This window comes from Halomonas sp. HMF6819 (genome assembly GCF_044335525.1).
Classification (GTDB): domain Bacteria; phylum Pseudomonadota; class Gammaproteobacteria; order Pseudomonadales; family Halomonadaceae; genus Vreelandella.
In genome coordinates this window covers 1-111,644 of sequence record NZ_JBIQVY010000007.1, presented here as the reverse complement: position 1 = coordinate 111,644, position 111,644 = coordinate 1, and the positions used below count along the sequence as shown (strand labels likewise).

General features: G+C 63.6%; 110 protein-coding genes, 1 tRNA gene and 2 pseudogenes (1 of these 113 running past the window's edge). 40 read left to right on the top strand and 73 right to left on the bottom strand.

Annotated elements, in window-relative coordinates; all coding sequences use genetic code 11:
• The 6 genes from ACGLWX_RS16765 to rho form a co-directional block, all read right to left on the bottom strand.
• Window positions 1-583: the 5' portion of a lactonase family protein gene (locus ACGLWX_RS16765; protein ID WP_396241425.1), read on the bottom strand. It extends 515 nt beyond the left edge of the window; 583 of the gene's 1,098 nt are visible here — the first part of the coding sequence; its start codon is at window positions 581-583; its stop codon lies off the left edge, out of view.
• A gap of 248 nt (window positions 584-831) precedes the next feature.
• Window positions 832-1,893, bottom strand: coding sequence for a 3-deoxy-7-phosphoheptulonate synthase (locus tag ACGLWX_RS16760; protein WP_396241423.1), 1,062 nt, complete (start codon window positions 1,891-1,893; stop codon window positions 832-834).
• Between the two features lie 4 nt (window positions 1,894-1,897).
• Complete coding sequence (locus ACGLWX_RS16755; RefSeq protein WP_396241421.1) at window positions 1,898-2,050, bottom strand: hypothetical protein; 153 nt, start codon at window positions 2,048-2,050, stop codon at window positions 1,898-1,900.
• Window positions 2,051-2,440: 390 nt separating this feature from the next.
• Window positions 2,441-3,232, bottom strand: a complete 792-nt coding sequence (locus ACGLWX_RS16750) for an NAD(P)H-flavin reductase (protein ID WP_396241419.1) — start codon at window positions 3,230-3,232, stop codon at window positions 2,441-2,443.
• 77 nt (window positions 3,233-3,309) lie between these two features.
• Window positions 3,310-4,803 (bottom strand): 4-hydroxy-3-polyprenylbenzoate decarboxylase, encoded by a 1,494-nt coding sequence (gene ubiD / locus ACGLWX_RS16745; RefSeq protein ID WP_396241417.1) that lies wholly within the window; start codon window positions 4,801-4,803, stop codon window positions 3,310-3,312.
• A gap of 87 nt (window positions 4,804-4,890) precedes the next feature.
• Window positions 4,891-6,150 (bottom strand): transcription termination factor Rho, encoded by a 1,260-nt coding sequence (gene rho, locus ACGLWX_RS16740; protein WP_396241415.1) that lies wholly within the window; start codon window positions 6,148-6,150, stop codon window positions 4,891-4,893.
• A gap of 449 nt (window positions 6,151-6,599) precedes the next feature.
• Here rho and ppx point away from each other — a divergent pair, with 449 nt between their 5' ends.
• A complete protein-coding gene (gene ppx, locus ACGLWX_RS16735; protein WP_396241413.1) occupies window positions 6,600-8,135 on the top strand; it encodes an exopolyphosphatase in 1,536 nt (511 codons plus the stop codon).
• Here ppx and tilS read toward each other — a convergent pair.
• From tilS to rpsB, 18 genes are all read right to left on the bottom strand, one after another.
• Window positions 8,121-9,404: a tRNA lysidine(34) synthetase TilS gene (tilS, locus tag ACGLWX_RS16730; protein ID WP_396241411.1), complete on the bottom strand. Its 1,284-nt coding sequence runs from the start codon at window positions 9,402-9,404 to the stop codon at window positions 8,121-8,123. The genes ppx and tilS overlap by 15 nt on opposite strands.
• Window positions 9,385-10,341 (bottom strand): acetyl-CoA carboxylase carboxyltransferase subunit alpha, encoded by a 957-nt coding sequence (locus tag ACGLWX_RS16725; protein WP_252109519.1) that lies wholly within the window; start codon window positions 10,339-10,341, stop codon window positions 9,385-9,387. The genes tilS and ACGLWX_RS16725 overlap by 20 nt, the downstream gene beginning before the upstream one ends.
• Window positions 10,342-10,460: 119 nt before the next feature.
• Window positions 10,461-13,970 carry a DNA polymerase III subunit alpha gene (gene dnaE / locus ACGLWX_RS16720; RefSeq protein ID WP_252109518.1) on the bottom strand — a complete coding sequence of 1,170 codons (3,510 nt, stop codon included), beginning with the start codon at window positions 13,968-13,970 and terminating at the stop codon, window positions 10,461-10,463.
• 31 nt (window positions 13,971-14,001) lie between these two features.
• Window positions 14,002-14,622 (bottom strand): ribonuclease HII, encoded by a 621-nt coding sequence (gene rnhB, locus ACGLWX_RS16715; protein ID WP_396241409.1) that lies wholly within the window; start codon window positions 14,620-14,622, stop codon window positions 14,002-14,004.
• Entirely contained in the window at window positions 14,615-15,796 is a 1,182-nt protein-coding gene (gene lpxB, locus ACGLWX_RS16710) for a lipid-A-disaccharide synthase (protein ID WP_396241407.1), read from the bottom strand. The genes rnhB and lpxB overlap by 8 nt, the downstream gene beginning before the upstream one ends.
• Before the next feature lie 66 nt (window positions 15,797-15,862).
• Window positions 15,863-16,630: an acyl-ACP--UDP-N-acetylglucosamine O-acyltransferase gene (gene lpxA / locus ACGLWX_RS16705; RefSeq protein WP_252109515.1), complete on the bottom strand. Its 768-nt coding sequence runs from the start codon at window positions 16,628-16,630 to the stop codon at window positions 15,863-15,865.
• Entirely contained in the window at window positions 16,627-17,070 is a 444-nt protein-coding gene (gene fabZ, locus ACGLWX_RS16700; RefSeq protein ID WP_252109514.1) for a 3-hydroxyacyl-ACP dehydratase FabZ, read from the bottom strand. Before fabZ ends, lpxA begins: the two co-directional genes overlap by 4 nt.
• Before the next feature lie 135 nt (window positions 17,071-17,205).
• The gene (gene lpxD / locus ACGLWX_RS16695) at window positions 17,206-18,243 is read right to left on the bottom strand and encodes a UDP-3-O-(3-hydroxymyristoyl)glucosamine N-acyltransferase (protein ID WP_396241405.1); all 1,038 of its coding nucleotides are present in this window, start codon (window positions 18,241-18,243) and stop codon (window positions 17,206-17,208) included.
• A gap of 51 nt (window positions 18,244-18,294) precedes the next feature.
• Window positions 18,295-18,792, bottom strand: a complete 498-nt coding sequence (locus ACGLWX_RS16690; protein WP_396241403.1) for an OmpH family outer membrane protein — start codon at window positions 18,790-18,792, stop codon at window positions 18,295-18,297.
• Between the two features lie 66 nt (window positions 18,793-18,858).
• Window positions 18,859-21,210: an outer membrane protein assembly factor BamA gene (gene bamA / locus ACGLWX_RS16685; RefSeq protein WP_396241401.1), complete on the bottom strand. Its 2,352-nt coding sequence runs from the start codon at window positions 21,208-21,210 to the stop codon at window positions 18,859-18,861.
• Between the two features lie 98 nt (window positions 21,211-21,308).
• Window positions 21,309-22,667, bottom strand: coding sequence for an RIP metalloprotease RseP (rseP, locus tag ACGLWX_RS16680; RefSeq protein ID WP_396241399.1), 1,359 nt, complete (start codon window positions 22,665-22,667; stop codon window positions 21,309-21,311).
• A 20-nt stretch (window positions 22,668-22,687) separates the two neighbouring features.
• Entirely contained in the window at window positions 22,688-23,905 is a 1,218-nt protein-coding gene (gene ispC / locus ACGLWX_RS16675; protein WP_396241397.1) for a 1-deoxy-D-xylulose-5-phosphate reductoisomerase, read from the bottom strand.
• Complete coding sequence (locus ACGLWX_RS16670) at window positions 23,902-24,723, bottom strand: phosphatidate cytidylyltransferase (RefSeq protein WP_396241485.1); 822 nt, start codon at window positions 24,721-24,723, stop codon at window positions 23,902-23,904. Before ACGLWX_RS16670 ends, ispC begins: the two co-directional genes overlap by 4 nt.
• The gene (gene uppS / locus ACGLWX_RS16665) at window positions 24,716-25,501 is read right to left on the bottom strand and encodes a polyprenyl diphosphate synthase (protein WP_252109509.1); all 786 of its coding nucleotides are present in this window, start codon (window positions 25,499-25,501) and stop codon (window positions 24,716-24,718) included. The genes ACGLWX_RS16670 and uppS overlap by 8 nt, the downstream gene beginning before the upstream one ends.
• Window positions 25,502-25,585: 84 nt before the next feature.
• A complete protein-coding gene (gene frr / locus ACGLWX_RS16660) occupies window positions 25,586-26,143 on the bottom strand; it encodes a ribosome recycling factor (protein ID WP_252109508.1) in 558 nt (185 codons plus the stop codon).
• A 4-nt stretch (window positions 26,144-26,147) separates the two neighbouring features.
• Window positions 26,148-26,915, bottom strand: coding sequence for a UMP kinase (gene pyrH / locus ACGLWX_RS16655; protein WP_252109507.1), 768 nt, complete (start codon window positions 26,913-26,915; stop codon window positions 26,148-26,150).
• A 140-nt stretch (window positions 26,916-27,055) separates the two neighbouring features.
• Window positions 27,056-27,925, bottom strand: a complete 870-nt coding sequence (gene tsf, locus ACGLWX_RS16650) for a translation elongation factor Ts (RefSeq protein WP_252109506.1) — start codon at window positions 27,923-27,925, stop codon at window positions 27,056-27,058.
• Between the two features lie 225 nt (window positions 27,926-28,150).
• Window positions 28,151-28,900, bottom strand: coding sequence for a 30S ribosomal protein S2 (gene rpsB, locus ACGLWX_RS16645; RefSeq protein WP_252109505.1), 750 nt, complete (start codon window positions 28,898-28,900; stop codon window positions 28,151-28,153).
• Between the two features lie 346 nt (window positions 28,901-29,246).
• On the opposite strand from rpsB, the gene map reads away from it, so the two are divergent.
• The 7 genes from map (at window position 29,247) to ACGLWX_RS16610 (ending at window position 37,189) form a co-directional block, all read left to right on the top strand.
• Window positions 29,247-30,035, top strand: a complete 789-nt coding sequence (gene map / locus ACGLWX_RS16640) for a type I methionyl aminopeptidase (protein ID WP_396241395.1) — start codon at window positions 29,247-29,249, stop codon at window positions 30,033-30,035.
• The gene (locus tag ACGLWX_RS16635; protein ID WP_396241393.1) at window positions 30,035-32,710 is read left to right on the top strand and encodes a [protein-PII] uridylyltransferase; all 2,676 of its coding nucleotides are present in this window, start codon (window positions 30,035-30,037) and stop codon (window positions 32,708-32,710) included. The genes map and ACGLWX_RS16635 overlap by 1 nt, the downstream gene beginning before the upstream one ends.
• A gap of 134 nt (window positions 32,711-32,844) precedes the next feature.
• Window positions 32,845-34,041 carry a succinyldiaminopimelate transaminase gene (gene dapC / locus ACGLWX_RS16630; RefSeq protein ID WP_396241391.1) on the top strand — a complete coding sequence of 399 codons (1,197 nt, stop codon included), beginning with the start codon at window positions 32,845-32,847 and terminating at the stop codon, window positions 34,039-34,041.
• Between the two features lie 152 nt (window positions 34,042-34,193).
• The gene (locus tag ACGLWX_RS16625; RefSeq protein ID WP_396241389.1) at window positions 34,194-34,541 is read left to right on the top strand and encodes a Spx/MgsR family RNA polymerase-binding regulatory protein; all 348 of its coding nucleotides are present in this window, start codon (window positions 34,194-34,196) and stop codon (window positions 34,539-34,541) included.
• 68 nt (window positions 34,542-34,609) lie between these two features.
• The gene (gene dapD / locus ACGLWX_RS16620; protein WP_396241387.1) at window positions 34,610-35,635 is read left to right on the top strand and encodes a 2,3,4,5-tetrahydropyridine-2,6-dicarboxylate N-succinyltransferase; all 1,026 of its coding nucleotides are present in this window, start codon (window positions 34,610-34,612) and stop codon (window positions 35,633-35,635) included.
• Window positions 35,622-36,803: a succinyl-diaminopimelate desuccinylase gene (gene dapE / locus ACGLWX_RS16615; protein ID WP_396241385.1), complete on the top strand. Its 1,182-nt coding sequence runs from the start codon at window positions 35,622-35,624 to the stop codon at window positions 36,801-36,803. Before dapD ends, dapE begins: the two co-directional genes overlap by 14 nt.
• On the top strand, window positions 36,800-37,189 hold the full coding sequence (locus tag ACGLWX_RS16610; RefSeq protein WP_396241383.1) for a hypothetical protein: 390 nt from the start codon (window positions 36,800-36,802) through the stop codon (window positions 37,187-37,189). Before dapE ends, ACGLWX_RS16610 begins: the two co-directional genes overlap by 4 nt.
• An 84-nt stretch (window positions 37,190-37,273) precedes the next feature.
• On the opposite strand, the gene ACGLWX_RS16605 is transcribed toward ACGLWX_RS16610, so the two are convergent.
• Complete coding sequence (locus ACGLWX_RS16605; protein ID WP_286087037.1) at window positions 37,274-37,807, bottom strand: cold-shock protein; 534 nt, start codon at window positions 37,805-37,807, stop codon at window positions 37,274-37,276.
• 166 nt (window positions 37,808-37,973) lie between these two features.
• Between ACGLWX_RS16605 and ACGLWX_RS16600 the strand changes: the two genes are divergently transcribed.
• Window positions 37,974-38,222, top strand: a complete 249-nt coding sequence (locus tag ACGLWX_RS16600) for a SlyX family protein (protein ID WP_252109497.1) — start codon at window positions 37,974-37,976, stop codon at window positions 38,220-38,222.
• A 31-nt stretch (window positions 38,223-38,253) separates the two neighbouring features.
• On the opposite strand, the gene ald is transcribed toward ACGLWX_RS16600, so the two are convergent.
• The 7 genes from ald to radC all read right to left on the bottom strand — a co-directional run bounded on the left by ald (window position 38,254) and on the right by radC (window position 43,599).
• Window positions 38,254-39,372, bottom strand: coding sequence for an alanine dehydrogenase (gene ald / locus ACGLWX_RS16595; RefSeq protein ID WP_396241381.1), 1,119 nt, complete (start codon window positions 39,370-39,372; stop codon window positions 38,254-38,256).
• Window positions 39,373-39,551: 179 nt separating this feature from the next.
• Complete coding sequence (locus tag ACGLWX_RS16590) at window positions 39,552-40,001, bottom strand: acyl-CoA thioesterase (protein WP_396241379.1); 450 nt, start codon at window positions 39,999-40,001, stop codon at window positions 39,552-39,554.
• Window positions 40,002-40,037: 36 nt separating this feature from the next.
• Window positions 40,038-41,246, bottom strand: coding sequence for a class I SAM-dependent rRNA methyltransferase (locus ACGLWX_RS16585; RefSeq protein WP_396241377.1), 1,209 nt, complete (start codon window positions 41,244-41,246; stop codon window positions 40,038-40,040).
• 21 nt (window positions 41,247-41,267) lie between these two features.
• Window positions 41,268-42,101 (bottom strand): bifunctional DNA-formamidopyrimidine glycosylase/DNA-(apurinic or apyrimidinic site) lyase, encoded by an 834-nt coding sequence (gene mutM, locus ACGLWX_RS16580; RefSeq protein ID WP_396241375.1) that lies wholly within the window; start codon window positions 42,099-42,101, stop codon window positions 41,268-41,270.
• A 155-nt stretch (window positions 42,102-42,256) separates the two neighbouring features.
• Window positions 42,257-42,412, bottom strand: a complete 156-nt coding sequence (rpmG, locus tag ACGLWX_RS16575) for a 50S ribosomal protein L33 (RefSeq protein ID WP_227391162.1) — start codon at window positions 42,410-42,412, stop codon at window positions 42,257-42,259.
• Between the two features lie 46 nt (window positions 42,413-42,458).
• Window positions 42,459-42,695: a 50S ribosomal protein L28 gene (rpmB, locus tag ACGLWX_RS16570; RefSeq protein ID WP_038481085.1), complete on the bottom strand. Its 237-nt coding sequence runs from the start codon at window positions 42,693-42,695 to the stop codon at window positions 42,459-42,461.
• A gap of 229 nt (window positions 42,696-42,924) precedes the next feature.
• On the bottom strand, window positions 42,925-43,599 hold the full coding sequence (gene radC, locus ACGLWX_RS16565; RefSeq protein WP_252109492.1) for a DNA repair protein RadC: 675 nt from the start codon (window positions 43,597-43,599) through the stop codon (window positions 42,925-42,927).
• Window positions 43,600-43,770: 171 nt separating this feature from the next.
• Here radC and coaBC point away from each other — a divergent pair, with 171 nt between their 5' ends.
• The 5 genes from coaBC to slmA all read left to right on the top strand — a co-directional run bounded on the left by coaBC (window position 43,771) and on the right by slmA (window position 48,509).
• Complete coding sequence (coaBC, locus tag ACGLWX_RS16560) at window positions 43,771-45,045, top strand: bifunctional phosphopantothenoylcysteine decarboxylase/phosphopantothenate--cysteine ligase CoaBC (protein WP_396241373.1); 1,275 nt, start codon at window positions 43,771-43,773, stop codon at window positions 45,043-45,045.
• Window positions 45,042-45,497, top strand: a complete 456-nt coding sequence (dut, locus tag ACGLWX_RS16555; protein WP_396241371.1) for a dUTP diphosphatase — start codon at window positions 45,042-45,044, stop codon at window positions 45,495-45,497. Before coaBC ends, dut begins: the two co-directional genes overlap by 4 nt.
• Before the next feature lie 29 nt (window positions 45,498-45,526).
• Entirely contained in the window at window positions 45,527-46,921 is a 1,395-nt protein-coding gene (locus ACGLWX_RS16550; protein ID WP_396241369.1) for a phosphomannomutase/phosphoglucomutase, read from the top strand.
• A gap of 63 nt (window positions 46,922-46,984) precedes the next feature.
• A complete protein-coding gene (argB, locus tag ACGLWX_RS16545; RefSeq protein WP_252109488.1) occupies window positions 46,985-47,884 on the top strand; it encodes an acetylglutamate kinase in 900 nt (299 codons plus the stop codon).
• Window positions 47,885-47,900: 16 nt separating this feature from the next.
• The gene (gene slmA, locus ACGLWX_RS16540; protein ID WP_396241367.1) at window positions 47,901-48,509 is read left to right on the top strand and encodes a nucleoid occlusion factor SlmA; all 609 of its coding nucleotides are present in this window, start codon (window positions 47,901-47,903) and stop codon (window positions 48,507-48,509) included.
• Window positions 48,510-48,583: 74 nt separating this feature from the next.
• On the opposite strand, the gene rpoH is transcribed toward slmA, so the two are convergent.
• From rpoH to ftsY, 4 genes are all read right to left on the bottom strand, one after another.
• Entirely contained in the window at window positions 48,584-49,450 is an 867-nt protein-coding gene (gene rpoH / locus ACGLWX_RS16535; RefSeq protein ID WP_396241365.1) for an RNA polymerase sigma factor RpoH, read from the bottom strand.
• Window positions 49,451-49,631: 181 nt separating this feature from the next.
• The gene (gene ftsX, locus ACGLWX_RS16530; protein WP_396241363.1) at window positions 49,632-50,702 is read right to left on the bottom strand and encodes a permease-like cell division protein FtsX; all 1,071 of its coding nucleotides are present in this window, start codon (window positions 50,700-50,702) and stop codon (window positions 49,632-49,634) included.
• On the bottom strand, window positions 50,699-51,367 hold the full coding sequence (gene ftsE / locus ACGLWX_RS16525; protein ID WP_252109484.1) for a cell division ATP-binding protein FtsE: 669 nt from the start codon (window positions 51,365-51,367) through the stop codon (window positions 50,699-50,701). Before ftsE ends, ftsX begins: the two co-directional genes overlap by 4 nt.
• The gene (ftsY, locus tag ACGLWX_RS16520; RefSeq protein WP_396241361.1) at window positions 51,364-52,860 is read right to left on the bottom strand and encodes a signal recognition particle-docking protein FtsY; all 1,497 of its coding nucleotides are present in this window, start codon (window positions 52,858-52,860) and stop codon (window positions 51,364-51,366) included. The genes ftsE and ftsY overlap by 4 nt, the downstream gene beginning before the upstream one ends.
• A gap of 90 nt (window positions 52,861-52,950) precedes the next feature.
• On the opposite strand from ftsY, the gene rsmD reads away from it, so the two are divergent.
• Window positions 52,951-53,562 (top strand): 16S rRNA (guanine(966)-N(2))-methyltransferase RsmD, encoded by a 612-nt coding sequence (gene rsmD, locus ACGLWX_RS16515; protein WP_396241359.1) that lies wholly within the window; start codon window positions 52,951-52,953, stop codon window positions 53,560-53,562.
• Between the two features lie 71 nt (window positions 53,563-53,633).
• Complete coding sequence (gene zapB, locus ACGLWX_RS16510; protein WP_396241357.1) at window positions 53,634-53,825, top strand: cell division protein ZapB; 192 nt, start codon at window positions 53,634-53,636, stop codon at window positions 53,823-53,825.
• Window positions 53,826-53,833: 8 nt separating this feature from the next.
• Here zapB and rimI read toward each other — a convergent pair whose 3' ends face one another.
• From rimI to ffh, 19 genes are all read right to left on the bottom strand, one after another.
• Window positions 53,834-54,280, bottom strand: coding sequence for a ribosomal protein S18-alanine N-acetyltransferase (rimI, locus tag ACGLWX_RS16505; RefSeq protein WP_396241355.1), 447 nt, complete (start codon window positions 54,278-54,280; stop codon window positions 53,834-53,836).
• On the bottom strand, window positions 54,277-55,083 hold the full coding sequence (locus ACGLWX_RS16500; protein WP_252109479.1) for a hypothetical protein: 807 nt from the start codon (window positions 55,081-55,083) through the stop codon (window positions 54,277-54,279). The genes rimI and ACGLWX_RS16500 overlap by 4 nt, the downstream gene beginning before the upstream one ends.
• A complete protein-coding gene (locus tag ACGLWX_RS16495) occupies window positions 55,080-55,388 on the bottom strand; it encodes a BolA family protein (RefSeq protein ID WP_396241353.1) in 309 nt (102 codons plus the stop codon). Before ACGLWX_RS16495 ends, ACGLWX_RS16500 begins: the two co-directional genes overlap by 4 nt.
• Window positions 55,389-55,429: 41 nt before the next feature.
• The gene (locus tag ACGLWX_RS16490) at window positions 55,430-56,830 is read right to left on the bottom strand and encodes an MFS transporter (protein ID WP_396241351.1); all 1,401 of its coding nucleotides are present in this window, start codon (window positions 56,828-56,830) and stop codon (window positions 55,430-55,432) included.
• A 180-nt stretch (window positions 56,831-57,010) separates the two neighbouring features.
• Window positions 57,011-57,397 carry a hypothetical protein gene (locus tag ACGLWX_RS16485; protein ID WP_252109476.1) on the bottom strand — a complete coding sequence of 129 codons (387 nt, stop codon included), beginning with the start codon at window positions 57,395-57,397 and terminating at the stop codon, window positions 57,011-57,013.
• 63 nt (window positions 57,398-57,460) lie between these two features.
• Entirely contained in the window at window positions 57,461-58,972 is a 1,512-nt protein-coding gene (gene lysS / locus ACGLWX_RS16480) for a lysine--tRNA ligase (protein ID WP_396241349.1), read from the bottom strand.
• Between the two features lie 33 nt (window positions 58,973-59,005).
• Window positions 59,006-60,104 (bottom strand): peptide chain release factor 2 gene (gene prfB / locus ACGLWX_RS16475; protein WP_396241347.1). Its coding sequence is split into 2 segments (ribosomal slippage): window positions 59,006-60,028 and window positions 60,030-60,104, totalling 1,098 coding nucleotides; the frame shifts between segments, so codons are not numbered across the junction.
• Window positions 60,105-60,334: 230 nt separating this feature from the next.
• Window positions 60,335-61,681 carry an OmpP1/FadL family transporter gene (locus tag ACGLWX_RS16470; protein ID WP_396241345.1) on the bottom strand — a complete coding sequence of 449 codons (1,347 nt, stop codon included), beginning with the start codon at window positions 61,679-61,681 and terminating at the stop codon, window positions 60,335-60,337.
• Window positions 61,682-61,985: 304 nt separating this feature from the next.
• Complete coding sequence (locus ACGLWX_RS16465) at window positions 61,986-62,603, bottom strand: YitT family protein (protein WP_396241343.1); 618 nt, start codon at window positions 62,601-62,603, stop codon at window positions 61,986-61,988.
• Between the two features lie 44 nt (window positions 62,604-62,647).
• A complete protein-coding gene (locus ACGLWX_RS16460; RefSeq protein ID WP_396241341.1) occupies window positions 62,648-64,456 on the bottom strand; it encodes a DHH family phosphoesterase in 1,809 nt (602 codons plus the stop codon).
• Window positions 64,456-65,850 carry a threonine synthase gene (gene thrC / locus ACGLWX_RS16455; RefSeq protein ID WP_396241339.1) on the bottom strand — a complete coding sequence of 465 codons (1,395 nt, stop codon included), beginning with the start codon at window positions 65,848-65,850 and terminating at the stop codon, window positions 64,456-64,458. The genes ACGLWX_RS16460 and thrC overlap by 1 nt, the downstream gene beginning before the upstream one ends.
• Window positions 65,851-65,856: 6 nt before the next feature.
• Window positions 65,857-67,173, bottom strand: coding sequence for a homoserine dehydrogenase (locus tag ACGLWX_RS16450; RefSeq protein WP_252109470.1), 1,317 nt, complete (start codon window positions 67,171-67,173; stop codon window positions 65,857-65,859).
• 92 nt (window positions 67,174-67,265) lie between these two features.
• Window positions 67,266-68,024, bottom strand: a complete 759-nt coding sequence (locus tag ACGLWX_RS16445) for a DsbC family protein (protein ID WP_396241337.1) — start codon at window positions 68,022-68,024, stop codon at window positions 67,266-67,268.
• Window positions 68,025-68,029: 5 nt separating this feature from the next.
• The gene (gene xerD, locus ACGLWX_RS16440) at window positions 68,030-68,911 is read right to left on the bottom strand and encodes a site-specific tyrosine recombinase XerD (RefSeq protein WP_396241335.1); all 882 of its coding nucleotides are present in this window, start codon (window positions 68,909-68,911) and stop codon (window positions 68,030-68,032) included.
• 96 nt (window positions 68,912-69,007) lie between these two features.
• Window positions 69,008-69,364 carry a 50S ribosomal protein L19 gene (gene rplS / locus ACGLWX_RS16435; RefSeq protein WP_252109467.1) on the bottom strand — a complete coding sequence of 119 codons (357 nt, stop codon included), beginning with the start codon at window positions 69,362-69,364 and terminating at the stop codon, window positions 69,008-69,010.
• Window positions 69,365-69,501: 137 nt separating this feature from the next.
• Entirely contained in the window at window positions 69,502-70,263 is a 762-nt protein-coding gene (trmD, locus tag ACGLWX_RS16430) for a tRNA (guanosine(37)-N1)-methyltransferase TrmD (RefSeq protein WP_396241483.1), read from the bottom strand.
• 59 nt (window positions 70,264-70,322) lie between these two features.
• Entirely contained in the window at window positions 70,323-70,865 is a 543-nt protein-coding gene (rimM, locus tag ACGLWX_RS16425) for a ribosome maturation factor RimM (RefSeq protein WP_396241333.1), read from the bottom strand.
• Between the two features lie 84 nt (window positions 70,866-70,949).
• Entirely contained in the window at window positions 70,950-71,198 is a 249-nt protein-coding gene (gene rpsP / locus ACGLWX_RS16420) for a 30S ribosomal protein S16 (RefSeq protein ID WP_007111767.1), read from the bottom strand.
• Window positions 71,199-71,520: 322 nt separating this feature from the next.
• The gene (ffh, locus tag ACGLWX_RS16415; protein WP_396241331.1) at window positions 71,521-72,939 is read right to left on the bottom strand and encodes a signal recognition particle protein; all 1,419 of its coding nucleotides are present in this window, start codon (window positions 72,937-72,939) and stop codon (window positions 71,521-71,523) included.
• A 267-nt stretch (window positions 72,940-73,206) separates the two neighbouring features.
• On the opposite strand from ffh, the gene ACGLWX_RS16410 reads away from it, so the two are divergent.
• Window positions 73,207-74,004: an inner membrane protein YpjD gene (locus ACGLWX_RS16410; RefSeq protein ID WP_396241329.1), complete on the top strand. Its 798-nt coding sequence runs from the start codon at window positions 73,207-73,209 to the stop codon at window positions 74,002-74,004.
• A gap of 77 nt (window positions 74,005-74,081) precedes the next feature.
• Window positions 74,082-75,356, top strand: a complete 1,275-nt coding sequence (locus tag ACGLWX_RS16405) for an HlyC/CorC family transporter (RefSeq protein ID WP_252109463.1) — start codon at window positions 74,082-74,084, stop codon at window positions 75,354-75,356.
• A 26-nt stretch (window positions 75,357-75,382) separates the two neighbouring features.
• Here the strand turns inward: ACGLWX_RS16405 and ACGLWX_RS16400 are convergent, their stop codons facing one another.
• A complete protein-coding gene (locus tag ACGLWX_RS16400; protein WP_252109462.1) occupies window positions 75,383-76,081 on the bottom strand; it encodes a 1-acyl-sn-glycerol-3-phosphate acyltransferase in 699 nt (232 codons plus the stop codon).
• Entirely contained in the window at window positions 76,078-76,707 is a 630-nt protein-coding gene (locus ACGLWX_RS16395) for a TetR/AcrR family transcriptional regulator (protein WP_396241327.1), read from the bottom strand. Before ACGLWX_RS16395 ends, ACGLWX_RS16400 begins: the two co-directional genes overlap by 4 nt.
• Window positions 76,708-76,886: 179 nt before the next feature.
• Here ACGLWX_RS16395 and ACGLWX_RS16390 point away from each other — a divergent pair, with 179 nt between their 5' ends.
• Window positions 76,887-77,564, top strand: a complete 678-nt coding sequence (locus ACGLWX_RS16390) for an SOS response-associated peptidase (RefSeq protein ID WP_252109460.1) — start codon at window positions 76,887-76,889, stop codon at window positions 77,562-77,564.
• A 24-nt stretch (window positions 77,565-77,588) separates the two neighbouring features.
• Window positions 77,589-80,438 carry an insulinase family protein gene (locus tag ACGLWX_RS16385; protein ID WP_396241325.1) on the top strand — a complete coding sequence of 950 codons (2,850 nt, stop codon included), beginning with the start codon at window positions 77,589-77,591 and terminating at the stop codon, window positions 80,436-80,438.
• Window positions 80,439-80,454: 16 nt separating this feature from the next.
• Here ACGLWX_RS16385 and sbcB read toward each other — a convergent pair whose 3' ends face one another.
• The 4 genes from sbcB to minC all read right to left on the bottom strand — a co-directional run bounded on the left by sbcB (window position 80,455) and on the right by minC (window position 84,054).
• A complete protein-coding gene (sbcB, locus tag ACGLWX_RS16380) occupies window positions 80,455-81,951 on the bottom strand; it encodes an exodeoxyribonuclease I (protein WP_396241323.1) in 1,497 nt (498 codons plus the stop codon).
• A gap of 130 nt (window positions 81,952-82,081) precedes the next feature.
• Window positions 82,082-82,336 carry a cell division topological specificity factor MinE gene (minE, locus tag ACGLWX_RS16375; RefSeq protein WP_252109457.1) on the bottom strand — a complete coding sequence of 85 codons (255 nt, stop codon included), beginning with the start codon at window positions 82,334-82,336 and terminating at the stop codon, window positions 82,082-82,084.
• A complete protein-coding gene (minD, locus tag ACGLWX_RS16370) occupies window positions 82,333-83,151 on the bottom strand; it encodes a septum site-determining protein MinD (RefSeq protein ID WP_252109456.1) in 819 nt (272 codons plus the stop codon). The genes minE and minD overlap by 4 nt, the downstream gene beginning before the upstream one ends.
• Window positions 83,152-83,310: 159 nt before the next feature.
• The gene (gene minC, locus ACGLWX_RS16365) at window positions 83,311-84,054 is read right to left on the bottom strand and encodes a septum site-determining protein MinC (protein ID WP_252109455.1); all 744 of its coding nucleotides are present in this window, start codon (window positions 84,052-84,054) and stop codon (window positions 83,311-83,313) included.
• A gap of 193 nt (window positions 84,055-84,247) precedes the next feature.
• Between minC and ACGLWX_RS16360 the strand changes: the two genes are divergently transcribed.
• Window positions 84,248-87,058: a DUF349 domain-containing protein gene (locus ACGLWX_RS16360; protein ID WP_396241321.1), complete on the top strand. Its 2,811-nt coding sequence runs from the start codon at window positions 84,248-84,250 to the stop codon at window positions 87,056-87,058.
• A gap of 188 nt (window positions 87,059-87,246) precedes the next feature.
• Here the strand turns inward: ACGLWX_RS16360 and phbB are convergent, their stop codons facing one another.
• The gene (gene phbB / locus ACGLWX_RS16355) at window positions 87,247-87,993 is read right to left on the bottom strand and encodes an acetoacetyl-CoA reductase (protein ID WP_396241319.1); all 747 of its coding nucleotides are present in this window, start codon (window positions 87,991-87,993) and stop codon (window positions 87,247-87,249) included.
• Window positions 87,994-88,282: 289 nt separating this feature from the next.
• Here phbB and ACGLWX_RS16350 point away from each other — a divergent pair.
• A tRNA-Met gene (locus ACGLWX_RS16350) sits at window positions 88,283-88,359 on the top strand.
• A 340-nt stretch (window positions 88,360-88,699) separates the two neighbouring features.
• On the opposite strand, the pseudogene ACGLWX_RS16345 reads toward ACGLWX_RS16350, so the two are convergent.
• Window positions 88,700-89,866: pseudogene (locus ACGLWX_RS16345) on the bottom strand (S-(hydroxymethyl)glutathione dehydrogenase/class III alcohol dehydrogenase).
• A 155-nt stretch (window positions 89,867-90,021) separates the two neighbouring features.
• On the opposite strand from ACGLWX_RS16345, the gene ACGLWX_RS16340 reads away from it, so the two are divergent.
• On the top strand, window positions 90,022-91,059 hold the full coding sequence (locus ACGLWX_RS16340) for a GlxA family transcriptional regulator (protein ID WP_396241317.1): 1,038 nt from the start codon (window positions 90,022-90,024) through the stop codon (window positions 91,057-91,059).
• A gap of 10 nt (window positions 91,060-91,069) precedes the next feature.
• On the opposite strand, the pseudogene ACGLWX_RS16335 reads toward ACGLWX_RS16340, so the two are convergent.
• The 5 genes and pseudogenes from ACGLWX_RS16335 to ACGLWX_RS16315 form a co-directional block, all read right to left on the bottom strand.
• Window positions 91,070-92,152 (bottom strand): annotated as a pseudogene (locus tag ACGLWX_RS16335) (CobW family GTP-binding protein).
• A 5-nt stretch (window positions 92,153-92,157) separates the two neighbouring features.
• On the bottom strand, window positions 92,158-92,607 hold the full coding sequence (dksA, locus tag ACGLWX_RS16330; RefSeq protein WP_252109449.1) for an RNA polymerase-binding protein DksA: 450 nt from the start codon (window positions 92,605-92,607) through the stop codon (window positions 92,158-92,160).
• A 50-nt stretch (window positions 92,608-92,657) separates the two neighbouring features.
• Window positions 92,658-93,311 carry a DUF1826 domain-containing protein gene (locus ACGLWX_RS16325; protein ID WP_396241315.1) on the bottom strand — a complete coding sequence of 218 codons (654 nt, stop codon included), beginning with the start codon at window positions 93,309-93,311 and terminating at the stop codon, window positions 92,658-92,660.
• Between the two features lie 40 nt (window positions 93,312-93,351).
• Window positions 93,352-94,167 carry a metal ABC transporter permease gene (locus tag ACGLWX_RS16320; protein WP_396241313.1) on the bottom strand — a complete coding sequence of 272 codons (816 nt, stop codon included), beginning with the start codon at window positions 94,165-94,167 and terminating at the stop codon, window positions 93,352-93,354.
• Complete coding sequence (locus ACGLWX_RS16315) at window positions 94,157-94,915, bottom strand: metal ABC transporter ATP-binding protein (RefSeq protein ID WP_396241311.1); 759 nt, start codon at window positions 94,913-94,915, stop codon at window positions 94,157-94,159. Before ACGLWX_RS16315 ends, ACGLWX_RS16320 begins: the two co-directional genes overlap by 11 nt.
• Before the next feature lie 127 nt (window positions 94,916-95,042).
• On the opposite strand from ACGLWX_RS16315, the gene ACGLWX_RS16310 reads away from it, so the two are divergent.
• From ACGLWX_RS16310 to ACGLWX_RS16275, 8 genes are all read left to right on the top strand, one after another.
• Window positions 95,043-96,065 carry a zinc ABC transporter substrate-binding protein gene (locus ACGLWX_RS16310; protein ID WP_396241309.1) on the top strand — a complete coding sequence of 341 codons (1,023 nt, stop codon included), beginning with the start codon at window positions 95,043-95,045 and terminating at the stop codon, window positions 96,063-96,065.
• A 139-nt stretch (window positions 96,066-96,204) separates the two neighbouring features.
• Window positions 96,205-97,773: a nickel ABC transporter substrate-binding protein gene (gene nikA, locus ACGLWX_RS16305; protein ID WP_396241307.1), complete on the top strand. Its 1,569-nt coding sequence runs from the start codon at window positions 96,205-96,207 to the stop codon at window positions 97,771-97,773.
• Complete coding sequence (gene nikB, locus ACGLWX_RS16300; protein ID WP_396241305.1) at window positions 97,773-98,717, top strand: nickel ABC transporter permease subunit NikB; 945 nt, start codon at window positions 97,773-97,775, stop codon at window positions 98,715-98,717. The genes nikA and nikB overlap by 1 nt, the downstream gene beginning before the upstream one ends.
• Window positions 98,714-99,607, top strand: coding sequence for a nickel ABC transporter permease subunit NikC (gene nikC / locus ACGLWX_RS16295; RefSeq protein WP_396241303.1), 894 nt, complete (start codon window positions 98,714-98,716; stop codon window positions 99,605-99,607). The genes nikB and nikC overlap by 4 nt, the downstream gene beginning before the upstream one ends.
• Window positions 99,604-100,395, top strand: a complete 792-nt coding sequence (locus ACGLWX_RS16290) for an ATP-binding cassette domain-containing protein (protein ID WP_396241301.1) — start codon at window positions 99,604-99,606, stop codon at window positions 100,393-100,395. The genes nikC and ACGLWX_RS16290 overlap by 4 nt, the downstream gene beginning before the upstream one ends.
• A gap of 10 nt (window positions 100,396-100,405) precedes the next feature.
• On the top strand, window positions 100,406-101,236 hold the full coding sequence (nikE, locus tag ACGLWX_RS16285; protein ID WP_396241299.1) for a nickel import ATP-binding protein NikE: 831 nt from the start codon (window positions 100,406-100,408) through the stop codon (window positions 101,234-101,236).
• 33 nt (window positions 101,237-101,269) lie between these two features.
• Window positions 101,270-101,623, top strand: a complete 354-nt coding sequence (locus tag ACGLWX_RS16280; RefSeq protein WP_396241297.1) for a hypothetical protein — start codon at window positions 101,270-101,272, stop codon at window positions 101,621-101,623.
• A gap of 119 nt (window positions 101,624-101,742) precedes the next feature.
• Window positions 101,743-102,681 (top strand): co-chaperone YbbN, encoded by a 939-nt coding sequence (locus ACGLWX_RS16275; protein WP_396241295.1) that lies wholly within the window; start codon window positions 101,743-101,745, stop codon window positions 102,679-102,681.
• On the opposite strand, the gene ACGLWX_RS16270 is transcribed toward ACGLWX_RS16275, so the two are convergent.
• The gene (locus ACGLWX_RS16270; RefSeq protein ID WP_396241293.1) at window positions 102,675-103,847 is read right to left on the bottom strand and encodes a MalY/PatB family protein; all 1,173 of its coding nucleotides are present in this window, start codon (window positions 103,845-103,847) and stop codon (window positions 102,675-102,677) included. The two genes, ACGLWX_RS16275 and ACGLWX_RS16270, sit on opposite strands and share 7 nt — an antisense overlap.
• 38 nt (window positions 103,848-103,885) lie before the next feature.
• Between ACGLWX_RS16270 and ACGLWX_RS16265 the strand changes: the two genes are divergently transcribed.
• Window positions 103,886-104,317: a hypothetical protein gene (locus ACGLWX_RS16265; RefSeq protein ID WP_396241291.1), complete on the top strand. Its 432-nt coding sequence runs from the start codon at window positions 103,886-103,888 to the stop codon at window positions 104,315-104,317.
• A gap of 203 nt (window positions 104,318-104,520) precedes the next feature.
• Here the strand turns inward: ACGLWX_RS16265 and ACGLWX_RS16260 are convergent, their stop codons facing one another.
• Window positions 104,521-104,874, bottom strand: coding sequence for a hypothetical protein (locus ACGLWX_RS16260; RefSeq protein ID WP_252109435.1), 354 nt, complete (start codon window positions 104,872-104,874; stop codon window positions 104,521-104,523).
• Window positions 104,875-104,937: 63 nt separating this feature from the next.
• On the opposite strand from ACGLWX_RS16260, the gene ACGLWX_RS16255 reads away from it, so the two are divergent.
• Genes ACGLWX_RS16255 through ACGLWX_RS16235 form a run of 5 tightly spaced genes read left to right on the top strand, consistent with a single transcriptional unit; the run spans window position 104,938 to window position 107,675 of the window.
• Entirely contained in the window at window positions 104,938-105,762 is an 825-nt protein-coding gene (locus ACGLWX_RS16255) for a hypothetical protein (RefSeq protein WP_396241289.1), read from the top strand.
• A gap of 54 nt (window positions 105,763-105,816) precedes the next feature.
• On the top strand, window positions 105,817-106,218 hold the full coding sequence (locus ACGLWX_RS16250) for a thioesterase family protein (RefSeq protein WP_252109433.1): 402 nt from the start codon (window positions 105,817-105,819) through the stop codon (window positions 106,216-106,218).
• A gap of 31 nt (window positions 106,219-106,249) precedes the next feature.
• A complete protein-coding gene (locus ACGLWX_RS16245) occupies window positions 106,250-106,552 on the top strand; it encodes a hypothetical protein (protein ID WP_252109432.1) in 303 nt (100 codons plus the stop codon).
• A gap of 12 nt (window positions 106,553-106,564) precedes the next feature.
• Entirely contained in the window at window positions 106,565-107,083 is a 519-nt protein-coding gene (locus ACGLWX_RS16240) for a DUF501 domain-containing protein (protein WP_252109431.1), read from the top strand.
• 46 nt (window positions 107,084-107,129) lie between these two features.
• Window positions 107,130-107,675 (top strand): TIGR00730 family Rossman fold protein, encoded by a 546-nt coding sequence (locus tag ACGLWX_RS16235; protein WP_252109430.1) that lies wholly within the window; start codon window positions 107,130-107,132, stop codon window positions 107,673-107,675.
• A 16-nt stretch (window positions 107,676-107,691) separates the two neighbouring features.
• On the opposite strand, the gene ACGLWX_RS16230 is transcribed toward ACGLWX_RS16235, so the two are convergent.
• Together ACGLWX_RS16230 and ACGLWX_RS16225 are read right to left on the bottom strand one after the other, a co-directional pair.
• Window positions 107,692-108,225 carry a hypothetical protein gene (locus tag ACGLWX_RS16230; RefSeq protein WP_252109429.1) on the bottom strand — a complete coding sequence of 178 codons (534 nt, stop codon included), beginning with the start codon at window positions 108,223-108,225 and terminating at the stop codon, window positions 107,692-107,694.
• A gap of 10 nt (window positions 108,226-108,235) precedes the next feature.
• Window positions 108,236-108,721 (bottom strand): tetratricopeptide repeat protein, encoded by a 486-nt coding sequence (locus tag ACGLWX_RS16225; RefSeq protein WP_252109428.1) that lies wholly within the window; start codon window positions 108,719-108,721, stop codon window positions 108,236-108,238.
• Between the two features lie 243 nt (window positions 108,722-108,964).
• Between ACGLWX_RS16225 and ACGLWX_RS16220 the strand changes: the two genes are divergently transcribed.
• Complete coding sequence (locus ACGLWX_RS16220) at window positions 108,965-109,996, top strand: NADP(H)-dependent aldo-keto reductase (RefSeq protein WP_396241287.1); 1,032 nt, start codon at window positions 108,965-108,967, stop codon at window positions 109,994-109,996.
• Between the two features lie 125 nt (window positions 109,997-110,121).
• Window positions 110,122-110,901, top strand: coding sequence for a peroxide stress protein YaaA (gene yaaA / locus ACGLWX_RS16215; RefSeq protein ID WP_396241285.1), 780 nt, complete (start codon window positions 110,122-110,124; stop codon window positions 110,899-110,901).
• Here yaaA and ACGLWX_RS16210 read toward each other — a convergent pair.
• Window positions 110,876-111,472, bottom strand: coding sequence for an isochorismatase family protein (locus tag ACGLWX_RS16210; protein ID WP_396241283.1), 597 nt, complete (start codon window positions 111,470-111,472; stop codon window positions 110,876-110,878). The genes yaaA and ACGLWX_RS16210 overlap by 26 nt on opposite strands.
• Between ACGLWX_RS16210 and ACGLWX_RS16205 the strand changes: the two genes are divergently transcribed.
• Window positions 111,455-111,644: hypothetical protein (locus tag ACGLWX_RS16205; protein WP_396241281.1), on the top strand; the 190-nt coding region annotated here is incomplete at its 3' end. The two genes, ACGLWX_RS16210 and ACGLWX_RS16205, sit on opposite strands and share 18 nt — an antisense overlap.

Genomic DNA, 111,644 nt, shown 5'->3' with positions numbered 1-111,644 from the left:
GGCCGGTGTTGGCCGGCGCATCGGCGGCGCCGGGGTCGTTCAAATCCAGTTGCCCGGTCTCGGCGTTGAAGCGAAATTGCGCGAGCCGGTCATCCCCCAGATTGGAGGCAAAGGCGTAACGGTTGTCCGGCGAGGCGTGCATGGCGTGGGCATTGCGGCCGGTTTCGACGGTTTGCTGCGCGTCCTTTACGACGCCGTTTTCATCGATGGGGCTGACGCTGACAAGGTTGTCGGAATAGGAGGCGGAAAACAGATATGCCCCGCTCTGGTCGGTATCGATGTTGGGCATGCTGGCAGGCAAGGAGCCGCTGCCCTGCTGGGTCAGCTTTCCCGTTTCCCTGTCGATTCGATACGTCAGCACCCGGTAGGGCTCACTGCGTATGGACGCGTACAAGTAGTGCCGATCGGGGCTGATCGCCATGGGCATGACGCTGTCGCCGGCGGTGGTCGTGTCCAGCGGCTCCAGCGTACCCGCCGCGCGGTCCAGGGTGTAGCTTGTAATCACGCCGTCGTCGGCATTGGAGACATAGACGTAGGTTGTCGCCTGAGCCGCCAGGCTTGCCCCGAGAAGTGTCGCGCCCATCAGTAAAATCCCTGCCATTTTAGTTGTTTGGTACATGAGTTGTCCGCTGCATGATGAGTATCGATGATTCTTCAAGCAATAGGTATTACATCGTACATCCTGTTCAATGTAATAGGTTTCCACTACCCAACAACTAGACCAACGGCGTACGGCCGCTTTCAGGTGTTCAAAAAGCAACTACCGCTGCTCCGCGTCGAACACGACGCGGAGCAGCGGGCTTTAAGGTATCGAGGCGTTGGTCGGTAGCGTCAGGCCAGCCGTTCGGCAGCGGTTTTCAAAAGGTGCTCGGTGGTGTCCCAGCCCACACAGGCATCGGTGATCGAGACGCCGTAGCGCATCGCGCCGGGGCTTAGCGCCTGCTTGCCTTCGAACAGGTGGCTTTCGAGCATCAGCGCGACCAGGTTCGCCTCGCCGGCGCGGCGCTGGTCGAGTACGTCGAGCATCACCTCACTCTGGCGGCGGTGATCCTTACGCGCGTTGGCGTGGCTGCAGTCGACCATCAGGCGCGGATTCTGCCCTGCGGCCTGCAGGGCCTGGATCGCCTGGCGCACGTGGCCGGATTGATAGTTGGGCTCACCGTGGCCGCCGCGCAGCACGACGTGGGTGTGCGGATTGCCGGCGCTTTGGCGCATGATCGGGCGGCCCTGAGCGTTCTGGGCGAAGCGCTGATGCGGGTGGGCGGCGGCCTGCATCGCGTCGATCGCCACCTGTACGTCGCCGCTGGTCGCGTTTTTGAAGCCCACCCCAGCGCGCAGATCGCTGGCAAGCTCCCGGTGAAGCTGGCACTCGGTGGTGCGCGCGCCGATCGCCACCCAGCTCAACAGATCCTCCAGGTACGGCGCGAGCATCGGCTGCAAAAGCTCGGTGGCCACCGGCAAGCCCCGGGAGGCAACGGCGTGCATCAGCTCCCGCGAGCGGGTCACTCCTTTGGCCATATCGCCGACGCCGTTCAAATCCGGGTCGTAGGCCAGCCCCTTCCAACCCACGGTGGTGCGCGGCTTCTCGACGTAGACGCGCATCACCGGAAGCACGTGTTCGCTGATCTCGTCGCTGAGCGCGGCGAGGCGGTCGGCGTACTCGAGCGCGGCATCCGGGTCGTGGATCGAGCAGGGCCCGACCACCACCAGCAGGCGAGAATCCTCCCCGCTCAGGATGCGCTGGACCGCCTGGCGCTGGCTTGTGAGGCGGTTGGCGAGTGCGGCATCGACGTGGATGCGCTCCAAAAGCTCGCTGGGCAGCGGCAGGGGCGCGGCGCCTTTTTCGGCGGCGGCGGGTTGGGCGGTGCGGGTCATCGTTACTGGCGCGTTCATGGCGTTATCTCACGGTCAAGGGACATCGGTCGTTCAAGGGGCCACCCAAACGCGCCCGGTCGGAGGTGGCTACCTGCACCGACCGCGCGCCGCTAAATCGCCAGGCCTGGTAATAACCCGAATAGAGAGCGATAAAAGCGTCGTTGTAAGCGGTCATGGTGTCTCTCCTTGAAACGTTACGTGAGTCCGGTTTTATAACCGTGTAAAAACGCAAAAGCCCCGGCGGGTGTCCCGCCGGGGCTTTTGCTGTCGGCAGGCAACCTAGAAGGTATGCCTGCTGGGTTGGCTAGTCGCGAGCCCAGGGCACACCGGATCCAAACCAATAAAAGCCATAGCCAAACGCGCACGCGAAAACACCCGCCGCGCGAGGCAGCGAAAGCGTTGTCAGTGAGCGAGGTGATAGCGTCATGGTGGTATCCGGTGTGTTATCCAATGGGGCAAACCAGCGTTATGGCTTTATCCTGCCTGCCAAACCCGTCGATGGCAATACTCTTTGCGCATCGAATATCGCTTGTGCCTCGAATATCGCTTGTGCAACGAATGTCGGTTAGCGCGTCGGGCGCGGGGCGTAGGCGAACACATCCGAATAAAGCCTGTCAGGCGCTGCGCCGTGGGCCTCGAGCACGTCGACGCAGGCGTAGACCATGCCCGGCGAGCCGGAGAGATAGATATCGCACTCGTTGACCGCCACCGGCTCGCCTTCGATGGCCAGGGTCGGCAGCGCGCGCTCGAGCACCTCGGTGATGCGCCCCTGAAAGTGGGCGATGCGCGGCGCGTCGGTCAGCGGTTTGTCGAGCTCGAGCTCGGTGACGGCGTGGAAATGGACGTTGTCGAAACGCGCCGCCCAGTCGCTGGCCAGCTGTTCGGCGTAAAGGTCGCGATGCTCGCGCGCCGCCCACCAGATGAACACGGGGCGTGCAGGCTGCGCATCAAGCACGGCTTCGACGATCGCTTTCATCTGGGCGAACCCGGTACCGGCGGCGATCAACAGGAGCGCGCGCTCGCTTTGCACATCGAGCACGCACTCACCGCCGGGCAGTCGGATGGTGAGTTCGCCGGAGAGGGTGAGCAGTTCGCGCAGCCGGGCGGAGTTCTCCCGCTCCGGGCGATGCTGGATGTGCAGCTCGATCACGCCGTCGCCGCGCCCGTGGCTGGCAATAGAGAACGGCACCCAGGTGGACTCGTCGAGCTTGAGCTCAAGATACTGGCCCGGCAGGTGACTGATCGCGTCCGGGTCGCCCTCGAGCGTCACCCCGAGCACGTCCGGGTTGAGCGCTCGAACGTCGGTGATCCGGCAGGTGATCGCTTCCCGCGTGGGGGTCTGGGTGCTCGTGCTCATGAATGCCTCTTGTGAAAACTCAACGCTTCTAAATCTGGCGCTTTTAAAACCTTGAATAAAATTCTGAAACGCCCAAATTAACCGTGGCGCGAAGGCGGGCGCTCGATACCGATCCCCAGCGACTCCCAGCGCTCGTCGACCCGGGCCTTCACCGCATCGTCCATGACGATCGGCGTGCCCCACTCGCGGTCGGTTTCGCCGGGCCACTTGTTGGTGGCGTCGAGCCCCATCTTCGAGCCAAGTCCCGAGACCGGCGAAGCGAAATCCAGATAGTCGATCGGCGTGTTCTCGACCATGACGGTATCGCGGGCCGGGTCCATACGCGTGGTGATCGCCCACATCACGTCTTCCCAGTTGCGCGCGTCGACGTCGTCGTCGAGCACGATCACGAACTTGGTATACATGAACTGGCGCAAAAAGCTCCATACCCCCATCATCACGCGCTTGGCATGGCCGGGGTACTGCTTTTTCATCGTCACCACCGCCATGCGGTAGGAGCACCCTTCCGGCGGCAGGTAGAAGTCGACGATTTCGGGAAACTGCTTGTGCAGAATGGGCACGAATACTTCGTTGAGCGCCACGCCCAGGATCGCCGGCTCGTCCGGCGGGCGGCCGGTGTAGGTCGAGTGGTAGATCGCATCGCGCCTTTGGGTCATACGCGTCACGGTGAAGACCGGGAAGGTGTCCACCTCGTTGTAATAGCCGGTGTGATCGCCATAGGGGCCTTCCGGCGCCATATCGTCCGGGTAGATAAAGCCTTCCAGGATAATCTCGGCGGAGGCCGGCACTTCGAGATCCGCGTGCTGACACGCCACGAGCTCGGTGCGCGAGCCGCGTAAAAGCCCGGCAAACGCGTACTCGGAGAGCGAATCCGGAATCGGCGTGACCGCGCCCAGAATGGTCGCCGGGTCGGCGCCGAGCGCCACGGCCACAGGGAAAGGCTCGCCCGGATGCGCTTTCTGAAACTCCTGAAAGTCCAGCGCCCCGCCCCGGTGCGACAGCCAGCGCATGATCAGCCGGTTCTTGCCGATCTTCTGCTGGCGGTAGATCCCCAGGTTCTGGCGCTTTTTATGCGGCCCTTTGGTGATGACCAGCGGCCAGGTGACCAGCGGGGCGGCGTCGCCGGGCCAGCAGTGCTGAATCGGCAGCTGGTCCAAATCGACCTCGTCGCCTTCAAACACGACTTCCTGCACCGGGGCGCGTTTGACGGTTTTCGGTCCCATGCTCAGCACCTGCTTGAAGATGGGAAGCTTCTCCCAGGCATCCTTCAGGCCCTTGGGCGGGTCCGGCTCTTTCAAAAACGCCAGGAGCTTGCCGACTTCGCGCAGCGCCTCGACGGACTCCTGGCCCATGCCCAGCGCTACCCGCGTGGGGGTGCCGAACAGGTTGCCCAGAAGCGGCATATCGTGGCCCTTGACGTTCTCGAACAGTAGCGCTGGGCCGCCGGCGCGCAGGGTGCGATCGCAGATCTCGGTGATCTCCAGGTACGGGTCGACCTCTGCCTGGATCCGCTTGAGCTCACCGCGCGCCTCGAGCGCCTTGATGAAATCGCGCAAGTCGTTATATTTCAAACCCTTCCCCCGTATTATCGCCTTGACGAGCTATTGCCTTGACGAGCTATCGCCTTGCCGGGCTATCGCTTTGTCGAACACCTGCGCCTAGCGGCGCTTCATCGCCTCAAAAAACTCGATGTTGGTCTTGGTGTCCTTCAAGCGGTCGACCAAAAACTCCGTCGCGGCGGTGTCTTCCATCGGGTTCAGGAGCTTGCGCAGAATCCACATGCGCTGCATTTCGTCTTCCGAGGCCAAAAGATCCTCGCGGCGCGTGCCGCTACGGCGGATGTTGATCGCCGGGAAAACGCGCTTTTCGGCAAGCTTACGGTCGAGGTGCGCTTCCATGTTGCCGGTACCCTTGAACTCCTCGAAGATCACTTCGTCCATCTTGGAGCCGGTATCGACCAGGGCCGTGGCGATAATCGTGAGGCTGCCGCCCTCTTCGATGTTACGCGCCGCACCAAAGAAGCGTTTGGGCTTTTCGAGCGCGTGGGCGTCGACACCGCCGGTCAGCACCTTGCCGGAGCTCGGCACCACGGTGTTGTAAGCGCGCGCCAGGCGGGTGATGGAGTCGAGCAGGATCACCACGTCCTTTTTGTGCTCGACCAGCCGCTTGGCTTTCTCGATCACCATCTCGGCGACCTGTACGTGGCGGGCCGGCGGCTCGTCAAAGGTCGAGGCGACCACTTCGCCGCGCACGGTGCGCGCCATTTCGGTCACTTCTTCCGGGCGCTCGTCGATCAACAGCACGATCAGATGACACTCGGGGCTGTTGCGCGTGATCGAGGTGGCGATATTTTGCAGCATCAGCGTTTTACCGGCTTTCGGCGGCGATACCAGAAGGCCCCGCTGCCCCTTGCCGATCGGCGCGGTCAAATCGATGATGCGCGCGGTCAAGTCTTCGGTGGAGCCGTTGCCGATCTCCATGCGCAGACGATCGTTCGGGAACAGCGGCGTCAGGTTCTCGAAGAGAATCTTGTGCTTGGCATTTTCCGGGCGATCGAAGTTGATCTGACTGACTTTCAACAGCGCGAAGTAGCGTTCGCCCTCTTTCGGCGGACGGATCTTGCCGGAGATCGAGTCGCCCTTACGCAGGTTGAAGCGACGAATCTGTGACGGCGACACGTAGATGTCGTCCGGTCCGGCGAGATAGGAGCTGTCGGCGCTGCGCAGAAAGCCAAAGCCGTCCTGGAGAATTTCCAGCACACCGTCGCCGTAGATATCCTCACCGCTCTTGGCGTGCTTTTTGAGGATAGCGAAGATGATGTCCTGCTTGCGCGAACGAGCCAGGTTGTCGATCCCCATTTCGCGGGCGATATCGAGCAGCTCGGGAACGGATTTTTGCTTGAGTTCAGTGAGATTCATCGGTGTGTAAGAACGTTGCTCATGAAAGCCAGGCGACGGGCGCCGGGAATAAGACAGGAGGCGTAGTAAGTCCGCCCAGTGGTGCGTTCAGGTCCCGCTAGACAAGTCAAACGGCGGCAAACCCGGCTTTATAGCGCAGGGGCTGCTTGACTCGAAGGTTCGTGGAAGCTGCTTTGTGATCCGCTCAAGGAGTGGGCGCGATCAACGGGTTCTGACGACTTGGAAATCAGGCCAGTTGGAAGTTTCCGGGTGGACGTGAGGCGACGCCTGTCGAGTCACTCCTGTCGATTCGCCGTGCGTTTGGATCAACGCGTCGAGATCGACAGGCCAGCCGGGAGCAGGCCAGTAGCTCGATGGTAGTCAAGCGCCGGCCTAAACGCAAGCCCCGGGCAATTGACAACGGCTGGCCGGCGACGCAACCTTGCCTTAGCCCATAGGAAGGAACGCTCATGTTAAAGGACACCTCGCTCGCCGAGCCCGACGCCGCCCCCGCCGTTGAGAGCTCGCAGCCAACCCGGCTCGCCGCCATCGATCTTGGCTCGAACAGCTTCCACCTGCTGGTGGCCAACTACGTCAACGAGCGTCTTCAGGTGGTCGCGCGGCTGGGCGAAAAGGTGCAGCTGGCGGCGGGGCTCGACGATAGCGGCTATCTCGAAGAGGCAGCCATGCAGCGCGCGCTCGAGTGTCTGGCCCGCTTTGCCCCTTTTCTTAGCGATATCGACGCCGCCAACCTGCGTATCGTCGGCACCAACGCACTGCGCGACGCCCACAACAGCCAGGACTTCATCGACCAGGCCGAAGCGCAGCTCGGCCACGCCATCGAGATCATCGCCGGGCGCGAAGAGGCGCGGCTTATCTACCTGGGCGCGGCCCACGCGCTGGCGGAAAACGGTCGCCGGCTGATCGTCGATATCGGCGGCGGCTCCACCGAGCTGATCATCGGCGAAGATTTCGAGCCCAAGGCACTCGAAAGCCTGCGCATGGGCTGTGTGACCTACACGAGCCGCTACTTTCCCGACGGCGAGCTAAGCGAGAAGCGCATGCGCCGGGCGGAGCTCGCGGCACTTTCCGAGCTTGCCAACATTCAGCGCCCCTATCAAAAGCTCGGCTGGGTTGATCCGGTCGGCTCGAGCGGCACCATCAAGGCCGCCGCCAGCGTGCTCCACGCCTACGGCGATACGCCTCAGGAGGGCATGATCACCCGCGCGGGGCTCAAGAAGCTACGCGAGCGGCTGATCAAGTGCAAGCATCTGGATAAGGTCGCGCTCGATGGCCTCAAGGAGGATCGCGCCCGGGTCTTCCCCGCTGGCATCGCGATCCTGAGCGCGATTTTTGAAGCGTTTGACCTCAAGGAGATGCGCTTCGCCGACGGCGCGCTGCGCGAGGGTGTGCTGTTCGACATGGCCGGGCGCAACACCGCCGAGGACATTCGCGCCAGCACGCTGGCCAACCTGCAGCATATCTATGATGTCGACCTGCGCCAGGCCGATAACGTGGCCCACACCGCGCGGGCGCTGTTCGAACAGGTCAGCCGCGCCTGGCGGCTCACCCCGGAGCAGGGCCATTTTCTGGAGTGGGCGTGCCTGGTGCACGAGATCGGCCTTGCGATCTCCCACAGCCAGTTTCATCGCCACGGCGCGTATTTGCTCGAGCACTCGGATCTGGCCGGCTTTTCGCGTCCGGAGCAGCAGCTTCTGGCGCAGCTCGTTCGCGCCCACCGGCGCAAGTTTCCCATCAAGGAGTGGCAGTCGCTGCCCGCAGCGCAGCGCGACGCCTGCACGAAGCTCGCGCGCCTTTTGCGCCTGGCGGTGCTGCTCAACCACTCGCGCCCGGAAGAGCCCCCGGCCACGCCGACCATCACCGCCAGCGAGCAGACGCTCACCGTGACGCTGCCGGCAAGCGACGAACCCACCCTTTTGAGTACCGATTTAGAGCAGGAGCAGGCCGCGCTTCAGGCCGCTGGCTTCTCGCTAAAACTCATCTAGTGCGGTCACCGTGACATCGCGGGCCTGAAACATTACTCGCTCAGGCCCGTCGAGTGCCGCCAGACAGCGCTCTGCCTCTATCACCACGATCACGCCGCCACGCTGCCAGGGCGGCAACCCCGCCTCCTGCAACAAACGCTTGAGATCGCGCCGCCCGCGCTTGGCCAGGTCGATCACCTCGCCGCCCTGGCGAAAGCGCAGCGTCACCCGCCGCGCCGGGCACAGACTAATCCGAAGGGGTCCCAGCGGCGTGGCGATGGCCTCCTCACCGTTCCAGCTCGTTTGCCATGCCGGCAGCGCCTGGCACGGTGCCATCAGATAGAGCCCGCCGCGCCAGCGCCGCGCCTCGGCCCCGGGCCAACGGATGTGAACCCGGGCATCGTCGTCGGCGCCGAGCTGCTCGAGCAGACTCTCTAAACGCGCTGCCGGCGGCGTGGGAAGTTCGAGCGTCTGGCACAGCGTGCGGATCAACAGCCGCTGGCGGGCGGGAGAGTGCGCGCGAAGCCCGTCGACCTCGAGACAGCCCGGCCCGCGGTAAAGCGCCTTGAGATCCTCTGCGGCGTACTCGTAAAGCAGCGCGTCGGCCTCGCCGGCAAGCCGCGCGCTGCGCGCCAGCATCCTGGGCCCACTCGCGCCCAGCGCCGGCAGCACGCGGTGGCGAAGCCGGTTACGCGCAAGCGCAAGATCGTCGTTGGTCGGGTCGTCGCACCAATCAAGCGCGTGCGCTCTAGCGGCGGCTTCGAGCTCGGCGCGCGGCCGGTCGAGCCAAGGGCGCACCAGCGTACGGCCCCGCCACTGACGCCTTTCAGGCATGCCCGCCAGCCCCCGTACGCCGCTGCCTCTGAGCGCGCCGAGCAAAAAGGTTTCGGCCTGATCGTTTTGGTGCTGGGCGAGCCAGAGCGTATCGCCTTTCGGTACAAAGGCGTCGAACGCCTGGTAGCGGGCGTTACGGGCGGCGGCCTCCAGACCCTCGCCGTTGAGCGTGACGTCCACACGGCCCACCTCTAAAGCCACGCCGAGCGAGGTGCAGAGCGTGCGGCAGTGCGACTCGAAATCCCCGGCGGCGGCCTGCAGACCGTGGTTGACGTGTAGCGCCGCAAGCGGACGCCCGGCGCGCTGGCATACGCCGGCAGCCAGGGTGAGCAGCAGCGTGGAATCGAGCCCGCCGGAGAGCGCCACCCAAACAGAGCGCCCCGGCGCGGTGTGCGCCAGGGCGTCGTTCAACAGCCGTTCAAGCGGGGTAAGCGGCTCAGGCGGCCGGGGCGCCATAGCTCATGAGGCGCTCGTAACGGCGCTCCAACAGCGAATCGGTATCCATGCGCTCCAAGCGCTCCAGGCTCTCGCCCAGCGCCTGTTTGATGCGCTCGGCGGTGGTGACCGGGTGGCGATGGGCGCCGCCCAGCGGCTCCTTGATCAGCTCGTCGACGAAACCGAGCTCTTTCAGGCGCTCGGCGGTAATGCCCATGGCCTGAGCGGCCTCGGAGGCCTTCTCGGCGCTTTTCCAGAGAATCGAGGCGCAGCCTTCCGGCGAGATCACCGAGTAGGTGGAGTACTGCAGCATGTGCAGCTCGTCGCATACGCCGATCGCCAGCGCCCCGCCGGAGCCACCCTCGCCCACCACCGTGGAGATGATCGGCGTTTTAAGGCGCGACATCACCGCCAGGTTATAGGCGATCGCCTCGGATTGCCCGCGCTCCTCGGCGTCGATGCCGGGGTAGGCGCCGGGGGTGTCGATGAAGGTCAGCACCGGCATCTTGAAGCGCTCGGCCATCTCCATCAGTCGGCACGCCTTGCGGTAGCCTTCCGGGCGCGGCATGCCGAAGTTGCGGCGCACCTTCTCTTTCACGTCGCGCCCTTTTTGATGGCCGATCACCATTACCGGGGCGTCGTTGAGACGCGCCACGCCGCCGACCAGCGCGGGATCATCGGCGAAGTTGCGATCGCCGTGAAGCTCGTCGAAGTCGGTGAAAATCGACTCGAAGTAGTCCAGCGGATAGGGGCGCTGCGGATGGCGCGAAATCTGCGACACCTGCCAGGGCGTCAAATCCTTGAAGATCGACTCGGTCAGCTTGCGGCTTTTCTCTTCGAGCCGGGTAATTTCGTCGGACAAATTGACCTGGTTGTCGGAGCTTACCAAGCGCAGCTCCTCAATTTTCGCCTGAAGCTCTGCTATGGGCTGTTCAAAATCGAGATAGTTGGGATTCATCGGCTCTGCCTGTAAGCGTCCTGTGAAAAGAAGCTTGAGTGAAAATGGTGTGATGAAAATATCGTTAAACGTGCATTATCGCACCCTAACCGGCGCGCGCAAGGCGCGCGCGCCAAACGTTACCGGTAGCGCAGCTGAATACCGACTTGGCCTTCGACGTCGCGAAGCGTCTGCAGCAGGTCGTCGCTGGGCGTCACGCTCCAGCTTTGATCGAGCGCCAGCCACCCGGTGGCCTCATCATGGCGGTAGTGAAGATGCACCGGAAGCCCGGTCTCGTCGCGATACGGGCTCAAACAGTCGCGCAGGCTTTCGACCAGCCGGCCGTTGATTTTACTCGCGTCCAGCGCGATCTCCACGCCCTGGCCGTACTTGAGCCTGGCCGCTACCATCGGTGTGACCTCCTTGCCGCGAAGCTTGAGCCCGCCGGAGAAGTCATCGCTGGAGACGTCGCCTTCGACGATCAGCACCTGCCCGTCGAGGCTCTGGCCTCGAAGCTGCTCGAAAAGCTCACCAAAAATCGAGGCCTCGATGCGCCCGGTACGATCATCGAGGGTCACGAAGGCCATGGTGTCGCCGCGCTTGGACTTCATGGTGCGCATGGCGACCACCAGCCCCGCGACACGCTGGGGCTCCCAGGAGGGCTTGAGCTCGCTGATGCGCGTGGAAACGAAGCGCTTGAGCTCGCGCTCGTACTCGTCGATCGGGTGGCCGGTGAGGTAGAGCCCGAGGGTATCCTTCTCGCCGGCCAGGCGCTCACGATCCGACCACTCCCGGGCGTGGCGGTACTCGGCGTAAACATCAGACGCCTCTTCCTCCTCGGCCGGGGCGAAGGCGTCGCCGAACATGTCGAGCATCCCCAGGTTCTGGTTGGCGTGGCTCTGCGCCGCCGCCTTGAGCGCGTCTTCCATGGCGGCGAACAGCACCGCCCGGTTGGGGCCAAGGTTATCAAGTGCCCCTGAGCGAATCAGCGCCTCGAGGGTGCGCTTGTTCATTCGTTTGGGGTCGATGCGCCGGCAAAAGTCGAACAGATCCTTAAACGCCCCGCCCTCCTCGCGCGCGGCAACGATCGCGCCGATCGGGCCCTCGCCCACCCCGCGGATCGCTCCGAGCCCGTATACCACGCGGGCCTCTACATCGACGGTGAACTTGTAGCCGCCCACGTTGACGTCCGGCGGCGTCACGGTGAGCTTCAAGTTGCGGCACTCCTCGATCAGCGGCACCACCTTGTCGAGGTTGTCCATTTCGGTGGACATCACCGCGGCCATGAACGGGCCCGGGTAGTGCGCCTTGAGCCAGGCGGTCTGGTAAGAGACCAGCGCGTAGGCCGCCGAGTGCGACTTGTTGAAGCCGTAGCCGGCGAACTTCTCCACCAGGTCGAAGATGTTGCCCGCCAAGTCCTTGTCGATGCCGTTGGCCGCGCACCCATCCATGAAGCCGGCGCGCTGCTTGGCCATCTCCTCGGGTTTTTTCTTGCCCATCGCCCGGCGCAGCATGTCGGCCTGGCCAAGGCTGTAACCCGCCATCACCTGGGCGATCTGCATGACCTGCTCCTGGTACAGGATGATGCCGTAGGTGGGCGAAAGCACCGGTTTCAACAGCTCGTGCTGGTAATCCGGGTGTGGATAAGAGACTTCGGCGCGGCCGTGCTTACGGTTGATGAAGTCATCCACCATCCCGGACTGCAGCGGCCCCGGGCGGAAAAGCGCCACCAGGGCGATCATGTCGTCGAGCGAATCCGGCAGCAGGCGCTTGATCAGCTCCTTCATGCCGCGGGATTCGAGCTGGAACACCGCCGTGGTCTCGGCGCGCTTCAACATCTCATAAGTTTTGCCGTCATCGAGCGGGATGGCGTCGATATTGAGCGGCCCCTGGCCTGCGGCATCGCGCACCTTGTCGACCATCTCCAGCGCCCAGTCGATGATCGTCAGCGTCCGCAGGCCCAAAAAGTCGAACTTGACCAGCCCCGCCTCTTCGATGTCGTTCTTGTCGAACTGGACGACCAGCCCCGAGCCGTCCTCGTCGCACAGAAGCGGCGAGAAGTCGGTGAGCTTTGTCGGGGCGATGACCACGCCGCCGGCGTGCTTGCCGGTGCCGCGGGTGGTGCCCTCGAGCTTGAGCGCCATCTCCCAGATCTCTTCGGCTTCCTCGTCGGTGTCGATGAACTCCTTGAGCGCCGGCTCCTGCTCGATCGCCTTGCCAAGCGTCATGCCTACTTCGAACGGAATGAGCTTGGAGAGCTTGTCACCAAGCGAATAGGGGCGGCCTTGGGCACGGGCGACATCGCGCACTACCGCCTTGGCGGCCATGGTGCCGAAGGTGACGATCTGCGACACCGCGTTACGCCCGTAGCGGTCCGCCACGTACTCGATCACCCGGTCGCGCTTCTCCATGCAGAAGTCGACGTCGAAGTCGGGCATCGATACCCGCTCCGGGTTCAGAAAGCGCTCGAACAGCAGGTCGTAGCCGATGGGGTCGAGATCGGTGATCTTCTGCGCGTAGGCCACGAGCGACCCCGCACCGGAGCCTCGCCCCGGGCCGACCGGCACGTCGTTGTCCTTGGCCCACTGGATGAAGTCCATCACGATCAAAAAGTAGCCGGGAAAGCCCATCTGGATGATGACGTTGAGCTCGAACTCCAACCGCTCGCGGTAGCGCGCGTCGATCTCCTTGTACTCGTCGCTGTCGCGCGGGTAGCGGTCGACGGGAAACAGAAAGTCGAGGCGCTCGGTCAGCCCGTCGTGGGAGACCTTTCTGAAGAACTCGTCTTGGGTCATGCCCTCGGGAATGCCGAACTCGGGCAGAAATATTTCGCCCAAGCGCACGTTGACGCTACAGCGCCTTGCGATCATGACGCTATTTTCGAGCGCCTCGGGAATATCCGAGAAGAGCTCGGCCATCTCTTCCGGGCTTTTTAGATACTGCTCCTCGGTATAGCGGCGCTCGCGGCGGGGGTCGTCGAGCGCCTTGCCCTCGCCAATGGCGACCCGCGTCTCGTGCGCCCAGAAGTCGTCGCGCTCCAGAAAGCGCACGTCGTTGGTCGCCACCACCGGCGTACCGGTCTCGACGGCAAGCTTAACGCTTGCGTGAACACAGGCCTCTTCCAGCGAGCGCCCGGTGCGGATGAGTTCGAGATAGAAACGATTGGGGAAGGCGCTCTGCCACTCGTCGAGCAGCGCCCGCGCCTCGCGCTCGTGATCGCTCAGAAGGTGGCGACCGATATCGCCTTCGCGGCCGCCGGAGAGCGCGATCAGCCCTTCGCTCTGCGCGAGTACCCAGCGCTTGTCGAGAATCGCGCGGCCCTGGCGCTGGCCGTCGCTCCAACCCTTCGAGATCAGCTCGGTGAGATTGCGATAGCCGACGTCGTTCATCGCCAACAGCGTAATGCGGTACGGGTGCGCCTCGTCGTGCGGGTTGGCGAGCCACAGGTCACTGCCGATGATCGGCTTCAGCCCCGCCCCTTGGGCGGCCTTGTAGAACTTCACCAGCCCGAACAAGTTCGTCTCGTCGGTCAGCGCCAGCGCCGGCATGTTGCGATCAGAGGTCGTGCTGACCAGCGACTTGAGCTTCACCAGGCCGTCGACCAGGGAGTATTCGCTGTGCACCCGAAGGTGAACGAAAGGAGACGTCATAAGAGGTTCACCGCTAAATAGATGAATGTGCTTAGGCCGGCGCCTGCTGGCGCCTGACCGGCCCAAAGCTTTGTCGATGCTCGAAAAGCGGCCCGTGCTCGGCGAGCGCCGCAAGATGCTCTTTGGTCGGGTAGCCCTTGTGACGGGCGAAGCCGTACTGCGGGTAGCGCGCGTCGAGGGTGAGCATTTGAGCGTCGCGGGCCACCTTGGCGAGAATCGACGCCGCGGCGATGGCCGCGTGGCGGGCATCGCCCTTCACCACCGCCTGGCCGGGAAGCGCGTGACCGGGCAAACGGTTGCCGTCCACCAGCAGATACTGTGCCTGTGGGGCGAGTCCGTCAATCGCCCGGCGCATGGCCAGGTGCGTGGCGTGAAAAATATTGAGTTGATCGATTTCCGCCGGGCTCGACTCGGCGATACAAAACGAAAGCGCGCGCTCGCGGATGAGCACATCCAACGCCTCGCGCTTTTTGGCGCTGAGGGTCTTGGAATCCCCCAGCCCCTCGATCGGCCGAGCCGGGTCGAGGATCGCCGCCGCGGCGACGACGCTGCCCACCAGCGGCCCGCGCCCGACCTCGTCCACGCCGGCCAGCAGCGTGCCGGCGTAGGGAATGACGAGCGGCGGATGATCGGCACTAGACGTTTTAGCCATGAGTCTCCTCGTCGGTATCGGGCAGGGCCACGCCTTTAACAACGGCTTCGATCACGCGCGCCGCGCGCTCGCTGGCGCCGCGCTGAAGCGCCGCGTGCATCTGCGCAAAGCGCGCTTCCAGCGCCTGGCGGCCGGGGGCGTCGCTCAACAGCGCATCGAGCCTTGCGACGATCGCCTCGCTTGTGGCCTCGTCCTGAATGAGCTCAGTCACCAGGCCTTCCTGAGCGATCAGGTTGGGCAGCGAGATCCAGCGCGTCTTGACCAGCTTTTTGGCGAGCCAGTGGGTCGCCGGGGCCATTTTGTAAGCCACCAGCATCGCCCGGTGGCAAAGCATCGCTTCCAGCGCGGCGGTGCCGGAGGTCAAAAGCACCGCGTCGCTTGCCACCATCGCCTCGCGAGCGCCGCCCAGGCATAGCGTCACCCGACCTTCCAGCGCCGGGTAGCTCGCCAAAAGCAAAGTGAGCTCGTCAAAGCGCGCCTCGGTGGCGGCGGGAATCACCACAGAGAGCGCTTCATGGCGCGCGCAGAGTGTGGCGATGGCCTCCATGAACGTCGCGCCCATAAAGCGGATCTCGTTGGCCCGCGAGCCCGGCAGCACCGCCAGTATTGGGGCATCCGGTGGCAGACCGAGGGCCTTTTTTGCCGCGATACGGTCGTTGACCAGCGGCATTTCGTCGGCCAGCGGGTGGCCGACGAAGGCAACGGGCACCCGATGGCGCGCGTAGAAATCGGCTTCAAAAGGCAAAAACGTCAGCATGGCATCCACGGCGCGGGCGATCTTCTTCACCCGTCCTTGCCGCCAGGCCCAGACCGAGGGGCTGACGTAGTGAGCAGTTTTAATGCCTGCCTGGCGCAGCTTGAGCTCGAGCCCCGTATTGAAATCCGGCGCGTCGATACCGATCATGACGTCCGGCTGCCAAGCGAGTGCCTCCTCGAACAGCGTGCGGCGCACCCGGATGAGCTCGGGCAGATGCTTGAGCACCTCGACCAGCCCCATCACCGAGAGCGTTTCCAGCGGAAAGCGGCTCGCAAGGCCTTCGCGCTGCATGTTGGGCCCGCCGATACCGCGAAATTCGATGCCGGGATGGCGGGCACGCAGCGCGCGCATCAGGCCGGCGCCCAGCTGATCGCCGGAGAGCTCGCCGGCGACGAGGTATACGCGCGCAAGCGTCATGCTCGATCTTCCTGTGGCGTTGAACAAAGCGCGCCGGCCGAGCCGGCCGCGCTTTTTAAATGAGGGCTAGCGAACGATGCCGCGGGTGGAGCGCTCGATCGAGTCGGCAAAGTGGGTGACTTCCGCCAGATCGAAGCGGCTGCGCATCTCTTCGAGCGCCTGCTCAACGGTCAGCCCTTGGCGATACACCAGCTTGTAGGAGGCGGTGAGCGCGCTGATCGCCTCGCGGCTAAAGCCGCGGCGCTTGAGCCCCACCAGGTTGAGTCCGCGCGCCTCGGCGGGGTTGCCGTTGATCATCATGTAGGACGGCGTGTCCTTGGTGATGATCGAGCCGCCGCCGGCCATGGCGTAGTCGCCGAAGTGGCAGAACTGATGCACCGCCGAGAGCCCACCGAGAATCGCGTGGTTGCCAACGGTGACGTGGCCGGCCAGGGTCACCTGATTGGCGAGGATGCAGTCGTCGCCAATCACGCAGTCATGGCCAACGTGGACATAGGCCATGAACAGGTTGCGCGAACCGATGGTGGTTTCACTGCGATCCTGCACGGTGCCGCGGTGAAGAGTCACACCTTCGCGCACGACGTTGTCATCGCCCATCACCAGGCGCGTGGGTTCACCGGCGTACTTCTTGTCCTGGCACTCCTCACCTACGGAGGCGAACTGGAAGATGCGCGTGCGCTTGCCAAGCACCGTTGGCCCCTTGATCACTACGTGGGGGCCGATGACGGAGCCCTCCCCGATCTCGACGTCCGAGCCAATCACCGTGAACGCGCCGACCTCGACGTCATCGGCCAGGCGGGCGGCCGGGTCGACCAGTGCGGTAGGATGTATCAAGTGACCTTCCTCTCGGCACAGATGATTTCCGCCTCGCAGGCGAGCTCTCCATCCACGGTGCCCTGGCAGGCGAATTTCCAGATGCCGCGCTTGCCGCGAATCACATTCGCCTCTAGGCGAAGCTGGTCGCCGGGCATGACCGGGCGTTTGAAACGCACGTTATCGCTACCGACGAGATAATACACGTAGCCGTCAGCGGGTCGCTTGTTGACGGTCTTGAAGCCTAGAATACCGCAAGCTTGGGCCAGCGCCTCGATCACCAGCACGCCAGGCATGATGGGGTGATGAGGGAAGTGGCCGTTGAAGAAGGGCTCGTTGATGCTGACGTTCTTGAACGCGACGATGGATTCGCCCACAGTCAACTGCGTGACTCGATCCACCAGCAAAAACGGGTAGCGGTGGGGCAAGTACTCGCGAATTTCGTTGATATCCATAACCATCGTGACGACCTCGAAAAAGACAAAAAACCCGACTGCGCATCAGGTAAAGGCCGGTACTCCCGCCGGCAAAAGGTGCAAAATTATACCCCTGCACCCGGGTAAAGAACCACCGCTTGGCATCGTTAACCTGACGCCTTACTCACTTCGGTAATTTTTCTCCAGCTTGTTCAACCGCTTGGCGATCTCGTCGAGCTGTTTGAAACGCACGGCGTTTTTGCGCCACTGGGTGTTGTTCATCGCGCCGGTGCCCGAGGAGTAGACGCCAGGCTCGGTGATGGAGTTGGTCACAAGGCTCATGCCGGTGACCTGCACGCCGTCGCAGATAGTGAGGTGCCCGGAGAGCCCGACCCCGCCGCCCAGCATGCAGTGCTTGCCTACCCGGGTGGAGCCGGCGATACCGACACAGCCCGCCAGCGCGCTGTGATCGCCGATGATGACGTTGTGGGCAATCTGGACCTGACTGTCGATCTTGACGTCATTGCCGATCAGCGTGTCGCCCAGCGCCCCGCGGTCGATACTCGAGCAGCTGCCGACTTCGACGTCGTCGCCCAGCACGACCCCACCGAGCTGGGCGATCTTGTGCCAGCCGGCGCCGTCGTGGGCAAACCCAAAGCCGTCGCCGCCGATCACGCAGCCGCTTTGCAGAATCACCCGCTTGCCGATCACGCTGGCGTGGCAAACCGTGACGTTGGCGTGCAGCCGACTACCCTCGCCGATCGCGCTGTCCGCGCCGACGACGCTGCCGGCGCCTATGACGACCCGGTCACCCAGCGTCACGCCGGGCTCGATCACGGCGTTGGCCTGAATCGATACGCCCTCGCCGAGCACCACGTCATCGGCAACGACCGCGGTTGCATGAATGCCGGGCACGTCACGGGCAACGAGCGGGTCGAAAAGCTGGGAAACTTTGGCGTAAGCGAGATACGGGTTTTGCGTTTCGAGCCGGGGCACGGGGCAGTTTTTGCCGTGCTCCGGGTGGAGCAGCACCGCTGCGGCGCGGGTGCTGGCTAAATCCTTGAGGTAGGCGCGATTGGCCAAAAAGGCGATCTGATCGGGCTCGGCCTCCTTGAGCGTCGCCAGCCCTCGAATGGGCTGATCGGCGTCGCCGTCGACGTCGATATCCAAGTGGCGGGCGATATCGGCCAGCGTGATGGTGTGAGAAGCGTGCGTCATGAGAGCCCACAAGTGCGCGGGTGCGGCCACGCCGCACCCCCATCGTTTGGTTTAGAGTGAGTCGAAAATCTGCGTGACTTCGTTGGTGACGTTCGGCAGATCCGTCGAGGAGTGCAGGACGCCCTGAGGCTCGACCAGCACGTCGATGTTGCGCCGCGCCAGTACCTGCTCGACCGCCTGCTCGAGCTTGGCCTCGGCGCTTTGCAAAAACTGCTGTTCGGAGTTTTGCTGGGCCTGGAGCACCTCGCGGCGAAGCTGTTCGAAGCGGCTGCCCTTCTGCTGAAGTTCGCTGATCAGCGCATCGCGCTGGGCCTGACCCATGGTCTCGCCCTCGTTTTGCAGACGCTGCTGAAGCTGCTGAAGTTCGTTACCCAGCGCCTGGGCTTCACGCTGCTGGCTGCCGATTTGGTCTTCCAGCTGGCTCAGCGAGGTTTGCGCAGACTGGGTGTTCATCAACGCAGCGCGCCAGTCGAGTACCGCGACTTCGGCACCATAGGCCGGTAGTGCCATGACCCCGAAAAGACACGCGGCGGCCGTCAATTTACGCATACTCACTCCTTTCTTAAGCTGGCCCGCGCCAAACCGCAGGGGCTCTCCCGGCGGCCGACGACCGTATTAGAACGTTTGTCCCAACGAGAACTGGAAGAACTGCGTATCGTCGCCGCTTTCATCATTGAGCGGCTCGGCCACGCTAAAGGTCAACGGGCCCACCGGCGTCAGCCAGGAAAGACCGATACCCGCGCTGTAGCGCAGATCACCCAAGTCTACGCCGGAACTGCAGCGCTGACGGCCGGCATCTTCGTCCAGCACGTCGTAGCAGGAATCGAGGAAGGTGTTACCCGCATCGAAGAACAGCGATGTCTGGATCGAGCGCTGATCTTCGACGAAGGGCAGCGGGAAGAGTACCTCGGCGCTGCCTTCGACCAATACGTTACCGCCAAGCGTACGGTCGCGGCCGCCTTCGCGGGCCGGGGTGGTACGCTGCCCCAGGGTGTTGGAGGTGTAACCGCGCACCGAACCAAGACCACCGGAGTAGAAGTTTTCGTAGAACGGGAACGGGTCATCGGTGCCCAGAGTATCGGCATAGCCGAGATTACCGGTGAACTTCAGTGCCCAGGTCTCTTCCTCGTTGATCGGGAAGAGCTGCTGGGCGCGAGCGCGGGCCTTGTAGTACTGAGCGTCGCTGCCCGGCACACCGGCTTCCAGCGACAGGCGCTGGTAGCTGCCGGCAGTTGGCATGATGCCGCGGTTCAGGTTATTGCGCGTCCAGCTGGCGGTGAGCTTGAGACTCTGCGCGTCTTCGCCCTGATCCTCGACGTAGCGACGGATTTCCGAGGCGGTATCGAAGTAGGTCTTGATCGTCAGATCCTCGACGCTGGCGCCGAAGTTGAGCCTTGAAAGTTCGCTAACCGGATAGCCGAAGTTGATACCCGCGCCATAGGCGTCGGTGGAGAACGTCGAGATGTCCGAGTCGGCGTAGTCGGTTTCGCGATAAAACACGTTATAGCCGCGCGAGATGCCGTCCAGCGTCCAGTAGGGGTCGGTGAAGGCGAAGTTGACGCTGGTGAAGGTGTCGCTTCGCTGGGCGCCCACGTTGACGCGGTTACCGGTACCGAGGAAGTTGTTCTGGGCAAGACCCACGCCGTAGATGATACCGGCGCTTTGCGAGAAACCGACGCTCGCCGACACCGAGCCCGAGGGCTGCTCTTCGACGTTGTAGGTCACGTCCAGCAGATCCGGCTGACCAGGGACCGGCTGGGTGTCCACTTCCACTTGGCTGAAAAAGCCCAAGCGCTCGAGGCGTTGGCGCGACTGGGTGATAGATTCTGTGGAGGCCGGTGCGCCTTCCATCTGGGTCATCTCACGGCGCAGCACTTCGTCCTGGGTGGTGGTGTTACCGTAAAACTCGATCCGGCGAACGTAGGCGCGCTGGCCCGGGTCGACGGCGATCACCAGATCAACGGTGTCGCCGCTGCCGGTCGGCTCCGGCACGCCGCGCACCTCGGCGAAAGCGAAGCCTTCGGCGCCCAAGCGGCTTCGTAGCGCCTCGGTGGAGGCGTTGACGTCGGCGCGGGAGAAGACGTCGCCGCTTTGCACTTCCAGAAGCTGGCGCGCTTCGCTTTCACTGATTTGGAGATCGCCGGCAAAACGAATATCGCCGACGCGAAACTGCTCGCCCTCGTCCACATTCAGGGTGATGTAGATATCGGACTGCTGCGGGCCGATCGACACCTGGGTGGAGGTCACGTCGAAGTTAACGTAACCGCGGTCGAGGTAGAACGAGCGCAGCCGCTCGATATCACCGGCCAGCGCCTCGCGCGAATACTCGTCGTTGGAGAACCAGCCGAAAAAGCGCCCAGGGCGGTCTTCGAGTTCGAAAACGCTGCGCAGCGTGTCATCATCGAAGTCCTCGTTGCCGACGATGTTGATCTGACGAATGGTCGCCACATCGCCTTCCTCGACGTTGATATTGACCTGCACGCGGCCCGTGTCGATCTCCTGAACGTCAGTGCGAATGGAGGCGTTGTAGCGCCCCTGAGACTGATAGACGCCTTCGAGTTCGCGCTGAATCTCCTCGAGGGTAGAGAGCTGCAGCACCTGACCCTCGGAAAGGCCGGACTGACGCAGGCCGCGGCGTAGATCATCGTCGGCGATTTCACTGTTGCCGGTGATATTCAGCCGCGCGATGGTCGGGCGTTCGACGACCTGGATGACCAGCACGTCGCCTTCGCGAACGAGCGAGACGTCTTCGAACAGGCCGGTGGCGAACAGGTTGCGCGCCGCGGCGGCCAGCTCCTGCTCGCTGACGCGGTCGTTGGCGCTGACGGGAAAGGCATTGAAGACCGAGGCGGCGGATACCCGCTGCAGCCCTTCCACACGAATGTCCGAAACGTCAAAGGATTGTGCCTGGGCGCTGCTGGACGCCGCCAGCAGAAGTGCCGCCATTCCAAGGGTCTTGATTTTCATGCAGTCAGTTCGCTCGCGTTGGTCTGCCGGTTGTTAAACAGGCACCATATACATTTGTGCAGGCGGATGACAAGGCATCCCACGCGCTACACGCGTCATTACCAAAGGCGCATCAGATCGAAGTAGAGCGCCATGACCATCAGCGTCCCTACCATGGCGAGCCCGATACGCAGCCCCATTGCCTGGGTTTGTTCTGAAACCGGGCGACCCCGCACGATCTCGATAAAATAATAAAGCAGGTGCCCGCCATCGAGCACCGGAATCGGCAGCAGGTTCAAAACGCCGAGACTGATGGAAAGGTACGCTAAAAAGCCGACGAACGCTTCCATTCCCGCCCGGGCGGAGTCACCAGAAATCTGGGCGATCGTGATGGGCCCCGAGAGATTGGAGGGTGAAATGAGCCCCACCAGCATCTTGCGGATCGCATCGACGGTCAAAACGATCATTTCACCGGTGCGCGAAAACGCCTGGCCCACCGCTTCGATCGGCCCAAAACGGATCTCGCGCGTCAGCTCTTCGGGCCAGTCGACCTGCTCGACCCCTGCGCCAATGTACCCAACCTCGGCGCCGTTCTCCAGTGGTTTGCTTTCCGGGGTCAGCGACAGCGTCGACGGCTCGCCGCCGCGCTCGATGCGCACCGTCAGCGGCTGGCCTGCGCTCTCACGAATGATGCCGACGAACGCCATCCAATCCTCGACCGGCGTATCGTTGACCGCCAGAATCCGGTCGCCGGGCTCGAGACCAGCGCCAGCGGCGGCGCCATCGTCGAGCACCTGGCCGAGCACCGCGGGCACCGGCGGTCGCCAAGGGGTGAGGCCCAGGCTGTGCAGCGGCCGGGGTGGGTCCTGGCGGGCAAGGTAGTTCTCCACCGGCAGTAAATAGGTGCGCGCGGGGCTCGATGCGCTTTCCCGCGCACTAAAGGCGAGCTCGCCGCTGTAACCGATCAGCGACACGAGCTTTAGATTGATCTCCTCCCAGGAGCGCATGGGATCCGCCTGAATGGCGGTAATCTCGGCGCCTTCCGGCAGGCCCGCCTCATACGCCGGCGAGTCCTGGGCGACGTTGCCGATCAGCGGAGTCACGGTGGTGGTGCCGGCGACGAACAGCGCCCAGTAGACGATCAGCGCCAGCAGGAAATTGGCGATCGGCCCGGCAGCGACGATGGCAATGCGCGCCCATACGCTTTTACGATTGAAGGCCTGATCGAGCTGCTCCTCAGGCACGGGCGCTTCGCGCTCATCGAGCATCTTGACGTAGCCGCCCAGCGGTATCGCCGCCACGGCGAACTCGGTGCCGTGGCGGTCGGTCTTCGACCAGAAGGGTTTACCAAAGCCCACCGAGAAGCGCAGCACCTTCACGCCGCAGCGCCTGGCGACCCAGAAGTGGCCGAATTCGTGGAAGGTGACCAAAAGCCCCAACACGACGATGACCGCCAACACGTTCTGTAATAGCCCCACGCGCGCCTCCTTTCGGTCGCTTACCCGCCGGCCTGGTTCTCGCTGGAACGCGCGGTATCGAGCAGCGCGTTTGCCTGCTCCCGCGCCCACTGATCGGCGGCCAGAATCGCCTCGACGCTATCCGCACGGTGCGCGTGCGGGGCCTGGACGACGCCGGCCACTACCTCGGCAATGCCGCCAAAGCGCAGTTGGCCATTTAAAAACGCCTCTACCGCCACTTCGTTGGCGGCGTTCAAAATCGCCGGCGCCGCCCCGCCCTGCTGCATCGCCTCCCGCGCTAGGCGCAGACAGGGAAAGCGCGACTCGTCTGGCGCTTCAAAATCGAGCCGCGCGATCTGAAAAAGATCCAGCGTCTCGACGCCGGAGTCGATTCGCTCAGGCCAAGCCAGCCCGTAAGCGATCGGCGTGCGCATGTCCGGGTTGCCAAGCTGAGCGATCACCGAGCCATCATCATACGCGACCATGGAGTGAATCACGCTCTGCGGATGCACCACCACCTGAATTTGATCCGGCTGGGCGTCGAACAGCCAGCACGCCTCGATCAGCTCCAGGCCCTTGTTCATCAGCGTGGCGCTATCCACGGAAATCTTGCGCCCCATCGACCAGTTCGGGTGCGCGCAGGCCTGCTCCGGCGTGGCGGCGTCAATGTCCGCCGCGCTCCACTGGCGAAACGGCCCGCCGGAGGCGGTGAGCAGAAGCTTTCGAACCCCGTGGCGCGCAAGCCCACCGCGATGCTCGGCCGGCAGGCACTGGTAGATGGCGTTGTGTTCGGAGTCGATGGGCAGCAGTGTGGCGTTGGAGCGCGCGACGGCGTCCATGAACAGCGCCCCGCTCATCACCAGCGCCTCCTTGTTGGCAAGCAGTATCCGCTTGCCCGCCTCGGCGGCGGCCAGCGCCGGCATGAGCCCGGCCGCCCCGACGATCGCCGCCATCACGGTATCTACGCGCTCGTCTCTGGCAACGGCGCACAGCGCCTCAACGCCGAAGCTCACTTGGGTGGCAAGACCCGCGTCTTCGAGCGCCCGGGCAAGCCAGGCAGCGTCATCAGCGCCGTCCAGTACCGCCACGTCCGGGTGATGCGCTTGGCACTGCTCGAACAGCGCCTCTTTCGAGGTGTGGGCGGCCAACGCGAACACCCGGTAGCGCTCCGGGTGGCGAGCAATGACATCGAGCGTGCTCTTGCCGATCGAGCCGGTCGAGCCCAACACGGTGACGCGCTGTAACGCGGGCGGCGTCATAGTGCGGCCACCTGAACGCTGAGCACTTCAGAATAGAACAGCGCGAACACCGGAATCGCCGCGGTCAGGCTGTCGACACGGTCGAGCACGCCGCCGTGACCCGGCAGCAGGTTGCTCGAATCCTTGATGTCGCGAAAGCGCTTGAGCATGCTCTCGAACAGATCACCCAGCACCGAGACCAAGGTGACCAGCGCGGTTATCGCGACCAGCGTGACGCCGCCGGCCACGCCCATCGGCTGCCAGAAGGCAAAGCCGACCGCCAGCAAAAACGTGGCGACCAGCGCGCCATACACGCCCTCCCAGGACTTGGCCGGGCTTACTCGTGGGGCGAGCTTGCGCTTGCCAAAGCGCCGACCGGCGAAGTAGGCGCCGATGTCGGCGCTCCAGACCAGCAGCAGCACGAACAAAAGCCAGACGCCACCGCTTTCGCGCAGCACGTTGAAGCCCACCCAGCAGGTCAACAGCACCCAAAGACCGATGGCCAGACGCTCGGCGCGGCCGTGCCACTGCTGGCGCTTTTCCGGATAGTTCGCCACCCAGTAGAAGTTGACCGCCCAGCCGATCGCGGCAAGCCACAAGGGCCAGCTCGAGTAAGCGAAGTCACCGACCCACATCGCCGCCATGAACAGCGCCATGAGCGCAACCCATTTGAGGCGCTGCGCGCCACGGGAGACGCCGGCCAGATTGGTCCACTCCCATGCCCCCAGCAGCACGATCACTGCGGTGAACAGGGCAAAGGCGCCGCCTTTGAGTCCAAACAGACCGATCAGCGTTAACGGGGCCAACCAGGCTGCGGTAATGATCCGCTGTCTAAGCACCATGCGCCTCTATTTGTTCGTCCGTCATGCCAAAGCGTCGGCGCCGGGAACAAAACTCGTTCAAGGCGTCATCGAACGCCTGGGCACCGAAGTCCGGCCAAAACAGGGGGGAGAAGTAGAGCTCGGCGTAGGCCAGCTGCCAGAGCAGGAAATTGGAGAGCCGCTGTTCGCCGCTGGTGCGAATACACAGATCTACCGGCGGCACGTCGCCGGTGTTCATCGCCTGGTCGAGGCGCGTCTCGTCGATATCCGCTGGGTCGAGCGTGCCTGCCGCGACCTGCTCGGCAAGCGCGCGGCTGGCGCGGGCGATGTCCCAGTGGCCGCCGTAGTTGGCGGCGATCACCAGGTGCATACCGGTATTGTCGGCGGTCAGCGACTCGGCGCGCTGGATATGTTTTTGAATGGCGTTAGAGAAGCCCTGCTGCTCACCGATCACCGAGAGGCGAATATTGCGCTCGTGAAGCTTTTTGACTTCGCGCTTGAGCGCCATCAAAAAAAGCTCCATCAGCGCGTTGACCTCGGCGGCCGGGCGCTTCCAGTTCTCGCTGGAAAAGGCGAACAGGCTTAATGTCTTCACGCCGCGCTCGGCGGCGCGTTGGATGACCGCACGCACCGCCTCGACGCCGGCACGGTGGCCGCGAATGCCGGAAAGCCCCCGCGCACGCGCCCAGCGATTGTTACCGTCCATGATGATGGCGATGTGCAAGGGGATCGCCCCGCCGGCATGAGAAGGCGTGGCAGCGCTTGGCGCCTGAGTCGGAAACTGCGGAGACGTCATGGGGTCTTGCACCAACGTTCAGTCATAAATGAGCCATACCGTCGCCCGGGCACACTAATGCCCGAGCGTTATAAAAAGACAAGACTAGACCTGCATCAGGTCCTGTTCCTTGGCCGTCAGCGCCTTGTCGATTTCGGCGATGTACTTGTCGGTCAGCTTCTGGATCTCGTCTTCGCCCTGGCGCTGATCGTCCTCGGTAATCTCCTTGTCCTTCAAAAGCGACTTGAAATCACCGTTGGCATCGCGGCGCACGTTGCGGATGGCAACACGTGCGGTTTCCGCCTCGGCGCGAGCCTGCTTGATGTAGTTCTTGCGCGTGTCTTCGGTCAGCATCGGCATCGGCACGCGAATCACATTGCCAGCGCTTGATGGGTTAAGACCCAGATCCGCGGTCATGATCGCTTTTTCGATCTTCGGCACCATGGGCTGCTCCCAGGGCGTAACGGTCAAGGTCCGTGCGTCTTCCACGTTGACCGACGCCACCTGGTTGAGCGGCACCTGGCCGCCGTAGTAGTCCACGGTGACCGCATCCAGGATGCTCGGGTGCGCGCGCCCGGTACGGATCTTGTTGAAGTTGGTGTGCAGCGCGTCGACGCTTTTCTTCATGCGCGTTTCGGCATCTTTCTTGATGTCGTTAATCACGTGTTTATCCTCTGTCTATCAGCGTGCCTTCCTTGCCCCCTACGACAAGATTGAGCAGGGCGCCAGGCTTGTTCATGTCAAATACCCGTACCGGCATGTCATGGTCCCGTACCAGGCAGATAGCGGTCAAATCCATGACGCCGAGTTTTTGCTCCAGCGCGTCGTCGTAGGTGAGCTGGTCGTACTTGACCGCGTCCGGATACTTGACTGGGTCCTTATTGTACACACCGTCCACCTTGGTGGCTTTAATGACCACGTCAACATCGACTTCGATGCCACGCAGACACGCCGCGGAGTCGGTGGTGAAAAACGGGTTGCCGGTGCCGGCGGAGAAGAGCACCACGTCCCCCGAGGTCAGATAACGGATCGCCGTACGGCGGTCGTAGTGCTCGACTACGCCGCTCATGGGAATCGCTGACATCACTCTGGAGCGAATATTGGAGCGCTCCAGCGCGTCGCGCATGGCGAGCGCGTTCATTACCGTTGCCAGCATTCCCATGTGATCGCCGGTGACTCGATCCATGCCCGCTTCGTTGAGTGCCGCACCGCGAAACAGGTTGCCGCCCCCGATTACGATACCGACCTGTACGCCGATGCCGACCAGTTGGCCGATTTCCAGCGCCATGCGATCCAGCACCGCCGGGTCAATCCCGAAATCGTGCTCCCCCATCAGCGCCTCACCAGAGAGCTTCAAAAGAATCCGCTTGTACTTGGACTTCGACTTGTCCATTTTGCCGGCGATGGGGCTGGCGTCTTGAACATCACGTGACATGGGCATCTCTCCTGAGTGGAAGGCAAGGGTGGGCAGCCGACCAGAGCATCGAGCGAGGGCGAACCCCGCCAAACGTAAGGGCCGGATACACGATGGCGTGCGCTTGCGCGCACGCCATCATCGAACTGGAACCTCTGACCTTAGCGACGGCCAGCCTGTTCCATAACCTCTTTGGCGAAGTCGACTTCTTCTTTCTCGATGCCCTCGCCTACTTCAAAGCGCGTAAAGCTGACCACTTCACCACCGGCGGCCTTCACGAACTCGGCAACGGTCTGGTTGGGGTCCTTGACGAAGGGCTGCTGCGTCAGGCTGTTCTCGGCCAGGTACTTCTTCAGGCGGCCTTGAACCATCTTCTCGGCGATCTGCTCGGGCTTGCCGGCCATATCGGGCTGGGCCAGGATGATCGCTTTTTCTTCGTCAAGCTCTGCTTGGGGCATATCTTCCGGGTGAGAAACACTCGGGTTGATCGCCGCCACGTGCATGGCAACGTCTTTCGCGGTTTCGCTGTTACCGCCGGTCAGCACGGTCAGCACGCCGATACGGCCGCCGTGGACGTATTCGCCCACCAGACCGCCTTCAACGGCGTTGACCACAACGGCACGACGCACGCCGATGTTCTCGCCAATTTTCTGAACCAGCTGCTCGCGTGCGGTTTCGATTTCGCCTGCGGTGACCGCGGCTACGTCTTCGCTTTTAGCGGCGAAGAAAGCGTCGGCCACTGTCTTGGCGAAGCTGATGAAATTGTCGTCACGCGAAACGAAGTCGGTCTCGGAGTTGATCTCGACCATTACGCCGTAGCTGCCGTCGTCGGCGACGCGGGTAACCACGGCACCTTCGGCGGCGACACGGTCGGCTTTCTTCGCGGCTTTAAGACCCGAGTTTTTACGCAGGTTCTCGATGGCCACGTCGATATCGCCACCGGTTTCGGTGAGTGCTTTTTTGCACTCCATCATGCCAAGACCGGTACGTTCGCGCAGTTCTTTAACCTGAGAGGCGCTGATAGCTGCCATGAGAAATTCACCTCTGAAAGGATTCTTGAGAGTTGGACGCGCTACAAAGTATACACAAGGCGTGTTGACCGCTTTATGTCACTGCCTGATCCAACAGGCAATCGTTTGTAGTGCGTATGCCGGCGCAGGAGCCCGGCGTAATCGGCCCGCCAAGCGGGAAAAAGGGGGCCAAAGCCCCCTTCACGCGATGCGGCTCAACTGCCCGCCGCATCCACCGTAGCCGTGTTACTCGGCCGCAGCGTCAGTTTCGGCGGAAGCCTGCTCGTCGGTTACTTCAACGAACTCATCCGGACGACCTTCTTTAGCACGGCCACACGCGTCGGCAATCGCCTTCACGTAGATCTGGATCGCGCGGATGGAGTCGTCGTTACCCGGAATGACGTAATCCACGCCATCGGGGTTGGAGTTGGTGTCGACCACGCCAATGACCGGGATACCCAGCTTATTGGCTTCGTTGATCGCGATGCGCTCATGATCAACGTCGATCACGAACAGCGCGTCCGGCAGGCCGCCCATGTTCTTGATACCGCCGATGGAGCGCTCGAGCTTCTCCTGCTCGCGCGTGGCCATCAGAACTTCTTTCTTGGTCAGCTTCGCGAACGTGCCATCTTCGTGCATGGTCTCAAGCTCGCGCAGACGCTTGATGGACTGACGAATGGTCTTGAAGTTGGTCAGCATGCCGCCCAACCAGCGATGGTTGACGAACGGCTGGTTGACGCGATTGGCTTCTTCTTTGATGACCTTGCTGGCGCTGCGCTTGGTGCCAACGAACAAAATCTTGTTGTTGGACGCCGCCATCTTCTCGACCACGTCGATCGCTTCGTTCAGCGCCGGCAGGGTGTGCTCGAGGTTGATGATGTGGATCTTGTTGCGCGCGCCGAAGATGAACTTGCTCATCTTCGGGTTCCAGTATTTGGTCTGGTGACCGAAGTGAGCGCCTGCTTTAAGCAGATCACGCATGTTGACGTGAGCCATGGTAGAACTCCTGAAACTCGGGTTAGGCCTCCACGCACCCCATGGATCCGACCGATAGTCTCAGCGCTCTAAAAGCGCCTTAAGAGGCTAACGGCACCCGGGACCATGTGCCGGTGCATGTGTGTTTTCAAGGCTTGCTGTATTAGCCTTGCGGCAACGCCGCAGACTCTGTATTGACGCCGACCGGCATGGTCGCCGCGCCGCGCGCCGAAAAAGGCGATTGCGGGATGGCGATTGCAGGAAAGCGCGCGGCTTTATACCATATATCATTGCCAAGATGAAGTCGCCCTTCGGGGTTTGCGCGCGCCGCGTGCATTACCGACCCAACCCGCCATATCGAGAAGTCATGAACGTTCCTATCAAGACCGCGGAAGAAATCGAAAAAATGCGCGAAGCCGGCCGCCAGGCCGCCAGCGTGCTCGAGATGATCACCCCTTATGTCGTCGCCGGCGCCTCTACCGGCGAGATCGACAAGCGCTGTCATGCGTATATCGTCGACGAGCTGGGCTCGACACCGGCGCCCTTGAACTACCACGGTTTCAGTCACGCGACCTGCACCTCGATCAACCACGTGGTGTGTCACGGCATTCCGGACTTCGACAAGACGCTCAAAAACGGCGACATCATGAACCTGGACATCACCGTGAAAACGCCGGACGGCTACCACGGCGACTCCAGCATGATGTTCATCATCGGCGACACCATTCAGGGCGAGCGCCTTTGCCGCGTGACCCAGGAGTGTCTTTACAAGAGCATGGCGCTGGTCAAGCCCGGCGTTCATCTGTCAGAGCTTGCCCGCGCGATCCAAAAGCACGCCGAAGCGAACGGCTACTCGGTGGTGCGCGACTTCTGCGGCCACGGCATCGGCGCCGGTTTCCATGAAGACCCGCAGTTTCTCCACTACGATGGCTACGCGCCTTCCGCTGACATCGCACTCAAACCCGGCATGTGCTTCACCATCGAACCGATGATCAACGTCGGTAGCTACAAGACCAAGGTGCTGCGCGACGGCTGGACCGCGGTGACCAAGGACAAGAGCCTTTCCGCTCAGTGGGAGCACACGCTGCTGGTTACCGAAAACGGCGTTGACGTGCTGACCGCGCGCAGCGACGAAGACCTTAGCTTCCTCAACTGATGCTCCTCCACCACCACCGGTTCGAGCCGGACGCGACGCTTTTCGACCTGGCAGCGTTTCGCACCGAGCTTGCCGGTACACGCTCGCCGATCGCGCCCTTCAAGGCCGCTCTAAAGGAACTGCAGGCGCGCCTGGACGAGCGCTTTCGTGCAGGCGCCGACATTCGCGACCTGGTACGCGGGCGCGCCTGGTACCTGGATCAGCTGCTGGCCATCGCCTGGGAGCGCTTCGAGTGGCCGGACGATGGCATCGCGCTGATCGCCGTCGGTGGGTACGGGCGCGGCGAGCTGCACCCGCACTCCGACGTCGATCTACTGCTGCTGCTCGAGCACGACGACGACAGCGCCTACCGCGAGCCGCTCACCGCCTTTATCACCTTCCTTTGGGACATCGGCCTTGAGATCGGCCACAGCGTGCGCTCGTTAAGCGACTGCGAGCGCGAGGCGGCCGAGGACGTCACGGTGATCACCAACCTGCTCGAGTCGCGCCTGATCGCTGGCCCCGAGCAGTTAAGGCAGAAAATGCGCGAGCGCCTGGCGCCGGAGAATCTGTGGCCGGCGGATCGCTTTTTCGAGGCCAAGTGGCAAGAGCAGATCAGCCGCCACTACCGCTACAACAACTCCGAGTATCACCTGGAGCCGAATTTAAAGAGCTCGCCGGGCGGGCTTCGCGACATCCAGATGATCGGCTGGGTGGCCAAGCGCCACTTCGATACCGAGCAGTACGCCGACATCGTCGCTAACGGCTTCATGAACGATGCCGAGCTTCGAATCCTGAGCCAGGGGCAGGCCTTTTTGTGGCAGGTGCGCTATGCGCTGCACATGATCACGGATCGCGCCGAAGACCGGCTTTTGTTCGACCATCAGCGCACCATCGCCGAAATGTTCGGCTTCAAGGATACCCCAGAGCGTTTGGCCGTCGAGCAGTTCATGAAGCGCTACTATCGCCACGTGACGGCGCTGGCCGGGCTCAATGACATGCTGCTGCAGCACTTCGACGAGGTGATCCTGCGCGGCAAGGAGGTGCTCGAAACGGTCACGCTCAACGAGCGCTTCGAGACGCGGGGCGGCTACATCCAGGCGCGCTCGAGAACGCTCTTTCGCGACCATCCCGACGCAATGCTCGAGCTGTTTCTTCTGATGGCCAAACACGAGCACATCGAAGGCGTGCGCGCCGACACCATTCGCCTGATTCGCGACCACCGCCACCAGATCGACGACCACTACCGCGAAGACCCGCACCATCAGCGCCTGTTCATGGCGATCATTCGCGCACCCGGCAACGTACCGCGCCAGCTTAGGCGCATGAACCGCTACGGGATTCTGGGCAAGTACCTGCCGGAGTTTGGCCGTGCGGTGGGCCTGATGCAGCACGACCTGTTTCACATCTACACCGTCGACGCCCACACCCTGCGACTTTTGAAGTTTCTTCACGGCTTTCGCAAACCCGACGCCAAGGCGGACTTCCCGGTGGCGGCCACGCTGATTCATCAGCTACCCAAGCTCGACCTTCTCTGGATCGCCGGGCTTTTCCACGATATCGGCAAGGGCCGTGGCGGCGATCACTCCGAAATCGGCGCTGTCGACGTCGAGCATTTTTGTCAGCGCCATCACGTTTCGCCCCACGACACCAACCTGGTGAGGTGGCTGGTCGAGCACCACCTTCTAATGTCGATGACCGCACAAAAGCGCGATATCAGCGACCCGGACGTGATTCGCGATTTCGCCCTAGCGGTGCGCGACGAGACCCGGCTCGACTACCTGTACGTGCTTACCGTGGCGGACATCAACGCCACCAACCCGACGCTCTGGAACGGCTGGCGGGCGTCGCTTTTGCGCCAGCTCCACGCCGAGACCAAACGTGCGCTGCGCCGCGGGCTCAAGAACCCGCCGGACCGCGACGACTGGATTCGCGAAACCCGTTTGGAGGCGCGCTCGCTGCTCTCCAACGTAGGCGTGGAGAGCGCACGCATCGACACCCTTTGGGAAACGCTGGGCGAGGACTACTTTTTGCAGTACGCGCCGAGCGAAATCGTCTGGCAGGCCCAGGGCATTCTCGCCCACGAGGGCTCGAAGCTTCCGCTGGTGCTGATCAGCGCGCCGACCGAGGACATGGCCGAAGGCGGTACCAAGGTCTTCATCCACACCCGTTCGGTGGACGATCTGTTCGCCGCCACCGCCGCGGCGATGGAGCAGTTGGGGCTTTCGATCCACGACGCGCGCATCGCCACCTCCCATAACGACTGGACGCTCAACACCTTCATCGTGCTCGACAGCCACGGCCAGCCGATTCGTGAGCCCGGCGCCATCGAGGAGATGCGCAGCCACCTGGTCGAGGAGCTCGACGACCCGGACGACTATCCGCAGATCGTCACGCGCCACACGCCGCGCCAGCTCAAGCACTTCAAGGTGCCGACCGAAGTGCTGATCGAGCAGGACCCGGCCAACGAGCGCACGCTCTTAGAGCTGACCGCCCCCGACCGCCCGGGGCTTCTGGCCCGCGTCGGGCGTATTTTCATGGAGCAGGACATTGCGCTCTCGACGGCGAAGATCGCCACGCTCGGCGAGCGGGTCGAGGACGTGTTCTTCATCACCACTAAGGCCGGCGAGCCGCTCACCGACCCGGCGCGCCAGCAGCAGCTTCGAAGCCGGCTGATCGAGGTACTCGGCGTTTGAGCCACTGGAAAACGTGGGGGACACTTAAGTGCGCAACGCGGGTTTGAGGTGGTCAGTGGCCATGCTTATAATCGAGGGCGCTTTTATCGCGCCTCGATCCCACGCCGCTCAGCCCGCCCATCAACGGACACGCCATGAATTCTGATCTCAACGCCCTGCACCCCTATCCGTTCGAGAAGCTGGCCACGCTCAAAAAGGGGCTCGTCACCCCCGAGGGCCTTGCGCACATCGCCCTGACCATCGGCGAGCCCCAGCACGCGCCCTACCCGGCGGCGCTGACCGCGCTGGCACAAAGTCTCGATGAGATGGCGCGCTACCCGGCGACCAACGGCCTTGGCGAGCTGCGCGAGCAGATTAGCGCTTGGGCCACGCGGCGCTTCGGGCTGGCGGGGCTCGATCCGGAGCGCGAGGTAATTCCGGTCAACGGCACCCGCGAGGCGATTTTCGCCTTAGTTCAGGCCGCGCTCGATCGAAACCGCCCTGCGAACGTCGCGGTGCCCAACCCGTTCTATCAGATCTACGAAGGTGCGACGCTGCTGGCCGGCGGCACGCCGCTGTATCTTGACTGCCGCGCCGAAAACGGCTTTCGCCCGAACTTTTCCCAAATCGACGCCGCGACCTGGCAGGACGTGCAGATCGTGTTTCTCTGCTCGCCGGGCAACCCCACCGGCGCGGTCACCTCGATGGACGAGTTCAAGGCGCTGATCGCGCTCGCCGACGAGCACGACTTCATCATCGCTTCTGATGAGTGCTATTCGGAGCTCTACCTCGACGAGGCCGCCCCGCCGCCGGGGCTCCTACAGGCCTGCGCCGAGCTTGGCCGCGATGACTATCGCCGCTGCGTGGTGTTTCACTCGCTCTCCAAGCGCTCGAACCTGCCCGGGCTTCGCTCCGGCTTCGTCGCCGGCGACGCCAATATTCTCACGCCCTTCAAGCGCTATCGCACCTATCACGGCTGCGCCATGTCGCTGCCGGTGCAGCGCGCTTCGATCGCAGCGTGGCAGGACGAGACTCACGTGCTGGCCAATCGCGACGCCTACCGCGAGAAATTCCAGGCGGTGACCGAGGTGCTCGCTCCAGTGATGGACTTCCCCACGCCCGAGGCGAGCTTCTACCTTTGGCCCGCGGTGCCCGGCGGCGACGACATCGCCTTCACCAGGCGCCTGTTCAGCGAAGAGCACGTCAGCGTGCTGCCGGGCAGCCTGATGGGCCGCGAGGATGCCTCTGGTCATAACCCGGGCACCGGGCGGCTGCGCCTGGCACTGGTCGCCGAGCTCGAACCGACCCTGGAAGCCGCGCGCCGCCTTCGTCGCTTGATCGAGCGCGGCTAGGCGTTTTGCAATCGCGATATTTTGGCTATGTTGATTTTGGTCATGCTGATTTTGAACATGCTGAAGTTAAACATGATGAAGCTGGCCACGCGAACGAAACGCCATGACACGCCGGCGAACGGACGACCATCAGAGCAACGACAGGAGGCTTTATGCTGACGCTTTACATCATCGATAACTGCGATACCTGCCGCAAGGCGCGCAAGGCGCTGGACGAGAAAGGCCTGGCCTTCAAGACTCACGACCTGCGCAAGGACGGCCTGTCGGCGAGCCTTCTGGAGCACATTCTCGAGCAAATCCCGCTGCTGGACGCCATCAACAAGCGCAGCAAGACCTGGCGGGAGCTGCCGGAAGAGGAAAAAGAGGGGCTGGATGCGACCTCCGGCCGCGAGCTTTTGCTCAAACATCCCACGCTCTTGAAGCGCCCACTTCTGGAGCTCGATAGCCACCGCATTCTGGTGGGCTATCAAGAGGGTGATTACGACAACATCACCCAGTAACCCAATGATTGGCCACTGACAGTGGCGACACACGTTACTCACGACCTAACCGGAAAGGAAGACGCTTTATGCTGAGCTTCGCGCTTGGAATCGGCACGCAAAACACGCAAGGCGACTGGCTGGAAATCTACTACCCGGCGCCGCTTTTCAAACCCGCCGAGAGCCTGGTGAGCGCCGTGCAAAAGGCGCTGGACGCCCCCGCCGGCACCCAAGCCGTGAGCTTTCTACCCGAGGACTGCGAGCGCCTAAGCCAGGCGCTTCATGAGGCCGGCCACGCAGAGCAGGCGAGCATCGCCGCTTCGCTGGCCGACAGCCAGCGCCCGCTGGTGGCCATGTTCATCGATACCGATGAGGCCCCCCAAAGCGCCCCGGAGGTGTATCTCAAGCTGCACCTGCTCTCACACCGTCTGGTCAAGCCCCACGGCCTCGACCTGACCGGCATGTTCGGCCTGTTACGCAACATCGCCTGGACCAGCGAAGGCGCCATCGACATCGAAGAGTTGGCACAGCGTCGCTTGAAAGCACGCCTGGCCGGCCGGCCGCTCTCCGTGGACTGCGTCGACAAGTTCCCCAAAATGACCGACTACGTGGTGCCCGCGGGCATTCGTATCGGCGACACCGCCCGCGTGCGCCTGGGCGCTTATCTGGGCGAAGGCACCACGGTGATGCACGAAGGGTTCGTCAACTTCAACGCCGGCGCCGAAGGCCCGGGCATGATCGAAGGCCGCATCTCGGCGGGCGTATTCGTCGGTAAAGGCTCGGATCTGGGCGGCGGCTGCTCCACCATGGGCACGCTCTCCGGCGGCGGCAACATCGTCATCAAGGTCGGCGAAGGCTGCCTGATCGGTGCCAACGCCGGCATCGGCATTCCGCTGGGAGACCGCTGCACCGTCGAAGCCGGGCTCTACATCACCGCCGGCACCAAGGTCACGCTGCTCGACGATCAGAAAAACGAGGTCAAGACCGTGTCCGGTCGCGAACTCGCCGGCCAAAACGATCTGCTCTTGCGGCGTAACTCGCAAACCGGTCGCGTCGAGTGCTTGACCAATAAAAGTGCCGTGGCCCTGAACGAGGCGCTGCATGCCCATAACTGAGCCCGAGGGGCTGTCGCCGACGCTCTCGCTTGCCTTCGATCTTTTGAGCCGGGCCTCGGTCACGCCGGACGACGAAGGCTGCCAGGACGTGATGATCGAGCGCTTGGAGGCGCTTGGCTTTCACGTCGAGCGCCTGCGTTTTGGCGACGTGGAGAACTTCTGGGCGGTGCGCGGCCACCACGGCCCGGTGCTGGCCTTTGCAGGCCACACCGACGTGGTGCCGAGCGGCCCGCCGACCAACTGGGAGTTCTCGCCGTTTTCGCCCTGCATCGATGATCACGGCATGCTCTGCGGGCGCGGCGCCTCCGACATGAAAGGGAGCCTGGCGGCGATGATCACCGCCGTCGAGCGCTTCGTTGCGCGCGCGCCGGACCACGACGGGCGCATCGCCTTTCTGATCACCGCCGATGAAGAGGGCCCGGCCATCGACGGCACCCGCGCGGTGGTCGAGCACCTTCGCGAGCGCAACGAACGCCTGGACTACTGCATCGTCGGCGAGCCCTCCTCCACCGCCACGCTTGGCGACGTGATCAAAAACGGCCGGCGCGGCTCACTGGGTGGCGTGCTTCACGTCAAGGGCGTGCAGGGTCACGTGGCTTACCCGCACCTGGCGCGCAATCCCATTCATCAGGCGCTGCCGGCGCTCGAGGCGCTTACTCGCGAGCACTGGGACGAAGGCAACGCGTTCTTCCCGGCGACCAGCTTTCAGATCTCCAACTTTCGCGCCGGCACCGGTGCCACCAACGTAATCCCCGGCGAGATCGAGGTGGTGTTCAACTTCCGCTACTCCACGGAAGTCACTCATGAAGAGCTGAAGGCGCGTACCGAGGCGATTCTCGAACGCTTTGATCTCGATTTTCATATCGAGTGGACGCTCAACGGCGAGCCGTTTCTGACCGCCGAAGGCGCGCTGGTGGACGCAGTGATGACCGGGGTGGAAGCGATTACCGGGCAGCGCCCGACGCTTTCGACCAGCGGCGGCACCTCGGATGGCCGCTTCATCGCCACCCTCGGCGCCCAGGTGGTCGAGCTCGGCCCGCTCAACGACACCATTCACAAGGTCAACGAGCGCGTGCGCGCCAAGGATCTTGACGAGCTAAGCCGGATCTACGAGGCCACGCTGGAGGCGCTATTCACTGCTGAAAACGGCCGGGAGCCAACACGATGAGCGAGCGCTTTCCGGATATCGAGGTGTACCTGGCAAAGATCGAGTTCGAGGCGCTCAACGCCTGGCTTTTCGACACCCTCAATGCGCCGGCGCTGCGCCCGGCGGGCAAGAACAAGTGGAAAAGCCAAGGGCTAAAAGATGGGGTCGAGGTACCGGTACTGCTGGTGGAAAACGCCGCCGACGGCTTCGCGAGCCTTTGGTTCGACAGCGCTCACACACCCTGGCCCACTGATCAGGCCTGCGCGACGGCGGCGGCCCCGGCGCTGGGCGTGGAGGTGCGCTGCTCGCTCGGTGGCTGGAGCCCGGGGGATGACCCGGACGCGTTCTGGCAGGTGCGCCCCAATGGCGAGGCCCAGCGCATCGCCTGGCCGGATTCCGGACGCTAATCCGCGCTTCGCGTTTTTACCTGCCCTAAAACGCCACTGGCCCCGCGATTGCGGGGCCAGTGGTTTGAAGCGGGAAGCGAGCGGTCAGGACTCGATAATGCTCACGTCGTCGGCCTGAAGGCCGCGATCGTTTTGAATCACGTGATAGCGCACGATCTGCCCTTCGGCGAGCATGCGCGGGCCACGACCGCGAATGGCGCGAAAGTGAACGAACACGTCCTCGCCGTTATCGCGGGTAATGAAACCGTAGCCCTTGTTGGTATTGAACCACTTCACTTCCCCCTCTTCACGCCCGTCGTTGGGGTCGATCACTTCCGCCGGCTCTTCCTCGACCGGCTCCGCAGGGCGCGGGGCAGGTTTGGCGCGAACCGTTTCGGCACTGACGACCACGGGAGGCGCGAACGCCGCCGCGGCCAGCGTGCCGACCAGCAGTACGATAAAGCTACCCAGGGCGACGGCCACGTAAACACCGGTCGTGCCGATAATGGCAAGCTCGGAAAGCCACTGCTCGGCGAGCGGGGCGTCGGTGAGATGCACAAGACCGGCCAGCAACAAAGGCGTGGGCGCGGCGAGTAATACACTGATCAATAAACAGCGAACAACAACTTTTGGGTTCATGGATATAAAAAGCTCTCTTGTTGTATGAGTAACAAACAAAGGAAAATACGCGGCGCGATTATAGCAACCCTCCACTTTGGCGATAAATATTCGAGCAATATCGCTTACGTCGCGCAAAAGGCGGGCTAACCCTACCGAGCATACACTACAAGGTTTCGATCTTATCATGACAAACGAATTATCGCCCGCCGAGCTCGGCCGCCGGCTCGACGCGTTGGAGAGCAAGCTCGCCTATCAGGAGCACTGGCTGGACACCCTCGACCAGACCGTCGCAAGCCAGGCGCGGCAGATGGAAAAACTCGAACGAATGAACGCACTTATGCGCGACCGTCTGCGAGAGCAGCACCACACCCAGAGCGATCATGCAGACGGCGGGGCCTATCGCCTTGAAGACGACGTGCCCCCGCACTACTGAGCCTCTTACGGCTTTAAAGCGGCGCCCGCCTTCAGGCGTCGATCAGCGACTCACCGCTCACGTACTCAAGGCCAAACGCCTCGGCCACTGCCCGGTAGGTAACCTGGCCTGCGTGAACGTTGAGCCCCGGCGCAAAGTGGGCGTCGTCCTTGAGCGCCTGCTGCCAGCCCTTGTCGGCCAGCGCCAATACGAAAGGAAGCGTGGCGTTGGTCAACGCCTGAGTGGAGGTGCGCGCCACCGCCCCTGGCATGTTCGCCACGCAGTAGTGGACGATGCCGTCGACGAGATAGGTCGGCTCGGCGTGGGTGGTAGGTTTGCTGGTCTCGAAACAGCCGCCCTGGTCGATGGCAACGTCCACCAGCACGCTGCCTGGCTTCATCCCGGCGAGCATGTTGCGGGTGATCAGCTTCGGCGCCGCCGCCCCTGGAATCAGCACCGCGCCGATGATCATGTCCGACGTCTTCGCCGCCTCTTCAAGGGCGTCCGCCGTGGAGTAGACGGTTCGGATGCGGCCCTGATACCGATCATCGAGCTCGCCCAGACGGGCAATGGAGCGATCCAGGATCGTCACGTCGGCGCCGAGACCCAGCGCCATGCGCGCGGCGTTTTCACCCACCACGCCGCCGCCGATCACCGTGACCTTGCCCGGCGCCACACCGGGCACGCCGGGCAATAGCACCCCGGCGCCGCCCTGGGCTTTCTCCATGCTATGGGCACCGGCCTGTACCGCCATGCGCCCAGCCACCGTGCTCATCGGCGCCAGCAGAGGAAGCCCGCCCTTGCCATCAACGATAGTCTCGTAAGCGATACAGGTCGCGCCGCTGTCGATGAGGCCTTGGGTGAGCGACTTTTCCGCCGCTAGGTGTAGGTAGGTAAAGAGCGTATGCGCCGGGGTCAGCCGGGCGACTTCTTCGGGCTGCGGCTCCTTGACCTTCAAAATCAGTTCGGCGTTTTGCCAAAGGGCGTCGACGTCCGCCTCGATACGCGCCCCCGCCGCCTCGTAGTCGCCATCATGAAACCCTGCACCTTCACCGGCGCCAGCCTGCACGCACACCGTATGGCCGCGCCCGACAAGCTCGCGGGCGCCGGTGGGGGTCAGCGCAACGCGGTATTCGTGGTTCTTGATTTCCTTGGGGACGGCGATCTGCATGGCGGGCCTCTCGATGAACTCTAATGAACGTTTCCTCATTACAGCACAGTCGAAAGGCGCTGCCAGCGCGCGGTCTTAAAACGAGAAAAACGCCGGTAAAGGCGTTTTTCAGAAGAAAATTCTGGGGCAAACCGGGCGCTGACAGAAAAATCCGCTCTATCCGGTCGCGGCCTGGCGCCCTACCCGCTCCCCTCAGGCTCGCTCACCACCGCCGAGCCGTAGATTCGCCGATACTCCTCGGGCAGGCGCTGGGGGCGCCCGGTGGAGAGCGCGGCGCACACAAAACGCGTGCGGGCATTGAGCAGCGTCTTGCCGTCGCTTTCACGCTTGAGCTGGAACCGGCGGGTAAGGCTCAGGCGCTGGTCGCACTCGACGATCCAGGTGGCCAGCGCAAGAGTATCGCCCTCGAAGGCAGGAGCGAGGTAGTCGAGCTCGTGGCGGTGCACCACCATCGCCCGGTCGAGCGCGCGATAGCGGGCAAGATCGAGGCCCAGAACTTCAGAGTGGGCCCAGCTGATGCGCTCGATCCAGCGCAAATACTCGCCGTTGTTGACGTGACCAAACGAGTCGATGGCGCGGGCCTCGACGGTGATCGTCATGACGTACGGCGCTGGCAGTGCCCACTCCATGCTGACTCCTTACGCGTAGTGGATGACAGCCCTCGATCAGTCGCGGTAAACCCGCACGCCCAGCGCCTTGAGGTAGGCGGTTTCAGGAATCGCCGGGTGTACCGGATGATCCGGCCCCTGATGGCCCTGGAAAATGACCTGGCCGTGGCGGTCCTGGTGGCGAACCGCGCCGCGCACCACGTCGACCAGGCGGTCGTGACCCAGGTGCATTGAGCAGGACGCCGAAAGAAGCAGGCCGTCACGGCCGAGAAGGCGCATCGCTTCGCGGTTGAGCCGAGCGTAGGCGCGCTCGCCGTTGGGAATGTCCTTGCGCTTTTTGATGAACGCCGGCGGGTCGAGAATCACTACGTCGAACTGCTCGCCGTCGGCCTTGAGTGCGGCCAGCGCCTCGAAGGCGTCGCCTTCACCCACCGCCACCTGCTCGTGCACGCCGTTGAGCTCGGCGTTACGCGCCACCTGCTCGAGCGCGGCTCCCGAGCTGTCCACGCAGAGCACTTCCGAGGCGCCGCTGGCCGCGGCCTGAACACCCCAGCCACCCACATAGCTGAACACGTCCAGCACGCGCTTGCCCGCCACCTGGCCGTTGAGCCAGGCGCGGTTGACGCGGTGATCGAAGAACCAGCCGGTCTTCTGACCGTTGAGCACCGGCACAACGAAGCGCGCGCCGTTCTCCTCGATCAGCACTTCGTCGGGAAGCACGCCCTTGACCACTTCGACCTGAGCCTCGAGCCCTTCCTGGCGGCGCCCGCCTGTGTCGTTGCGGAACACGATCACCTCGGGCTTAACGACCTTCTCCAGCGCGTCGACGATCTCGTCCGCTAGCGCCTGCATGCCGGCGGTGTTGAGCTGCACCACGAGCACGTCACCAAAGCGGTCGATGATCAGCCCGGGCAGCAGGTCGCCTTCGCCGTGAATCAGGCGGTAGAACGGCTGGTCGAACATGCGCTCGCGCAGCGCCAGCGCCTGGTTGAAGCGGTGTACGAACAGCGACCGGTCAAGGCGCATCTCCGGGTCGCGGGACATGATGCGAGCGCAGATCAACGAGTGCGGGTTCACGTAGGCCACGCCAATGGCCTTGCCGCTGGAGGCCTCGATCAGCGCGGCCTCGCCGGCGGCGAACTCCTTGAGCGGCGTCTCTTTGGTATCCACCTCGTTGGAGTAGATCCACAGATGCCCCGCCTTCAGGCGGCGGTCGGCATTTTTATTCAAGCGCAGGCGTTGGGTCACTGGTTTCTCCAAAAGCATCGGCAAAGCGTGAAAATAAGTTTAGCGCTGACATCCCGGGCAGAAAACACTTGCCCGCTGACCCAAAACGATGCGCTTTAGGGACTGCCCGCAGCGCCGGCAGGGCTCGCCCTGACGCCCGTAGACGTTGAGCTGCTGGGCGAAGTAGCCAGGCTCGCCCTGGCCGCTGACGAAATCGCGAAGCGTGGTGCCGCCTTGGGTGATGGCGGCAGCCAGCACTTCCTTGACCGCCACCGCCAGGTCATCAAAGCGCGCTTTCGAAATACGCCCGGCAGCGCGGCGCGGGTCGATGCCGGCGATGAACAGCGCCTCCGCGGCGTAGATATTGCCCGCCCCAACCACCACGCGGTTGTCCATCAAAAACGGTTTGACCGCCATGCGCTTGCCCCGCGAGAGCCGGTAGAGCCAAGCGCCGTCGAAGGCCTCGCTCAAGGGCTCCGGGCCCAGGTGCGCCAAACGCGTGTCCTCGGTGCCATCACCCTGCTGCCAGTCGACGAAGCCGAAGCGGCGCGGGTCATGGTAGCGAAGCACGAAGCCCTCGCCGGTCACGAGATCCACGTGGTCGTGCTTTTTGGGCAGATCCCCGACGCGGGCGATGCGCAGGCTGCCGGACATGCCCAGGTGCCATAACAGCGTCCCCTCGCTCCCGCCCTCGCTGGACGCCAGCGGCAGGCGCAGATACTTGGCCCGGCGCGTGACGCTTCCCACCCGAGCGCCGATCAGGCGCTGCTCGAAGTCCTCGGGCACCGGTACGCGCAGGCGGCGGTTGCGCACGCGCACCTCGGCGATCTCCTGGCCCTCAATATAGGGCGCGATGCCCAGACGGGTGGTTTCGACCTCGGGCAGCTCGGGCATGACGGATACCTGTAAGAGTTGAAGTCGGCCAAGGGTCGCTTAGAGCGCAGGTGGCTATCCGGCGGTGCAGGGGCCATGCATGCAAAAACCCGGCTTTTAGGGCCGGGTTTTCGGCAGGCCAGGCCTGCGGTGAAAGCCGATCAGCGTAATCGAAATTACTTGATCTTGGCTTCCTTGTAGATAACGTGCTTGCGAACCACCGGGTCATACTTCTTGAACTCGAACTTGTCGGGGGTGTTCCGCTTGTTCTTGTCGGTGGTGTAGAAGTGGCCGGTACCGGCGCTGGACACCAGACGAATCTTATCGCGCATGGTTCAATCTCCCAAAATGCGTCGCTAATAATAGCTGAAAACGAGCTTAGATGGCGTCGCCGCGCTTGCGGATGTCGGCCAACACGGTCTCGATACCTTTCTTGTCGATGATGCGCATACCCTTGGAAGAGACGCGCAGCTTCACGAAACGGTTCTCGGATTCAACCCAGAAACGGTGCGTGTGCAGGTTCGGCAAGAAACGACGACGTGTCTTACGCTGGGAGTGTGAAACGTTATTACCAGTTACCGGACGCTTGCCGGTAACCTGACATACTTTGGACATGAGAGCCTCCAACCGCTTGGCCAGGGTATAAGCCTGAGTGTTCAAAACTGTCGGGCAAACCGGAAGGGAGGGAGTCAGTCGATGCCGCGATGGCCTGGCTGTACCCGAATCCGTTATTCAACCCAAGTTTAAAGGTGGCACTTTATACCAGAGCATCCGGTCAGCGGCAAGCAAAAGCGTGCCTAAAGGGTCAAAAAGGCCCTTTTGAACGGTAAAACGCCGGCTTTCTTCAAAGCCAGCCGCGCTCGGCAAAAGAGATGACATCCGCATCCCCCACCACGAAATGATCCAGCACCCGCACGTCGAAAAGCCCCAGCGCCTGAGTCAAACGCTCGGTGATGCGTCGGTCGGCATCGCTGGGTTCGGCTACACCAGAGGGGTGGTTGTGGGCCAGAATCACCGCACCCGCGTTAAGCTCCAGGGCGCGCTTGGCAACATCGCGAGGGTAGACAGATGCGCTGTCTAGGGTACCGCGAAACAGCGCCTCATAGCGAATGATTCGGTGCTGAGTATCCAAAAAAAGCACCGCGAACTCCTCGTGGCCCAAATGTCTCAGCTGCGAGCGCAGGTAGTGGCGAACGAGCGACGGCGAGGTGAGCGCATTGCCCCGGGCGAGCTGGGTGGCCAGGTGGCGCCGTGAGAGCTCGAGGGTCGCCTGTAGCTGGGCGAACTTCGCCGAGCCCAGCCCGTGGGCCTGGCAAAAGGCGCGCTCATCGGACTCCAGAAACGGCCTGAGCCCGCCGAAGCGGGTGAGCAGGTCGCGGGCGAGATCCACCGCCGAGCGCCCCTTGACGCCAACGCGCAGAAAGATCGCCAGAAGCTCGGCGTCCGACAGCGCCTGGGCGCCCAGCGTTAGAAGCTTCTCGCGGGGGCGCTCGCCCTCCGGCCAGTGATTGATACCCATCCCCACCCCCTTGCGTATCGTTATTGTGTCGATGTGCGCGGCCAGCGCTCACTATACCTAGCCTAGAAGCCCGCGAGCGAACCTGCCAAAACCGGCGCCCAAATGGTATGGTGAGCCCCTTCACGGCGGGCGGTGGCCCGGCTTTTTCAGCGTTTCATTCAGGAGGAGTGTATGGCGTCGATTCAGGCCTTCCCGCACGCGGCGCTGGCGGGCAAACGCATCCTTCTTGGCGTCAGCGCCGGAATTGCCGCTTACAAAAGCGCCCAGATCATTCGGCTGATCAAGCAGGCTGGCGGCGACGTGCGCGTGGTGCTCACCGACGGCGCTCAGGCGTTCATCACCCCGCTCACGCTACAGGCGCTCTCCGGCGAAGCGGTACGCACCTCGCTTCTGGACCCGCAGGCAGAAGCCGGCATGGGCCATATCGAGCTCGCCCGCTGGGCGGATGCGCTGCTGATCGCGCCGGCCACGGCGGATCTGATCGCGCGGCTGGTGCATGGGCTGGCCGACGACCTGCTCACTACGCTGAGCCTTGCCTGCGAGGCGCCGCGGCTGATTGCGCCGGCGATGAACCAGGCGATGTGGCGCCACCCGGCCAGCCAGCGAAACGCGGCACAGCTCGATCACGACGGCTGGCAGGTGATCGGCCCCGCCGCCGGCGAGCAGGCCTGCGGCGACGTTGGCCCCGGGCGCATGAGCGAGCCCGATGAGATCGTCGAGGCGTTGGCCCGACGCCTGGCCCCGGCGGCGTCCACGCTTGCTGACAAGCGCCCTCACGCGGTGATTACCGCTGGCCCCACCCGGGAGGCGCTCGACCCGGTGCGCTACCTCACCAACCAAAGCTCCGGCAAGATGGGCTACGCGCTGGCCGCCGCCGCCGTCGAGGCGGGCTGTCGGGTAACGCTGATCAGCGGCCCGGTCAACCTTGCCACCCCGGCGGGCGTGACGCGCATCGACGTCGAAAGCGCCCGGCAAATGCACGATGAGGCGCTGCGCCTGGCCCCGAGTGCGGCCCTTTTCATCGGCTGCGCGGCGGTGGCGGACTACCGCGCCGAGCACCCCGCCGAGCACAAGATCAAAAAGACTCAAAGTGTCGACACACTCACCCTGACGCTGATCAAGAACCCGGATATCATCGCGGACGTTGCCGCGCTCGACGCGCCGGCACGCCCCTTCGTCGTCGGCTTTGCCGCCGAGACGCAAGACGTGGCGCACTACGCCGGCGAGAAGCTCGCACGCAAGCGCCTCGACATGGTGGTGGCCAACGACGTCTCCCACCAGGGCCTCGGCTTTGGCAGCGACGACAACGCCGCGCTGTTGATCTGGCGCGCCGGCGCAGACGTTGACCAGCAAAGTGCTGCGCCCCAACCCAAAACCGCCCTTGCCCGTCTGATCGTCGGCAAGGCGCTTTCACTGATCGACTCAACCGCGGAATTGATGCCATGAGCCACACCCCCTTGAAGTGCAAGGTACTCGACGAGCGCATGCTGGATTACCTCCCAAGCTACGGCTCCGAGGGCGCGGCGGGCATGGACCTGCGCGCCCTTTTGAATGCGCCATTGACGCTCGCCCCCGGCGAGTGCGAGCTCGTGGGCACCGGCCTTGCCATCCATATTGGTGACCCAAACTTGGCCGGCATGATCCTGCCGCGCTCCGGGCTTGGCCATAAACACGGCATCGTGCTCGGCAACCTGGTGGGTTTGATCGATTCGGACTACCAGGGCGAGCTCAAGATATCGGTGTGGAACCGCGGCAAGACGAGCTTCACCATCGAGCCCTTCGAGCGGCTGGCCCAGTACGTGCTGGTACCGGTGGTGCAGGCGTCGCTCGAGATCGTCGAAAGCTTCGACGACAGCGCGCGTGGCGCCGGCGGCTTCGGCAGCACCGGTCGCGGCTAACCCCTTTTGGTTGACTTCAGGACACGCTCATGACGGTACCCGCCTCCATCTTTCGCGCCTACGATATCCGCGGCGTCGTGGACGACACCCTGACTGAGGCCACGACCACGTTGATCGGCCAGGCGGTAGGCTCTGAAGCCGCTGCCCGGGGCGAACGTGCGGTGATCGTTGCCCGCGACGGGCGCCTCTCCGGGCCCAAACTCCAGCGAGCGCTGGTGGCGGGGCTTCTGCGCGCCGGGGTCGACGTCATCGACATCGGCATGGTGCCCACTCCAACCCTCTACTTCGCCACCCATACGCTTGCGGCCAGCCGCTCCGGGGTGATGGTCACGGGAAGCCACAATCCGCCCGAGTACAACGGCTTTAAGATCGTGCTCGGCGGCGAAACGCTATCGAACGAGACCATCACCGCGCTTTATGAGCGCATCGCCAGCGGCGAACTGTCCGAGGGCAGCGGCGCGTACCGCGAAGTCGACGTGCGCGAGGCGTATCTTTCGCGCATCACCCGTGACATCACCGTGGCCCGGTCACTGCACGCCGTGGTGGACTGCGGCAACGGCGTGGCCGGCGAGCTCGGCCCCGAGCTGATCCGGCGCCTGGGCGTTCGCACCACGCCGCTATATGAGGAGATCGACGGGCGCTTTCCCAACCACCACCCGGACCCGGGCAAGCCGGAGAACCTCATCGCGCTGATCGACGAGGTCAAACGACAGGGCGCGGATATTGGGCTGGCGTTTGATGGCGACGGCGACCGGCTGGGCGTGGTCACCCAAAGCGGGCGCATCATTAATCCGGACCACCTGCTGGCGCTGTTCGCCACCGACCTGCTCGCCCGCCACCCGGGCGCGGGCGTGATTTTCGACGTCAAATGCAGCCGCCGCCTCGCCCACACCATCGCTGACGCTGGCGGCGAGCCGGAGATGTGGCGCACCGGCCACTCGCTGATCAAGGCGCGCATGATCAAGACCGGCGCGTTGCTGGGCGGCGAAATGAGCGGGCATATTTTCTTCAAGGAGCGCTGGTACGGCTTCGACGACGGCCTCTACGCCGCCGCGCGGCTGTTGGAGATTTTGAGCGGGCAAAACGTGTGTGCTGATGCGCTGTTCGCGCGCTTTCCCCAGGAAGTCAGCACCCCGGAAATCAACGTCGCGGTCGCCGATGAAGAAAAGTTCGGCCTGGTGGAAGCGCTTGCCAGAGATGGCGACTTCGGCGAAGGTATCAAGACCACGATCGACGGCATTCGCGTGGACTATAGCGACGGCTTCGGGCTTTGCCGGGCCTCGAACACCACGCCGGCGCTGGTGCTTCGCTTCGAAGGGGAAAGCGACGCCGCACTTTCACGGATCAGGGCGCGCTTTGCCCGGGCGCTGGCCCGCACCGCGCCTGGTCTGGACATCGCCGCGATTGCCGAGCCGACACACTAGAGCGCGCCCAACGCGCCATAAAGGCCACCGCGCCGCATAAAAGACAAGCCAAGGGATAATCCAATGAATCCAAACAGCCGCGACCCGCGGGTCGTCGTGGAGGTGCTGTCAGAGGCGCTTCCCTATATCCAGCAGTTCTCCGGCAAGACCGTCGTCGTCAAGTACGGCGGCAACGCCATGACCGAAGACACTCTGATCAACTCCTTCGCCCGCGACATCGTGCTGATGAAGGAAGTCGGCATCAACCCGGTGGTGGTCCACGGCGGCGGCCCGCAGATCGGAAGCCTTCTGGAGAAGCTCAACATCGAGTCGCGCTTCGTCAACGGTATGCGCGTCACCGATGCCCAGACCATGGACGTGGTCGAGATGGTGCTCGGGGGGCTGGTCAACAAGAGCATCGTCAACCTGATCAACCAAAGCGGCGGCAAGGCGATCGGCCTGACCGGTAAGGACGGCGCCCAGATTCGCGCGCGTCAGCTCAAGGTCGAACACAAGACGCCGGAGATGACCGCCCCGGAGATCATCGATATCGGCCACGTCGGCGAAGTGGAGTCGATCTCCACCGATCTGATCGAAATGCTCGCCGCCCGCGATTTCATTCCCGTGATCGCGCCGATCGGCGTGGACGACGAAGGCCACAGCTACAACATCAACGCCGACCTCGTTGCCGGCAAGCTCGCCGAGGCGCTCAGCGCCGAGAAGCTGATGCTCTTGACCAACGTGGCCGGACTGATGAACAGCGAAGGCCAGGTGCTCACCGGACTAACCACCGCCCAGGTCGACGAGCTGATCGAAGACGGCACCATCTACGGCGGAATGCTGCCCAAGATTCGCTGCGCGTTGGACGCCGTGAAAGGCGGCGTGGTCAGCGCACAGATCGTCGATGGCCGCGTGCCCCACGCCATTCTGCTCGAAATCTTCACCAAGGCGGGCGTCGGTACCTTGATCAGCGACGCCGGCTAAGGCAAGGGGGTGGCACATGAGCGATGACAACAAACCGCGTCGGCGCGAACAGATCCTGCAAGCGCTGGCCATCATGCTCGAAGAGGACAGCGGCAAGCGTATCACCACCGCCGCGCTGGCCCGCCAGGTCGGCGTCTCCGAGGCGGCGCTGTATCGCCACTTTCCGAGCAAGGCGCGCATGTTCGAGGGTCTGATCGACTACATCGAGGAGAGCGTCTTCGCGCGCATCACGCGCATTCTCGAGGACATCCCCGATGCCGAGCGCCGCTGCGCGACGATCCTCTCGCTGCTGCTGGGCTTTGCCGAGAAAAACCCGGGGCTTGCGCGGGTTCTCGGCGGCGACGTGCTCACCGGCGAGACGGCCCGGCTCAGACAGCGGGTGCATCAGCTTTTTGAGCGTTTGGAGACTCAGCTCAAGCAGATCCTGCGCGAGGCAGAAATCCGCGAAGGACGGCGCACGACCATCACCGCCTCGGCGGCGGCTAATTTGCTCATCGCCCAAGCCGAAGGACGCATTTCGCAGTACGTGCGCAGCGACTTCAAGCGCGTCCCAACCGAGTACTGGGACGACCAGTGGGCGCTGATCGCCGCCGGGCTATTGAAAGAGAGCGCCATGCCCGCCTGATAGCGCCATGCAAACGTGCAGGCATGAAAAAGCCCCGGTGGATGCCGGGGCTTTTCGCTTTTCATCGCTTCGAATTAGGCGGCGAGGGTATCGCCCATCTTCGTGCGAAGCTTTTTCATGGCGTTCTTTTCGAGCTGGCGAATGCGCTCGGCGCTCACGCCGTATACGTCGGCCAGGTCATGCAGCGTCGACTTGTCGTCGGTCAGCCAGCGGCGCTGCAGAATATCCCGCGAGCGGTCATCTAGCTCACTCAGCGCCAGCTGCAGGCGACGCGTGGAATCCTCTTCGAAATCGCTGTCCTCGAGCTGAGTTGCCGGATCCAAAGTGGCGTCGTCGAGAAACTGCGCCGGCGCCTGGTAGGGGCTGTCTTCATCGTCGCTCGGCGAGGCATCGAAGCCTGCGTCGAACGCCGATAGGCGCCCTTCCATGTCCCGTACGATCTCGGGCTTGACGTCGAGATCCTTGGCGATGGCGTCGACTTCGTCGTTGTTCAACCAGGCCAAACGCTTTTTAGCGCTGCGCAGATTGAAGAACAGCTTACGCTGCGCCTTGGTGGTCGCGATTTTCACGATGCGCCAGTTGCGCAGCACGAACTCGTGAATTTCGGCCTTGATCCAATGCACGGCAAAAGAGACCAGCCGCACGCCCTGGTTAGGGTCGAAGCGTTTGACCGCCTTCATTAGGCCCACGTTGCCTTCCTGAATCAGGTCGGCCTGGGGCAAACCATAACCCGAATAGCTGCGCGCAATGTGCACTACAAAGCGCAGATGCGACAGTACCAGCCGCCGCGCCGCTTCGAGATCGCCTTCGTCATAGAGACGGCGTGCCAGCGCCTGCTCCTCTTCGACGGTAAGCACAGAAATGCCGTTGACCGCTTGAATGTAACCGCCCAGGTCGTTGCCTGGAGAAAGCTGACCCACCGGTAGAAGACTAGTGCTCATGCAGATGGTCTCCTTGTCACCTATCCTGGTCGACCTGCTATCGTCATCAACATGAGCCAACATATACGGTTCACGATCGACACAGCATGTCGGAGTAATCACTAAGACAGTAACTAAAGTATAAGGTTCAAAGTATCCCGACTAAAAATCGGTCGGGCAACGCGCCCGCTTAAAAACCGACTCAGCGCGGGCGAATGCTGGATAGATGGCGCGACACGGCAAGCCATGCGCCCAGCCAGCCCAATAGTGTACTGCAGAATAGCAAAATTGTAGAGCCTGTCACGTCGAGCTGGGGCAGGCTGAAGCTCGCCCCGTAGCTTGCCGCCAGCGCCGCCACTGGAAGCGACAGCCACTGATTGCCCAGCGCCAGCAGCAGTAGCGCGATCACACCCCCGCCGACGCCGTACCAGGCGCCGCTATACAGAAACGGGCGGCGCACGAAGGCGTGGGTCGCACCGATCAGCATGACCACTTCGATCTCCCGGCGCCGGCTCTCCACGGAAAGGCGAATGGTGTTGCCCACCACCAGCAGCACGCCGAAGCCAAAAAGCACCCCGAGCGCCAGCGCCACGCGCCGGCCCAGGTCCGCCAGGTGGCGAAGCCGCTCCACCCAGGCCAAATCCACGCGTACCTCGTCCACCCCGGCCAACGCTTCGAGCTGACCGGCGAGCGCCTGCATCGAGGAAGACTCGACGCTTTGTGGACGGATCACGATGCTCGCCGGCAGCGGGTTCTCCTCGAGGCCCATCAGGGTGTCGTCGATGCCCAGCGAGCGCTGAAAGTCCGCCATGCCCTCCTCGGCACTGATCAGCCGGGTGTGCGAAACGCCGGCCTCGGCGCCGACCGCCTCTTCGATGCGCTCGGCCTCGGCCGGGCCTACGTCGGTTTGCAGGTAGACGGTGAGCGTGGCGCTCTCATCGAGCTCGGCGTCCAGCAGTCGGGCGCTGTCGAGGGTCAGCCAAAGCGCGGCGGGAAGTACCAGAGCGATCGCGATGGCGAGCATGGTGAGCAGGTTGCCCAGCGGATGGCGCACCAGCCGGTAGAGGCTATCGCCCAGCATGGCGCGGTGATGGCGCCCCCAGGCGCGCGCCCGGCTGCCAAACCCCGGGCCCGTCGGGCGCGGCTTTCTGGGCGCGGGCGGTACCGGCCCCTTACCGGCTTTGGCGGCCGGGGCGCCGCGGCGGCTCACCGCGCCGCTTGGTCGGGTGGCCGCGCCGCGGGGATCCGAAGGCGGCGGTGTCGGGCGCTTCATACCGCCCCCTCGTCGCCGATCAGGCGCCCATCGCGCAGGCGCAGAATGCGGTGGCGCAGGCGGGCGATCAGCGCCAGGTCGTGACTTGCGATCATCACCGTGGTACCGATGCGATTGAAGTCTTCGAACAGGCCCATGATGTCGGCAGAAAGGTGCGGGTCCAGGTTCCCCGTAGGCTCGTCGGCGAGCAATAGCGCCGGCTTGTTGACCACGGCGCGGGCAATGCCCACGCGCTGCTGCTCGCCGCCGGAAAGCTCCACGGGTAGCGCCTTCTCGCGGTGCAAAAGCCCCACTTTATCGAGCGCAGCGCGCACCCGGCGTGCGGATTCACGCGGCTCGAGCCCCTGGATCTCCAGCGGTAGCGCGACGTTTTTGAACACGCTGCGATCGAATAGCAACTGGTGGTCCTGAAACACCACGCCGATCTGGCGCCGGTAAAACGGCACCTGGCTTGCGTGGAGTTTGGCAATGTCGTGGCCGGCAACCACGACGCGCCCGCGGCTGGGTTTCTCCAGGCGCATGATCAGGCGCAAAAGCGAGCTCTTGCCCGCTCCGGAGTGACCGGTCAGAAACACCATTTCCCCAGGGCCCACGCGAAAATTGAGATGCGCCAGCGCCTCGAAACGGCCGCCGTAGCGCTTACCGACGTGCTCGAACGCAATCATCCGCGCGTTACGCCCTCGGGCTGATCGAACAGCGCGTTGACAAAATCGTTGGCGCTGAAGGGGCGCAGGTCGTCAAGGCTTTCGCCGACGCCGATGAAGCGGATCGGGGTTTCGAGCTGCTTGGCGAGGGCAAAGATCACGCCGCCCTTGGCGGTGCCGTCGAGCTTGGTCAGCGTGATACCGCTGACCGGGACGGCTTCGTTGAAGGTGCTGGCCTGGGAGATGGCGTTCTGGCCAGTCCCGGCGTCGAGCACCAGCATCACTTCGTGCGGGGCGCTGGCGTCGATTTTCTGCATCACGCGATGGACCTTCTTGAGCTCCTCCATCAGGTGGCTCTTGTTATGAAGCCGTCCGGCGGTATCGGCGATCAGCACGTCGACCCCGCGAGCCTTGGCTGCGGACACCGCGTCATAAATGACCGAGGCGCTGTCAGCGCCGGTGTGCTGGGCGATCACCGGCACGTCATTGCGCTCGCCCCACACCTTGAGCTGCTCGACCGCCGCGGCGCGGAAGGTATCGCCGGCTGCGAGCATCACGCTTTTGCCCTCGCGCTGAAACCGCTGGGTGAGCTTGCCGATGGTCGTGGTCTTGCCCACGCCGTTCACGCCCACCACCAGGATCACGAAGGGGCCGTCGCCGGGCTTATCGAAATCGAGGGGTTTGGCTACCGGCTCGAGCATCCGCCCGAGCTCTTCCTGCAGCCCCTTGTAAAGCGCGGCAGGGTCAGTGAGCTCCTTGCGTGACACCCGCGCCTGAAGGCGCTCGATGATCGCGGTGGTCGCCTCGATCCCCACGTCCGCCATCAGAAGCTGGGTTTCGAGGTCCTCCAAAAGCTCGTCGTCGATCTGCTTTTTGCCCAGGAAGAGATCCGCCAGTCCGTCGGTCAGATTCGCCCGGGTCTTGCCGAGCCCGGATTTGATCCGGGCGAAGAACCCTTTCTTCTCCTCCCTGGCCGCGACCGGCTTGTCCTGGGGCGAGGGGCTGGGCGCGCTCGGCCCCGGCTCGATTTCAGGCGCGGTGGGCGCAGGCTCGACTTCCGGCGCGCTGGGTTCGGGCTCTACCTCAGGCAGACGCTCGGGCTCGACCTCCGGCGTTTGACGCGCCGGCTCGATCTCCGGTTCGACCTCGGGTTTTGCCGGTTCCGGCTCGGCTTCTGGCGTCTTGTCGGGCTCGACCTCGGGCTTTTCGGGTTCCGGTTCCACCTCGGGAGTTTCCGGCGCCGGCTCGGTCTCGGGCTGATCGGGTTCGGGTTCGATTTCGGGCTTTTTGGGCTCGGGCTCGATCTCAGGCTTTTCGGGGCCCGGCTCGCCGTCGGGCTCGCTGGGGCGAGGCGCTGGTGGGGCTTCGACCGGCGCCTCTTCCACGACCGGACCTGGTACGGGCTCGCGCTCGGCGCTCTCGTCCTTCGCTTCGCCCAAGCCCCCTCCGTCGCGTTTGCGCTCGTCCTGGGGCTGCGAATCCTGCTTTTTCTTGCGTTTTAAGAAACCGAACATGGAGGTATCCAACTAAAAAAGGTGAACATTGCGCCCATCCTAACACCGCCGGCCAGGACTTTGGACACGGACCCCGCTACAATCGGCGCCATGAAACGACAACGCCCTACACGCAAAACCACCGCGTCGCGCGAGACGTCCAAAGCGTCCGGCAAGCTACGTATTATCGGCGGTGATTACCGCCGCCGCCAGCTTCCCGTGCTGGATCACCCCGGGCTTCGCCCAACGCCGGACCGGGTGCGCGAAACGCTGTTCAACTGGCTGGGCCCGGCACTTGCCGGTAAACGCGCTCTCGATTTGTTCGCAGGCTCCGGGGCGCTGGGTATCGAGGCGCTCTCACGGGGTGCCAGTGAGGCCACCTTCGTCGAGCTGACCCCGCGCGTGGCCGCCATGATCGAGCAGAACCTTGAGAGCCTGAAGGCGACCAATGCTCGCGTGGTGACCATGGAGGCCGCCGCGTTTTTAGCGGGTGCGCCGAGCGCGTATGAACTGGTGTTTCTCGACCCGCCCTTTCAAAAGGGGCTGGCCGGGCCGTGCTGCCAGGCACTGGAGAACGGCTGGCTGGCGCCGGAGGCGTTTATTTATCTCGAAACCGAGCGTGACCTGACCGTAGCATTGCCTGCCAGCTGGCAGCTTCACCGCGAAACCAGCGCCGGCGAAACCAGCGCGCGGCTTTACCGGCGTAGCGCGCTTGCCCAATAGTCGGCGCGGCGTTACGCTCAACGCGTCATTTACCGGGGGCAGGCCTTTCTGCCCCGTTTTTGGAGGTCGGCATGAGCCTTGAACTATTCAATCAGCTGGAACAGAAAGTCACCGATACCGTCGAAGCGCTGGAGCTGATGAAGCTCGAAAACGAAGAGCTTCGCCGCGAAAACGCCGAGTACAAGCAGGAGCGCGAAGAGTGGGAGCGCCGCCTTCAGGGCGTGCTGTCGAAGTTCGAAGAGAGCACGACCGAAAGCGCCTGAGCCAACCGTTAGGGGGCGCGCGACATCAGCAGCGCGTCCTCTCTCCCGCTCGCCGTCAGGCTCCTGGCCGGATAGTAGTTTCGCCGCCGACCGTCGACGTCAAACCCCGCCGCCTCGTAAAGTTTGATCGCTGACTGATTGGATGCGCGCACCTCCAGGAGCACACGCTCACTTTGCCACTCGCGGGCCTGCAAAAGCACGGCCTGTAACAGCGCGCCGCCGAGGCCCTGGCCGCGCTGCCCTTTCGCCACGCCGATCGCCTGCAGCTCCGCCTCGAACGGCAGCCTTGCGAGCAGCGCGTAGCCGACCAGCGCTTTGTCTCGCCACGCGCCCAGCACGATTATCGCCTCATCCTCTAATGCGCGCGCAAGCGACGCCGCGCTCGCCCCGCTTTGCGCATCCGCCTCTAGCGCAAGCAGCGCCGCAAGTTCGAGCGTCGAAAGCGTTCGTATCACGCCGGATCGCCGTGAGCGAGTTGCAAAAGTTTGGGCCAGAGCGCGCGCTTGGCGGGCGCATCGAGCATCGAGCCCAGCGCCGGGGCTCGCCATACGGGAAGCATGAGGGTGCGGCTATGACCGTCCTCGACAGCTAGTACCCGAGCGAGCGTATCCTCGCCTTCGTTCTCTTTCGGTGCGTTTGCCCAGTAAAGCAGCCTCTCGAGCTGCCAGCCCTGGCGACGCGCGGCGCCGGCGATGAATGCCGCCACGCCTTCCTGGGCCTCGGTAAGCGGGTCGTCTGAGGCGAAGGCACCGGCCATCGGCGGCCATTTGAAAGCGGTGAACGTGGGCGCAGTGTCGGCAGAAGCGCCGGCGGCGATGAGCATGTTGGCGAGCAGGCGCCGCTCGGCGGGGGCCAGTTCGCCGGCGTGCACGCTGAGCCAGCGCCCGTCGATACAGGCGCAGGTCAGAGTGAACTCGACCGGCTCGGCGCGCTCGGAAGGCACGCTCGAAGCCGCTTCTTTAGCAGGCGCAGGCTCCGGGGCGGTGCGCTCTACCGGGGCGATATCGCCCAACAGCGCTCGGGCGGATTTCGGCGCCGAGTGCTCGGCCGGTGTCGGTGTCTCGACCGCTTTGGGCGCAGGCGGCGGCGCGGCGGGCTCGTCGAGCAGGGCGTGCAGCGCCTGACGCGGCTCGGCTTTCTCTGGCGCCTCCCACTCGCAGGCCTCGGTCGCCAACGCGTTGGGCAGCTGATACCGGCACGCCCAGGCGGTGATGCCCATGGCGTCCAGGTAGTGGCGTCGGCTGGCTTCCGGGGTCACTTCTTGCCGCCACGACAGTTCGGAGAATTGGGCCTCTCCTCGTTTCGCGCAGCCCACTCTTCAGGTGTATAAAGGTGCATTGCCAAGGCGTGGACCGGCCCCCCGAGCTCGTCGGCGAGCAGCGCATAGATCTGCTGATGACGCTTGACCGGCATCATCGCCTCGAAGCTGTCAGAGACCAGCGTCACCTTGAAGTGGGTTTCGGAATTGGCCGGCACGTTGTGCATGTGACTTTCGTTCTCTACGCGCAGCACGTCCGGCGAAAGCGCCGTTAACTTCTGCTCGATCTGTGTCTGCAACGTCATGACAGGCCTCCTCGGTGTATGGACGGCTTCATTGTACGCCCTTACCGGGGCCTCGACGATGCCCGCCGTTCAACGAGTGCGCGCCCGGCAAGCGACACCCGGGAAAGGCTCGCCACCAGCGCCAAAAGCGTCGTGAAAGCGCCAAACCAAAGCGTGACCTGCACCGAAAACCCCAGCGCCAGCGCCGCGCCCACCACCGCCACGCCGAAGGACTGGCCTACGGTGCGCACCGTACTCATCATGCCGGAGACGTTGGCGCTGCGCTCGGGCGGCAGGCTCGCCATCATTTCGCGGTTGTTAGGCGGCTGGAAAAGCCCGAAGCCGATTCCGCACAGCGCCGTGCGCCACAGACTGCCCGCCGCACCGGTGGTCTCGTCCACCAGCGCCAGCGCCATCAGCCCGACCACCAGAAAGCCAAGACCCACGCTCGACAGAATGCTCGGGTTGACCTTGTCGGCAAGGCGCCCGGCCAGCGGCCCCACCACCATGATGGCAAGCGGCCACGGGGTAAAAAGCCAGGCAGTTTCGAGCGGCGAGAAGCCCATCTGATTCTGATAAAAAAGCGACAGCGCAACGAACGTCAGCCCGTGGCCAATGAACGCAAGCCCCGAGGTGCAGATCGCCAGGGTGAAGCGCATCTCGCTAAAGAGCGTCAGCGGTAACAGCGGATAGCGGGCCCGGCGCTGGCGGCGAATGAACAGCGTCGCGGCGACCAGACAGAGTGCGACCCAGGCGAGCACCGCCAAAGGCTCGGCGTGACCCAGCGCGTCCATCGAGAGAAAGAAGCTCGCCAGCATCACGATCGAGCAAAGCGCCCCCGCCACATCGAAGGCGCCCGAACGCGGCGTCTCGCGCGGCAAAGCCGTGGCGGCGAAGTAAAGCGAGCAGAGCCCGAGCGGCACGTTGAGCGCAAAAAGCCAGGGCCAGTCGGCAAAAGAGAGAATCGCCCCGCTCACCGTGGGCCCGGCGGAGTAGCCGGCAGCGACGATCAGCGCGCTCAGGCCCAGCGCACTGCCCAAAAGCCGGGTCGGAAAAATCATCCGATAAACCGACGGACCGATGGAGAGCGTGGCCGCCGCACCCAGGCCCTGAAGCGCCCGAAACACCAGCAGCGTCTCGAGGTTTTGGGAAAGCGCCGCCCCGATGGATGCGCCCACGAAGATGGCCAGGCCCAGCAGGTAGAGCCGGCGCCGGGTGATCAACTCACTGAGCCCGGCAAACACCAGCAAAAACGCCGCGCACACCACCTGAAAGATATTGGTAATCCACACCGAGCGCGAAGCGGAGGCGCCCAAATCCTGGGCGATGGTAGGCAGCGCCAGGTTGACCATGGTGGTATCCATCACCGCCATGGTGGTGCCGGTCATCAGCGCCAACAGCGCCAGCGCCCGTTCACGACCGGGCAGGCCGTCGTCACCGGGGCGGGTTTCGAACAGTCGCATGGAGCAAGGCTTCCTTGAGGCAGGCCTGCGTTTGAATAAAGCAGTCTCTGAGCAGGACTTCGTGCAGAGCTTTTTTTGCAGGGCTTTTATAGAGCGCTTTTTTACAGGGCTTTTTTTAAAGCGCTTTAACGGCAAAACCGGCCGAAGCCGGTTTCAAACAACGTACGCCTTACGCCAGCGTCAGGCCGGGTCGTTGTCGAGCAGCAGCGCGTCGTCGACATCGGAAATTTCCAGCGCCGTTTCATCGTCCAGATCGATCGCCAGATAGCTGTGCTCGACGTGCAGAAACGACTGGAACAGCGACCAGTCCAGCGTCTCGGGCCACTGGCGCTCGTCCTCTTCCCAGGCGCGCAGCTCGGTTTCGAGAATTTCCACGCTGCGCTCGCGCACGAAGGTTTCGAGCGCCTCGGGAGTGTCCATCTCGGGGATCAGATAAATGGTACTTTCACGTTCGACGTCGTCCAGTGTCAGGTCGTCGTCTCCCATGGTGGGTTCCAGCGCGTTGATCCAGTCCACGAAGGTCTGGGTCGGCCTGACGCTCAGAGCGGAGCGGTTAAGCAGTTTCATGGGATTCTCCTCGCCGTCGAAACGTTGACCATTATGGGCGCTATAACGCGCCCTTACCAACTTTTACTCGACTTCCGGACGCATCGCCGGGAACAGCAGCACGTCGCGAATCGAAGGGCTGTCGGTAAACAGCATTACCAGCCGGTCGATCCCGATGCCCTCGCCCGCCGTGGGCGGCATGCCGTACTCCAGCGCCCGCACGTAATCGGCGTCATAGTACATCGCCTCGAGATCACCGGCGTCCTTCTCGGCGGCCTGCTCGCGAAAGCGCTCGGCTTGATCCTCGGCATCGTTGAGCTCGGAGAAGCCGTTGGCGATCTCGCGCCCGCCGACGAAGAACTCGAAGCGATCGGTGACGAAAGGATCGGCGTCGCTTCGCCGGGCCAGCGGGCTGACCTCCGCCGGGTACTGGGTAATGAAGGTAGGCTGATCGAGGCGGTGTTCGGCAACCTCCTCGAAGATTTCGGTCTGGACCTTGCCCAGCCCCCAGTTCGGCTTCACTTTCACACCCAAGCGCTCGGCCAGGCTCACAGCACTTTCAAGCGACTCGAGCTCAACGGCGTCGATGTTTTCGCCGTACTCGAGGATCGAGTCCTTGAGCGTCAGGCGGCGAAATGGCGCGCCGAAATCGTACTCGTTGCCCTGATAGCTCACCGTCGTGGTGCCAAGCACCTGCTGGGCGGTGGCGCGCAGCATCGCCTCGGTCATGTCCATCAGGTCATTGTAATCGGCGTAGGCCCAGTAGAACTCGACCATGGTGAACTCGGGGTTGTGCCGGGTCGAGAGGCCTTCGTTGCGGAAATTGCGGTTGATCTCGAAGACCTTCTCGAAGCCACCCACTACCAGCCGCTTTAAATAAAGCTCCGGGGCGATACGCAGGTACATGTCCATGCCCAGCGCGTTGTGGTGGGTGATGAACGGACGCGCCGTGGCCCCGCCGGGGATCGGCTGGAGCATGGGGGTTTCCACCTCCATGAAGCCCTTGTCCTCGAAAAAGCGGCGCATGGCGCTGATCACCGCGGCGCGGGTCTCGAACGCTTTACGCGACTCCGGGTTCATGATCAGGTCGACGTAGCGCTGGCGATACCGCGCCTCCTGGTCGGTCAGGCCGTGAAACTTGTCCGGTAGCGGGCGCAGGCTCTTGGTCAGAAGCTCGGCTTCAACCATCATCACGTAGAGATCGCCCTTGCCGGATTTATGCACCGGGCCGCGCGCGGCGACGATATCGCCGATGTCCCAGCTCTTGATGTCCTCCAAAAGCTCGGCAGGCAGGCCCTTTTTATCCACGTAGAGCTGGATTTGACCGGCCACGTCCTGGATGACGATGAAGGGGCCACGCTTTCGCATGATGCGCCCGGCCACCGCCGCCTGGTGGTCCAGCGCCTCGAGCTCCGCCTTGTCCTTGTCACCGAACTGCGTTTGCAGCTCGACGGTCAGGCTATCCCGGCGAAAGTCGTTGGGAAAAGCGCTCTTGCCGGTGGCGGCGGCGCTTTCGCGGCGCGCGGCGAGCTTGCCGCGGCGCTCCATGATCAGATGATTTTCGTTTTCCGCAGAAGACGCGTCCTGGTTGGCCATCAGACACCCTTGAATGATCGAACCCAAAAAAGATTACAAACCCTGCTTGAGGCTTGCGATGATAAATTGATCCAGATCGCCGTCGAGCACCTTGTCGCAGTTACTGGACTGCACGCCGGTGCGCAGATCCTTGATGCGCTGGTCGTCGAGCACGTAGGAGCGGATCTGGCTGCCCCAGCCGATGTCGGCCTTGGAGTCCTCGGCTTCCTGCTTGGCGGCGTTGCGCTTTTGCATCTCGTGCTCCCAGAGCTTCGCCTTGAGCTGTTTCATGGCGAAGTCCCGGTTGGCGTGCTGGCTGCGCTGGTTCTGGCAGGCCACGACGATACCCGTGGGCTCGTGGGTGATCCGCACCGCCGAATCCGTGGTGTTGACGTGCTGACCGCCGGCGCCGCTGGAGCGATAGGTATCCACGCGCAGATCCGACGGGTTGATCTCAACTTCGAAACTGTCGTCGACTTCCGGCGATAAAAACACCGAGGCGAAGGAGGTGTGGCGGCGACCGCCGGAATCGAACGGGCTTTTACGCACCAGTCGGTGAACGCCGGTTTCGGTGCGCAGCCAGCCAAAGGCATGATCGCCCTGAATATGCACCGAGGCCGACTTGATGCCCGCCACTTCGCCGGCGGAGGCTTCGATGATCTCGGCCTTGAAGCCGTGATGTTCGGCCCAGCGCAGGTACATACGCAGCAAAATGTTCGCCCAGTCCTGGGCTTCGGTGCCGCCGGAGCCGGACTGAATATCCAGATAGGCGTTGTTTTCGTCCATCTCGCCGGCAAACATGCGGCGAAACTCGAGCCGCTCGAGCGATGCCTGCATGGTGTCGAGCTCGCGCTTGACCTCTTCGACGGTGCTTTCGTCGTCTTCCATCTCGGCCAGCTCCAGAAGATCCCGGCTATCGCCAAGCCCCTGGTCCAACTCATCGATGGTGGCGACGATGGTCTCGAGCGAGGCTCGCTCCTTACCGAGCTTCTGAGCGTACTCCGGGTCGCTCCAGACGTTCGGGTCTTCGAGTTCGCGGGTGACCTCTTCTAGCCGATCCTTCTTCTCGGCATAGTCAAAGATACCCCCTAAGAACGTCTGTCCGCTCAGACAGGTCCTTGATTTGGGTGTGAATCGGATTGGTTTCCAACATGGATCGCGCCTTGATCTGATCAGTACCGCAAGGGCACTCAAATGGGGAGGTCGTCGGTCGGAGCGCTTGTTGAGCAAAGGGCAGCGTCAGGCTGCGGCCCCGACAAACGAAACCGGTGCATTAATGGGCGCCTAGTGTAACGAAAGCGGGGGGTGGGTGCATCCACCGCCCTGCCCGGACACGCAAAAACCCGGCCAGAGCCGGGTTTTCAAGAGAGTACCGAGACGTGCTTAGAAGCGGTAGGTCAGCTGGGCGCCGATACCATGAGCTTCGTTTTTGTAGTCTGCGGAGTAGTTCGAGGTGATAGGCGGTGTGCGCTGTCCGGCTACAGTGAAGCTGTCGGTCTTGGTTTGATCTACCTGAGTGCCACGCTCGGTCAGGTAGGAGTAGGCAACATCCAGCGTCAGGTCGGGAATGGGGCTCCAGCCTGCACCAATAGAGAAGATGCGCCGATCATCCGACGGAATACGCACACTGCGGGTTGCATCCTGGGTAGGTGTGAAGTCAAGCGCCACCCCGGCACGCAGCGCGAGCTGAGGCGTCAGTTGATATTCACCGCCGGTTGAGAAGGCCCAGGCGTTGGAATAGTTCTGCCGCTCGTTGGTAATCTCGCCACGCTGGGCACCGGTGACCAAGATCTCGTCAAACTCGCTCCAGCGCGCCCAGGAAGCGCCAAACATCAGCTTGAGATTGTCGCTCATCTGTTGGGTCAGCGAGAAGTTGACCGTTTCAGGCGTAGTCAAATCCAGCGCAGCGGTATCGGTTACGGTGCCGATACCCAACTGATCAAGCACAGGTGAACTTGCGGAGAAGTTACCTTCCAGATTGAAGTCCACTTTAGAGCGGTACGTGAGGCCCAGCGTGGTTTCCGGTACGGGTTGATAAATCACCCCCAAGTTATAACCCCACGCCTCATCATCACCTTCAACGCGTGAATCGACTTCCGAAAGTCCCAACGGAGTCGCTACGGGCACCTGACGGCGAAGCTCACCCTCTACGCTGTTATATGTAACACCGACCCCCACGCCCCACTGCTCATTAAAGCGGTAGGAGACCGTTGGCTGAGCGGTCACTACCTTAACTTCAGTATAGTTACCTTGGTTACGTCCCTGGAAATCACCCTCATACTCGGTTTTGGAACCGAAAGGCGCATATACACCAAAACCGAAGGCTAACTGCTCATTGACCGGCTGCGCGTAAAAGGCAAAAGGCACCAGCGTGCCTGGCACCATATCGCCATCGTTGGACCCTGAAACAGGCAGCGTATCTGTGAGGCCGCCCGTGGCCGGTAGGAAGGCCGGGCTACTCTGAGAGGCACTGGCGTTACTGATATCAGTATTGACGCTAAGAAAGGTTCCACCCACAGTCACCTGAGCGCGGTCCAGGAACGATATCCCCGCCGGGTTGCCGTAGACGATGGTGGCGTCGTGGACGTTGGAGCTGCGTCCGGCGTGGCCGTAGCCCTGGCCGCTGACGCTCTGCTCGTTGATCTGGTAGCCGCCGGCGTTAGCCTGGCTTGCGAAGGCCGCCGCCGCTACGGCGGATACCAACGCGAGTTTTTTTACGTTGTTGTGCATAGTGAGCCTCGTTTTCGAATGATCCGGCAGGCACTACGACTCGCCCACCTTATTATTTTGTCCCAGTGATTAGTTTTCGCCCAATGCGGGCGCGGGTTCAAGAGGCAAACGCTCGTTTTATTTGTTTTCAGGGCTATCCATTAGTCGTACGAGCGTTTTAATACGCGCCGAACGGCTTTTCTCAAACTCGCGAGCACGGTTTTAATACCGCCATGAAAACACAGCGCAGCGTTGAAAGGACTGGGGGAAATCGCCGCTTGTGGAGCTAAAGTTTTGGCCCGCCGGCACGAGAGGCAGGCGCGGTCTAGCTCACCCCGATATAGCGCCCGGGCTTGTGGTTGAGCGCGATGATGAGGTTCAGCGTCAGCGCGCCAAGCACCGAGTAGGCCACGCGATCCAGCGGCAGCTGAGTAAGTGCGACGAGCAGAATCACGCCGTCGATACCCAGCTGCACGTAGCCCGCCCGAAAGCCGTAGCGCTGCTGCAGGTAAAGCGCGAGGATGTTGATGCCGCCAAGGCTCGTGCGGTGACGAAAAAGCATTAGCATACCGATGCCCATCAGCGCCCCGCCCATGAGCGCGGCGTAGAGCGTGGGTACGCTCTCGAAAACGACCCAGCCCCCTGTCAGCTCGGAGAAAAGCGACACCAGACCAATGGCGATGAAGGTACGCAGGGTAAAACTCCAGCCCATGCGTTTGATCGCGAGATAGTAAAACGGCAGGTTGATGGCGAAAAACCAGGCGCCGAAGCCCCAGCCGGTCATGTAGTTCAGCAGCAGCGCCAGCCCCGCAGTGCTGCCGGTGAGCAGTACCGCATGGGTATAAAACGTCACCCCCAGCGCCACGAACAGCGTGCCCAATAGCATCGCGATGGCGTCTTCGATCAACGTGTGCGGGTCCTGGGGCAGGTCTTCCACGCGCATCAGTGCGTCCCTTTCATTGCTTGATGGATACTTAGGCCAGAGGCTTAGACGGTCTCGGCGTGCTCGACCATCAACTGCAGCGACTCGCGCCCGCGCCAGCGGTTACGGTTGAGCTTGAACGCGCAGGTCAGCGTGTCGCCGACGCCGAAGGCGGGCAGCTCCCCGGGGGTGAGCGCGCGAAACCAGATCGCCTTGCAGGTCACCGGGCCACTCGAGAGCTCCAACATCAGGTGTACGCCGTCGCCGCCCACCGGGCGCAGCGACTCGACGATGAAGTCGCCCTGAAACAGCGGCGCCTCGAACTCGCGGCCGAACGGGCCCAGCGCGTCGATTTCGCCAAGCGTGGCCAGGGACAGCTGGGCGGCGTCGAGCGTGCCGTCGGTGTAAAGCTGCGGCGTGCGCGGCTCGCTTCCGAGCTGCTCGGTCACGGCCTGAAGAAACGCCGCCTTGAACGCCTCGCGCTGCTCCAACGGAAGGCCCACTCCCGCCGCGCCGCTGTGCCCGCCAAAGCGCGGCAGCGCCTCGGGGGCAAGCTCGAAGGTGCGCTGCAGGGCATCGCGCAGCTGAAGCCCGTCAATGGAGCGCCCGGAGCCGGTGAGCATGTTGGGCGCGGCGGCTTTGGTCAGCACCACCGCCGGGCGCCCGTACGCCTGCACCAGGCGGGAAGCGACGATGCCCTGAACGCCGGCGTGGCCGTCTTCGAGAAACACCACCACGGCGGGCTCCCCGGCCTCGATCGCCGGCAGCGCCAGGCGCTTGGCCTCTTCGGCCATGTCCGCTTCGATCGCCTTGCGCGACTGGTTGTCCTGATCCAGCACCTCGAGCTGGCGATTGGCCACCGCGTCGCTTTCGGCCAGCATGTAGTGAAGCGCGGCGTAGGGGTCGTCGAGGCGCGAGCGCGCGTTGATGCGCGGGCCCATCTGAAAGGCCAGCGTCTCGGCGTTGAACGGCACGCTGTCTGCCCCGAGCCGCGCCGCCATGGCCCGCCAGCAGGCGGCGTCCATGCGGTTGATCAGGGTCAGCCCGTAGCTCACCACCGCGCGGTTGGCGGGGCTTGCCCCGAGCGAGACGCAGTCGGCAACGGTCCCCAGCGCCACGAACGAGAGCCAGGGCGACAGCTTGGGCGTGGCCTCATTCAAAACGCCCCACTCGATGAGCACGCCCCGGGCCAGCGACATCAAAAGCCACGCCACCATGCAGCCGGCGATGGTCTTGTCCGGGTAGTCGCAGTCCTCGCGCGTCGGGTTGATACAGGCAAAGGCCGATGCCGGCGGACCGGCTTGGGGCAGCGCGTGGTGATCGCTCACCACGACGTCGATGCCCGCCTCCTTCAAGCGCGCGATGCGCGGCTCATCGCTACTTCCGCAGTCGGCGGTGATTACTACACTCGGGCGCGGCGAAAGCGCCAGGGTGCGCTCGACCAGCGGCAGGCTGATGCCGTAGCCGTCGTTGATGCGGTGACCAATCAGGCTGTGAAGCCGCTTTTCCGGCACGCCGAAAAGCTCCACCAGCGTGCGCCGAATCACCACGTGGGAGGTAATGCCATCCACGTCGTAGTCGGTCAGAATGCCGATCGACTCGCCTTCGGCAACGGCTTTGGCGATACGCTCGGCGCCGCGCCGCCCATCGGCCAGTTTCTCCGGGTGTGCCAGGTAGCGAAGGCTTGGCGCGACCAGCGGCGTGAGCGGCTCGGTGTAGCCTGGCAGGCGCGAGGCCAGAAGCCTGGACTGCAGCTCGGAAAGGCCCTCTTTTTGCGCGCGATCGTAGACCGCCTCGTCCACTGGACGAGGCGTCAGACGGGGCCGGCTGGCGTTTTGCGCAAGCGTCACGGTGGGAGCGCTCAAGTCGGTCATCAGTGCTTACGGCGGTGATCGACCACGAACTGCTGCACGCTTTCGAGCTCGGCCGGCAGCACCGCGTAGCGCTCTTCGCGCTCGAGCAGATCGTCCATGTGGGTGGGCAGCGGCACGCCCTGAAAGCCCGCCTTGACCACGGCGTCGGCAAACTTGGCCGGGTGGGCGGTAGCCAGCGTCACCACCGGCGTAGTTTGGTCGCTGCGTGCGCACTCGGCGGCGCGGTAGCCGGTCGCGGTGTGCGGGTCGAGCATTTCGCCGGTGCGATGATGCGCCTCGCGGATCACTTCCAGAATGGTCGCATCGTCCACGCTGTGGCTGGCGAACTTCTCACGCAGCCGCGCAAGCGGGGCCTCGGCGAGCGCCGTCGGCTCCTGCTGGAAGCGCTCGAGCAGTGCCGCGACCGCCTTGCCGTCGCGCTCGTAGGCGTCGAACAAAAGCCGCTCGAAGTTCGACGAGACAACGATGTCCATCGACGGCGCGAGCGTCGCTTCGAGCTCCTTTTTGGAGAAGTCGTTGGCGGCCAGCGTGCGATGCAGGATGTCGTTGGCGTTGGTGGCGATGATGAACTGCTTCACCGGCAGGCCCATCTTGTAGGCAGTGTAGCCCGCAAATACGTTGCCGAAATTCGCCGAGGGCACGCAGAAGCTCACCTCGCGGTGCGGCGCGCCGAGCGCGACGCCGGCGGCCACGTAGTAGACGATCTGGGCCATGATGCGCGCCCAGTTGATCGAGTTGACCGCGACCAGCCGGGTGCCCTGCAAAAAGTGCTGATCGGCGAAGCTCGCCTTGACCATCGCTTGGGCGTCGTCGAAATTGCCTTCGATGGCGATATTGAAGACGTTATCGGCCAGCACCGAGGTCATCTGGCGGCGCTGCACTTCCGAGACGCGCTGGTGCGGGTGCAGGATGAAGATATCCAGGTTGTCGCAGTGGCGACACCCTTCGATGGCCGCTGACCCGGTGTCGCCGGAGGTCGCGCCCATGATTACCGCGCGCTCGCCACGCTTTTTCAAAAAGTGATCGAGCAGACGGCCCAACAGCTGCAGCGCGACATCCTTGAAGGCGAGCGTCGGGCCGTGGAACTGCTCGAGCAGAAAGTGGTTGGCGTCGAGCTGCTTGAGCGGCACCACCGCGTCGTGGGTGAAGGTGGCGTAGGCCTCCTCCACCAGACGTTTGAAGGTGTCATCATCGATCTCACCGCCCACAAACGGCTTCATGACGCGAAAGGCGATCTCGGCATAAGAGAGCCCGGCCATCGCCTCAAACTCCTCATGCGAAAACGTGGGCAGCGTTTCCGGCACGTAGAGCCCGCCGTCGCTGGCCATGCCGGTCAGCACCACTTCCTCGAACGAGAGCGCGGGGGCTTGGCCCCGCGTGCTGATATAGCGCATGTCGGGTTACTCCCCTTCGTCCAGGCTCTCGACGCGGATACGCGTGACCGGGCCTGCGATATCGGCCATCGCTTCGATTTCGCGAATTGCCTCGTTCATCTGCTTCTCCTTGGTGCGGTGGGTCAGCAGGATGATCGGGACGAGTTCGCCTTCCGTCGCCTCTTTCTGGATCAGCGCTTCGATGGAGATGCCCTGCTCGGCCAGAATGGTGGCGACCCGTGCCAGTACACCGGGGCGGTCCACCGCCAGAAGGCGCAGGTAGTAGGCCGTGGTGATCTCTTCCATCGGCATGATGGGCAGATCGTTGATATCGTCTTCGATGCCGCTGAAGGCAAGATACGGGACGCGGTAGTGGTGGTCGGTGGTGATATCGCGGGCGACATCGAGAATATCCGCGACCACCGCCGAGGCGGTCGGCTCGGCGCCGGCGCCGGCGCCGTAGTAGAGCGTCGGGCCGACCGCATCGCCCATTACGGCGATGGCATTCTTGACGCCGTGCACGTTGGCCAGCAGGCGCTCCTTGGGAATCAGCGTCGGGTGAACGCGAAGCTCAAGGCCTTTTTCGGTGCGCTTGCAGATCCCCAAGTGCTTGATGATGTAGCCCAGGTTGTCCGCCTGCTCGACATCTTCGGCGGTGATGCGCGCGATGCCCTCGGTGAAGGCTTTCTCGAACTGCAGCGGCACGCCGAAGGCAATGGACGCCAGAATGGTCAGCTTGTGAGCGGCGTCGATGCCTTCCACATCAAACGTCGGGTCGGCTTCGGCGTAACCCAGCGCTTGGGCTTCGGCGAGCACGTCCTCGAACGCCCGGCCTTCGTCGCGCATGTGGGTCAGAATGTAGTTGCCGGTGCCGTTGATGATGCCCGCCACCCAGTCGATACGGTTGGCGCCCAGGCCCTCGCGCAGCGACTTGATGACCGGGATCCCGCCCGCCACCGCCGCTTCGAAGGCCACGATAACGCCTTTTTCATGGGCGGCGCGGAAAATTTCGTTGCCGTGCACGGCGATCAGCGCCTTGTTGGCGGTGACCACGTGCTTGCCGTTTTCGATGGCGGTGAGCACTAATTCGCGGGCGACGTCGTAGCCGCCGACCAGCTCGACGAGCACGTCGACGTTGGGGTTGGTCGCCACTTCGAACACATCGGTGGTGGCGTCAATGCCGGTAATGTCGCAGTCGGGATGAATGCTGCGATGGGCGACCTGCTCGATCACGATCGGGCGGCCGGCGCGGCGAGCGATATCGTCGGCGTTGCGCATCAATACGTTGAACGTGCCGCCACCGACGGTTCCCAAACCACAAATGCCTACTCTTACCGGTTTCAAAATACATCCCCTCTAGCTTCGCACCCAAGGTGCGGCGTCTTGATAGTTGAGTTTGGCGTGCGCCACCCGTGGCGGCATTTTAATCGTTTACGTCAGTCGTCCAAGCCTAACATGCCGACCAGCCGATCCGGCGGAACAAATCCCGGCACCAGTTGCCCATCGGGCAAAATAATCGCCGGCGTGCCGGTGACGCCGAGTTCCATACCGAGCTGGTACTGATCCGCCACCGGATTGTCGCAGATCTCGCCGCTCACGCTTTCACGGCTCTGGGCGCGGGTCATCGCCTCGCTGCGATTATCCGAGCACCAGGCGCGCTCCAGCGTTCTGGCAGCGTCGCTGTCCATGCCCGCCCGCGGAAAGGCCAGATAGTGTACCGCGATGCCGCGCTCGTTGAGCTCCGGCACGCTTTCGTGCAGGCGCTCGCAGTAGGGGCAGGTCGGGTCGGTGAAGACCACCACGGTCGCGCGGGGCTCGTCCACGCCGCGGTAAACGAAGCGCTCGGACGCCGGCACCGCGTCGAGTGCGGCCATGCGCTGCTGGTTTTTAGCCTGCTCGGTCAGATTCACCAGGCCCTGCTCGGTGTTCTGATAGAGATCGCCCACCAGAAAGTAGCTGCCGTCTTGGTTGGCGTAGAAGGACTCGCCGTTTTCCAGCCGCACGTGATAGATACCCGCCATGGGCGTTTCGAGTACTTCTTCGACGGGCATCGGCTGGCCGTTGACCTCGAGCGACTCGGCCAGGCGCTCGGCGTCGGCCTGAGCCGCGGCGGGCAACAGCGCCGCGCCCGCGAGCAAGAACGGGGCAAGCCGTGAGCGCGCCCCGGCGCGTGATGATGTCGTGCGTTGACGCATGGTATTCAACCTCGTGGATGATGATCGGCATGCAGCTGCTCCAGGCGCGCCTGGGCAACGTGCGTGTAAATTTGCGTCGTGGACAGGTCGCTATGCCCAAGAAGCAGCTGTACGACCCGCAAATTGGCCCCATGATTCAATAAATGCGTCGCAAACGCGTGGCGCAGCGTATGCGGCGATAAAGACCGGGTGATATTGGCCGTGACGGCGTGAATTTTAATCCGATGCCAGAAGGTTTGTCGCGTCATGGCGTTACCACCGCGCCCGGGAAAAAGCGCCGGGCGGGTTACGTCCGCCATCAGCGCGGGCCGGCCCCGCGCCAGATACTCCTCGAGCCACCCAACCGCCTCGTCGCCCATCGGCACCAGCCGGTCCTTGTCGCCCTTGCCGCGCACCCGCACCACGCCCTGGCGCAGGTTCACCGCGTCACTGGAAAGCCCGACGAGTTCCGAGACGCGCAGCCCGCAGGCGTACAAAAGCTCGAGCATGGCGCGGTCGCGAAGCCCGAGCGCGGTGGCGGTGTCCGGGGCGAGCAGCAGCCGGTCGACCTCCTCCTCTTCGAGCGTATTGGGCAGGCTCGGGCGCACCCGGGGCAGCACCACCTCTGCTAGCGGGTCGTGGTCAATGTGGCCACCAAGCTGCGCCCAGCGGTAGAAGCTTCGAAGCGACGACAGAAGCCGAGCGTTGCTTCGAAGCTGATAGCCGGCCTCCTGGCGCTGCTCGATCCAGGCGGCAAAGCGCGCCGGGTCTGGCGCCAGCAGGGTCTCGTCGAAGCGCGCAAGATACGCCTGCCAGGCGATCAGATCGCGCCGGTAGGCCGACAGCGTATGCTCGCTTGCGCCCTGCTCGAGCCACAGGGCATCCAAAAAGACATCGATGTCGTTCAAGGGCAGGCTCCCGGCGCGCGACCAATAAAAAACCCCGCCCCGCAAAGCGGAGACGGGGTGTATCCGGGCGCAGACGCGCCCGTGAAAAAGCCGCGATTACGCCAGCTTTTCCTTGATACGGGCCGACTTACCGCTGCGCTCACGCAGGTAGTAGAGTTTGGCCTGACGAACGTCACCGCGACGCTTGACTTCGATGGAGTCGACCAGCGGGCTGTAGGTCTGGAAGGTACGCTCGACGCCAACACCGTGAGAGATTTTACGCACGGTGAACGCGGAGTTCAGGCCACGGTTACGCTTGCCGATGACCACGCCTTCGAAGGCCTGCAGACGCTCGCGGGTGCCTTCCTTGACCTTGACCTGAACGACGATGGTGTCGCCCGGTGCAAAGCCCGGAATTTCCTTGCCCATCTGCTCGTTTTCGATCGCCTGGATCACCTTGTTCTTGCTGCTCATGTCTTACTCCTGAATAACGTAATGGCTTGCCACGCAGTTGTGGAAGGGGCAAACCGTGATCCCGGCGCTCGAAACGAGCCACGCGGGAGTCGTTATGGGTGACGCAGGTGCGTTACGCCCTGCACCGCCGCCCTGGCCTACCCGTGGGGCAGGGCGTTTTCTTCGATGAACTCGTCAAGCAGACGCTGCTGCTCGGCGCTCAAGGTACGTCCGGCCAATAGATCGGGCCGGCGCTGCCAAGTGCGCCCAAGCGACTGCTTCAACCGCCAGCGCTTGATCGCGCCGTGATGGCCGCTTAGCAGCACATCCGGCACCCGCTTCCCGTCGATCACTTCCGGACGGGTGTAGTGCGGGCAGTCCAACAGACCGTCGTTGAACGAGTCCTCGATGGCGGAGTCCTGATGCCCGAGCACGCCGGGAATCAGCCTTGCCGCTGCATCGATCAGTACCATGGCCGGCAGCTCACCGCCGCTCAGTACATAGTCACCGATCGACCACTCTTCGTCGATGTCACTTTCCACCACCCGCTCGTCGATACCTTCGTAGCGCCCGGCGACCACGACCAGCGGGCCGCTTTGCGCCAAGGCCTCGACGCCCGGTTGATCGAGCTTGCGCCCCTGGGGCGAAAGATAGATCACCTTCGGCGTTCGACCCGTCGATACCAGCCCCTGGGCTTTTGCATCGGCGATCGACGCGCGCAGCGTATCGACTTTCATCAGCATTCCGGGGCCGCCGCCGTAAGGCCGATCGTCCACGCTGCGATGTTTGTCGGTGGCGTAGTCGCGCGGGTTCCAGAACCTGAGTTCGATCTGGCGCCGCTCGACGGCCCGGCCCACAACCCCTTGGCCGGTGAGCGCATCGAACATCTCGGGAAAAAGCGATACCACGCCAAACCACAGGGCGGGTGCTTGTTCACCGCGTTCGCTTTCAAAGGGCGCGTCTTGAGGCGTTTGATCGCTCAAAATTCGCTGTCCCAGTCGACGACCATCCGGCCTTCGACGAGGTCGATATCGAGTACCACGTCATCGGGCAGATACGGCAGCAGCCGCTCGCGCTTATCGATGGCCTCGCTATCGCCGCGGACGACGATGACATCGTTGGCGCCGGTTTCGAACAGATAGCTGATCTGCCCCAGGCGCTCACCTGACCGAGTGAAGACGTTCAAGCCTTCGAGCTCGTGCCAGTAGTACTCATCATCGGCCAGTGTCGGCAGCACGCTCTTGGGCAGCAGGATCTCGGCCTGGGCCAGCGCTTCGGCGGCCGTTCGGTCGTTGACATCCTCAAGCTGCACCACCAGCGCCTTGCCTTGCTGGCGTCCCTGAATGACCGGCATCCGCGTCAGGGTATCCCCTTGGCGAACCCACCACTCCGGGTACTGCAGGATACTGTCGATAGGACTGGTGTAGGAGTATACCTTGAGCCAACCCTTCACCCCGTGGGGGCTGGTCAGCTTGCCGAGCACCACGTGCTCGTCTGTCTGGCCGGCGTCTAAACGCGTCATTGGCCCGTGCTCCTACAGTGCATTACCACAAAACCGCCATCCTACGATCCGCATCCAGTGTTCGCCATCGACGAACATTCAGGCTTACGCCTGCTTGCGTGCTTCTTTTACCAGCTCGGCAACGCGACCAGAGAGCTGTGCGCCCTGGCTCTGCCAATGCACGACGCGGTCCAGATCGACGCGCAGACGCTCTTCCTGACCACGGGCTACCGGGTTGAAGAAGCCGATACGCTCGATGAAACGGCCATCACGGGCGTTACGCGAGTCGGTGACGGTGAGGTGGTAAAAGGGACGCTTCTTGGCGCCACCACGGGCCAAACGAATGGTAACCATACGATAACTATCCTTCGGTTGAGGTTACGAGAGTGGAGCATGGCGACATCGCCATCAGAACACTCATCATGCTGTTTTCCGGTACATTTGCCGGTACAACTTCCGCGATACAGCGCGCCTGGCGATACCGCCTGCAGGCCGTTTTGTACCTTTTTTCACGCCCAGGCCACAGGTTCAAACGGCGCATTCGACGCCCCGTTTGCCAACACCCACGCATGAAGAGGCCGCATTCTACGCAAATGCGGCCTGCTTGGAAAGCCTGACAGCCAGAAAACTCCTGGGGCGTCAATCGGGTCAGGCTTTCACGTTCCACGTTTTTTGCCTAGCGCCAGGGCATGCCGCCGGGGCCACCCATGCCGCCCATACCACCGGGGCCGCCGGGCCCGCCCGGGCCACCGCCGCCCATCATGCCGGACATGCCGCGCATCATCTTCTGCATGCCGCCCTTCTTGCCGGCTTTCTTCATCATTTTCTGCATCTGCTTGTGCTGTTTGAGCAGACGGTTCAGCGCCGGCACGTCCAGCCCCGCCCCGGCGGCGATGCGCCGCTTGCGCGAGCCGTTGATGATGTCCGGCGAGCGGCGCTCTTTCGGCGTCATGGAGTTGATCAGCGCTTCGAGCTTGCCCATCTCCTTTTCCGGCCCCGGTCCCTGGGCCATTTCAGCCATTTGGCCCATGCCGGGAAGCTTGCCGAGAAGCCCGCCCATGCCGCCCATCTTCTTGAGCTGCTGGAGCTGTTCACGGAAGTCCTCGAGATCGAAGCCGTCGCCCTTTTTCACCTTCTTGGCAAGCTGAGCGGCCTTGTCCTTGTCGACGGTGCGCTCGGCTTCCTCGATCAGCGAGAGCATGTCGCCCATGCCGAGGATGCGCGAGGCGACGCGGTCCGGGTGGAACGGCTCCAGGGCGTCGACCTTCTCGCCCACGCCCATGAACTTGATCGGCTTGCCGGTGATGTGACGTACGGACAGCGCCGCACCGCCGCGGGCGTCGCCGTCGGCCTTGGTCAGAATCACGCCGGTCAGCGGCAGCGCTTCGTGGAACGCCTTGGCGGTGTTGACCGCGTCCTGGCCGGTCATGGCGTCGACGACGAACAGCGTCTCGCTCGGCGTGATCGCTTTGTGCAGCGCCTGGATTTCCGCCATCATCGCTTCGTCGATGGCCAAGCGACCGGCGGTATCGACCAGCACCACGTCGTGGAACTGGATTTTGGCGTGCTTGATCGCGGCGTTGGCGATATCGACCGGCTTTTGATCCGAGCTCGACGGGAAGAAGTCGACCTCGACCTCTTTGGCCAGCGTTTCGAGCTGATCGATTGCCGCCGGGCGGTAAACGTCTGCCGACACCACCAGCACTTTCTTCTTTTCGCGCTCGCGCAGGTAGCGGGCGAGCTTGGCCACCGAGGTGGTCTTACCCGCGCCCTGCAAACCGGCCATCAGCACGACCGACGGCGAGCCCTTGAGCGACAGGCCTTCGTTGGCCTCGCCCATGATCGCCTCGAGCTCCTGCTGAACGATCTTGACGAACTGCTGACCCGGCGAAAGGCTTTTGGAGACTTCCTGGCCGATGGCGCGCTCGCGCACGCGCTCGATGAACGCCTTGACGACGGGAAGCGCCACGTCCGCCTCGAGTAGCGCCTTGCGCACCTCGCGAAGCGTCTCCTTGATGTTGTCATCGGTCAGGCGCGCCTGACCCTTGATCGACTTCAGCGTCTGGGAAAGACGCTCGCTCAAATTCTGGAACATGGGGCCTCTGCCTTTGTCGCTGTCGCCGGGCGTAGACGCCGCCGGACGTGTGTTGGCTCGATTATACGCGCTCAGCGCGCGAGTCTCTATGGCTCTTCGCCTTGCGCTGCTGTGCGACGCTTTACGATTGGTTATAGTAGACGCTAGTCTCTAGGCTCCCTGGTCGCTCGTGACCATTGCTCATGACTATGTTTTTGACCACGTTCTCGACCACGTTCTCGCGTCGTTTCATCATCACTTATGCGCAACATGCGCACGGATAGCATCATGCAGGCGCTGCCTTTCGCGACCATCGCTTTCGTACTCTATATTGCCGCGGCCATTTGGCAGGGCATGACGCTGGTTCGCCGCGTGCCGCCGCGCCGGGGCATGGTGCGCCTTCTGGGCGCTATCGGGCTATTGCTGCATATCCCCGTGGTGGTGATGCTGCTGGGGGAAACGCCGGGGCTCTTGCCAGGCTTTACCACCAGCGTCACGCTGTTGATGGCGGTAGCGGTAAACGTGGTGCTGATTGCCAGTCTCTTCAAGCCGGTATTGAACGCCGCCATCGCGCTGTTTCCATTGGCCGGCGTGGCGCTGATCTTCGCCACCTGGCTTCCCAACCAGGGCAGCCACACCGGGCTTACGCCGGGCATTTTGCTGCACGCGGCAAGCTCGGCGCTGGCGTTTGCGGTGCTGGCCATCGCGGCGGTGCAGGCGGTGCTGGTCGGGCTTCAAAACCAGGCGCTCCGCCACCACCACATTCGTGGCATCGTGCAGTCGCTGCCGCCGCTGACCACCATGGAGCGGGTGCTTTTTGAGCTGGTCTGGGCCGGCGTGCTGCTGTTGACGCTGTCGATCGCTAGCGGCCTGATCTTTCTGGACAACTTCTTCGCCCAGCACCTGATGCACAAAACGGTGCTGTCGATCGCGGCTTGGGTGATCTTCACGACCCTTTTAATCGGGCGCCACCGCTTTGGCTGGCGCGGTATGCGCGCCGTGCGCTGGACGCTGGGCGGCTGCCTGCTACTGGTACTGGCCTATTTTGGCAGTAAATTCGTGCTGGAAATTATTCTCGCGCGCTAGTGCCGACGGGGGTGCGCTTGACAGCCACCCCCCATCCTTTTACAACGAGTTTGATACGCCACAAAGGAACATTCGACTTGAGCGACGATTTCCCATTGGGATTACTGTTTGGCCTTTTAGCCATACTGATACTGCTATCCGCCTTCTTCTCGAGTTCTGAAACGGGCATGATGTCGATCAACCGCTATCGGCTCAGCCACCAGGCCGGCAGCGGCGACCGCCGCGCCAAGCGGGTCATGCGCCTTCTGACTCGCCCGGACCGGCTAATCGGCGTCATCCTGATCGGTAACAACTTCGTCAACAACCTGGCCGCCTCGATCGCCACCATCATCGCCATTCACTTCTTCGGCGACGTTTCGGGCCCGGCAATCTCCACCGCGCTTTTGACCATCACCATTTTGATTTTCTCCGAGGTGACGCCCAAAACCTACGCGGCGATCAAACCCGAGCGCATCGCCTACCCCTCCTCGATGGCGCTGGAGCCGCTGTTAAAGCTTCTCTATCCGCTGGTGTGGCTGGTCAACGCGGTCTCCAACGGGCTTTTACGGCTGGTGGGCGTCAAGAGCGTGGAAAACGGCGGCGACAGCCTGACCCGCGACGAGCTGCGCACCGTGGTCCATGAGGCGGGCACGCTCATTCCCTATCGCCACCGCGCCATGCTCCTGTCGATTCTCGATCTCGAGAACGTCACGGTGAACGACATCATGGTGCCACGCCACGAAGTGCTGGGCATCGATCTCGACGACTCGCTGGAAGAGATTCTCGCCCAGATTCGCACCAGTCAGCACACCCGGCTTCCCGTCTACAAGGGCGATATCAACAACATCATCGGCATGCTGCACCTGCGCAACGCCGCGCGCTTTCTCTCCAAAGAGGAAGTGACCAAGGCGGCGGTGGTGCAGGAGGCGCGCGAGCCCTACTTCATTCCGGAATCGACCCCGCTTCACACCCAGCTTCTGAACTTTCAAAAGCAGAAGCGGCGCATCGGCATCGTGGTCGACGAGTACGGCGATGTGGAAGGGCTCGTGACACTGGAAGACATTCTCGAGGAGATCGTCGGCGAGTTCACCACCGATGTCTCTGAGGATGAGGAGATTCACCAGCAGGACGACGGCAGCCACGTGATCGAAGGCACCGCCAACATTCGCGAGATCAACAAGATGCTCGGCTGGCAGCTGCCCACCGATGGTCCCAAGACGCTCAACGGGCTGATTCTCGAGCACCTGGAGGCGTTTCCGGAAGGGCCTGCGTCGCTACAGATTGGCAGTACGCGCATGGAAATTCTGGAGATTCGCGACAACCTGATTACCTCGGCGCGCTGCTGGCCGCTGATACGCCTGCAACGCCGCTAGGCGCCTGCCAGCACAGCTTTCTGATATTACTTTCGCTGCTGAAGTTTCTTGTCGCCGGCGTGCTCACGCCGGGCGATATCCTGCTCGCCGGCGGCCTTTAGCGCCACGACTCGCGCCTGCAGGTAGTGGCGAAGCGCGGTCTCCTGGGCTTCGTGCGCCATGATCGGCGGGCCGAAGGTGACCTGTACCCGCGCGCGAAAACGCCTCGGCCACTTTTTGAAGGCGGGGCCATCGCAGCGCGACGCCCAGGAGCCCCACAGCCCGGCAAGCCCGGCGGGCACGACCGGCACGTTATCCCGCGACAGCATCGTCTCGAGCCCGCGACGAAACGCCTGAACCTCGCCGTCCGGCGTCAGCCGCCCTTCGGGGAAAATCATCACGACCTCGCCGTCGCGCAGCGCCTCGCTGATCTTTCCCAGCGTGCGTCTGAGACCCGCCGGGGTGCGCCGTTCGGACTCGACTGGAATCGCGCCCACCAGCAAAAACCACCACTTGAGCCAGGGTGAGTCATAGATCGGCTGATCCATGACGAAGCGCAGCGGCCGTGGGCTTGCGCCGCCCAGCACCAGCGCATCCATGAAGCTTACGTGATTGCACACCACCAGCGCCGCGCCCCTGGCGGGCAGGTGCTCGCGGCCGTGAATACGCAGCCGATAGCTTGCGCGCATGGCGATATAGATGGCGTGGCGCAGCACAAAGCGCACCGGCTTGACCAGTCGCTTCATGCACCCTGCCCTTGAACGCCACTCCCCTGAGCGCGAAGCCCGGCCAGCACCGTACTCATCAGCTGGTCGAGCAGCTCGTCGACCTTGAGCTGCTGGCCCTGCCAGTAGCCCAGCCGCTCGTTCAGGCCAAGCTGCACTAGCCCGTGCACGCTGCCCCACAGAGTGCGCCCGAGCCGCCGCGCCTCCTGGTCGTCCAGCGCCGGCTGATAGCGGGTGAGCGACGACTCCACCTGGGTAAAGAGCGCTTCGATCAGATCGCTCTGGCGCTGGTCGAGCTCGCCCTCTTCGGCCAAGGGGTAGTCGAACAACAGCTGCCAGCGGTAACAACCCTGCTCGGCGAAGCGCCAATAGGCGTGGGCCAGCGCGCGAAGCCAGGGCTCGGGCTCGTCCTCGGCAAGGCTTTCGATGGTTTGCTGTAACCGCGCCAGGGTCTCGACGTTGACGTGCTGAAGCAAATTGTTAAAGCTGCCGTAAAGCTTGAGCAGCGTACTCGGCGCACATCCCACCTCTCGGGCCAGCGCACGCAGCGATAGGCCGTGCACCGGCCGCGTGGCCAACCACTCATCGCAGGCCTGCATGACCTGCGCATGAAGGGTGTCGGGCGCGTGCTGTCTGGGACGGGCCATGGCGGTCTCTTGAAGTCGGGCAAAAAGGCGAAAGCCTCAGCGCACTTGAGTTTGAGGAAGGGTTAATATAGGACAGGATACCCCACATCGAACACTGTTTTCGATACTATAAGGCGACTTTAAGCGTATTCTTGTCGCCTTTTCGTATAAGTTTTACCCCGGGTGACAAGGAGACCGGCATGACGGGACGCCTACACGTGCAGCGCCTTTCGCTTTCGCGCATGGTGCCATCGCTTGATCAGCACGACGCGTTCATTACCTCGCCCAATCTGGCCCCGCGCCAGCCGATTTCGGCCATCCGCTTGGTTCAAGGCGTTTACCGTCACGAGCCGCTTTTCTGGGGGCTGACGCCGCCCTGGCTCAAGGTGCTCGACCACGCCCCGCACTGCGCCCGAGCGGAGTCGCTCGGCGACCGGCCGATGTTCGAGGAAGCCTTCAACGCCCGGCGCTGCGTCATTCCCGTCACCGGTTTTTACGTATGGCAACAGCGCCCCGGCGGCAAGCAGCCGTATCTGGTCACCGCTACCGACCGCGCGCCGCTGTTGCTCGGCGCGCTGTGGTGTCGCTACCACACCACGCTCACCGCCTTTACCGACTCCACCGCGCTGATCACCGTGCCCGCCAATGTGTGCCTATCGTCGCTGACCGATCGCCTGCCGCTGGTTATCGACGCTTCCCAACTGGCGACCTGGCTCGACCCCGACAGCCCGCCGGAGACGCTTCAGACGATGATGACCCCGGCGCCGCTGGAACTGTTGGGCGCATTTCCGGTATCAAAACATGTCAACAGTCCCGCCAATCAGTCGGCTGCCTGCGCCCACCCGCAGGGACCCATGCTGCGGTGGAACGCCCCTTAGCCGTATCCCGACAACGGAGTTTCAATGTTATCAAGCGATCCTTTTTCCCGCGTCTCCCTGCGTGACGTGCTGACCGGCGCGCTGCTCGGCACGTGCCTGTACGCGCCGGTGATCTGGGCCGAGCCACCTCAGGTGGCAAAGGTCACCACGCCGACCACCAGCCCCTTCGATGCCCGCGACTACCGGGTACTGACCCTGGACAACGGCCTGCAGGCGCTACTGGTGAGCGACCCGGACGCCGACAAGGCCGCGGCGTCGATGAACGTACGCGTCGGTAGCTCCCAGGATCCGGACGATCTTTTGGGCCTGGCCCACTTTCTCGAACACATGCTGTTTCTGGGCACCGAGCCCTACCCGGAGCCGGACGCCTACCAGAGCTACATCGCCAATAACGCGGGCTCGCACAACGCCTTCACCTCGCAGCAGGACACCAACTACTTCTTCGATGTCGACCCCGAAGCGCTGTCCGGCGCGCTTGACCGCTTCAGCGCGTTCTTTCTCTCGCCGCTGTTTAACGCCGATCAGCTCGAAAGCGAGCGCAACATCGTCCACTCCGAGTACATGGCGCGCATTCGCGACGACGCCCGCCGCGAAAACGACGTGCTCGACCAGGTACTGAACCCGGACAACACCACCACCGGCTTCGCCGTGGGCAGTCGCGAAACGCTGGCAAGCCCTCCGGAAGGCGAAACGTCGCTGCGCGATCGCATCATCGATTTCTACCACCAGCACTACGACGCCAACGTCATGAACCTGGCCGTGGTCGCCCCGCAGCCGCTGGATACGCTTGAGGAGTGGGTGACCGAGCGCTTTGCCAACATTCCTGATCATGGCCTCTCGGCGCCAACCATCGACGCGCCGCTCGCCTTGAGCGATGAGCTCCCGACGTATCTTGAGCGTCAGTCGCTCGAGGATCGCCGCCGGGTCAACTTCTACTTCCCCGTACCCGACCCGATCGACGAGTACCGCACCAAGCCGGCACAGCTGGTCGCGCATCTGCTCGGTGATGAAAGCGACGGCAGCCTGCTCGCCGTGCTGCGCGATGCGGGCCTCGCTCTGGGCCTCTCTGCCGGGGTCGGGCGCGGCGACGGTGAGCACGCGCTGTTCACGGTCTCGATCAGCCTGACCGAGCGCGGTACCGAGCGCCTGGAGGACGTGCAGGCCACGCTCTTCGCCGCAATCGACGAGATTCGCCGCGAAGGTATCGATACCTGGCGCTATGACGAGCAGGCCGCCCTTGCTGAGCAGGCATTTCGCTTCCAGCAGCACGGCGACCCGCAAAGCGAGGCAACGCGCCTGGCCATGAGCCTGTCGCGCTACCCGGTAGAGGACGTCCAGTACGCCGCCTACCGCATGGACGGCATGGACAGCGCGGCGCAGCAAACGTATCTGGAGGCGCTGACGCCGGAGAACATGATTCGCGTCTATTCGGATCAAAGCGTCGAGGGCGACACCGCCTCGCCCTGGTTCGATACCCAATGGGCGCGCCTCGACACGCCGGATACCGCGGGCCAAGCGCTTAGCGGGCTCTCGCTTGCCCCGCCCAACCCGTTCATTGCCAGTGACCTGACGCTGGAGCCGGGCCAGGATGAAGCGCCCAGCGTGCTGATGCAGACGCCCGCCTTCACCGCTTGGCACATGCAGGACAGCCGCTTCAATACGCCAAGCGTCGAGTGGCGAGTCAGCCTGCAGCACCCAAGCGCGAGCTACTCCGCCGAGGAAGCGGTGCTGACGCGGCTGCTGTCCGGCTGGCTCAACGATAGCCTCAGCAGCGCCCTTTACCCGGCCTGGCTCGCCGGCCACTCCTTCAGCGCTTACCCTCACGCTCGCGGCATGACGCTGGCGTTTTCCGGCTGGCGCGACGGCCAAGCGCCGTTCATCGAGCAGGCCATCGAGCAGCTCAAGACCGCCCAGATCACCGAAGACAGCTTCGAGCGCGTGCGCAACCAGCTCACCCGTGAGTGGCAAAACGCCCCGCAGGCATCGCTCTACGGCCAAGCCAGCCGCCTAGTGGGCGAGGCGCTGCTGTCGCCGCAGTGGGGAAGCCAGGCGCTACTCGAGGCAAGCGAACACCTCAACCTCCACCATTTGGAAGACTTCCGCCAGCGCTTTTTACGCGGGCTCTACGTCGATGCCATGGCGGTGGGCAACCTGACCGAGGCCCAGGCCCAGGAAGAGGCCGAGACGCTTCGCAACGCGCTGACGCCGCGCCTGACTCGCGATGAAATCGGCGAGCTGACGCCGCTGGCGGTCGCTGAAGGTGACGAGGTGCTGCGCCCGGATAGCGCTCGCAACGAGTCGCTGGCGCTTCGCTACGTGCAGGGGCGCGATCAAAGCGAGCGCGAACAGGCGACGCTAAGAGTGATCGCCCAGTGGCTGGATACCGACTTCTACCAGACGCTGCGTACCGAGCAGCAGCTTGGCTATATCGTCAACGCCAGCTACTCGCCGCTGCTCGAGGCGCCGGGCATCGCGTTTCTGGTGCAGTCGGCGGACGTCGACAGCGACGAGATCGCCGCGCGCATCGAACGCTTTTTGGAAGGGGCAGAGGAGGCGCTACAAACGCTCGACGACGAGGCGCTAGCGCCGCATCGCCAAGCCGTAGCGCGCCGGCTCGAACAGCGCGACACGAGCCTTTCCGGCATGGCCAACCGCTACTGGCAGGCGACCGCCCTGGATCCGGTGCGCTTCGACCGCCAGGCGCAAATGGCCGAGGCGGTGCTTCAGGTCAGCGCCGATGACGTGCGCGACAGCTGGCCGTCGCTGATGGCCCACGTGCTGGAAGTGCGCTTCGACCCGGGTGACGCGCCCAGCGACGTGGCCGCCTACCGCGACACGCTCGCCCCCTTCCCACAAGACGACGCGGCGCGCTAGTTTGAGCCGCGCCCGCTCAGGCGTCGAACGCCTGGGCGGGCAGCATCGCCTCGACGAACATCACCACCTCTTCGAGAATCTGGCGCTGGTAGTCGGTCAAACTCTGCTGGTTGTAGCGCTCGATCTCCCGGGCAAAGGCCTTGAGCGTAAAACCGGACACCGCCGGGTCGTTCAGCCGCGCCCAGCGAAACGCCTCCCACTGCTCGCGCTCCTCGCCTTCCAGGGTTTCCGGGTAGCTGCGCGCGCGAAAGCGAAACAGCATCTCCTCGAGCCGCGGGTCCTGAAAGGCAAAGCGCGCCCCGACCAAATCCCAGGCCGGCGTTTCGCGCACCCGCTCCATCTGCTGGCGGTCGGCCCCGGAGAAGAAGCTGCCCGAGTAGAGCATTAGATCCGGGTCCTGCGGACCTTCCTCGAAGCCGGCGCTGAACACGCCGACCACCTTTTCGGCAATGACCGTGCCCTGATCGCGAAGCGTTTTCCAGTGCGCGCGACACTGGTCGACATCGATCCCCAAACGCGCTTGGATGTCGCCGTACTCGCCCTTTTTCGGCCCCTCGACGTCCTTTAGCGCGGTAGCGGGAAACACCACCGGGCAGCGGTTGATGTGGATCACCTTGAGCGGAATGCGCGACTCCCCTTCCGCCAGATCCTGGTGGCTGACGAACACACGCTCGCGAATCTGCTCGACGGTGAGCGATACAAGCGCGCTCGGGTCGGCGCTCAAATCAAACGCGATTACGCCGTTGGGGTTGGTAGGGTGCTTTGCTAGCGGCATTACCAAGGCGCTGCAGGCGCGACTGGCCGGGTAGCGCCGCGAGATGTGCAGCACCGGCTTGGCGCTGGCGACATCGAGCTGAGCAGCCACGGCGCGCTTGCCGCGAAGGCCGAGCAGGTAGTCAAACAGCCTGGGATTTTGAACCTTGAGAAGCCTCGCCAAAGCGATCGTGGCGCGCACGTCCGCCAGGGCGTCGTGGGCGCCGGCGTGCTCGATGCCGTTGGCCGCGGTCAAATCCTCGAGTTTGAAACTCGGCGCGCCGTCTTCTCGCTTGGGCCACTCGATCCCCGCCGGGCGCAGCGCGTAAAACGCGCGCACCACGTCGATCAAATCCCAGCGGGAGTTGCCGTTTTGCCACTCGCGGGCGTAGGGGTCGAGGAAGTTACGGTAGAACAGGTGACGCGAGACTTCGTCGTCGAAGCGCAGGCTGTTGTAGCCCACCACGCAGGTGCCGGGTTCACTCATCAGCGCCTGGATGCGGCCGGCGAACTCGGCCTCGGCCAAGCCGTGGCGCTGGGCCTTTTGCGGCGTGATACCGGTGATCAGACACGCTGCCGGGTGTGGTAGCGCGTCGTCACTGGGCTTGCAGTATATCTCGACCGGCTCACCGATTTCGTTGAAGTCGGCGTCGGTTCTGAGCGCGGCGAACTGCGCCGGGCGGTCGCGGCGCGGGTCGGCGCCGAAGGTTTCGTAATCGTGCCAAAGAAAACTGGCAGGGGCGGCGTTGGCTGGCGCCATGTGTGGATACTCCCGTGGACGTATCCCGCCACCCTACAACAACGGCGGTGAACACAAAAGTTCCGCCGTTCTCCCGGCTTACGCTCGCCCGCTCATCGCCACGTGCCCTTCACGACTCACTCGCTGCCTTTCACGAGTCGCGCGGCAGGGTCACGTTGAGTTCGAGCACCGAGCAGTTGTCTTCGCTGTCGAGCGATACCTGGATGGCGTCGTCGGCAACGTGGACGTAGCGGCGCACCACTTCCAAAAGTTCGCGCTCGAGCATCGGCATGTAGTCGGGCTGACCGCGCTGGCTGCGCTGGTGAGCCACGATGATTTGCAAGCGCTCCTTGGCCACCGAGGCGGATTTCTTGCGCTCGCGCTTCAGGAATTCGAGCAGTTTCATCGCCGACCTCCTCCAAACATGCGGCCCAGAAGACTCTTGCGTTGAACTTCGTGAAAACGCAGCGGCACGTCTTCACCAAGCAGGCGCGACACGGTGTCGGCGTAGGCCTGGCCCGCGTCGCTGGCGCCGTCGTGGGTGACCGGCACGCCCTGGTTAGAGGCGCGCAGCACCGCCTCGGACTCCGGAATCAGCCCCAGCAGGTTGATGGCGAGAATCTCGCGGATATCTTCCAGCGTGAGCATGTCGCCGGAGGTAACGCGCGACGGGTTGTAGCGGGTAATCAGCAGGTGCTCGCGCACCGGGTCCTGGCTTTGCTCGGCGCGGCGAGTCTTGGAACCCAAAAGCCCGAGGATGCGATCGGAGTCGCGCACCGAGGAGACTTCCGGGTTGGTCACCACCACCGCTTCGTCGGCGAAGTACATGGCAAGCTGCGCGCCGCGTTCGATACCGGCGGGCGAATCGCAGATCACGAAGTCGAAATCGCCGCGCAGCTGCTCGAGGATCTCTTCCACGCCTTCCTGAGTCAGCGCGTCCTTGTCGCGGGTTTGAGACGCCGGCAGGATGAACAGGTTCTCGACGCGCTTGTCGCGAATCAGCGCCTGGTTGAGCGCCGCCTCGCCCTGGATGACGTTGACCAGGTCGTACACCACACGCCGCTCGCAGCCCATGATCAAATCCAGGTTACGCAGGCCCACGTCGAAATCGATGACGACGGTCTTTTTGCCGCGCAGCGCAAGCCCGGTGGCAATCGCCGCCGCGCTGGTGGTTTTGCCGACCCCCCCTTTACCTGAGGTCACTACGATAATTTTGGCCAAGAGTTATATCCTTTCAGAGGTCGTTGAATCGCGCGGCGTCTCTTTTTATCGTCATCGCGCGCAACGCACATGTCTGTGTCAATCCGGTGACGTCGCCTGTATCGCTACTCTATCGAAAAGCGCCCGCCACGTCGCTACGTCAATCGTACCAGCCTCACCCTAGGCCAGTAGTTTGATCTCGAGCTGTTCTTCACTGAAGTGCACCTGCGCGGCCAGCCCTAAAAGTTTTGGGTCGATATCCTCGAGGCGCTTGTAGTTGCCGGCCACCGACAAAAGCTCCGCTTCGAGCTCGCGACAATAAATACCGGCGTGGGTATTGCCGTGAATGCCCGCCAGCGCTCGCCCTCGCAGCGCGCCATAAACATGAATGCTGCCCGCCGCCAGCACCTCGGCGCCGGCGTTGACCGCGCCGATCACGACCAGATCGCCCTCGGCGGCGCTGACCTGCTGGCCCGAGCGCACGGTGCCGCGAAAAAGCCGCGTGGTGACTGCGACCGCCTCGTGTGGCGTCTCATCGACGCGCTCGCTGGGCGCGACATCGGTGCGCTCGACGCTTTCAAGCGCCCGCGAGCGCCCTTCTTCGACCGGCGCAAACCAGCCAAGCCCCAGCGCCCAGGCCGACTGTCGCACCGGCTCCGGGCCGCCGCGCACCGCGACCGGCAGAAGCTTGTGATCGCGGCACACCGCGCAGATGCGCTCCAGCGCCAGGTGCGGCTCATCGAGTTTTTCCACGCCCAGTACAACCGGTGTATGCTGGAAGAAGGCGGGAGATTGGGAGAGTTTGCCGGCCAGTTGACGCCTGATCTGCTCGGGGTCGGCGCTGCTCAATTCCATGACGGTCATGGGCAGCATGCCGCCTTTAAAGGTAAAGGCGTTGTCGGCACTATCGGCGTTGAGGCTCATGGCCGAACTCCATGTCATGTTCAGGTAAGATAAACTTAGCGCTTGTACGCGCCGGGAATGTAACGGCTTGCCCACCCTTTGCGGCCAGCGCACATTGCCACTGGCAAAGCTAAGCGACAGCGACGGTGACTGCAACTACCAAAGCACCGATAGCTGATTTTTTTCACGCGATGCACCTCTTGCAGGAAGATTCATGCACGGACTGTTAAGACGCTTGTTCGCGCCTCGGTGGCAGCACCCCAACGCCGAGGTTCGCCGCCAGGCCCTCGAAACGCTGGACCCGCAGCAGCCCGACCAGCGCGATGCTCTGAAAACGCTGGCCGACGACCCGGACCACACCGTTCAACTGGCCGCCTTGCTGGCGCTTGGGGATCTCGACACGCTGACCAGCCGGCTCCCCGAGCGCCAGAACGTGCCCGGCTGGCGCGAGGCCGTGATCGAGCGCCTATCCGGCCGGGAAGGCCAAACCGACCTTTATACGCGCACCCGGCTGGTCGACTCGCTATCGAACACGGCGCTGCTCAACGAGATCGCGCTGCGCGGCGACAACCTCGACCTTCGCCTGACCGCGTTAAACCGGCTCATTGATGATGAGGATCTCATCTACCAGGCCTGTAATAACGGCGTAGCGAGCGTGCGAAAGCGCGCCGCCGAGCGCCTCGACAGCGAGCCGAGTTTGAAAACGCTGTTGAAACAGGCGCGCCGCGATCGCAACGTCATGCGCCTGGCACGCGAAAAGCTCTCGCGCCTGCGTCACGACAACGAGTGGTTCGATCAGCAAACGACGCGCCGCGAAGAGCTGCTCGACAAACTCGAGCAGCACGCCCGCGCGCCCTGGGAGCCGCTTTACGGCGGACGCCTTCGCCACCTGGAGCGCGAGTGGCGAAAGCTCGACCATCCGCCCGGCCCCCGCGAAGAAGAGCGCTTTCACCAAGCGCTGCTTAGCGCGCGCAAAACCTTGAACGACCATGAAACCCAAGAGCAGGCGCGCCAAGCGCGCCAGGTGCGCCGCGAAGAGATCGAAGCGACCCGCGAACAGCTACTCGCCGGGCTCGAGGAGACGCTGAACGGGCTCGTCCACGCCGAGGCCGTTACGCTTCAGGACATCGACAGCCTGCGCGCCCAGCGCCAGCTTCTGGGCCAGCGCTGGCAGTCGCTGTCGGATCTTCACGTACCGCCGGAGACGACCCAGGCGCGCTACACCCAGGCACTTGCCGCCTATGAGCGCGTCACGGAGGCCTGGCAGCGCTGGCAAACGCACCAGCCCGACGTCGAGCGAGGCCTCGCCGACCACGACCCCGCGACACTCGAAGAGCGAGTCCAACGCATTGCCTGGCCCAAAGACCTGGCAAGACCGGCGCTTTTACAGCGCGCCCTAGCACTTCTGGCGCTGGAGCAGCCGGCGGGCGAACAGACGCAACAAGCGCCTTCACTGGAGGCGCTGGACGCCGAGCTCGACAGTTTCGAGCACATGCTCGAACGCGGCGCGTTTAAAAGCGCCAGCCGGCTCCACCAGCGCCTCAAACCCGCGATCGACGCGCTGGACAGCGCCAGAGCCAAACCGCTCAAGGCGCGCCTGAAACAGCTCGGCGCGCAGCTGGCGGAGCTTAGAGACTGGCGCGGCTTCGTTGCCGGGCCCAAGCGCGAGCAGCTCACCTTGAGCATCGAGGCGCTGGCCGAGGCGCCGGCGATGGCGGATGCGGCGCTGGACCGTCGCCATCGCCAGCTGGTGAAGGAGTGGAAGGAGCTTGGCGACGCCGCGGCCAGCCGAGCGCTGTCGACGCGCTTTCGCGCCGCCTCCGATCGCATTCACGAACGCCTGGCGCCCTGGCGGGAAACCATCGACCAGACGCGTCAGGCCAATCTGCGCCAGCGTGAAGCGCTTTGCGAGCAGCTCGAAACCCTGTGCGAGCAGCCCGCCGACAACGCCGACCCGGACGTGCTGCGCGAAATTCGCGATCGCGCCCGGCATCAGTGGCGCGAATACGCGCCGATCCCGCGGGAGGCCTCGGAAACGGTCGGCCGGCGCTTTGGCAAGGTGCGCCATCGGCTGCAGGCGCTGATCGACCAGCGCGCCGAGCAGATCGCCGCGCAAAAGCGCGCGCTGATCGACGAGGTCAACGCGCTGCTGCACGCCACCGAGCGGCCTATTCACGAGCGCATCACCCGCGCCAAGGCGCTTCAGCAGCAGTGGCGCACGTTGGGGCGGGCACCCAAGGGCGAAGAGCAAACGCTTTGGAAGCACTTTCGCGGCGCCTGCGATCAGCTGTTTGCCCAGCGCGACGCGCACAAGAGCGAACAGTCGGCGCGCTCGCAGCAAAAGCTCGACGCCATGCAGGCCCTGATCGACGAAATGGACGCATGGCAGCCGGAAAACGCCCGCGAGGCCCAGGCGCTCGAGGCGTTTATCCAGCGCGCCCAGCAGCTCGAACCGCTGCCGCGCAACCGGCGAAGCGAGGGCATGCAGCGCCGCCTGAGCGGTATTCTGCGCGCCCGGCGCGAGCGGTTGAGCCGTTTAGAAGTGGCCGATACCGTCGCGCAGTGGCACGCGCTCATGCCACTGACCCAAGCCCACCTGAGCGCGGACCAGCGCGCTTTTGAAGCGCAGCAAAACGACGCCGTCGAGGCGGCGCAGGTGCTCACGACTCCGCCGACCGGGGCGTTTTGGGACGCGCACCAGCGCCGCAACGACGCTAGAGGCGCAGCGATCAGCGCCCCGGAGCAAAGTCGTCAAACCGTCGAAGAGGGCGTGGCACGGCTTCGCGTGCACCTCTCGCTGCTGGCACTCGGCAGCGTCAAGCCCGAAGACGAGCCGCTTCGCTTGGCCATTCAGGTCGAACGCTTGAACGACGGCCTGGGTAGTGAGCGCAGCCCGGCAGAAGAGACGCACAGCGTGCTGGCCGCACTCATGGCGCTGGGGCCGGTGCCTGCTGACGTTTGGGACCGGGAGGTCAATGAGCTCGACGCGCTGCTGAGCCGGCTTGCGCGTCAGCCTCACGCTTGAGGGCCAAAGCGCAACCGTGGCGTATCGAAACCGAGCGTCCTCAGCGGTAGAAAGGCATCAGAAGAAGCAAGCGAGGAACTGGAAACAAGAAGAGAGAAACCAGAAAGGAGGCTTGTGGCCTCCTTTCTTTTGCGCCGCGTTCCGGCGGCGAGTGCGAGCGATGTGCTCGGCGCTTGAGGTCGGGCGTATCAGCCCATGAACTGACCGCCGTTGATATCGATATTGGCACCGGTGATGAAGCCGGACTGCTCATCGGCTAAAAATGCTACCAGCCGACCGATCTCCTCCGGCGTGCCGTAGCGCTTGACGGGGATGGTTTCGCGAATCGCCTCGCGCACCTTCTCGGGAATTTCCATGATCATGTCGGTGGCGATATAGCCCGGTGACACGGTGTTGACCGTGATGCCCTTGGTCGCGGTTTCCTGGGCCAGCGACATGGTCAAACCGTGCATGCCCGCCTTCGCCGCGGCGTAGTTGACCTGGCCGAACTGTCCTTTACGCCCGTTGATCGAAGAGATGTTGATGATGCGCCCGTAGCCCTGCTCGAGCATCGGGTTGATCACGCTACGGCAGGTGTTGAAGACGCTGTTGAGGTTGGTATCGATTACCTCGCTCCACTGCTCTTGCGCCATCTTCTTGAGCGTACCGTCGCGCGTGATACCGGCGCAGTTGACCAGCACGCTGATCGGTCCGTGGGTGTCGGCAATTTCCTGGGCGCCGTCCAAGCACGCCTGGTAGTTCGACAGATCGACGCCGGAAAGCGCCATGTTGTCGAAGCCGTCGGCTTTTTGGCTCTCGAGCCACGTTTTCGCCTTTTCCGGATTGCGATAACCGGCGACAACCAAATACCCCGCCTCGGCCAACGACCGGCAAATGGCCGTGCCGATCCCACCTGTTCCACCCGTCACCCACGCCACCTGGGGTTGATTAGCCATTGTATACCTCCCTGAAATGACAAATGACTTGCATCCGAGCCACACAAGACGTGGCGCAAGCCACTTCAAATTGGTGCCACCGCAAAGCGTTTGGCACGCACGTGTTGTTATCTTCTGCTCCTGCGCACCGAGACGGTTTCCTTGAAGTTGAGAAAGCCCGTTGCGTCATGGAAAGCATAGCGTTACTCCCCCAATGTTGCAGCACGATGAATCCACGCGCGGCGTATCGATTTATCGCACTCGATGATTGACTTGGCCTAAAACTTATGTAGAATACGTCCCACGTTGATGCGGGGTGGAGCAGTCTGGTAGCTCGTCGGGCTCATAACCCGAAGGTCATCGGTTCAAATCCGGTCCCCGCTACCAATATTTATCAAAGAAGCCGTTAACGAAAGGTAGCGGCTTTTTTGTGTCTGAACGGTGCAGCAGCAGTTTGGTAGCTCGTCGGGCTCGGCTCTTCATAAGTTCAGGAAGGTCATCGGCTCAAACCCGATCCCCGCTACCAAATATAGAAAAAGCCGATTCTTTCGAGAATCGGCTTTTTTGTGTCTGAGCGGTGCAGCCGCAGCCTGGGAACTCGTTCGGGCTAGGCGCTTTACAAGTTCAGGAAGGTCATCGGTTCACTCTTGTTATAAAGTCAGCGGCCCCCGCTATCCTCCCGGATGAAAAAAGCCGCCCCTTGAGTTAAGGAGCGGCAAATCTATTCTCAGCTAGCCGGTACGATCTTGCCCGCCAGCCCCTCCGGCTGCATGGTCTCGCCGGGCTGGAAGTGGATCACCGAGCGGATCGACTTGCCTGCGTGCAGCAGATCGAAGGCGGTGTTGATCTGGTCGTGGGTCATGTTGTGCGTGATATAGGGGTCGACGTCGAAGTCGCCGCGCAGCCACTCGTCGACCATGCCAGGGAGCTGGCTGCGGCCCAGCACGCCGCCAAACGCAGAGCCGCGCCAGACGCGCCCGGTCACCAGCTGGAAAGGCCGTGTGGCGATCTCCTCGCCGGCGCCGGCCACGCCGATCACCGTGCACTCGCCCCAGCCCTTGTGGCAGCACTCCAGCGCGGCGCGCATGACGTTGACGTTACCGATGCACTCGAACGAGAAGTCGACGCCGCCGTTGGTCATTTCGACGAGCATCTCCTGGATCGGCTGGCTGAAGTCCTTTGGGTTGACGCACTCGGTCACGCCCATGTCGCGGGCCAGGGCGAACTTGTTGGGGTTGGTGTCGATGCCGATGATGCGCCCGGCGCCGACCATCTTCGCGCCCTGAATCACCGCCATGCCGACCGCGCCGAGGCCGAACACCGCCACGGTCGCCCCGGGCGTCACCTTCGCGGTGTTGCGCACCGCGCCCATGCCGGTCGGCACGGCGCAGCCCATGACGCTCGCCTTGGCCAGCGGCGCCTCCTTGGCGATTTTGGCGACGGCGATCTCCGGCAGCACCGTGTACTCGCTGAAGGTGCTGGTGCCCATGTAGTGGTGAATCATCTTGCCCTTGTAGGAGAAGCGCGAGGTGCCGTCGGGCATGACCCCGCGCCCCTAGGTCTCGCGAATGGTCTGGCAGAGATTGGTCTTGCCGGACTGAATGTAGGGGCAGTTGGGATCTTCCGGGGTGTAGAGCGGGATCACGTGATCGCCGGGCTTCACCGACAGAACGCCAGGGCCTACCTCCTCGACCACGCCTACGCCTTCGTGGCCGAGCACGGCGGGAAAGAGCCCTTCCGGGTCGCGGCCAGAGAGCGTGAACATGTCGGTGTGGCAGAGGCTGGTGGTGACGATACGGACCAGCACCTCGCCCGCTTTCGGCCCCTCCAGGTCGATCTCTTCGATCTCAAGCGGGCGGTTGGGCTCCCAGGCAATGGCGGCGCGCGTTTTCATGATATCTCTCCTGCTCGATGCAAAAATGATATGTTATAACGTTTATATAATGCGCCATAGCCGGACGACCGGTCGAATCCGGACAGCGTGCACCGCCATCAAGACGTGCAGAGCGCCAAACGAAAAACGCGGAAAAACCACCAGGAGGAGACGCCATGCAGCGCGATGAAGCAGACAGCGTAGCAGCGACCAGCGACGCGTCGGGCGAGCAGCACGTGCACCTGGTCATCTACCCCGGCTTCAAGCTGATGGAGGCGGCGGGGCCGCTTAGCGTGTTCAGCTACGCCAATCAGCGCCTGGCGGCGCACGGCGAGGCGTTTCGCTACCAGGTGTCGCTGGTGGCCCCGGTACCGGGGCCCGTCGTGTCGGATACCGGGATCAGCCTGGACGCCGGCGGCCCGCTGCCGGATAACGCGCCGCTCGAGACGGTGATGATCGCCGGCGCCGTGGAGATCGAGCAAGCGCTTGCGCGCGAACCGGCGCTGGTGCAGTGGTGCCAGCGCCGCGGCCAGGAGGCCCGGCGCTTTGCCGCGCTGTGCACAGGATCGTTCTTTCTGGCCCAGGCGGGGCTGCTCGACGGGCGGCGCGCCGCAACCCACTGGCACTATGCGCCGCTTTTGCAGCGGCGCTTCGCCGCGCTCGAGGTGGATGCGGATACGATCTTCGTGCAGGACGGCCACTTCTGGAGCTGCGCTGGCGTCACCGCAGCGATCGATCTGGCGCTGGCCTTCGTCGAGCAGGACGCCGGGCGCGACCTGGCACTGGACGTGGCGCGGGATCTGGTGGTGTATCTCAAGCGTCCGGGCGGGCAGTCGCAGTTCAGCACCGCGCTTACCAGCCAGATGAGCGGATCACCCGGCATGCGCGAGCTCAAGCGCTGGATCACCGAGCGCCTCGACACCCCGCTGACGCTTGCGGACATGGCCTCGAAAGCCGGCATGAGCCCGCGCCACTTGAGCCGCACCTTCGTGGCCGAGTTCAACATGACGCCCTTGAACTGGCTGGAAGAGGCGCGCTGCGAGCGCGCCAAGACGCTGCTGCTGGATACCGACTTGCCCATGAAGAGCATTGCCTGGCGCACCGGGTTCAGCTCGGACGAGCGGATGCGCAAGGTGTTCGCCAGGCGCTACGCGCTCACGCCCACCGCCTACCGGGCACGCTTCAAGACCACCCGCGCCGAGGTCGTGCACTGAGCGCGGCGCTCTAGGCGTTCTCTTTCGACGCGCTGAAGAAGTGATACATCTCGGCCACCGTCTCCGGCGCGATGTGCTGGGTAATGAACACGAACCGCGAGACGCGATCCGAAACGCACTCGAGAGGAAGCTCTGCGGGCGGGTGGAAGATCTGCTGGACGCCGTGAATCGCCAGCGGCGCGTCGCGGTCGGTCAGGTGCACCACCGCCTTGATGCGCAGCATCTTGTCGCCCATCAGCGACATCAGCATGTCCAGCCAGTTCTCCAGCGTGTCCGGGGCGATGCGCTCCTCGACGGTGAAGCAGAAGGCGCGGATCGAGTCGCTCTGGTGGGCGTGGTGGTCGGCTGAGTGGTGCGCCGTTACCGGGCCGGGACTCAGTGAAATCGCGGTGCCCACGTGGGGCGCGGCGGGGGTGACCGTGTAGCGCCCGGCCTTGAGCCACTGATCGACCTGATAGCCGCCGTCGACGTGAAGCCCGGCGCCTACCAGCAGGCTCGCGGAGAGCCTGCCGTCGACCACCTGCCACTGCTCGGCGGTCGGGTTGAGCCAGGCGAGCCGGTTGGCAAGCCCGGCTACCCCCGCCTGCTCGGCGAGATCGGTCTTGGTGATGAGCAGTTTATCCGCCACCCCCACCTGCTGGCGCGACTCTTCATGGGCACTCAACGTCGCGTCTCCGTTCACCGCGTCCACGCAGCACACGACGCTATCGAGCTTGAAGCGGTGCGCAAGCCAGGCATCGGTCATCAACAGCTGCAAAATGGAGGTAGGCAGCGCCAGCCCCGTGGTTTCGATCACCACGCGCGTCGGGGCGGGCCTGCCCCGCGCTTCGAGATCGTCGAGCGCCTCGCGCAGGGTGCGGGCCAGATCGCCGCGCAGCGTGCAGCACAGACAGCCGCTGCTCATCTCGATCACGGCCTGCTCGTCGCTTTGGGTGATCAGCTAATGATCGAGGCCAATGTCGCCGAACTCGTTGATCACCACCAGGGTGTTGTCCATGGAGGTCTGGCGCACCCAGCGGTTGAGCAGCGTGGTCTTGCCGCTGCCCAGAAAGCCGGTGAGCACATTGACGGGAATCAAGGGCGGTGTCGTCATGACGTTCACTCCCATCGGGTCTTGCGAAAATGGGTTTCCTGGCGCTCCTGACGCTCCTTCGCCTCGATGCAGAGCCGCGCGGTGGGGCGAAACAGCAGCCGGGCAATGCCGATGGGCTCGCCGGTCTCCTCGCAGAAGCCGTACTCGCCATTTTCGATACGCTTCAGGGCAGCGTCGATGTTCTTCACCAGCCGGCTTTCACGATCGGCCTGACGCAGCGAGAGGCGAAGCTCCTCCTCGAAGGAGGCCTGATCGGCCTCGTCGCTGTCGCGCTCGTGGGAGGCGATCGACGCTCTTATCTCGGCCAGGCGCGCCTGGATCTCGTCGCGCTCGTCCTGCAGGCGCTGGCGAAAGAACGCCAGCTGGCGCTCGTTCATGTAGTCGTGCTGGCCCATGGCAAGCAGGGCGTCTTTCGTCGGCGCCTCGCTCGGCGCCGCAACGGGCTGGTCGTTCATGCAGGCCCCTTCTTAAAAAGAACAAGATCGCACAGGCGTGCGCATTCACATCACGCCGGGTCGATGGTCATCAACAGCCGCTTCTCGCCGGGTGCCAGCGCCGGGCTGCGGTGGACCAGCGCCCGCTCTTCACACCCGACCCAGCCGCTGCCCTTGATCAGGGCAATGTCGCCGTTCGCCATGGTCTGAATGGCGCTCGGGTCGGTGACGATGTCCGGACGCTCCGGGCGCGGCGCGCCGAGGCCGGCCCGGTTGACGGCGTGCGCCGGCAGCCACTCGCTGCCCGGCCCCACGTAGGTGCTTACCAGCCGCACCGGCAGGTTGTCGCAGTGAAAGCGCGGGCACATGGCGCTATCGAGCAGGCGAAGGCGCACACCGACGGTTTCGGTCTCGAACAGAAAGGCGATGGCCGAGGCGATGGTGCTGACGTCGTCGATCAGCGCGTCGCCGGCCTCGGGCGCCGGCAGGTGGCGACGAAGGTCCGCGGTGAAGGCCTCGTCCACCTCGCCCAGCCAACTAAACTGCCAGGCGCGGTCGGTCTGACACTGCGCCTGCGCGCTCAGCACGATATCCGCCGGGAGCGGGCGTGTCAGCACGGCCAGGTTGATCGCCTCTTCAAAAATGCGCGGCAGCACGCTGATGTCGCCATCGAGCGCGGCGTGGCCAAACAGGGTCGTCGCGGCAGGAGCGAGTCGTTGCGTCATGGCGGTCTCCAGAAACGGGTCGAGAAAAATGTCGGGCGGGTCAGGCCCGCGCCGTCAAACGCTGCGCCAGGCGCCCCCCCTGGCTTATAAGCGTTGCCAGCAGAAACAGCACCGCGGCCAGCGTCACCATGGTGGGACCGGTGGGCGTATCCATCAGGTAGGCGGTTCTGAGGCCGCCGGTCACCGCCGTGAGCGCCACGACGGTGGCGCCGATTGCCATGGCCTCCGGGGTGCGGCAAAACGGGCGCGCCGCTGCCGCCGGAATGATCAGAAGCGCGGTGATCAGCAAAACGCCCACGACCTTGAGCGCCACGGCCACCACCATGGCCAGCGCCAGGGTCAAAATGAGCTGTTCGCGGCGTGGGTCGATGCCGCTTGCGTAGGCAAGCTCGCGGCTCATCGTCGCCATCAGAAGCGACGACCAGCGCCAGCCCAGAAGCGCCAGCACCAGCGCCGCGCCGCCGCCGATCACCCAGAGATCACTTCTACCCACGGCCAGAATGTCGCCGAACAGGTAGGCGTTGAGGTCGATGCGCACCCCGGAGAGAAACGACACCGCCACCAGCCCCACCGCCAGCGCCGAGTGGGCGGCAACGCCGAGCAGCGTGTCCATGGCGACGCCGCGCCCGCTGAGCAGCGACACGCCGCCCGCCATGAGCAGCGCCACCATCAACACGCCGGCGAAGATCGAGATGTTCATCAACAGCGCCAGCGCCACGCCGAGAATCGCCGCGTGGGCGGTGGCGTCGCCAAAGTAGGCCATGCGCCGCCAGACAACAAAGCAGCCAAGCGGGGCAGCAGCCAGTGCTACCAGCACGCCGGCGAGGGTGGCGCGCACCATGAAATCATCCAGCATTGGCGCGCTCCTCGTGGTGATGGCGGTAAAGCGCCAGGGGGTTAGCGCCCTGGTCGTCGGCCAGCACCTCGCCGAACAGCGCCTGGTAGTCCGGCGAGGAGGCGACGTGCTCGGGCTTGCCTTCGCAGCACAGGGTACGGTTCAGGCAGACGACGTGATCGGCGGTGCGCATCACCACGTTCAGGTCGTGGCTGACCATCAGCACGGCGCAGCCGTAACTCTGTCGCACCGCCTCGATACGGCGATAGAACTCTGCCGTGCCGCGCTGGTCGAGCCCCTGGGTGGCCTCATCCAGAATCAGAATGTCCGGCCGGGTCAGCAGCGCCCGCGCCAAGAGCACGCGCTGGAACTGGCCGCCGGAAAGGTGGCTCATCGTCGCCTGCAGAAGATGCCCGGCGCCGGCCTCGTCGAGGGCGCGCTCGACCGCCGCCGGGTCCTGGCGGTGTGGCAGGTTGATGAAGCGCTTGACCGTCATCGGCAGCGTCGGGTCGAGATGCAGGCGCTGGGGCACGTAGCCGATGCGCAGCCCTGCGCCGACTCGCAAACTGCCAGCGGCGGGCTTGACCGCGCCGATCAGCGTCTTGACCAGCGTCGACTTGCCCGACCCGTTGGGGCCGATCAGCGTGAGTATCTGATGGCGATAGAGCGTCAGGTCGATGTTCTCGAGCACGAACTCGCCGTCAAAGCGCACGCTCAGGCGCGAAATGCTTACCAGCACGTCGTCCTGGGTATTGGGGGCTAATTCCATCGTTAGTATCGCTTTGCCACATTTTGTTATGTTATAACATGACTATCGATACTTGACGACCCTTCCCTGCCGCTGTCGGTAAAAGGCCGTCACCTGACCAACCCTCGATGACTCTCTGGAGCACACCATGCTGTCTACGCGTTTATCCTGGCCCCTGCTGCTGGTCTTCCCTCTGGCCGCTGCCGCCGACGCTCCCCGCGTTGCGGTAGACATTCCCCCGGTGCAGTCGCTGGTCGCCACCGTGCTGGGCGAACACGGCGAGCCTGCGCTTTTCATCCAGCCCGGCGCCTCGCCCCACGGCTACTCGCTGCGCCCCTCGGAAGCCCAGGCGCTCGACGACGCCGACCTGGTGGTCTGGGTGAGCAACGACCTCACCCCCTGGCTCGAAGGGCCGATCGACAACCTCGCCTCCGATGCGCGCCATCTCGAGCTGATGAAGGCCCCGGGCACGCAGGTCCTCGAGTACCGCGACGGCGCCACCTTCGCCCTCGGCGATAGTGACGGTCACGGCCACGATCATTCTCACGATCATGAGCACTCACACGATCATGACCATGACCATGACCATGAGCACGAGCATGATAACCAGCACGCTCATGACCATGGCCACAGCCATGAGCACAGCCACGAGGGCACCAACCCCCACGCCTGGCTCTCGCCCGAGAACGCCCGCCAGTGGCTGGGTGCCATCGCCGAGCAGCTAAGCGAGCTCGACCCGGACAACGCCGACGACTACCGCGCCAACGCCGAACAGGGCCAACAGGCGCTCGTCGAGCTTGAGGCGCGCCTCGATCAGCGCCTGGCCGAGCACCACGACACCCGCTACGTCGTCTTCCACGACGCCTACCAGTACTTCGAGGAGGCCTTCGACGTACCCGCTGCCGGGGCGATCTCGCTGGGTGACGCCTCCGCGCCGAGCCCGGCGCGCATCGAGGCGCTGCAGACGCTGGTGCGAGAAGAGAACATTCAGTGCGTGTTCAGCGAGCCGCAGTTCAACGCCCAGCTCGTCGAAAGCGTCTTTGGCGACACCGCGACGACCACCGGCGTGCTCGACCCGCTGGGCGTCGGCCTGCCGCTGGGTGAGTCGCTCTACCCGGCGCTGCTCGAGCAGATTGCCGACGAGATCGAGCGCTGCGGCCAGGCAAGCTAGAGCGCCGCGCCCGCTCGCATTGAAGGGGCTCGAGCGGGCGCCCGCCTACGCCTCGGTGCGAAAGTATGATAATTTTCTAAATTCATCATACTGACTCTGCATCATGTTCGAGTAAATGCTCGAGCGAACCGAGGTAATCATGCGCGCAGCTTTAGGTGCCCTGCTGGCACTCTCCCTGACGCTGGGACTTGGCGGCCCAGCCGCGGCCCAAACGCGACTCGAGGCCTCCTGGCCGAGCAACGTGGGGGCGCTGAACCCGCACCTTTATACGCCCAACCAGATGTTTGCCCAGGCGATGGTGTATGAACCGCTGGTGCGCTACCAGGCCGACGGCACCGTGGCGCCCTGGCTTGCCAAGCGCTGGGAGATCACCAATGACGGGCGCACCTACACCTTCACGCTGCGTGACGACGTCACGTTCTCCAACGGCGAGCCCTTTAACGCCGCGGCGGTCAACGCCAACTTCGAGGCGGTTCTGGCCAACCGCGAGCGCCACGCCTGGCTTGGGCTGACCGAGCAGATCGAAAGCGTTCGCGCGCTGGACGAGTTTCGCGTCGAGCTGAACCTGCACGCACCCTACTACCCGGTGCTGCAGGATCTGGCGCTGCCCCGCCCGTTTCGCTTTATCGCCCCGTCACAGCTGATCGATGGTACCTCCGCCGACGGCGTGCGCGCGCCGGTCGGCACCGGCCCTTGGCAGCTTGACGAGACGCGCCTGGGCGAGTTTGATCGCTTCGTGCGAAACGACGCCTACTGGGGCGAAGCGCCCGCTGTCGATGAGGTGAACATCAGCGTGATCGTCGATCCCAACACCCGGGCGCTGGCGCTTCAAACCGGCCAGATCGACCTGATTTACGGGCCCAGCGGCTTGATCTCGCCGGACACCTATGCGCGCTTCTCCCAGGACGAGCGCTACACGACGGCGCTTTCCGAGCCGACGGAAACCCTGATGCTGGCGCTGAACAGCCAGCGCGGCGCCACGGCGGATCTGGCCGTACGCCAGGCGATCAACCACGCGGTGGACAAGGCCAGCATCGCCGAAAGCGTCTTCTACGGTACGCAGCAGGTCGCCGATACACTGTTCCCCCCGGGCGTGCCCTACGCCGATGTAGGGCTCACCCCCTACGCGTTTAACCCCGAGCGCGCCGCCGAGCTGCTCGATGAGGCGGGCTGGCGCCTTGATCGCGGCGTGCGCATGAAGGATGGCGAGCCGCTGCAGATCGATCTGGTGTTCGTTGGCAACGATGCGGTGTCGAAATCCACAGCGGAAATCATCCAGGCGGAGCTTTCGGCGCTTGGCATGATGGTTCGCCTGATCGGCGAGGAGGAGAGCAGTGTCTACGCCCGCCAGCGCGACGGGCGTTTCGGCATGATCTTCAACCGCACTTGGGGGGCGCCTTTTGACCCCCACGCCTTCATCAGCGCCATGCGCGCCCCCGCCCACGCCGACTACCAGGCGCAGCTGGGGCTTGCCGACAAACCCGACATCGACGCGCTGATCGGCGACATTCTCACGTCGACCGACGAGACGCAGCGCCAGGCGCTTTACGAGACGCTGCTGACCCGCCTGCACGAGGCCGCCATCTATCTGCCGCTGACCTATTCCAGCGTGCTCGCCGTGGCTTCACCCAAGGTCGGCGAGATCCACTTTGGCGCCATGGCCAGCGAAATTCCGTTTGACCAGTTCACCCCCGAGGCCGAGCGCTGATGGCCGGGTTTATCCTCAAGCGGCTGTTGCTGCTGCCGCTACTGCTGCTGGCGGCGTCCATCATCATCTTTTTGCTGCTGCGCCTGGGCCCGTCGGACCCGGCGATGGACTACCTGCGCCTCTCTCAGGTGCCGCCCACGCCCCAGGCGCTCGAGCACGCTCGGGCGGCGCTGGGTCTCGACCAGCCGCTGATCACCCAGTACGCTCAGTGGCTTTCAAGCGCTTTGCGCCTCGATTTCGGCGTCTCCTACGCCACTCAGCGCCCGGTGTTCAAGGACATGCTGCACTTTCTGCCGGCCACCCTCGAGCTTGCTGGCGTCGCGCTGGTGCTGACGCTGCTGGTGTCGATCCCGCTCGGGCGCTGGGCGGCGCGTCACCACCACCGCGCTCCGGATATCGTCGTGCGCGTGATCGCTTTTTTCGGCGTGTCGATGCCCAACTTCTGGCTCGGCTTTTTGCTGGTGCTGCTGTTTTCGGTCACGCTGGGGTGGCTTCCGCCGATGGGCCGCGGTGGGGTCGCGCATCTGGTGCTACCGGCCGTGGCGGTTTCGCTGATGTCGCTTTCGATCAACGCGCGGCTGCTGCGCGCCAGCATGCTGGAGGTGGGAGGCCAGCGCCACGTCCAGTACGCCCGCCTGCGCGGGCTTGGTGAGCGCGAGGTGGAGCGTCGACACGTGCTGAGAAACGCCCTGCTTCCGATCATCACCGCCACCGGCATGCACGTCGGCGAGCTGATCGGCGGTACGCTGATCATCGAGAGCATCTTTGGCTGGCCCGGCGTCGGGCGCTACGCCGTGTCGGCGATCTTCAACCGCGACTACCCGGTCATCCAGTGCTTCACGCTGCTGATGGTGACCATCTTCGTGGTCTGCAACCTGATCGTAGATATCGTCTACGCCGCCGCCGACCCGCGCATTCGCATTTCCGGGGAGGGCGTACAGTGAGCACGTCAAGCGCACCGTTATCGCCGTCTCAATCGCCGTCATCTCAATTTCCATCTCGGGGGCGCTTACCCAAAGCGCGGCTGACCACCCATATCGCCCTGGCGCTGGTGGCGGGGCTGGTATTCGTGGCGTTGTTCGGCGCCGGGCTTTCGCCGTTCGACCCCAACGCCGTGGCGCTGCCAGAGCGCCTCGCCCCGCCGAGCGCCACGCACTGGCTCGGCACCGACCACTTGGGGCGCGACATTCTCGCACGGCTTCTGGAGGGCACGCGGGTCTCGCTCGGCGTGGTCGCCGTAACGCTTTCGCTGCTGCTGGCGATGGGCATCGTGGTGGGCGGCAGCGCCGGATTCATCGGCGGGCGTTTCGACCAGATCGCCATGCGGATGACGGACATCTTTCTGACCTTTCCCACCTTCGTGCTGTCGCTGTTCATGATCGGCATGCTGGGCACGGGCCTGGTCAACGTGATACTCGCCATCGCGCTCTCCCACTGGGCCTGGTACGCACGCATCGTGCGTTCGGTGGTGCTGTCGCTCAAGCATCGTGACTACATCAGCGCCGCGCGCATGGCCGGCGCCGGGCGGCTGCGCATCTTTACTCGCCACCTGCTGCCGTCCACGCTGTCACAGCTGGCGGTGCTCGCCTCGCTCGATATCGGTCACATCATGCTGCACGTCTCGGGCCTTTCGTTTCTCGGGCTTGGCGTCGCCGCGCCGACGCCGGAGTGGGGCGTGATGCTCTCGGATGCACGCCAGTTCGTCTGGACCCAACCGATGCTGATGCTCTGGCCGGGGCTTGCGCTGTTTGTGAGCGTGATGGCCTTCAACCTGATGGGCGACGCGCTGCGCGACCGCCTCGACCCTCAACTCCAACGGGAGCACATGCATTGAACGCGCCGCCCACGCACCGCACCCTGACGCTTGACGGCATGACCGTTGACACCCGCGACGAGCGCCTGGTCGACGACGTCTCGATCACCCTCGCGCGCGGCGAAGTGGTGGCGCTGGTCGGCGCCAGCGGCTCGGGCAAGTCGCTGAGCTGCGCGGCGGCCCTCGACACCCTGCCCAGCGGCACGCTCAAACGCGCGGGCCAGGTCCACCTCGACGGCGCGCCGATTGCCGCGACGCTCTTACGCGGGCGGGTGGTGGCCTCGATCATGCAAAACCCGCGCAGCGCCTTCAATCCGGTGCGCACGCTCAAAAGTCACTTCGATGAGACGCTCAAAGGCCTTGGCGTGGCCAGAAAGGCGCGCGGCCCGCGCACTCGCCAGGCGATGCTGGACGCGGGCCTCGATGACCCCGAGCGTCTTTTAAAGCTTTACCCGTTTGAAATGAGCGGCGGCATGCTTCAGCGCACGATGATCGCGCTGGCGCTGGCAAGCGAGGCGCCGTTTCTGTTCGCCGACGAGCCGACCACGGATCTCGACGTGATCCACCAGCGCGACATTCTCGATCTGCTCGCCGACCTGCGTACGCGCTTCGGGCTGGGGATTTTGCTGATCACCCACGACATGGGCGTGGTGGCGCGTCTGGCCGACCGGGTGCTGGTGATGGACCAGGGCCGGCTGGTGGAGAGCGCACCGGTCGAAACGCTGTTTAAGCGCCCGCAGCACGGCGTCACTCAGGCGCTGGTCGAGGCGCACCTGGCGCTCTACCCCCATCTGCAGGCACCGCCATGAGGGTTATCACATGAGCTTTCTAAGCGCCGACGGCGTCTCTCACGGCTACGCCTCGAGACGATCCCTTTTGCGCCACCACCCGGCCCCGCCCGTGCTGGAAGCGGTGTCGCTCGACATCGCCCAAGGCGAAACCCTGGGGCTTCTGGGGCGCAGCGGCTGCGGCAAGAGCACCCTGGCGCGCCTGCTCACCGGGCTCGAAACGCCACGCCAGGGCACGGTGCGCTTTCAAGGCAAGGCGATATCGACGCTCGACAAGCCCGGCTGGCAGGCGTTTCGCCGCCAGGTGCAGATGGTGTTTCAGGACCCGCAGAGCGCGGTGAACCCGCGCCTCACCATGGCCGACATCATCAGCGAGCCGCTGATTCACCTGACCGATTTACCCCGTGCCCAGCACCCGGCCCGGGTGGCGGAGCTTCTCGATGCCGTTGGCCTGGCGCACCGGCTTGCCCGCCGCTACCCCTTCGAGCTCAGCGGCGGCCAGCTTCAGCGCGTGTGTATCGCCCGCGCGCTGGCTCCCCGGCCGTCGCTGATCGTGCTCGATGAAGCGGTGTCGAATCTGGATCTGCACCTGCAGATCCAGATGCTCGAGCTTTTCACAGCGCTTAAGCGCGATGTCGGCGTGGCGTTCTTGTTCGTCACTCACGATCTTCGCCTGGTTGAGCGCTTCTGCTCGCGGGTACTGGTCATGGGCGCGGGGCGACTGGTCGAGGATCGCCCCGTCACCTCGCCGTTGACGCTGGAATCACCAGAGGGTCAGGCGCTTTGCCAAGCGGTGCTGCCGGCATTTCCTGCTCAAATGACAGCGTTACGGGAACGACTCACGATTGAGAGTGTCTCTTGACCGCAACGCTCTACCTATAAAGGATGTCTCTTCATGAAAAAAATCGCACTATTTCTGAGCCTGGCCGCTGCCCTGACCACCCAGGGCGCCTTCGCCCAGAGCCAAGCGTGCTCTTCCGAGGCGCTGATGGCCGCCAACCAGAACGTGTACGATCAGCTGGAAGCCTACGCGGCCAACCAGATGCAGCAGGGCAAAACCGCTGAGGATCTTACCGCCGATATGGAGGCGATCACCAGCGCCGGCAACGTTCAGGACGTGCTGGGCCGCCATCAGGAAGAGCTCGAAATGATGGAGCCAGGTTCGGGCCACGAGCCCTCCCAGGCACTATGTGACGACATGTACGCCATGATCGACGACATGCAGGCCGAGCTCGACGCCCGCCAGTAACCGGTCATACCTTTGCGGTGTCGCCGCCTGCGCGGCACCGCTTGAATAACGCCCTCCCCGCCTTAATATCATGTGCCATGCTTGTTTTATTCTTTCCCTAGCAGAGCGCAGAACGTGACATGTCGATTATTGATCCCCGCACCGGAAATACGCTGACGGCCGAACCCGCCGCCGACACTGCCGCTAGCGGCAGCCGGCCCGCCGTCGCCCGCGACGATGTGATCATCGAGCTGAGCGCGGCCAACATTCAGAAAGTGCTGGAAGCCTCGAGCCAGGTGCCGGTACTGCTCGACAGCTACTCGCCGGCCAACGAACCCTGCCAACAACTGATCAGCGTACTCGAGAAGCTGGCGCTGGAGTACGGCGGCGCCTTCCTGCTGGCCAAGCTCGACGCCCAAGCCAACCCGGAGATCGCCGCGCAGCTCGGCGTGCGCTCGGTGCCAGACGTGAAGCTCGTAAGCCAGGGCGGCCTGGTTGATGGCTTCCAAGGCGCAAAGCCGGAAAAAGAGGTGCGCGAGTGGCTCGGGCGCTACATTCAGGCCCCGGAAGACGCACCGGCAACGCCGGAAGAGCAAGCCGAGGCGGCGCTGGCCGAGGGCGACACCGCCACTGCCAAAGAGATCTATCAGACGCTGATCACCCAGTACCCGGAGTATCACGCCTACCAGGTGGCATTTGCCAAAGTACTCGTCGCCGAGGGCCAGCGCGACGAGGCGCGCGGGGTGCTCGACAACCTGCCGCCGGAGGAGCGCGAAGGAGCAGCCGCCCGCGGCGTGCGCGCCAGCATCGAATTCAGCGAGCAGGCGCTCAGCGCAGAGGAGATCGCCGCGCTGGGTGATCGCGACGACAGCGAAGCGCGCTACCAGCGTGCCCTGCGCCAGGTTGCCGACGGCGACTACGATTCGGGCCTCGAAGGGCTTCTGGCGCTGATGAAGGCTGACCGCGCCTATAACGATGACGCCGCGCGCAAGACGCTGTTGCAGGTGTTCGACGCCCTCGGCGCCGATCACCCGCTGACCGTGGCCTACCGGCGCAAGCTGTTCGCCCTGCTCTATTGAGCCGCGGCCCCGAGCACCGCGTCGAGCCGCGCAAGCGCCGCCTCCAGCTCGGCGGCCGTGGTGCCGAAATTCAGACGCAGAAAGCCGGGGCGGCCAAACGCCGCCCCGTCGGAAAGCGCCACCCCCGCCCGCTCCTTGAGCGCTTGATAGGGCGAATCGCCCAGGTTCGCCTGGCGCACATCGAGCCACGCCAGATAGGTCGCTTGTGGGGCGCTCAGGCTCACCCCGGGCCAGTTGGCCACATAACGTTCCAGCCTGTCGCGGTGGCCGCGCAGCACCTCGAGCATCGCCTGACGCCAGGGCTCGCCCTCACCATAGGCAGCTTCGGCGGCCACCAACCCCAGCACGTTCACCTCCGGAAGCCACCCCTTGCAGGCCGTGGCAAAGCGCTGGCGGATAGCCGCGTCTGGAATGACCGCGCAAGCGCTCGAGAGCCCTGCCAGGTTGAAGGTCTTTGACGGCGCCCAGAGCGTGATCGTACGCCGGGCAAGCGCCGGGAACAGCGCGGCCAGCGGACGGTGGCGCGCGCCTTGTTCGAGCAGCAGATCGCAGTGAAGCTCGTCGGACACCACGAAGAGATCGAAGCGCTCGACCAGCTCGGCCAACCCGGCCAGCTCTTCATGACGCCAGACGCGGCCGGTCGGGTTGTGCGGGTGACACCAGAGCAGCAGGCGCGTTTTTGGCGTGATGGCGGCTTCCAGCGCTTCGAGATCGAGCCGCCAGGGCTCACCGGGGCCCGTGGGTTCGGCGAGCCTCGCTTGCTGGCTCAGGCGCCCGGTACGCTCGGCCACGGCCAGAAACGGCGGGTAGATGGGCGTGGCGGTAAGCACGGCGTCACCGGGCTTTGTCAGCGCGAGTGTTGCAAAGTGCAGCGCGGGCACCACGCCTGGCAGCCAGTGCTGCCACTCGGCCTCGATCGGCCAGTCGTAGTGCGTAGCACTCCAGTCGCAAAGCGTCTTCTTGAGCGAGGCGGGCACCTCGCCGTAGCCATACACGCCGTGAGCGACGCGGCGCTCGAGCGCCTCGATCACCGCCGGCGGCGAGCGAAAGTCCATGTCCGCCACCCACAGCGGCAGGATATCGGCGCCGTAGCGGTGCCATTTTTGTGACGAGTAGCCGCCTTCAGGGTGGCGCCGCTCGACAGGCGTGGCAAAATCGAAGCCCATAAGAGTTCTCACTGATTGCGAAAGGATTGACGACGAGCATGGCGCAAAACGACTTTTACACCAAAATGCGCGCAGGGCTGGCGGCGCTTTTACGCCAGTGGCGCTCGCTGGGTCAGGCAGATGCCGACCAGTTGGCGCTCATTTTGGCGGAAACCGCGCGGGTCGCCAAGCTGGGCACGCCGGAAGCCACGCCCAGCGGCCTGGATCTCGAGCGCTGGAGCGAAGACACCGAGGGCGCCATGCCGCTTTGGGCGCCGCGCACCGCAGTGTTTTTGCTTAACCAGATGCCCGCCCGCCCCACGCCGCAAAGCGATGAAGAGGCGTGCGCCTGGGCCTACTGCTGGCTCAAAAACCGCGCGTTCGATTCACAAGAAGCCGCCCGCGCCGCGCTGCCCGCCCATCTCCAGGCGCCGCTTGAGCAGGCCCTCGACGCCGCCTGGCGCGACCAGCAGGGCCTGCGCCTGATCTAACCCGCCGCGCCGGTGGCTCCGGCGTGTCTCTTCGTTGTCATCGCCCCCGTCTTTATCCTCCACCTTTTTCATTGCCGGCTATTCGCTTTTTCGTTTCGCTCGCTTGTATACAAAGTGCTTATATGAAGCCCAGCGAATATAAACGACCATGGGGTGTAGCGCCGCTAGCAACGGGCATCGCTCGATGCCCAAATCGCGCAGGCTCAGCGCTTGCGCACCGGCGATTTCGGTTTGAACCCGGCGGGCTTGGTGGAAAGCCACTCGACGAAGGCGCGAATGTCCGGGTCTTCGGCCAGCGCTTCGACGCTCGGGAAACGGTCCGCCAGCTCGCGCTCACTAAAAAGCCGGTGGATATGCTTGTGGCAGGGGTGGCAAAGCCAAGCGATGGCGGTCAGTCGCTCTTCGCGGCTGTAGCGTTTTCGATAGCGCGGCTTGTTGTGCAGCGTACGGGGAATGAGGTGGTGCTTGGTGAGCGCTGCGGCTCGATGGCAAAGCTCGCACTGCGCCGGTTTGGCAGGCGGCGACAGCGAATGGCCAGATGAGGGCGCGGTATCCACGAAACCTGGATCTCCTGAGCGGCGGAACTTAAAAATCATTAGTACTTACAAGGATAATCGAGAATGCTGGAAGTTCCTCTCAGCTGGCAGCTAGCCAAGATCGCCGCCTCGGTGGGTATGGTGCTGGGCCTGGGCGTTATCGCAGTACGAGTGAGTCCTCGTGTCGCCGGACTTTTGGCGGGCTATCCGCTGGGCACGGCGCTGGCGCTTTTTTTCATTGGCCTTGAAATCTCACCGCTCTACGCTGCGCAAAGCGCGGTCCATACCCTGGCAGGCTTTACCGCCACCATGGCCCTCGGCGCGGGCTACTGGCTTTGCGGGCGAAAGCCCGGCATGAGAGGCGTTTTGCTGGGAACCTGTGGCGGGCTCGTGGCCTGGCTCATTGTGAGCATGGTGCTCGCCCGGTTCGATTTCACGCGGCTCTCCGGCACGCTGGTAACGCTGTGCGCTATCGTGGTTTTCAGCCTGCTCTTTCGGCGTATTCCCGAAAGCGTGGCCAGCGCCCGGGCGCCGTTCTCCTGGCGGGCGCTTTTCGCGCGCGCGCTGCTGGCAACGGCCATCATTTTTGTCATTACCACGCTGGCTCACTGGGTGCCCACCGCTTGGGCGGGCACTCTTGCCGCCTTCCCGATCACCATGCTGCCCTTTTTGCTGATTCTTCACCTAAGCCAGGGGCCCGCCCCGACCGCGACGGTCATCAAGCACTATCCCATGGGGCTTGGTTCGCTCTGGAGCTATGCGCTGTGCGTTTCCTATACTTACGATACTTGGGGGCTGGTACCGGGGACGCTGGCCGGCTTTTTGGTCGCGACGCTATGGCTTCTGGGCTGGATGAAACTTCAGCGCTGGTGGATCGCACGCCGGCTCGCCGTCACGCCCAGCGTTTGACCCAACGCGACCAGGCATCCATGCCAGGTATTTCACTCTTTAGAAGGGACGCCCATGTTCACACGCACCATCGAACCCGCTTTTTATGACACCGACGCGCTTGGCCACATCAACAACACGCGCCTGCCCGCTTGGTTTGAGCTTGCGCGCAACGACCTGTTCACGCTGTTCACGCCGGATCTTGACCCCAAAAAGTGGCGGCTGATGATGGCGCGCATGGAAGTCGACTACCGCGCTGAACTGTTTTACGGTCACCCCGTCGAAGTGCGTACCTACCTGACGCGTTTGGGCAACAGCTCGTTCACGGTGACCCAGGAAGCGCATCAGTTGGGGAAGCTGACCAACGTGGGCCACACCGTCATGCTGCAATTCGATCATCAGGCCAAGCGCGCGCTGCCCATCGAAGGTGAGCTTCGCGAGGCGCTGTCGGCGCACCTACAGGACGCGCCCGCCTGATCCACCGCCCGCGCCGGGCGCAGGAGAGATTATGGCCATACGCTACAACCTTTGGCTCGAGCCGGACAATACGGCCAGGCACAAGACCGTGGAGGCGGACCTGGAGCGCTATTTCGTGGAGCGTTTCGCCGACTACCCGCATATCCGCTTGTTCGGCGCCGACCCCTACGATTATGATGCCCCGTTCAATCGTCTGTATGACGTGCTGATCGCGCGCGCCGCCGAGTACTGCGAGCGCACCTGGTCCTACGTCGCCTCACCGGAGCAGCTCAACCGCTGCTTTTTCCGCGCCGTGGGCCGCTCCAATAAATTTGTTCGAGACGAGCAACGCTAAGAGATTTTTTTGATGGTAATCCGTACCGATCACGCCCCCACCGAGCACCAGCTTGAGATCATCACCCGACAGCTGGGCCGGGCGCCCCGCGGTATCGAAGCCGTCGCCGCTGAAGACGAACACGGCACGCCCTTGGCGCTTCGCATGGCGCCGATCGTCGACGGCAAGCCCTTTCCCACGCTTTACTGGCTCTGCTCGGACGTGCTCAAGATCGAAATCTCGCGGGTCGAGGCGGTCGGGGTGATCAAGTCGCTGGAGCAGCGCCTGCAGGAGGAGCCCGAGTTTCTGGAGCGCTACCGCCAAAGCCACCGCGACTACGTGGCGGCGCGCTGGTCGTTCATGAGCGAGGCGCAGCGCAGCGAGGTCGAACGGCTCGGCTACCGCGAGGTGCTGACCGAGCGCGGCATCGGCGGCATCAGCAACTGGCAGCAGATTCGATGCCTGCACACCCAGTACGCCCATCACTTGGGTAGCCACAACGTGATCGGCGCCTGGATGGACGAGCACTACCAGATCGACCGCTACGTCTAGCGTTCTCTTCCCTTCATTTCGGCCACTGCATTACAGGAATCACGCTATGTCGCGCATATGCGTTTATCTTGGCTCGCGCGAGGGCCAAAGCCCTGCCTTCATGGAAGCGGCCCGGTCGCTGGGCGAAACTCTGGCGAATCGCGGCCACACCCTGGTGTACGGCGGGGCGCGCGTGGGGCTCATGGGGGCGCTGGCTAACGCCGCTCTCGAAGCTGGCGGCGAGGTAATCGGCGTCATGCCGACCCATCTGGTCGAGCGCGAGCAGGCCCACTTCGGGCTGACCGAGCTGATTCGGGTGTCCAACATGCACGAGCGCAAGGCCACCATGGCCGCCCACGCTGATGCTTTCGTGGCGCTGCCCGGCGGTATCGGCACGTTCGAAGAGCTGTTCGAAATCTGGACCTGGGGCTATCTCGGATTGCACGAAAAGCCCTTGGCGCTGCTGGATACCGAAGGCTTCTACGCCCCGCTATTGGCCTTTTTGGACAACACCGTCGAGCACGGTTTTCTCGGCGCGTCGACCCGCGCCATGCTCATGGATGCCGACACTCCGAAAGCGCTCGTCGAGGCGCTGGAGAGCCAGTTGAAGTAGGCGTTGAGAACTACGCTCAGGAGGGTTTAGTCATCACGCTCTGAAGGTCGGCGCGGGTACGCTCGAAGGTAAGCTGGAGAAGGCGCGCGTCGTCGCCGGCCCGGTGGCGCTGAATGGACTGATCGCCAATGATCGCTTCTTTGGTCTGGCTCCAAAGCGCCTGCTGGGGCTCGGTCATCAGAATCCGCAGGGCTTCCAGGCGAAAGCGCGGCAGCATACCGGCGTGGTGAAACAGCAGCGAAAGCCAGGTGTTGTCGTAGCCCCAGCTATCGCTGTAGGCCTTGCCAAGCTCGGAAAGCTCATCGTTAAGCCAGCAAGCGACCTGGCGCACCGGGTATCCTTCCTGAAAGAGCCGTTCGCGGGAAATACCGTGCAGAAGCTCCGCCTTCGGGTCCCAGTGCGTCCACTCTTCCAAGGGCTGTACCAGAAACGCGCAGCAGCTCCCATCGGCGCGGGCCAGGCCGATCTCGATCGGGTAGCTTCCGCGGCCAAAGCCCGAGGCTTCGATGTCCAGCACGGTCGGCAGCGGCTCACCGGCAGAGTGTGTCATCGATCCACCGTCACGCCGCCACCACCTGGGTGGGGTTGGCGATGCTTTCCCAGTAGGCGGAGCGCTCGCAATCGATGCCCAGGCCCAGCTCGCCGCGCGCATAGGCGCGCGACAGGCGCTCGGCGGCGAGGCGGTGGCCCCTTTGGGCGGCGCGGGCGTACCAGGTCACCGCGTAATCCTCGCGGCACGGGTACTGCACGCAGCCGTGCTCGTGAATACGCGCGGCCTGATATTGCGACTGAACGTCGCCGGCCTGGGCGGCTTCCAGTACGTAGCGCGCGCCACGCGCCTTGTCCTGTGGCGAACGGCTTTTATGAAACAGCATTTGGCCGTAGGTGGAGAGCGCGTCCGGATGCCCGGCCTCGGCGCAGCGCTTGTAAAGGCGCATGGTTAAACGCTGAGTGCGGCGCGAATGGGGGAGCAACCACCGGGAACGAAACAGCTGTTCGGCCAAACGAAACTCGAGCCGAATAAACAAAGATGATGCCTGCGGCATGGCAAACCACCCTGCCTATCTGTTGAAAGCTTTAGCTAGCCAACCCGCTCAAACGGCTAACCCTACGAAAAAACCGACCCCTGGTCGGCGAATGGGCTGGCAAGCATACGCCTGCCTTCGCTTTGACTCAACCCCCTTCATTTGCCGGTTGAAGCGGGGGTCGCTAACATGCTCTGACGCTATTGCCGCAGGGGCCTTAAAGCCCGCCCGTGGGGCAACCTTTACGCCGCTTAGGAGGTACAAATGCAGACCCGTCCACTTGGCAGAACCGGACTCAATGTCAGCCGCTTGTGTTTGGGCACCATGACCTATGGTGAGCAAAACAGCGAAGCCGAGGCCCATGAACAGCTCGACCGCGCCGTGGCGTTCGGCATTAATTTTATCGACGCCGCCGAAATGTACCCGGTTCCGCCCAAGGCCGAGACCCAAGGCCTGACCGAAAAGTACGTCGGCAGCTGGCTCAAGGCGCGCGGCGCCCGCGACGACATCAAACTGGCGACCAAGATCGTCGGCCCCGGTGTCGAGCATATTCGCGGCGGCTCGCGCATGAACCGCGCCCATATCCATGAGTCGATCGATGCAAGCCTTGCGCGCCTTCAAACCGACTACGTGGATCTTTACCAGCTTCACTGGCCGGAGCGCAAAACCAATTTCTTCGGTCAGCTTGGCTACACCGCCGCCGATGATCAAGACGCCACACCGTTAAAAGAAACGCTTGGCGCGCTCAAGGAGCTGGTCGATGCGGGCAAGGTGCGCGCCATTGGCGTCTCCAACGATACTCCCTGGGGCGTGATGCGCATGCTCCAGCTGGCCGAGGAGTTCGACCTGCCCCGCGTGGCATCAATACAAAACCCCTACAACCTGCTGAATCGCTCCTTCGAGGTCGGCCTTGCCGAAATCGCCCACAGGGAGGACGTTGGCCTTCTTGCCTACTCGCCGCTGGCCTTCGGCGTTTTGTCGGGCAAGTATTTAAACGGCGCGCGTCCCGCCAAGGGCCGTCTGACGCTGTACGAACGCTTTAAGCGCTACACCTCGCCCCAAGCGGAGCAGGCAACCCAGGAGTACGTCGCGCTGGCCCAAAAGCACGGTCTGGACCCGGCGCAGATGGCGCTCGCCTTCATCAACTCGCGGCCTTTCTTGACCAGCAACATCATCGGCGCGACCACGATGGAGCAGCTCGAATCGAACCTCGAAAGCGAAGCGCTCAAGCTCGATGACGAGGTGCTCGAAGGCATCGACGCGATCCATCAGCGAATTTCCAACCCGAGCCCTTAAAGCCATACCCTGCTCGTCCGCTTTTTCTATCGACGCCATAGCCCCGGCAAATGCCGGGGCCTGGTATCATTGCCCGCACTCACTATCGGTTTGTTTCTCAATATGCCGCGCTCAAGGAGCCCGCGATGCTAAGCGTCATCTCACCAGCCAAAACGCTGGATTTCGAAACGCCGCCCACGACGAACAACGTCACCCGGCCGGACTTTCTCGAGCAGAGCCAGCCGCTGATCGATATTTTGCGCGACTACTCCCCACAGCAGATCAGCGAGCTGATGGGCATCAGCGACAAACTGGCCGGGCTTAACGCCGCGCGCTTCAAGGAGTGGCAGCCGCCGTTTTCGCTGGATAATGCCAAGCCCGCCGCCCAGGCGTTTCAGGGCGACGTGTATACAGGGCTCGAGGCCGAATCGTTTAGCGAGAAGGAGAACCGCTTCGCCCAGAAGCATCTGCGTATTCTCTCCGGGCTTTACGGGCTGTTGCGCCCTCTGGATTTGATTCAGGCCTACCGTCTGGAGATGGGCACCAAACTGCCCAATGCCGCGGGCAAGGATCTCTATGCCTACTGGAAACCGATTCTGACGCCGGCCCTTTCCGAGGCGATTGATGAGAGCGGATCAAACGTGCTGGTCAACCTGGCCTCCAACGAGTACTTCAAGGCGGTAGACGCCAAAAAGCTCGACGCCGAGATCGTGACGCCGGTGTTCAAGGATGAAAAAAACGGCAGCTACAAGATCATCAGTTTTTACGCCAAAAAGGCGCGCGGACTGATGAGCGCTTGGATCATTCGCGAGCAGGTCAACTCGCCAGAGGCGTTAAAGGAATTCGATGTGGCGGGGTATCGTTTCGACAAGGCCGCATCACACGAGCGTGAGTTAGTGTTTACGCGCCGCGAGCAGGATCGCTAGAAAACGTCAGCGCCCGCCCGGCGCGGGGCTTTAAAAACTCTCGGTGAAGTCGCTTGAAAAGTGCCGTGTCGCAGCGGTGAAGCCACTCGTAAGCCGCCATGTCGGCGCTTATGCTCACCGCACCGTGCTGAGCGGCACGCACTCTGGCAAGTTCAGCCTCTGCCGGGCGCCGGCTCAGCGTGGCTTCCACCAGCCAGTACACCTCGAACCCCGCCTCCAAAAGCCCTAGCGCGCTCTGCAGTACGCAAATGTGCGCCTCGGTACCACACAGCACGATTTGCTTTCGCTCTGCTTTTTCCAGCGCGCGCGTGAACGCGGGCTCCTCGGTAATACTGAAGTGCTGCTTTTCCCACACCGCGTGCTCACCCAGCGCCTGCGTCAGCGACGCATCGGTGTGTCCCAGCTGCGCCGGATTTTGCTCGGTCAGCCAAACCGGCACGTCGAGCTCACAGGCAACGCCGGAAAGCCACCCCGCTTCACGAATGCCTTGCTCGGCACCGGGGATGACGGGAAGCAGCCGCGACTGAAAATCGATGAGTAGAAGCAAACTTTGATGGGCGTGAAGGCGCATGGGCGTGGCTTTCGAAAGGGAGTGTTCTTCTCTTTTAACGCGCTCAATGGGAAAGCACAAATTCCCACGCCGGCTAAAACGCTCTTCTACAAAACGAAGCCGTATGCTTCCGGGTTTTCCTATACGCATAAAAAAAGCCCCGAACACAGAGTGCTCGGGGCTTTTTCGAATA

What these genes read in the sequence shown, in the direction of transcription:
- ACGLWX_RS16760 (WP_396241423.1), bottom strand. Translation starts at nt 1,893, where the DNA reads ATGAACGCGCCAGTAACGATGACCCGCACCGCCCAACCCGCCGCCGCC.
- ACGLWX_RS16755 (WP_396241421.1), bottom strand. Translation starts at nt 2,050, where the DNA reads ATGACCGCTTACAACGACGCTTTTATCGCTCTCTATTCGGGTTATTAC.
- ACGLWX_RS16750 (WP_396241419.1), bottom strand. Translation starts at nt 3,232, where the DNA reads ATGAGCACGAGCACCCAGACCCCCACGCGGGAAGCGATCACCTGCCGG.
- rho (WP_396241415.1), bottom strand. Translation starts at nt 6,150, where the DNA reads ATGAATCTCACTGAACTCAAGCAAAAATCCGTTCCCGAGCTGCTCGAT.
- ppx (WP_396241413.1), top strand. Translation starts at nt 6,600, where the DNA reads ATGTTAAAGGACACCTCGCTCGCCGAGCCCGACGCCGCCCCCGCCGTT.
- tilS (WP_396241411.1), bottom strand. Translation starts at nt 9,404, where the DNA reads ATGGCGCCCCGGCCGCCTGAGCCGCTTACCCCGCTTGAACGGCTGTTG.
- ACGLWX_RS16725 (WP_252109519.1), bottom strand. Translation starts at nt 10,341, where the DNA reads ATGAATCCCAACTATCTCGATTTTGAACAGCCCATAGCAGAGCTTCAG.
- dnaE (WP_252109518.1), bottom strand. Translation starts at nt 13,970, where the DNA reads ATGACGTCTCCTTTCGTTCACCTTCGGGTGCACAGCGAATACTCCCTG.
- rnhB (WP_396241409.1), bottom strand. Translation starts at nt 14,622, where the DNA reads ATGGCTAAAACGTCTAGTGCCGATCATCCGCCGCTCGTCATTCCCTAC.
- lpxB (WP_396241407.1), bottom strand. Translation starts at nt 15,796, where the DNA reads ATGACGCTTGCGCGCGTATACCTCGTCGCCGGCGAGCTCTCCGGCGAT.
- fabZ (WP_252109514.1), bottom strand. Translation starts at nt 17,070, where the DNA reads ATGGTTATGGATATCAACGAAATTCGCGAGTACTTGCCCCACCGCTAC.
- lpxD (WP_396241405.1), bottom strand. Translation starts at nt 18,243, where the DNA reads ATGACGCACGCTTCTCACACCATCACGCTGGCCGATATCGCCCGCCAC.
- ACGLWX_RS16690 (WP_396241403.1), bottom strand. Translation starts at nt 18,792, where the DNA reads ATGCGTAAATTGACGGCCGCCGCGTGTCTTTTCGGGGTCATGGCACTA.
- bamA (WP_396241401.1), bottom strand. Translation starts at nt 21,210, where the DNA reads ATGAAAATCAAGACCCTTGGAATGGCGGCACTTCTGCTGGCGGCGTCC.
- ispC (WP_396241397.1), bottom strand. Translation starts at nt 23,905, where the DNA reads ATGACGCCGCCCGCGTTACAGCGCGTCACCGTGTTGGGCTCGACCGGC.
- uppS (WP_252109509.1), bottom strand. Translation starts at nt 25,501, where the DNA reads ATGACGTCTCCGCAGTTTCCGACTCAGGCGCCAAGCGCTGCCACGCCT.
- pyrH (WP_252109507.1), bottom strand. Translation starts at nt 26,915, where the DNA reads ATGTCACGTGATGTTCAAGACGCCAGCCCCATCGCCGGCAAAATGGAC.
- tsf (WP_252109506.1), bottom strand. Translation starts at nt 27,925, where the DNA reads ATGGCAGCTATCAGCGCCTCTCAGGTTAAAGAACTGCGCGAACGTACC.
- rpsB (WP_252109505.1), bottom strand. Translation starts at nt 28,900, where the DNA reads ATGGCTCACGTCAACATGCGTGATCTGCTTAAAGCAGGCGCTCACTTC.
- map (WP_396241395.1), top strand. Translation starts at nt 29,247, where the DNA reads ATGAACGTTCCTATCAAGACCGCGGAAGAAATCGAAAAAATGCGCGAA.
- ACGLWX_RS16635 (WP_396241393.1), top strand. Translation starts at nt 30,035, where the DNA reads ATGCTCCTCCACCACCACCGGTTCGAGCCGGACGCGACGCTTTTCGAC.
- dapC (WP_396241391.1), top strand. Translation starts at nt 32,845, where the DNA reads ATGAATTCTGATCTCAACGCCCTGCACCCCTATCCGTTCGAGAAGCTG.
- ACGLWX_RS16625 (WP_396241389.1), top strand. Translation starts at nt 34,194, where the DNA reads ATGCTGACGCTTTACATCATCGATAACTGCGATACCTGCCGCAAGGCG.
- dapD (WP_396241387.1), top strand. Translation starts at nt 34,610, where the DNA reads ATGCTGAGCTTCGCGCTTGGAATCGGCACGCAAAACACGCAAGGCGAC.
- dapE (WP_396241385.1), top strand. Translation starts at nt 35,622, where the DNA reads ATGCCCATAACTGAGCCCGAGGGGCTGTCGCCGACGCTCTCGCTTGCC.
- ACGLWX_RS16610 (WP_396241383.1), top strand. Translation starts at nt 36,800, where the DNA reads ATGAGCGAGCGCTTTCCGGATATCGAGGTGTACCTGGCAAAGATCGAG.
- ACGLWX_RS16605 (WP_286087037.1), bottom strand. Translation starts at nt 37,807, where the DNA reads ATGAACCCAAAAGTTGTTGTTCGCTGTTTATTGATCAGTGTATTACTC.
- ACGLWX_RS16600 (WP_252109497.1), top strand. Translation starts at nt 37,974, where the DNA reads ATGACAAACGAATTATCGCCCGCCGAGCTCGGCCGCCGGCTCGACGCG.
- ald (WP_396241381.1), bottom strand. Translation starts at nt 39,372, where the DNA reads ATGCAGATCGCCGTCCCCAAGGAAATCAAGAACCACGAATACCGCGTT.
- ACGLWX_RS16590 (WP_396241379.1), bottom strand. Translation starts at nt 40,001, where the DNA reads ATGGAGTGGGCACTGCCAGCGCCGTACGTCATGACGATCACCGTCGAG.
- ACGLWX_RS16585 (WP_396241377.1), bottom strand. Translation starts at nt 41,246, where the DNA reads ATGCTTTTGGAGAAACCAGTGACCCAACGCCTGCGCTTGAATAAAAAT.
- mutM (WP_396241375.1), bottom strand. Translation starts at nt 42,101, where the DNA reads ATGCCCGAGCTGCCCGAGGTCGAAACCACCCGTCTGGGCATCGCGCCC.
- rpmG (WP_227391162.1), bottom strand. Translation starts at nt 42,412, where the DNA reads ATGCGCGATAAGATTCGTCTGGTGTCCAGCGCCGGTACCGGCCACTTC.
- rpmB (WP_038481085.1), bottom strand. Translation starts at nt 42,695, where the DNA reads ATGTCCAAAGTATGTCAGGTTACCGGCAAGCGTCCGGTAACTGGTAAT.
- radC (WP_252109492.1), bottom strand. Translation starts at nt 43,599, where the DNA reads ATGGGTATCAATCACTGGCCGGAGGGCGAGCGCCCCCGCGAGAAGCTT.
- coaBC (WP_396241373.1), top strand. Translation starts at nt 43,771, where the DNA reads ATGGCGTCGATTCAGGCCTTCCCGCACGCGGCGCTGGCGGGCAAACGC.
- dut (WP_396241371.1), top strand. Translation starts at nt 45,042, where the DNA reads ATGAGCCACACCCCCTTGAAGTGCAAGGTACTCGACGAGCGCATGCTG.
- ACGLWX_RS16550 (WP_396241369.1), top strand. Translation starts at nt 45,527, where the DNA reads ATGACGGTACCCGCCTCCATCTTTCGCGCCTACGATATCCGCGGCGTC.
- argB (WP_252109488.1), top strand. Translation starts at nt 46,985, where the DNA reads ATGAATCCAAACAGCCGCGACCCGCGGGTCGTCGTGGAGGTGCTGTCA.
- slmA (WP_396241367.1), top strand. Translation starts at nt 47,901, where the DNA reads ATGAGCGATGACAACAAACCGCGTCGGCGCGAACAGATCCTGCAAGCG.
- rpoH (WP_396241365.1), bottom strand. Translation starts at nt 49,450, where the DNA reads ATGAGCACTAGTCTTCTACCGGTGGGTCAGCTTTCTCCAGGCAACGAC.
- ftsX (WP_396241363.1), bottom strand. Translation starts at nt 50,702, where the DNA reads ATGAAGCGCCCGACACCGCCGCCTTCGGATCCCCGCGGCGCGGCCACC.
- ftsE (WP_252109484.1), bottom strand. Translation starts at nt 51,367, where the DNA reads ATGATTGCGTTCGAGCACGTCGGTAAGCGCTACGGCGGCCGTTTCGAG.
- ftsY (WP_396241361.1), bottom strand. Translation starts at nt 52,860, where the DNA reads ATGTTCGGTTTCTTAAAACGCAAGAAAAAGCAGGATTCGCAGCCCCAG.
- rsmD (WP_396241359.1), top strand. Translation starts at nt 52,951, where the DNA reads ATGAAACGACAACGCCCTACACGCAAAACCACCGCGTCGCGCGAGACG.
- zapB (WP_396241357.1), top strand. Translation starts at nt 53,634, where the DNA reads ATGAGCCTTGAACTATTCAATCAGCTGGAACAGAAAGTCACCGATACC.
- ACGLWX_RS16495 (WP_396241353.1), bottom strand. Translation starts at nt 55,388, where the DNA reads ATGACGTTGCAGACACAGATCGAGCAGAAGTTAACGGCGCTTTCGCCG.
- ACGLWX_RS16490 (WP_396241351.1), bottom strand. Translation starts at nt 56,830, where the DNA reads ATGCGACTGTTCGAAACCCGCCCCGGTGACGACGGCCTGCCCGGTCGT.
- ACGLWX_RS16485 (WP_252109476.1), bottom strand. Translation starts at nt 57,397, where the DNA reads ATGAAACTGCTTAACCGCTCCGCTCTGAGCGTCAGGCCGACCCAGACC.
- lysS (WP_396241349.1), bottom strand. Translation starts at nt 58,972, where the DNA reads ATGGCCAACCAGGACGCGTCTTCTGCGGAAAACGAAAATCATCTGATC.
- ACGLWX_RS16470 (WP_396241345.1), bottom strand. Translation starts at nt 61,681, where the DNA reads ATGCACAACAACGTAAAAAAACTCGCGTTGGTATCCGCCGTAGCGGCG.
- ACGLWX_RS16465 (WP_396241343.1), bottom strand. Translation starts at nt 62,603, where the DNA reads ATGCGCGTGGAAGACCTGCCCCAGGACCCGCACACGTTGATCGAAGAC.
- ACGLWX_RS16460 (WP_396241341.1), bottom strand. Translation starts at nt 64,456, where the DNA reads ATGACCGACTTGAGCGCTCCCACCGTGACGCTTGCGCAAAACGCCAGC.
- thrC (WP_396241339.1), bottom strand. Translation starts at nt 65,850, where the DNA reads ATGCGCTATATCAGCACGCGGGGCCAAGCCCCCGCGCTCTCGTTCGAG.
- ACGLWX_RS16445 (WP_396241337.1), bottom strand. Translation starts at nt 68,024, where the DNA reads ATGCGTCAACGCACGACATCATCACGCGCCGGGGCGCGCTCACGGCTT.
- rplS (WP_252109467.1), bottom strand. Translation starts at nt 69,364, where the DNA reads ATGAGCAGCAAGAACAAGGTGATCCAGGCGATCGAAAACGAGCAGATG.
- rimM (WP_396241333.1), bottom strand. Translation starts at nt 70,865, where the DNA reads ATGACGCGTTTAGACGCCGGCCAGACAGACGAGCACGTGGTGCTCGGC.
- rpsP (WP_007111767.1), bottom strand. Translation starts at nt 71,198, where the DNA reads ATGGTTACCATTCGTTTGGCCCGTGGTGGCGCCAAGAAGCGTCCCTTT.
- ffh (WP_396241331.1), bottom strand. Translation starts at nt 72,939, where the DNA reads ATGTTCCAGAATTTGAGCGAGCGTCTTTCCCAGACGCTGAAGTCGATC.
- ACGLWX_RS16410 (WP_396241329.1), top strand. Translation starts at nt 73,207, where the DNA reads ATGCAGGCGCTGCCTTTCGCGACCATCGCTTTCGTACTCTATATTGCC.
- ACGLWX_RS16400 (WP_252109462.1), bottom strand. Translation starts at nt 76,081, where the DNA reads ATGAAGCGACTGGTCAAGCCGGTGCGCTTTGTGCTGCGCCACGCCATC.
- ACGLWX_RS16395 (WP_396241327.1), bottom strand. Translation starts at nt 76,707, where the DNA reads ATGGCCCGTCCCAGACAGCACGCGCCCGACACCCTTCATGCGCAGGTC.
- ACGLWX_RS16390 (WP_252109460.1), top strand. Translation starts at nt 76,887, where the DNA reads ATGACGGGACGCCTACACGTGCAGCGCCTTTCGCTTTCGCGCATGGTG.
- ACGLWX_RS16385 (WP_396241325.1), top strand. Translation starts at nt 77,589, where the DNA reads ATGTTATCAAGCGATCCTTTTTCCCGCGTCTCCCTGCGTGACGTGCTG.
- sbcB (WP_396241323.1), bottom strand. Translation starts at nt 81,951, where the DNA reads ATGGCGCCAGCCAACGCCGCCCCTGCCAGTTTTCTTTGGCACGATTAC.
- minE (WP_252109457.1), bottom strand. Translation starts at nt 82,336, where the DNA reads ATGAAACTGCTCGAATTCCTGAAGCGCGAGCGCAAGAAATCCGCCTCG.
- minC (WP_252109455.1), bottom strand. Translation starts at nt 84,054, where the DNA reads ATGAGCCTCAACGCCGATAGTGCCGACAACGCCTTTACCTTTAAAGGC.
- ACGLWX_RS16360 (WP_396241321.1), top strand. Translation starts at nt 84,248, where the DNA reads ATGCACGGACTGTTAAGACGCTTGTTCGCGCCTCGGTGGCAGCACCCC.
- phbB (WP_396241319.1), bottom strand. Translation starts at nt 87,993, where the DNA reads ATGGCTAATCAACCCCAGGTGGCGTGGGTGACGGGTGGAACAGGTGGG.
- ACGLWX_RS16340 (WP_396241317.1), top strand. Translation starts at nt 90,022, where the DNA reads ATGCAGCGCGATGAAGCAGACAGCGTAGCAGCGACCAGCGACGCGTCG.
- dksA (WP_252109449.1), bottom strand. Translation starts at nt 92,607, where the DNA reads ATGAACGACCAGCCCGTTGCGGCGCCGAGCGAGGCGCCGACGAAAGAC.
- ACGLWX_RS16325 (WP_396241315.1), bottom strand. Translation starts at nt 93,311, where the DNA reads ATGACGCAACGACTCGCTCCTGCCGCGACGACCCTGTTTGGCCACGCC.
- ACGLWX_RS16320 (WP_396241313.1), bottom strand. Translation starts at nt 94,167, where the DNA reads ATGCTGGATGATTTCATGGTGCGCGCCACCCTCGCCGGCGTGCTGGTA.
- ACGLWX_RS16315 (WP_396241311.1), bottom strand. Translation starts at nt 94,915, where the DNA reads ATGGAATTAGCCCCCAATACCCAGGACGACGTGCTGGTAAGCATTTCG.
- ACGLWX_RS16310 (WP_396241309.1), top strand. Translation starts at nt 95,043, where the DNA reads ATGCTGTCTACGCGTTTATCCTGGCCCCTGCTGCTGGTCTTCCCTCTG.
- nikA (WP_396241307.1), top strand. Translation starts at nt 96,205, where the DNA reads ATGCGCGCAGCTTTAGGTGCCCTGCTGGCACTCTCCCTGACGCTGGGA.
- nikB (WP_396241305.1), top strand. Translation starts at nt 97,773, where the DNA reads ATGGCCGGGTTTATCCTCAAGCGGCTGTTGCTGCTGCCGCTACTGCTG.
- nikE (WP_396241299.1), top strand. Translation starts at nt 100,406, where the DNA reads ATGAGCTTTCTAAGCGCCGACGGCGTCTCTCACGGCTACGCCTCGAGA.
- ACGLWX_RS16280 (WP_396241297.1), top strand. Translation starts at nt 101,270, where the DNA reads ATGAAAAAAATCGCACTATTTCTGAGCCTGGCCGCTGCCCTGACCACC.
- ACGLWX_RS16275 (WP_396241295.1), top strand. Translation starts at nt 101,743, where the DNA reads ATGTCGATTATTGATCCCCGCACCGGAAATACGCTGACGGCCGAACCC.
- ACGLWX_RS16270 (WP_396241293.1), bottom strand. Translation starts at nt 103,847, where the DNA reads ATGGGCTTCGATTTTGCCACGCCTGTCGAGCGGCGCCACCCTGAAGGC.
- ACGLWX_RS16265 (WP_396241291.1), top strand. Translation starts at nt 103,886, where the DNA reads ATGGCGCAAAACGACTTTTACACCAAAATGCGCGCAGGGCTGGCGGCG.
- ACGLWX_RS16255 (WP_396241289.1), top strand. Translation starts at nt 104,938, where the DNA reads ATGCTGGAAGTTCCTCTCAGCTGGCAGCTAGCCAAGATCGCCGCCTCG.
- ACGLWX_RS16250 (WP_252109433.1), top strand. Translation starts at nt 105,817, where the DNA reads ATGTTCACACGCACCATCGAACCCGCTTTTTATGACACCGACGCGCTT.
- ACGLWX_RS16245 (WP_252109432.1), top strand. Translation starts at nt 106,250, where the DNA reads ATGGCCATACGCTACAACCTTTGGCTCGAGCCGGACAATACGGCCAGG.
- ACGLWX_RS16240 (WP_252109431.1), top strand. Translation starts at nt 106,565, where the DNA reads ATGGTAATCCGTACCGATCACGCCCCCACCGAGCACCAGCTTGAGATC.
- ACGLWX_RS16235 (WP_252109430.1), top strand. Translation starts at nt 107,130, where the DNA reads ATGTCGCGCATATGCGTTTATCTTGGCTCGCGCGAGGGCCAAAGCCCT.
- ACGLWX_RS16230 (WP_252109429.1), bottom strand. Translation starts at nt 108,225, where the DNA reads ATGACACACTCTGCCGGTGAGCCGCTGCCGACCGTGCTGGACATCGAA.
- ACGLWX_RS16225 (WP_252109428.1), bottom strand. Translation starts at nt 108,721, where the DNA reads ATGCCGCAGGCATCATCTTTGTTTATTCGGCTCGAGTTTCGTTTGGCC.
- ACGLWX_RS16220 (WP_396241287.1), top strand. Translation starts at nt 108,965, where the DNA reads ATGCAGACCCGTCCACTTGGCAGAACCGGACTCAATGTCAGCCGCTTG.
- yaaA (WP_396241285.1), top strand. Translation starts at nt 110,122, where the DNA reads ATGCTAAGCGTCATCTCACCAGCCAAAACGCTGGATTTCGAAACGCCG.
- ACGLWX_RS16210 (WP_396241283.1), bottom strand. Translation starts at nt 111,472, where the DNA reads ATGCGCCTTCACGCCCATCAAAGTTTGCTTCTACTCATCGATTTTCAG.